An 86669-nucleotide genomic window follows, 5' to 3' on the forward strand; every position below is an offset into this window, starting at 1 on the left:
CATGGAGGGGTACCAAAGTGGCCAACTGGGGCGGACTGTAAATCCGTTGCGCAAGCTTCGTAGGTTCGAATCCTACCCCCTCCACCATACATTTTGGGGAGTCGCCAAGTGGTAAGGCAACGGACTTTGACTCCGTCACTCGTAGGTTCGATCCCTACCTCCCCAGCCAGAAGTTCGCTCCCATAGCTCAGTAGGTAGAGCGCATCCATGGTAAGGATGAGGTCACCAGTTCGAATCTGGTTGGGAGCTCCATATCCTATCGCGGGGTGGAGCAGTTGGCAGCTCGTCGGGCTCATAACCCGAAGGTCGCAGGTTCGAGTCCTGCCCCCGCAACCAACACCTTATAATGCGTGATTCCTTCGTTTGGTTTATAATACGACATAGGGCTCGGTAGCTCAGTCGGTAGAGCAGAGGACTGAAAATCCTCGTGTCGGCGGTTCGATTCCGTCCCGAGCCACCATTGTGGCGCCATAGCCAAGTGGTAAGGCCAAGGTCTGCAAAACCTTCACTCCCCGGTTCGAATCCGGGTGGCGCCTCCATTCACAGGTTGTTGTAAGAGTGGTCTCTCTACATACTGAGAGACCACTCTTTCTATGAATTCAAGGACGATTTTTTACAGGGTTTTCTTTTTTGGAGAGGGTACCCATTCGATTTAATTTTGGTTGTAAACTTTGATCTGATTTTTTTACGCGATGCCTCCACATTGATGCAGCGAGTGGACTAGCTGTTGCATACAGTGAAATGGATAATAAGGTTGCGCCAATGAATCCAGTCACCCAACCACCATCAATTACTGAATTATAAATCAACCCTGTCGCATAAACACCTACAATACAAAATACACCAACTACCCATCTTTTAGGAACCAAAACTTTATGTTGTTTCATGACTTTTTTCACGCCTTCCATTGCCATATTCACGATAGTACCTTCGCCAAATGAGCTTGTAAATTCCAATCCATCTAGGAATGGAACGCACCACTGGAATAAACGGTGTCAGCATTAGTAATACAGTAACAATTCCCACCGTTAATACAACCAACAAATCTGCGGAGGATGATGTTGAAAATGGGGGGATCTGATACAGTAGTGTGTAGTACCATAGCCAAACTGCACCTGGATAGTTTCCGGTCTCCTTAATAATTCCCCACTGATTACCCGTCATATCGAGTTGGTTTGCGTATTGTTCATCGGGAGTTGCTTGAAACAACAACAGGGACTTGGTTCTGTTCATCGCAGGCATGGGTCCCGTAGCGCCGTCGATTGCAGATTCAAGTAATCCTGTTCGTGCTAGCGCAAGGTACGCATTGATCAGTTGTGGCACCGGTCCGTAATCCGTTGTCATATTTCCTGGCAGGATGAGTTTGCCATTTGTAATTTTCGCCTTGTTTAAAGCGTTGCTTACTGTGTCTGCCCAGTGGATCTGCGTTGAACGTGTCGCATGGTTCCACGCGGTTAGAGGAGCCTCTAAGGATGGTGCGATTGGAAGAAATCGGGTCAGTGGACCAATGACATTGTCTTGCGCTGAGTTCACGGGTATTTGTACCCCTGCCCATGACTCTGGTGAGATCGGCCCTAGATGTTGCGCTGCATTAGGCGTATGGTTATAGGGTGGGCCATATGTAGAAATTGCATCTTGCAAAGAAAGATCATCGAGAGCGGTTTGTATGAGAAGTTTGGGATCTTGTTGTACCACTTGCTTTGCAGTTAATGCAGGTACATCTGGTGTAGAAAATATTCCTGCAAGGACAAGTACGATAACACCGATCACACTTAACGCAACGAGCATTTCTTTGATCAGGTCGTATGGCACTTGGGGATATTGGCTATTGGTGTTTGTCCACGTTCTGCGCAATCGACTCATCTCCTTCAAGCGGATGTGAAAATGGTTCCACGACACCGTGCATTCGGACGAGCATTAAATGAACAATTAGCAGAACAATAATCGCCATGGGTAATACAAAAATATGAAGACCATACATTTGACCAAAATTTAGAATGTTGAAGAATCCGTCAATTCCTGTGGCATTCATCGCGTCTTTTCCTTGTACACCGATCCATTGTGCATCAAAGTTGGTCTGTGATAGATAGCCTGTCAATGCGGCGACAATGGAAACAAGAAACAATAACCATCCGCCAATCCACGTCCAGTGGCGGCCACCGCGCCATGCCGCCATCAAAAACTGTGCCCATAGGTGTAGAATCATGAAAAAAAAGAATGCCTGCACGGACCAGAAGTGCATACTGTTAAAGAAGTGACCAACGGTTGAAACATGCCACCAATCAGGTCCGAAGACCGCCAGTATCGTGCCTGTAACGATAAGCCATACCAATGCAGCAACCGTTAAAATTCCGAATAGATACACATACGAATCAACATATGCAGGCATTGTATCCGGTAAAAGATTTTCCATAGGTAAAACATCTTGGATCCACAAACGGATCGTTTTTGTCAGATTTGTTTTCATTTATTGTCCTCCCTTGGAAACGGAAGTACCAATGCCAATGCAAAAACAATCACCATCAGCGCTACAACAATCATGTCTGCGACAGAGAGATTTAACCACTGATATTGCCATGCCCAGCCAGCATGTATTGGCGGTTGTAATTGACCGTTCATCTGTTAATCCCCTTTTCATTTCTAAATTTAATGTACCTCAGCGATTATTTTTTAAACAGAAACAAATCCTTCAATTGATGAAGACGAACGATTCGATCGCAATTCGTAGAATCATGCTGATTCGAGATAATCCAATTCGTTGATTTTTGAAAATGTCACCTTTTTCCGAAGATAGACATAGTATATCAAAAATGCTGAGTCTTGCGGACAAGCGTGATTTTCAATAAATGGCTATGCATTTTGAAGTAGAACGAGCCATAGCGAAAGGGAGTCTACGATGTCAGTTTATCGCGGCAAACATATGTGGATATGGGAAGTGGCAAGTACGCTCAGCGGAGATGTTCAATCCATCATTTCTTTGGGACAACGTCTCGGCATTGATGGTTTTCTCGTGAAGAGCCATGATGGAACCACCGTTTTGTCACAATTTTCGAAGGTTGTTAAACCACTTCAACAGGCAGGATTTATGGTTGGTGCATGGGGTTTTGTCTACGGCAGTCAACCGACAGCGGAAGCACAAGCCGCACAGCAGGGAATTGATGCGGGGGCAGACTGGTATGTGATTGATGCAGAGACGGCGTATGATGGAAAGGCGCCGGAGGCAACAGTATTTGGACATGCGCTACGCACAAAAAACCCTCATCTCGTGATCGGATACGCACCTTTTGCGTTCCCAAGTCTTCATCCGCAATTCCCATACACAGCGTTTAGCGCATTTTGTGACGTATGTCTCCCGCAAATTTATTGGGCGGAATTTGGTCAGACAGTTACAAGTGCATTCGATCAATCAATCGCTGAATTAAAGCCGCTGGGTCACCCGATTGCCCCGATTGGTCAGTCTTTCGCAGCGGCAACAGCCGCAGAGATAGAACAGTTTGCCGTATTAGCCCATCAGGCTTTATGTCCCGGGATCAGTTACTATGACCTGCAATCGGCAAGCAGTGTGCAACTTCAGGCCATCAAAAATGTAACTGTGTATCCCGCGCCGTCGTATGCACACGCGTCTGCGACCTCAGGATCAACGCCTGCGACCTCAGGATCAACGTCTGCGACCTCAGGATCAACGCCTGCGACCTCAGGATCAACGTCTGCGACCTCAGGATCAACGTCGACGCCAACTTCAGCGGCTGGGTCGTCATCCGCATCGACAACGCCAAGCGTTACACCATCACCATCGGCGGTGACGCGCTCACTGCCTGTCACTCCGTCTGACGTTTCAACGTCAGACTGGTTTTATGCGGCTGTTACAGATCTTCTCAAGCTGGGAATCGTGACTGCGTATCAAGATGGGTTGTTTAAGCCAAACGAAACGATCACCCGCGCACAAGCTGCGGATTGGATTAATCGCCTGCGAATCTATCTTGAAAAGGCATCAGGTTTGCCGATTGCGTAAACGATCGATTTTTTTCGCGATTTGTGATGCGATGTCGCTAAGTTCATCCTTTGAAGTCACCATTGCAAAACGTACGTAACCCTCACCAGAAGGACCAAAACCAACACCTGGGACGCTGACGACACCGGTTTCTTCTAGCAGTCGACGAGCAAATGTTCGTGAATCTTGTCCGAACGTATGCGCGAATACGAACATTGTGCCTTCAGGTATACGGATGTCCCATCCAGCAGCATGCAGAGGCGCGAGAAATTGATCGCGCCTCTCTTTATACATGGCGCGTAGCGATCGATGATGTCCGCGATCATTATCGAGGGTAGCCATCGCGGCTTTTTGGATAGGCATAAAAATTCCGTAATCCACCTGTGATTTTACAATTCGAAGTGCCTCAAGCATATCCTGTTGGCCAACGGCGAACGCGACGCGAGCACCTGCAAAATTGAATGTCTTTGAAAGCGAGTGCAGTTCAATTCCTAGTTCCTTAGCACCTGGAACGGAAAGAAACGATGGGGTTTGGTGTTCATCAAACTGCAACTCGATATACGTTGCGTCATGGATGATTGCGATCTCGTGAAGACGCGCGAAATGGATGGCTTCTTCAAAAACGCGTCGTGATCCGACAGCCGTTGTCGGATTTCCCGGGAAGTTTAAAATCATGAGTTTTGCACGTTCAGCGATGGTCGACGGAATCATTGACCAATCAGGGAGAAAATCATGCTCCCCCCGCAGCGGATAAAAATAAGGTGTTGCGCCGGCGAGATGCACGGCGACCTCGTAGATTGGATATCCAGGATCAGGAATCAAAACAATATCGCCGGGATCGACCAGTGCGAGCGTGATGTGGGAGAGACCGTCTTGTGCGCCGATGAGCGGAAGCACTTCACATTCAGGATCAACCTGTACGCCGTATTGAGCGGCCATGAAGCGAGAGATGCATGCTCGGAAATCTGTCAATCCTTCTGTTCGTTGGTAAGAAAATGAAGAGGGGTCTAGTAAGGCTTCTCGCAATACGTCAATGCTGTGCAGTGGCGGTGGAAGATCGGGGGAACCGATGCCTAAGGGAAAAACGGGCAATCCATCCTGTTTTCGCTTTTCTGTGAGATTGGATAATTCATAGAAAACAGCGGATGAAAATAAGTTGAGCCGTTTCGATCTCAGATTCACGAGAAGTGCCTCCTATCCTATTTTTAGATCTTAACGCAATGCTCACAACGTTGCAAAATGCGTATGCGGCTGAGAATGCAGGAGGGGTGTGGGGCAATCGATCACTTGCATGGAATTAGGCCATCGTATAGGCTTAAGAAAAGGTTGAAACACAGGGGAGTCAAGAATTGATACAAACGGATATCATCGTGATTGGTGGCGGCCCAGCGGGTCTCATGGCGGCCATTGCCGCCGCCCAATCGGGGGCGAACGTGACGATGCTAGAAAAAGGTGATCGTCTTGGACGCAAATTGCTGATCTCAGGCGGCGGGCGCTGTAACGTGACAAACGCTAAAGGGACAGAGCATATTCTTCACAACATACCAGGGAATGGCCGTTTTTTACACAGTGTATTCTCGCAGTGGTCGAGCTATGAGATCATTCATTTTTTTGAATCGCGGGGCGTCAAACTAAAAGAAGAGGATCGGGGGCGTCTTTTCCCTGTCACCGATCGCGCGCAAACGGTTCTTGACGCGGTATTGCGTGAATTGGAGCGTCAGGATGTGAAGATCCGCTATGCGTCTCACGTCAGTCATATCCTCGGTGAGGGTGGCGGTGTCGCGGGTGTTCTTTTACAAACTGGAGAGCGCGTAAAAGCGCGGGCAATCGTTCTTGCAACAGGTGGCTGTAGCGCTCCGCTCACAGGCTCTACAGGGGATGGGTATGTGATGGCGGAAGAGCATGGTCATACGATTGTGGCGCCTTATCCCACATCGGTCGCACTCGTATCACACGATGTGCTCATTCAAGAAAAAAGATTGCAGGGGCTTTCTTTAAAAAGTGTGAAGGCAACACTTTTTGATGAGCGAGGCAAACGCGTTATTCAAGAAGAAGGAGATTTACTTTTTACGCACTTTGGTTTGTCTGGTCCGCTCGCGCTGAGATTAAGTCACAGTGTCGTGACGCGACAAATGAAAACAGGTAAACAGCCATTAATGGTACAATTAGATCTGTTGCCAGGATTTACAAAGGAAGCTTTTATGCAAATGCTTGATGAGAACCGTGATGCGCATTCAAAAAAATCGGTGCGCAGCATGCTGAGGGAGATTGTGCCTGAACGTTTGGCAGATGTTGTCTTTGAACGCTGTGGATTCAAAGCTTCGGTCACACTTCGCGAACTTTTGTCAAAGAATGGAGAAGAAATTGTCGATCAGTTGAAGCGATTTGAAGTAGTGGTCCATGATACACTTGGGTTGGCAAAATCGACAGTGACAGGCGGTGGAATACGTCTTTCAGAAGTCGATCCGCGCACACTGCAATCTAAACAAATACGCGGACTATTTTTTGCTGGTGAAATTCTCGATGTGCATGCCCATACAGGAGGGTATAATATTACTGTAGCTTTTACGACGGGACATGTCGCAGGAACGCATGCGGCGAGTTTCGCTCTTCAGCAAGATGCGGATAGGGGAGTACATTCCTGATGGATTGCATCGTTATGGACGATCTAGCGTTTTATGGTCGTCACGGCGTGTATGGAGAAGAGACGACACTTGGTCAACGATTCGTTGTTACTTTGCGTTTATATGGAGATTTTCAAGAGGCTGCCACGTTTGACGACGTGACAGCAACCGTTGACTACGGAAAAGTATATGAGGTCGTAAAACTCATTGTCGAAGGTTCTCCTGTAAAACTTGTCGAAACCGTTGCGCAACGTATCGCGCAGGCGATCTTAGAATCGTTTTCGCGAATTCTAACCGTTACCGTTCGAGTCGAAAAACCGGGGGCGCCCATTCAAGGTGTTTTTGGAACCGTCGGAGTTGAGATGACGCGTTCTCAGAATGAATCATGAGGGAGGCATCTATTATGCAGCGCGCAATGTGGATTGTTATGGGCGTTCTCGCCGTCATCGTCGCCTATTTTACCTTTACTTCACCTCAATGGACGACCATTTCTTTGGTCCATCCGTTCTTTGTATAAGATGAGTATGGAAGCGAAACCTGTCTCTGCTTCACGCACAACGATGTCCGATCTCGTGTTGCCTCCAGACACAAATAATCACGGAACGATTTTTGGTGGACGCGTGATGGCGTATGTTGATAAACTTGCGAGTATCACTGCCATGCGTCACGCGCGAATGCCTGTTGTCACGGCGTCGAGTGACAGTCTCGATTTTCTTGCACCGATTCGTGTGGGAGAAGCGATTATCTTAGAGGCGTTTGTCACATGTACATACAAGACGTCCATGGAGATTTTCTGTAAGATTGAATCTGAAAATCTACTCACTGGGGAACGCCGCCTTACAGGAGCGTCGTATCTCACGTTTGTTGGTCTGGGCCCAGACGGGAAACCAGCGACAGTTCCTCCTGTTTATCCGGAAACCGATGAAGAAAAACGGCACTATGAAACAGCTCCAGAGCGTCGCGCACATCGTATCGAGCGCCGTCTCGCGAAACGCGAAGTTCTTGAAGTGAGTCATCCTGCCCAGTAGGAGTTGAGACACACATGCACTGGACCGAGCGCTACAATGCGTCGTCCCTTGAATTGGGCGAAGATGGTTGGCGCATGGGTGTCGCGCAAGATGTGCGACTGAATCGCAGTGTTTTTCTGGCAGTTCGCAAGGTTCATCGCGATGAACGTTCAATTATCGAACAATGGCTTGCAACCCGCTCAGCCTTTTCTCACGAGTACGTCGCAGACGTATTAGACTGTGTATTTTCAGAAGATGAACTCGCGTGTGTCTTTCTGATGCCGTCGACGTTTGCCAAAGCAGAATCGTTTACACCGAAAGAACGCCTTTTGACGCGTTGTCTAAGTGTCATTGAGGGGGCAGAGTCTCTCTGGCGGGCAGGCTTGCCAGTGACGATTCGCAATGCCCAAGTCCTTTGGGACCAACATGTCGGTCCACAAATGCTTGCGCTGCTACCTACGCATCTTCCAACACTAAAAGAGCGTGTTCGCTCGGTTCGCGTGTATTTGTCGCATCTGTTGCGACTGCACGGAGCCGCCTGTGGAATGACGGCGGAATCGATCGAAAGGTTTGAACACTCTTCGATTCAGGAAGATGAGACGTTAAGCGATTTGAAAACTTCGCTTTTTGACTTGTTCCAGGTTGACCCGCTACAAACTCTACGTAGTGCGTTGAACCCATCGGAGGATACGCTCTCGCGCAATGCCGATATGCAATTTCAGGATACGATTGAAGTCCCCATCATTGTTCAACGCATGATGGAGGCTGATGCAGAGAAAAAAGCGCGTGAACATCGGGATCGCGCAATCGCAGCGCAGACGGAGTCAATGAATGAGTCAACGGTTGAGCGAACGCTGCCGTTTGCCGCAAAGAGAAAGCTATTGCGTGTCGGATTTATCGTCTTCGTTTTGGCAGTTCTTGTTTTGAGTACAGGGATTTGGATCTCGCAAAATCTCGGACAACAATCCGCTGTAAACCAAACGAGCACAGGGACAATTTCGCATGCTTTGAAACCCCAGTCACCGCATGCGCTTCACATGCCTGATCTTAAAAACGCGACACTGCATCAGGCGATGGCTCGATTGCAAGCGCTCGGCATCCCTGCATCGCATATCCATGTGCTCTCTCAAGCAGGACCTTCTCAACGCGTGGTGAACACGACTCCACAAGCGGGGCAGTCGCTCGTCAAAACGACGCCTGTCACACTTTATGTAGGGATCGCGCAAGGACAAATTCTTGTCCCATCGCTCCTTGGAATGAGTTATGCGCAAGCCGTTTCTGTGCTCTCGGCGCGCCACATTCACTATTCCTATACATTGCAAGGGCAGTCGAAGATCGCGTCGAGTGTCGTTCTCTCCCAGCATCCAATGCCGCACGGTGCAATGCAGTCGAGTGCGTCGCTCACGTTTACACTCGGCACAAAGCCATAAATTTGTCGATTGCGTAAAGACAAACCTATCGCGCATGACGTGATTCAGCAAATGAAACGGCGTCAATCCTTCCGACGTGTTGCGGGATGATTGGCGCCTTTTTCAATTTATCGGGCGTTCACCTTCTGCGCGGAAGGTGATAGAGTAAGAGGAAGATGGTGCGTTCTATTCACGAGGAGGATATGAGTTGAGTCACGGCGTAGAGTTAGTACATGTAACGCGAGGAAAGTCTACGGAGTCAATCCACATGGGGCATGTGGCGATTGTTTCAGCGGACGGTCGACTGCTTTGTGGGTGGGGGGATCCGCACGTTAACGTATTTGCGCGATCTTCAATGAAACCGTTTCAAGCGCTTGGTCTCGTCATGTCAGGCGCGCTTGAAAAGTATGGATTTACGGAGCAAGAGTTAGCGCTCGCTTGCGCGTCACACAGTGGAGAAGAGCGACATGTCGCATTGGCGTGGTCGATGCTGCAAAAATCGGGGACGAGTGAAGAAGAACTACAGTGTGGGGCGCATCTCCCTTATGATGAACACGCGTCGCGCGAGCTGTTGAGATTAGGAATCGCCACGCGTCAGCTTCACAACAATTGCTCGGGCAAGCACGCAGGAATGATTGCGGCAGCCAAAGCACGCGCAGAGTCTACCGACGATTATCTGGATAAAAACCATCCATTACAACGCTTTATTTTGAATGCGATTGCTGAAATTGGCGAGGTGGACATTCAGCGGATCGAAGTAGAAACAGATGGGTGTGGAGCGCCTGTGTTTGGTGTACCTCTAAAAACGCTTGCGCTGCTCTTCGCGCGCCTTGCCAATCCGGAATTTGCCCCTCAGATTTATCGTGATCCGCTCGCGAAAATTGCCCAGGCGATGAATCACTACCCAGAAATGGTCGGAGGAACAGCGCGCTTTGATACGGCACTTATGAACGCCTTTAAAGAGCGGATTGTCGGCAAAGAAGGTGCTGAAGGGGTGCACGGTTTAGGCGTCATGAAAGAGGGGTTAGGCATTGCAGTAAAGATTGCAGACGGTTCCAAACGGGCGATCTACCCAACCGTGCTGCGGGCGCTTGAGCTTCAGGGGATTCAGGCGACAGATCGCGATGCATTAGCGTCGTTTGCAAAAGGAACAGTGAAAAATGTCGCACAGCGGACAGTCGGTGAAATTTACGCGGTCTACGGGGAGGACTCGAATTGAAACATGTCTATGTGTTAGGTGGGGCGAGAACGCCTTTTGGCTCGTTTGGTGGCGCGCTAAAAGATGTTTCTGCAGAAGAGCTCGCGGTAGTCGCTTCCGTTGAGGCGATGAGGCGAAGCGGTATTGAACCGTCTCACATCGACCAAGTTGTTCTTGGGAACGTCGTTCAATCATCCGCTAATGCAGCGTACATGTCGCGGCATGTTGCGCTTCGCTCAGGGATTCCGCAAACTTCGACTGCGCTCACGCTCAATCGGCTTTGTGGATCAGGTCTGCAGGCTGTCGTGAGTGCCGTCGAGTCGTTGATGCTTGATCACGGAGAAATGGCGCTCGTCGGGGGAACGGAGAGTATGAGTCAGATCCCCTACGCGATGCATGGTGCGCGGTTTGGCGCTGGTATCGGAAAGCCAGAACTGACAGATATGCTGTGGGCTACGCTGAAAGATGAATACGTAGGATGCGGAATGGGAGAGACGGCGGAGAATCTTGCGGTTGACTATGAAATTACGAGAGAAGCGCAGGATGCGTTTGCCCTACGCTCGCACGCGCGCGCTGCCGCATCTCGTCACATGTTTGCAAAGGAGATTATCCCGGTGAGTGTCAAGGGGCGGAAGGGGATGACGCTCGTCACACAGGATGAGCATATTCGTGAAGAGACCTCCCTTGAGAGACTTAGTGCATTAAAACCTGCATTTCGCACGAATGGATCGGTGACTGCCGGAAATTCAAGCGGAATAAACGACGGCGCGGCCATGCTCGTACTCGCAGGAGAAGAGGGGGTTGCGCGGGAAAAAGTGCAACCGCTCGCCCGCATCATCAGTTTTGGCATCGCTGGTGTCGATCCATCGCGCATGGGAATTGGTCCCGTCCCCGCGTTGACGCAGGCGCTCCATCGGGCGAACCTTGATTTGAGCGAGATGGATTTGATCGAGGTCAATGAGGCGTTTGCATCGCAAGTACTCGCGGTGCAAAAGACATTGGGTATTCGCGATGATCAGTTGAATCCGCTAGGCGGTGCAATCGCTCTTGGCCATCCGGTCGGGGCGAGTGGTGCTCGCCTACTTCTCTCAGCCATCCTTCAGCTTCATGAGAGACAAGGGCGCTTTGCAGCTGTATCTTTATGCATCGGAGGCGGACAGGGAATCGCGATGATTGTCGAACGCGTGTCCTGATCCACAGTTTTCCCAAAAATATGATGGAAATCTCTCTTTTTCTTGCAAAAGATGTCGTTTTTCGTTGACAGAGTTTACGGCTCCTCTCCATAATAACGTTGGAGGGGAGCCTCATTTGTCTCGATATCGTTTGAACGTTCTATTACCTTGGGCTGTAACGATCACGCTCAGCACGTCGATGAGTGCACACGCCATGTCGATGGGCACAACGCATTCTTCTGGATCTGAATACGCGCAAACTGCAACGCGCGCTGTACGCACGATGACCCTTCCTGGCCGATACCGCGTCGTTGTCGACACTGGCCACGGCTTGCGCACGGTTCTCACGACGAATGTGTTGTCGGCAGCCATGAAGCAGGAAATGCATCTTCGCGACAGCACCGTGTTCGATTTGTCGACAGGTCGTATTGTTCAGTCGAACGTTGTGAATCCATACCGCATTCAATCGTCTGCCACATTCGCTTCGGCAAATTCACTGCCGTCACCATCGACTTTTAAAACCCTGGATCAAGCGATTGCCGCGGCGACATCACTGCAGGAAGTCTATGTCATCAATCGCGAAACAGGTTCCATCGTCTATAGCAAGATGGATAATTACGAGGTGTCCTTAGGGACAGGCCTTGCTCCTTATCAGTCGCTTCAGGATGCGCTTGCAGCCGTACGCCGCGCGCCTCAAGGTTCGGTCTATTCGACCATCACGCACCAGGCGCTTTTTACCGCGCGCTACGATGTCTATGTCAACAACCAGTTTGTCGACGCGTACCAAACACTGCAACACGCGATCCAGTCTACCTCCGCGACGCCAAACAGTGAGATCAAGTCCGTTTCGACGAATCAAGATGTGTGGGATAATATTCTGCGCTATAACGTCTATCAAAACGGTGTGCTTGTCAAACAGTTTTCGACAGAACAAGAAGCGCTCGCGTATGTAAAAGGGTTAACGGATGTGAGTGTTTCATCGATCGCGACAGGTACCGTTGTGTTTTCAAACGTTCCGGCTTATGCGGTTGAGGTGGGTTCGAGCACGGTCGGTTCGTATACCACAGAATCCGCTGCGATCGCAGACGCGAAAACGTTGCCAAATTCCGTGGTCATTCAACTCTCTACGAATCAAATCGTCTGGTCAAACGCTGGGGCGTTTGGGGTCTACCGCTATCTCCAATTGGTTCGCTCATTCCAATCCGAACAGACCGCGATCGCCTATGCAAAAACACTCGATCACGTACAGGTTATCGAAACGGCGACGCACCAAGTTGACTATTCAAATTACCCGACCAGCGTGTCATCACCCTATGGTGATACGTTCACGAATGTGAACGGCATGGTTGTTGATCACTGGGGGCCAGAGATTACGACGCTCGCGCCGGCGCCTGCGTTCATGCAGTCAGGTGTCACGTATGTCTCCAATGATTACGATCACTGGTATGCAAAAACGGCAAGCGGTGTGACGTATGTAGGACAGTGGCAAAACCCTTACCAAACGATGAATTTGGAAACGTCTTCGACCCTCACGGCACAAGAGATTAACGCCTTTTTTGCCGCGCACGCGGCATCGAACAGCGTCTTGCAAAATTCCGGCGCCTACTTTATTGAGGCGGAACAAGCGTATGGTGTAAACGCGCAATATCTTGTAGCGCATGCTATTATTGAGTCTGCATGGGGTACGTCCTATTTTGCCCGTGCGCGAAACAATCTGTTTGGCTATGAGGCGTACACCTCCAATCCAAACGCGGCGGCAACGTTCCGCTCTGTGGAGTACGATATCAATTTTCAAGCGTGGTTTGTTCGCAATCTCTATTTAAATCCTGCCGGTTCGTTTTTTAACGGTCCTAATTTGAATGGGATGAATGTCGATTATGCGACCGATCCATATTGGGCAAACAGCATCGCGCGCGTGATGTCAATGATTGCTTCGTATTCGCAAACGACTGGATCGCAGCCTCTGATGCCCGTGCAGAGCACGCGCCCGTTTTTTGCCTATCCGAATGGTGCGCGCGGCTATACAAGTGTCATTATGAACGTTTATCAGGCGCCAAACGACACTGGAATGGTGCAGCCTTTGCTTGGGGTCATACCCAAAGGTTCTTACTTTAATGTCTATGGCGACTCACCTGGATGGGACAAGGTGGCCTTGCCTAGTGGACAAACAGGGTTTGTCGATTGGAATCAAGTCAGCCTGCAAAACGTCGTGGAGGTAAATGGTCTCAGTGAAGGTGGAGTTCTCGATGTGCACCAGTCGAACTCACTTTCATCTCCCGTGATTGACACGGTGACAAATGGCCAATATCTTGTCTTATTGGCGCCGAGTGCTGGAGGTTTTTCAGAGATTATCGATGGCCAGGAGAAAAAAGGGTATGTCAACTCCCAGTACATCGTTACGATTCATTGATGGTGCACGGTTTGTTTTGCAGATTTTGTGTGGGGTGAGAAGATGGATTTAAGCGCGCTGCGGGAACCTAGGCGCTGGATGATATATATGCTCGGATCTTTCCCGCTTGTCGATTACTTTTTGCATATTTACCCTTGGGGCATTATTGGGGGTAGCTGGGACAAGATTGTGCTTTTGTTTCTCGCGTTTTACGCATTGCGAAAATACATGGCAGAAGGCAAGCCTTCGCTTTACCCCACGCATCGCTATCTCGTGTTCATGGTTGTACTCGGGCTCGTTTACGTCTTGATGGACGTCGACTACATCGTCGTCGCACTCGCGGGATACCGTGTTGACTTCTGGTACATGCTGTACGCTCTTTTACTGCCGTTTGTGGTGGAAAAAGAGGATGTGATTCCGCTCTTGCGAACGATCGCTTTCACAGGGTTTCTCATGTCACTGCATGGCGTCTATCAATACATCATCAGGGCGCCGATTCCTCCTCAGTGGGTGGATATCACACAACATGTGAGAACGCGCGTGTATTCACTTTTTGGCAGCCCCAACATTTTTGGTGACTACGCAGCGTTTGTCACGCCGATCTCAGCCGCGATTGCGTTGTATGAAAAAGAACGCGCGCAAAGGCTCTTTTATGGATTCGGGGCATTGCTATCGGCTGCTACGCTGGTTTTCACAGACACGCGCGCAGCTTGGCTATCCTTTTTCATCGGAGCTTTAGTTTTCACGTGGCTACTCGATCGTAGGATGGCGATTATTACCTTCGCGGTCGCAGTTCTCGCGGCACTTTTTGTCCCACCGATTCACGCGCGACTCGGCGAATTTTTCACACCTGTCTATTGGTCAAAAACGTTTGCCAACGGGCGAATCTCGGAAGCTGAACGAGCGTTTGATCAAATGCGCGCCAATCCGCTTTTTGGCGCCGGGTTGGGACGCTACGGAGGCGCGATTGCGTCGCGCTACTTTGGCGTGATTTACGTGGATAATTATTACGCGAAAACGCTCGCGGAGATTGGTCTGCTTGGATTATTCACCTTTGTTGCGCTTATTTTTGTGTATCTCCGCGATGTGTTTCGCGTGGTGAAACGCACTGTCAATCGACGGAAGCGAATTCTGTTTATCGGCGCCTATGTTGGGATTGTGATTGTCGCGATCAACAATCTTTTTGAGAACGTATTTGAGGTCCCCGACATGAATGCGCTGTTCTGGTTGACGGGCTCCCTGCTTTTGATCTATGCGGCAAAAGGGGGGCTACAGGATGAAGAATCGTAAGATCCGGCGCATCGGCATCGGCCTTGGGATCGTGCTATACAGCATTTGGGCCACCCTCTTTTATCAATTGACGTTTACAGGATGGACGCTTGAGTATTCATACTATGGCGTTGCAATGGTGGTCGGACTCTCGCTGCTATTTATGTACGCATTCCCAAAGCGAGATCGCCGCGTCGTGGTTCGCTTCACGCTTTATGCGGTAATCCTTAGCTTGGGTATCGCAAACTTCGCCCCCGCCGCCGGGATGTGGCGCATTATCGATACGATCGTTTTTATAATCCTGGCGATTGGGTTGGGACGCTGGCTCGTTCCTGTGCGGATGGGCTGGCAGTTGTTGACGCTCGTATCGCTGCTTTTGTTTGAGATGTGGATTCCGCTCAGTGACGTCAATCTGCTGACAGCGTTTAACGTGAACTATGTGGGACATCTATCGAGTCAGGATGCACAGGTACCGAGCATCCCAGTGACCGTGATTCCAAATTCCCGGGGTTTGCAGACCATGATTACGATACGGGGTCATCGTCCCGTCCCGCACGAGGCGCAGACGCTGATTGACGCGATGGCGACGAGTGGCAATCCGACACTGACCAAAGACGCGATCATTCAACTGCAACATTCGTATGATTTGATCTCCATTAAACCCGGGAAGGTTTTCTTTCACACTAGCCTTGCAACGCCACAACAACTGGCGAGAACCAGTGTCGATTCTTTGGCGATGATTGACTTTCCCTTCTCGCAACCACATTTTCTTTCTGTGGAAGGCAATGTTCGAATGTATGTCACGCTTGCAAAGGATCCAGGCTACTATACGTCAATGCTTTTGAATCCTGGAACGTTGTCGACTGCAGTGGGGCAAATGGCGCTGCAAACAGCGGCCACAACGCAAGAAGAGTGGAAAGCGATAGGTGGCAATACGCAAAATAGCGTGCAAGGTTTGTCACTTCAGAATGGCTACCTGAGCGGGTCTTATCAGGGGCATCCGATTCATGTTAAGACGGTTGGCGTTACGATTCTTGGAATTAAACCGCTCTTGCCAAGCCATATCTCTACGGAACCGCAAGCGGTGGTAGAGGGTGACAATGTCATTCAAGTGATTTCCCTTGGGGCAAGACCGCACGTGATTGCTACGTTAAACGGATCGTATCTGCATCCACTGACGACTGACCTTGTGTTTGCAGACGTCACAGGTAATGGATCAGACGCAATGCTGATCAATACAGTACCTGCGCAAATTGTTCAATTGACGCCGAGTGGCACTTGGAAAACTCTGTGGGTAAGCGGACGCAGCACATTTCGTTTTGAAGCGGTCTTACCGCGTGCAGGGGGTGACCTAATCATCGCGAATTCGCCGAGTTTGATCAGTCAAAATCCCATTCGCTATCTCGGCGGCTATGTCTATCAAAATGGAACGCTGAATACGGTGTTTCGCTCATACCACGGCAATCTTGTCGATCTGCATGTCGTGCATATCTTGAACGGTTCGCCACAGATCTTGACGTCCGTTTATGCGCATCAAGAGATCATTTTGTTGTCTCAGTCTAAGATTCCGTGGTACCCGGTCGTACTCGTGGTTTATGGCTTCGTCGTTCTCGCTGGTTTGGTGCGGCGTACGCGGGGGGTGAAGGCGTGAAGCGATCCTTATCGATCGGTTTAGTCAGTCTTTTTGCAATGGCGCTTATCAGTGGATGCGGACTGACGTCAACGCCGACGGCACTGACTAGTCAAATCGTCGCCCGAACGGTTGACCCGAATGGATTATCCCAAGTAGAATCAGCGTTACTCGGTGTTTCAAACGATCACTCATATCAAGTCAAGGCGGGAATGACAGTCGCGGCAGGTCACTATCTGAGGCGAATCAGCTACTACGGTTATGTCTCCTTGCCTGGATTTGTGAGCATGGATGAGACGATTGGCGGCGTTGACTATCAGATCTACCAAATGAACAACTTCGCGTATGCGAAGACGGGTGGAAAATGGTCACCAATTCAGCCGATTACCGATTTGACGCCGTGGACTTCTATGCTCGCACTGTTGCATTCGCATCCACCACGCGTTGTTTATACATTGCCACAGCAAACGCTCGTCTCGTGGCCGTGTTATGTGTACCAATTCCGGGCGAATGATTTAAACACTTCATTGACTAAGCTTGGCGCAAAAGGGAAGCTCATTGCGCACCAGGCGCTGTATACGGTCTATGTCGATGTGAAGGATGGTAAACTTCGACAAATTCAGGTGCAGTCTACGGTTGGTGTACCTGGATTGGGAACTGCGTCACTCGAAAGCACTGAGCTGCTGTTCAACTACAACAAGATTGTGCCGATGTCCGCTCCGAGTGATTTGATGACACAGATCGAGCTACCATAAGAACGATATCGGATACGCGATTCGGTTTTTCAGATTGCTTTTCTTTTATGGACCATCTGTGGTATACTACCAGACGGTATCAAGGTGGTCCGCTGCTTCGATTTCATGTGAATGTAGAGGCATGAACGCCTGGCGGGAGGAGGTTGGTTTATGAACCAGTTGTTGCGAGAAATCGTTGCTGAGCAGTTGCGCAGTGACTTTCCAAAGTTTCGCCCTGGGGATACGGTGCGTGTGCATGTTAAAGTGCGCGAGGGCACGCGTGAACGAATTCAGGTGTTTGAAGGCGTTGTGATTCGCCGTCGCGGCACATCTGTGAGTGAGACATTCACAGTACGCAAAGTATCGTATGGTGTGGGTGTTGAGCGAACATTCCCACTGCACACACCAAAGATTGACAAGCTTGAAGTGATGCGCCGTGGTAAAGTTCGCCGCGCAAAACTTTACTATCTCCGTAATTTGCGAGGTAAGAAAGCGCGTATTAAAGAACGCATCTAGCTTGCGAGGAGAAGGAGGCTTGGATTATCCAAGTCTCTTTTCTTTTATTCCGGATGGGAAAGAGAATGAATGTGAGCATTCAATGGTTTCCCGGCCATATGGCCAAAGCAAAGCGAGAAATTCAAGCGAATTTATCCCTTGTCGACGTGGTAATCGAACTGCGTGACGCGCGATTGCCAGAATCGAGCGGCAATCCTCTTCTGTCTGAGTTGCTCCAGCAAAAGATACGCGTTTTAGCGTTGACGAAGGCCGATTTGGCGGATCCTTCCGAGACACAACGCTTCTGCTCATACTATAAGTCTGTCGGCATGGGCGTGGATGCAGTGATCCCTGTGAACATACGCAAAAATGTTGGGTTAAAATCTTTGAAATTGGCGTGTGAGCAGGCGATGGAGAGTAAGTTTGAACGCATGGCAAAACGAGGGATTCGCAAACGCGCAGTACGCGCGATGGTTGTGGGCATTCCCAATGTGGGAAAATCTTCGTTGATCAATGCGATGGCTGGCCGAAGTGTTGCAAAGACTGGAGATCGTCCCGGAGTAACGCAATCCCAACAGTGGATTAAACTTGCTGGATCGATTGAGTTGCTTGATACGCCAGGGCTTCTTTGGCCGAAATTTGAGGATCGGGATGCAGCGCTGCGCCTGGCGTGGTCGGGTGCGATAAAATCCAGTCTGCTTCGACCTGTCGAGCTTGCACTGGCACTTCTCACTTTCATGAATGAACACTACCCAATTGCTCTAGAATCACGCTATGGTGTAAAACCGTTTGCGTCTGTGAATGATGAACAGGTGCTTGGTGTTTTAGAACAAATTGGCATGCGTCGGGGCGCGCTGCGCAGCGGTGGCCAGGTTGACGATGAACTTGCGGCACAAATGCTCTTGCGCGATTACCAGACGGGGCTTCTTGGACCGATGACGCTTGAGAAGGCGCCGAGTGTTGAGGGGCAGATGCTTGAGTGAAACCCACAAAAAAAGACGCTGCCTATGCAGCGTATCGATTCGACCAAATGCTGCGGTGTGACTACCCGCAATTGGCTGGCATCGATGAGGCTGGACGCGGTCCGCTTGCGGGGCCAGTTGTGGCGGCAGTCGTCCTTTTGCCTCCGGATCGATCCGACGATTTGTATTATGACTCAAAGGTCCTCACTGAGCGTGAGCGGGAAGTCGCATTCGCGTCGATTATGACACATGCGCTTGATGTGCAGGTTGGCATAATTGATTCTAACGCGATTGACCATTACAATATCTTACAGGCTACGTTTCAGGCAGCTCGTGTCGCGGTGAATCAACTGCGGCATGTGCCTGATCTCTACTTAATTGACGGTATGCACGTACCTGAATTGGATGCGCCTCAGCGAAAGTTGATCAAAGGGGACGCAACGAGCCAATCCATTGCTGCCGCTTCAATTGTTGCAAAGGTGACACGAGATCACCTGATGATTGAACTTGACCAGCAGTACCCAGAGTATGGCTTTGCTAAACACAAAGGATATGGTACGGCGCTACACTTAGAGCGACTCTCGATGTACGGACCGTGCGCTGCGCATCGCAAGACGTTTGCACCCGTTCGTGAACGCTTACAAGTTCGTGAACCCGTAAATGATCGTCGAGTGAGCGTATCAGATGAAGCAAGAGCGATTCAAGGCGCTAGTTCAGAATCGTATGCGCGCGAGTATCTTGAACAGCAGGGATGGAAATTACTCGCGCAAAATTGGCGATGTTCACTAGGCGAACTCGATTTGATCTTTGAGTCTTTCAATGAGATTATCTGCGTTGAGGTGCGCTCAAAGAAAGCGGCTTCTCTCAACGATGCGCTACGCCTTGCGGGAGAGTCGATTTCGCGAGTGAAGAAGAATAAGGTTCGCCAATTGGCAGAGATTTTTGCCAGGAGCAATCACGTGGATCCGCGTCGTATGCGGTGTGATGTCGTACTTGTAGGAATTTCTGAGAATGGAGAATGGGAAATTTCCCATATTCCGTCTGTGCTGTGACGAATGAACGTCGCAATCACGTCGTAATTAAAATATAGACAGAATAAGATCAGGGGTGGATAGACTGTGGTTATTACCATTATTGTGGGTATTGTGGCTCTTTTATTGGGCCTTATCGGCGGCTTCTTCTTAGGAGCGTGGGCCTTGAGACGCAGTATGGCAAATGCCGATTTAGGTGATCAGGAGATCATCGATATGGCTAAAAAAATGGGGAGAAATCTCAACCCGCGTCAAGTTCAAATGATTCGTCAACAGATGAAAAAGGCAGGCAATAATCCTCCTCCGCTTTTGGGCAAAAGAGCGAGTGACAAAGGCAAGGGGAAGGTTTCTGCAATGAAGAAAAAATGACACAGGTTCAGTGTTAGGAACTTGTGCGATGGTAATGCGTATTGAGCGATCGCGATGAGCAAAACAATTTAAAACAGTGGAACGCCTGTCATCTGCGTAATTTCGATGCTAAAGGCGTTCTTTTCTTTGTTTTTCGTCCAGGATTCGCAAGATGGTATCCATTCGCTCTTTTGTATAGGCGTAACCGGCTTCTGCAACGGCTGTCAGTCGATCAAATTGAAGTGCCCCGATCGGTCCGACGGGAGGTGTTAAAAAAATGTCTGCTGTTCTTGATGAGAGCGCAGCGTGGCGAGCCAATCCGATATTGACCATCTGTTGGAATAGATGGCGAGGGCGAAGTGACAAGCGAGAAGGCAGTCGCAAAAACGGTGTAATCGTGTCGGACGCGATGACAAAGTCTGCACCTAGCGCGCGTGCAGGTTCTACGGGACAATTGTCAATGAGCCCCCCATCTGCGAGAATGCGTTGGTTGAACATGACAGGTTGAAACACGAGTGGAATACTAATGCTGGCGCGTATTGCCCGCGCAAGCGTAATGTCCTCTTCGGTGTCCCACAATGCGATCGCTCGCTCATTGAGCGCTTGAATGGAAGGGGACGGACAAGGACGAGAGGAAAAGACAATCTCTCGACCATTCTGCATGTCAGTGGCGACAATCGCGAGTGGCTTTTTTACATCACGAAGTGCGATCCCTTTTGTTTTTTCAAAAATGAAATGCTCTAAGCGATCACCGCGTAATAACCCCCCTTTACGCTCTCGCTTAGTCCAGAATGTCAAAAGACTTGTATCAGGATCAAGGTATCTACGATTAAGTGTCGGCAGTGTACTTAACATATCTTCAATCGAGTTGTCAGCAGCGTAGAGGCCAGCCACCATTGCGCCACTGCTTGTTCCGCTAACGATTTCCGGGTGGATACCGCCTTCAGTCAACGCTTGTAAAACGCCGATGTGCGCACCTCCTGACGCGCCTCCACCAGCAAAGGTGAGTCCCACCAGCACATGCATTCCATCCTTTCGTTCATTTTCTTAAGGAAGTATATCAATGGAGCGTGATTTCTACCGCAAATCGGAAAAGATGTCACACCTCAACAGGAGTATTTTCAACCCGATGCAGAGCGCGCATGAGAACAGCCTCTGCAAGATCCGAAGAAATTATTTCGATGCGGTTGTCGAGATAGGCAATGGTTTGTGCCACACGCAAAATTCGCTTTGCGCTGCGCATGTTAAGGTGCAACTGATTGGCTAGGCGAGAGAATAATTCTTGCGTTGCGGGCGCTAGAGATGAGAGAGTGAAGGAATCCGCACGATTTTCGACAAGTTGTTCGTGATGTGCTTTTAATTTACGCGCGTGAATGACCTGTTCCCGCGCGATTCCAGATGTTAAGATCATATCACATGATGATGGTGATTGATTTTCGGAGAGACTGACTGTATACTCGCTTTCCATCCAGACGCTCATATCAAATCGATCGAGTAGTGGACCTGAAAGTTTTGCTTGATACCGTCGAATGGAATTCGTGTCACATCTGCAAGCATGTGCGGTTGAGCCCGCATAGCCGCACGGACATGGATTCATCGCTGCGATTAAAAGAAATTGGCTCGGAAATGTGCAAGAAAGCGAAGAGCGCGCGATCGTAATGGAACCGGCTTCAAGAGGTTGACGCAAACCCTCTAGGGCTTGACGAGTAAACTCGGGTAACTCGTCCAAGAAGAGGACGCCGTGGTGCGCCAGGCTCACTTCGCCAGGCCGGGGTTGTGCTCCGCCTCCCAGCAACCCTTGCGTGGATACGGTGTGATGTGGTGAGCGAAATGGTCGCAAATCATGGTCTTGCATAGGTATTCCAGCGACGCTGTAGATTTGGCGAAGAGAGCTCAGTTCGAGCTGCGTAAGTGGGGGGAGTAACGTTTTTAGCCGTTCTGCGAGCATGCTTTTTCCCGATCCGGGAGGCCCGCACAACAAAATAGGGTGATTTCCTGCGGCTGCGATCAAGAGTGCCCGTTTAGCGACGCGCTGTCCAATCAGATCTGATAAGTCAAGCGATTGATGTTTGATGTGATGCTTGAGAGAAGTTTGCGCAATAATCGAAGCGGCTGTCCCAGCGTGATGAGTTGTGTGTTTGCTTATGTCCCCATCGCGGAGCCAACCTATGACATTAGCTAAATTGTTAAAGGTCAACAGCGTTTTTTGCTCTGAACACAAAGGGCGGATTTCATCGGATGAAGGCGAGATGACCACCGATTGAAGCGATTGATCAAGCGCGAATTCAGCCGCTGTGTACAGCCCGCGAAAACCTCGTAAACTGCCATCGAGCGCCAATTCGCCCAATGCGATATGGTGGGATGGGAGTGGTGTGATTTGTTGGGTTGCTGAGAGAATGGTCAATGCGATCGCTAAATCAAGCCCAGTCCCATTTTTTCTCCAATCAGAAGGTGATAAGCTGATCACAATGCGACCTTTAGGCCATTGATATCCCGAATTGATCAGCGCGGATCGGACGCGCTCTTTGGCTTCGCGAATGGATGACGCAGGTAGTCCCACAAGTTCAAACGTAGGCAATCCGTTTTGGACATCACCTTCAACACCAACCATAAAGCCATTCAGACCGTTCAAGGCGACGCTATACACGACGGTGTACACAAAATAAACCCCCGTTTCTCTCTAAGCATATGAGAAGAGAACGAGGTTGACCATGCCGTATAGCAGAATTACTGCTGATTTTGAAAATCTCTCGTTTGGTTAAGGTGAAGTGCGTGGATATCACAGAGTGTTTTTCGCACCTCGTCGATCCAGGCCACATCACCGAGTTCTTGCGCCACATTCCACACATCGAGCAAATGATCGATTTGCGCTTCCGTGACATAAGGTTTGGACGATGGATCAGGACCCGGGTACATCGCCAAAATAGCATCAATCTGCCCACTCGCGAGAATGTCGAAAAGGCTTGCGCGCTTTAGGCCATCTGTCTCACAGTGATGGGTATAGAGTGTAACTTCCGTAAAAATTTGCGGTGCCACGCGCATGGTGTGACAGGTGTGGCAGAAAAGGAATGGAACATCTGTGAGCAGTACACCGCCTTCGGAGTATAAGGGCGCTAAACGAGCAGTCATGGTGGTACCACAGCAGAAGTCCATTTCAATTCCCCCTTGTATAATTGTATTATAACAGAGCTGTTGTTTCTTGCAATACCGATACAGCATTTTCACACTTCTTCCACCTGTTGTCCATAAGGTTATAAACCAGTAAAATGATACGAAAAAAGGGGATTAATCGTCAGTGTTAACGCGTGAATCTTTAAGCCGATTACTCCACTTGCCGAGAGATATGAAGATTTTTCTTTGGACAGACGCTTGCTTTGGATTGTCGATAGGAATCTCGAATACGCTATTAAATCTCCATCTCAACGCGCTCGGATACGGCGCGACCATGCTCTCCCTGGTCAATGATGTGGTGCCTATGGTGGCGCTTATCCTCTCCGTACCGCTTGGACATCTGGCGGATCGCTATGGACGAAGCAAGACGCTGTGGCTCGGGACTCTGCTCATGGCACTTGGGGCGGTGCTCGTCCCCTTGTTTTTGACGAGACTGGGAATTCTATTTGGAGAGGTCGTATTTGCAGTCGGCCAGGCGATGATTATGTCTACTGAATTCGCCGTCGTCGCGCAGTACATGCCAGCCAATGACCGCCATTTTAGCATTTCACTCGTTTACGCAAACTTTACATTGATGATCGGAATAGGGGCGCTGCTCGGTGGTTTTTTGCCAGCGCATCTGCCGCTTTTTCACACCCTATACGGCTCAACGCTCTTGCTTGGAGGACTGATTTTTCTTATCGCCCCAGTCGGGCGGTTATTTCTTACACCCGTTCCGTCGATGCACAAGCAAGGTGAGAAACCGGCAGCTCTCTTTGAGCGACCGAATCGTCAGATTCTTACGTTCTCGATTTTTTCCTTTATTTCGGGACTTGCTTATGGTTTTGTCGGGCCGTATTTGAATCTGATCATTAAAAATCAATTTCACATGTCGGTGTCGCTGATTGGTCTTTTGCTCGCGCTTAATCAATGCGCGCTTTTCATCGGATCCGTAAGTACCTCGTGGCTCGTCGAGCGATTTGCTTTACAACGCACGATTGCCTTTTTGCTGATAATCGTTTCACTATCCTACGCAAGTCTTGGCTTTGGAGCTTCGTTTTTACTATTTATTGTGCTTTTACTTATTCAATCAATGAGCAGTATGGCCTTTTTTCCACTGCTCGACAGTACAGCAATCGATGTCGTTCGCGACGCGTTACGCGCAAAAATGCAATCGTATCGAGCGCTTTTTCGCGGTGTTGGGAATGTGATTTCCGTTTATACCGGAGGGCTATGTTTGGCGCACCATGCATATGGGCTCGCTTTTTTATTGACGGGTTTCATCTATGGGGGAATGCTCATCTACTATCTTCGCTTCATTCGTTCACAGATTGGAAACACATCCAGTGAAACGCTTGGCGCCTAGTGGGTGTAACGCAGAAAGAAAGGAATTTACGTCATCAACGTGTTCCTGATCCTTGAAATTTGTACCCTATTCGGTCATACTTCGAGAGTCAGGATTGTCTTATTCACAGAGTTTTTTCACTCAGTTTGGCGCGAGTTCATCGTGCTCGGGAGGAATAGGCATGAATATTCACGAGTATCAAGCAAAATCCGTTTTAAAACAGTACGGTGTTTCGGTACCCGATGGAACGGTTGCCTTTACAGTAGAAGAAGCTGTAAAAGCTGCAGAAGTTTTCGGTGGCCGGGCGGTTGTGAAAGCGCAGATTCATGCGGGTGGTCGAGGCAAAGCGGGTGGGGTAAAGCTTGCGCGATCGATGGATGAAGTGCGCGCGCACGCGCAGGAAATTCTCGGAAAAACGCTTGTGACCCATCAAACGGGTCCTGAAGGTAAAGTGGTCAAACGACTTCTCATCGAAGCGCTTACGGATATTAAAAAAGAGTATTATATTGGCGTCGTAGTCGACCGAGCGACCAGTCGGGTTGTGCTTATGGGTTCTGAAGAAGGCGGGATGGAGATCGAAGAAGTCGCCGCTCACTCACCCGAAAAGATTTTCCGACAAGTGGTTGATCCGGCTGTTGGACTTCGCCCTTTTCAGGCTCGCGCCTTGGCCTACGCGATGAATATTCCGACAGATCTCATTTCAAAAGCGGCAGAATTCATGCTTTCACTTTATCAGGCGTTTGTCGATAAGGATTGTTCGATCGCCGAAATCAATCCGCTTGTTGTCACAGGAGACGGAAATGTGATGGCACTGGACGCAAAATTGAATTTTGACAGTAATGCTCTTTATCGACATAAAGATATTCTTCAATTGCGCGATCTTAATGAAGAGGATGACAGAGAGATCGAGGCTTCGAAGTATGATTTGAGTTACATTTCCCTCGCTGGAAATATTGGTTGCATGGTCAATGGCGCTGGACTCGCAATGGCGACAATGGATACGATTAAGTACTTTGGAGGATCTCCGGCAAACTTTCTTGACGTGGGCGGTGGCGCAACGGAAGAAAAGGTCACTGCAGCGTTTAAAATCATCCTCTCGGATCCTGGCGTCAAAGGGATTCTCGTGAACATTTTTGGTGGCATTATGAAATGTGACGTCATCGCAAATGGCGTGATTGCCGCCGCTCGACAAATCGGTCTTGATCGTCCTTTGGTTGTTCGCTTGGAAGGAACGAATGTAGAACTAGGAAAAAAATTGCTCGCTGAGTCAGGTCTTGCAATTTCATCAGCCGATTCACTCGCTGAGGCGGCACAAAAGATCATTCAATTGGTTCAATAAGATAGAACAGGAGGGATTTTCTTGAGCATTTTGGTCAATCGACAAACGCGTGTCATCACTCAAGGAATCAGTGGTAAAACTGGACTTTTTCATACACAACAAGCGATTGCGTATGGTACAAAAATGGTTGGTGGCGTCACTCCTGGAAAGGGTGGTACGAACATAGAAGGTGTCCCTGTATTCAACACAGTTGAACAGGCAGTTCGTGAAACGGGTGCGAACGCTTCGGTGATCTACGTGCCTCCCGCGTTTGCGGCCGATGCAATCATGGAAGCGGCGGATGCGAATTTACCGCTCGTCATTTGCATCACAGAAGGGATTCCGGTGCTCGATATGGTCCGTGTAAAGCGTTACCTTGAGGGCCGTAAAACGCGTCTCATTGGACCCAACTGTCCAGGGGTGATCACGCCTGATGAGTGTAAGATTGGCATCATGCCTGGATACATCCACAAGCGTGGTAGAGTCGGTGTCGTAAGCCGCAGCGGAACGCTTACGTATGAAGCTGTTCATCAATTGTCGACGCTTGGCATTGGTCAATCGACAGCCGTCGGAATTGGCGGAGATCCTGTAAATGGGACGAATTTTGTCGACGTCTTGACGATGTTTAATGAAGATCCTGAAACGGAAGCGGTCATCATGATCGGTGAGATCGGCGGTACTGCAGAAGAAGAAGCGGCAAACTATGTAAAAAATCACATGAAAAAGCCAGTGGCTGGCTTTATCGCGGGACAAAGCGCGCCTGAAGGAAAGCGCATGGGTCACGCCGGCGCGATCATCTCAGGTGGTAAAGGAACTGCCGTGGAAAAGGTTGCGGCGATGGAAGCTGCAGGAATTCACGTTGCCAAAACGCCTTCTGAGATGGGGAGTACACTTTACAAAATGCTGGAGGAACGCAATCTGCTAGAAGTTTGTAAGATTGCCCAGTGAGATAAGACTTCTGTATTTATCTCTGACACATGTAAATTATTTACAAAATTTGATCGCGGTCCCTCTGGTGATATGTGAAACTATCGCTAGAGGGGGTTTTTTTGTGGCTGATTCGATCGATCGAATGAAGGAGATGCTCTTCTGGTTGAAGCTGCTCTCGGTGCAAGGAATTGGCATTCAGCGTGCCTTTCAGATCAGGGGTGAACTCGTATCATTCGATGAAGCGGATCGCGCAACCATCGAACAATGGCGACATTTGTGTGGCTCTGAAAAAATTGCGGAATCGCTATACCAGGCTTTTCGCGTCTCGCATGAATATCTCGAGGAAAAAATAATCACACAAAAAGTCAGTTTTGTCGTATGGTCGGATGGTGACTACCCACATTTATTGCGTGAGATTGCGGCCCCGCCTCCATTCTATTTTTACAAAGGCAAACGATTGACGGATCATCATCGCATCGCAATCGTAGGGACTCGCAACTGTACATCGTATGGTAGACATGTGGCATATGAAACGGCACTCGCATTATCGAATGCGGGCACTGAAGTAGTGTCTGGTCTGGCGCAGGGGATTGACGGAAATGCACACCGGGGAGCAATCGCAGGTGGAACACCTACCATTGCCGTTCTCGGATCAGGTGTACACACGATTTACCCTCAAGAGCATCGCGCTTTGGCACAACAGATTATCGATCAAGGAGGCTCACTTCTTAGTGAACACCTTCCTTGGATAGGTCCACAAAAACACCATTTTCCGAGAAGAAACCGAATGATTAGCGGATTGTGTCGCGCCGTGATCGTCGTTGAGGCGCCAGTCAAAAGCGGTGCGCTGATTTCAGCTCGCTATGCGCTTGAAGATAATCGCGAAGTGCTTGCGGTACCTGGAAACATCACGTCTGATCGTTCAGCGGGTACAAATTTACTCATTATGGATGGGGCGACGCCACTGCTTTGCTCTTCGTCTGCTCCGCTTCAGGTTGGTTCTCCGCTCGCGGTTCCTTTCGTGCAGGCCGAAACGGCGATCAGAAATGGAGAGACATCACTTGTAGAAAAGATTATTGCTGAACTTCAGACAGGATCAAAAAGTGTCGAAACGTTGTGTACTGCACTCTCTCTTTCGAGCGAATCGGCAGCGGTTCATCTTCTCTCACTTGAATTGGATGGGAAGATTCAGAAAAGATTGGACGGAAGATATGAATGGCAAGCTCGTTGAGGATTTGCATATCCTTTCAATCGAGTGATAAGATGTGTTGAATCTTCAGTATGCGAGGAGGAGACCGATGGCCGACTATCTTGTCATCGTTGAGTCACCCGCAAAAGCCAAAACCATCGGGAAATATTTAGGAAGCAAGTACATCGTGAAAGCTTCCATGGGGCATGTGAGAGACCTTCCAAAAAGTCAACTAGGTGTCGATATTGATCACGGATTTGAACCGAAATATATTACGATTCGTGGAAAAGGCGACGTCCTGAAAGAGTTAAAAGACTCCGGTCGAAAAGTAAAATCAATCTTCCTGGCTGCTGACCCTGATCGGGAAGGAGAGGCGATTGCGTGGCATTTAGCGCAGAGTTTGGACGTTGATCCTTCCCGACCGTGTCGCGTAGTCTTTAACGAGATTACGAAGCAGGCGGTCAAAGATGCGTTTAAACACCCGCGAGCAGTAAACATGGATCTCGTTCACGCCCAACAGGCGCGACGTATCCTTGATCGCCTTGTAGGGTATCGCATCAGTCCGCTTTTGTGGAAAAAGGTGAAACGCGGTCTTTCGGCAGGTCGTGTTCAATCCGTCGCGGTGCGCTTGGTCGTTGATCGAGAGCGCGAGATACGCGCCTTCACACCAGAAGAATACTGGACTGTGCGTGCACAATGCAACGTCTCAGGGGAGCGTTTTGTGGCTCAGTTTTACGGATATAAAGGAAAAAAACAAGAATTAAAAACACATGAAGATGTGGTATCACTCTTTACGCGTGTCAAAGGGCAACCATTTGTCGTAGACAAGGTTCGCGCCAGTGAGCGAAAAAGGAATCCATCCCCTCCTTTTACAACGAGTAGTTTACAGCAGGAAGCGGCGAGGCGACTGGGGTTTCGCGCGCAGCGCACCATGTCTGTCGCCCAACAATTATATGAGGGAATTGATTTGCCCAAAGAGGGCGCTGTAGGGTTGATCACGTACATGCGAACGGATTCAACACGCTTGTCAGATACTGCGCTCACAGAAGCGCGCGCGCAAATCGTAGCAGTTTATGGTGATGCCTATGTGCCAGATCAACCGCGCGTCTACTCAACGCGCCAAGGCGCACAGGATGCGCACGAGGCGATTCGTCCAACCTCCGCCATGCGTGACCCGGAATCACTCAAATCAATTCTCAGTCGCGATCAATATCGATTGTATAAGTTGATCTATGAGCGATTCCTTGCGTGTCAAATGGCGTCCGCTGTGCTTGATACTTTACAGGTAGAAATTCTGGCAGGAGAAGCAACGTTTCGCGCGTCAGGTTCAAAAATCAAGTTTCCTGGTTTTATGAAACTCTACATCGAAGGTTCTGATGATCAAGAAGAAGAAGAAGGTTTTCTGCCGCCTTTGCAAGAGGGACAGACCCTGGAGCCAAGGCCGACATTAAAAGAAGAACAACATTTTACCCAACCGCCACCGCGTTTTTCTGAAGCGCGTCTTGTCAAAAGCATGGAGGAGTTGGGGATTGGTCGCCCGAGTACGTATGCGCCAACGATTGAAACGATTCAAAAACGCGGGTATGTCTTGCTGCAAGAAAAACGTTTTGTGCCAACTGAACTCGGTGAACTGGTCATTGACCTCTTGAAGGAATTTTTTCCGACCATTGTCGATGCTGATTTTACAGCACAACTCGAAAAGCAGTTGGATGATGTGGAAGATGGCGATGTCGACTACGTCAAGATGCTTGATCTCTTCAATCGAGACTTTGAGCAGTATCTTGAAATCGCAGAAAAGAGTATGGAACACGTTACACTTGAAGACGAATTGTCAGACGAAATCTGCGAAAAATGCGGAAGACAGATGGTTTTTAAACACGGCCGATTCGGAAAGTTTTTGGCATGTCCAGGATTTCCGGAGTGCAGAAATGCCAAACCAATTCTAAAACCGCTTGATGTCGCGTGTCCACGTTGCAGCAAACCGCTCGTTCAACGCAGTGGGAAAAAAAGAAGAGTCTTTTACGGATGTTCCGGTTATCCAGAGTGTAACTATGTACTGTGGGATGAACCGGCAATGCGTCCTTGCCCGTCTTGTGGTGAACCTCTTATAAAGAAGAAAAATAAGCGCGGTGAACAAATCGTCTGTTCGAATGCGGACTGCCAACATGTTGAACAAAGCGATGAGAGCGTTACGGTGGGCTCTGACGGAAGGTGAGAGACGTGAGTGAATCATCCAATCATGTCACGGTTGTCGGTGCTGGGTTAGCCGGTTCCGAGGCAGCTTGGCAATTGGCAAATCGCGGTGTTGCCGTGACGCTCGTGGAGATGAGAGGCGTTGTTCAGACACCTGCACATCGTGGGGTTGATTTTGCGGAACTGGTTTGTTCAAACAGTTTGCGATCAAACGCACTTACAAACGCAGTGGGCCTGTTAAAAGAGGAAATGAGACGCCTCAATTCGCTGATCATGCTCTGCGCGGATCGACACGCAGTTCCTGCGGGCGGCGCGCTCGCAGTGGATCGAGAAGCATTCTCGCGCGAAATCACAGATCGGCTGTCGAATCATCCGCAGATCTGCGTGCGCAGAGAAGTTGTAGAAGCGATTCCTGAAGGTGTGACCATTCTTGCGACAGGTCCGCTTACGAGTGAACGACTGAGCGAATCAATCGCTTCTTTTACCGGTCAGTCTTCTCTGTATTTTTACGATGCGGCCGCGCCGATTGTAGAGCATGCATCCATTGATATGACGAAAGCGTTTATCGCTTCACGTTATGGAAAAGGTGAAGCTGCGTACATCAACTGCCCGATGGATGAAGAGGAGTTTAACCGGTTTTATGACGCACTTGTTGCTGCGCAGACGGCAGAATTGCACTCGTTTGAAAAGGAAATTTATTTTGAAGGGTGCATGCCGGTCGAAGTAATGGCAAAAAGAGGACGACAGACGCTGCTTTTTGGACCGTTAAAACCGGTTGGTCTCGCTCATCCGGAGACGGGGAAAGAGGCGTTTGCCGTGGTGCAATTGCGCCAGGATAATGCAGCGGCTACTCTTTACAACATGGTCGGTTTTCAGACGCATCTTAAGTGGGGAGAACAAAAGCGAGTATTTCAATTGATTCCAGGGCTTGAGAATGCCGAATTTGTAAGATTCGGTGTAATGCATCGCAATACCTTTTTGCGCTCACCGCTCGTGATTAAAGAGACGTATCAAGCAAAAGACCGTTCTTCGCTCTTTTTTGCGGGCCAAATTACTGGTGTGGAAGGGTATGTTGAATCGGCTGCATCTGGGCTGGTCGCTGGTATCAATGCGGCTCGTTACATATCGTCGCAAGAGCTGCTTGTCTTTCCTCGTGAAACTGCGATCGGTAGTCTCGCTTATTACATTACACACGCCGATCCCGAACATTTTCAACCGATGAACGCCACGTTCGGATTATTGCCGCCTCTTGAGCAACGAGTGAGGTCAAAAATCGAAAAGAATGAGAAACTTTCGTTACGGTCTCTTGATATTGTTCAGAATCTTATAGATAAAGATGTCAATTCGCTTGCAAGTCGATTCTGAACTGTGTTACCATACATCAGCCGGGTCGAATGGTGTCGAAAGCGGGGAGCGTTCGTGGAACATTCGCTTGACGTAGAGCTGTGGGAGCATGAACTTCTTCACTTTGAGCGTTGGATGGTTGCGCAACGCAATTATTCACCACATACGGTTCGTGCCTATCGTGCCGATATTCACGCTTTTCTCGAATCCTATCGCGGCGCTCCAGGCTCGATTTCGCCGCAAGTGATTCGTTCCTATCTCGCAACGCTTATGGCTAGAGGCGTTGGGAAAAGAACGATCGCTCGCAAGGTCAGCGCGTTGCGCTCATTTCATCGTGCACTCTGCATTCAAGGCTCGGAGGATATGAACGCAGCGAACCACGTTAACCTGCCAAAGATGGATCGCAAGCTGCCCTCCTTCTTGACGATTGATGAGATGCACGAACTGCTTAAATTGCCGGGTACTTCAACTCCGCTAGGCATGCGCGATCAAGCAATTTTGGAGTTTCTATACGCGACGGGTACCCGCGTTTCTGAATGTGTTGCACTCAATGTTAACGATCTGGATTTACGGACGTTTTCAATTCGCATCATGGGAAAAGGGCGAAAAGAACGCGTGGTTTTATTTGGTCGAAGAGCAGCAAATGCCGTTTCAGACTATCTGGAACAGGGCCGCGCTACACTTGCCGATGTAAACGAAAAAGCGCTCTTTGTGAATCGCAACGGCGGGCGACTGACTGATCGATCTGTTCGTCGAATGCTTGATCGGTATATCGATCAACTCGCGATCACCAAGCGAATTTCGCCGCATTCCATTCGACACACATTCGCGACCCATATGCTTGAGGGCGGGGCAGATTTGCGCGTTGTTCAGGAACTTCTTGGTCACGCGAGTCTCTCTTCTACGCAGATCTACACACACACACTGCGCGAGAACATCTCGTGCGTGTGTACGAGGCGGCTCATCCGCGCGCGCATTCCAATTCCATGGCAGAGTAAATGCGAGCAAGGAACCGTAAACGGTGATTGAGAGTAGGGGGACAAGGCAGTGAGCTTTCATGCAACGACGATCCTGGCGATTCGCACTCCACTCGGTGGCGCGATGGCGGGTGATGGTCAGGTTACCTTCGGTAACGCAATGATTATGAAATCAACGGCGAGAAAAGTGCGGAGACTTTATCGGGGTGAGGTCATTGTCGGGTTTGCAGGAAGTGTCGCGGACGCGATGACGCTCTCAGAAAAGTTTGAGCAGAAGCTTGAAGAACATAAGGGAAATGTGCCGCGCGCAGCAGTTGAATTGGCAAAGATGTGGCGAACGGATCGCATGTTAAGTAAGCTTGAAGCGATGCTTATTGCACTCTCAAAAGACCATCTCTTGATGATTTCTGGGACGGGTGAAGTGATTGAGCCGGATGACGGCATTTGTGCGATTGGCTCCGGAGGTTCGTACGCACTCGCTGCAGCGCGAGCGCTTGTGCGCCACACGGAGTTAAGCCCTGAGTCGACTGTTCGTGAAGCGCTGAAAATTGCCAGTGAGCTATGCGTCTACACGAATGAAAACATCATTGTCGAGCAGATCAATCCCGGACGAGAGGATGGTTCGTTGTGAGTGCGTCATTCTCGCCTAAAGAAATTGTCGACGAACTAGACATTCATGTCGTCGGCCAAAAGGCAGCCAAACGGGCTGTCGCGATAGCGCTTCGCAATCGTTTCCGGCGTGCAAAGCTCGATCCGGAATTGCGCGATGAGGTATCTCCAAAAAATATCTTGATGATTGGACCTACAGGAGTTGGAAAAACGGAAATCGCGCGACGAATCGCTAAACTAACCGGCGCCCCGTTTGTCAAGGTAGAAGCCACGAAGTTTACAGAGGTTGGCTATGTGGGACGCGATGTGGATTCCATGGTTCGGGATCTGGTAGAAACAGGAATCCGCACGTTAAAAGCGGAGCGAATATCGGCTGTTGAGGATCGGGCAAAGGATGCGGTAAACGAACGAATCCTTGATGCGATGATGCCGGATTCAAACCGTGAGCGAACGTTTCGCAATCCGCTTGAGGCGCTGTTTCAAGCGAGTGAGCCTACTAAACCTGCGTCGGAGTCTGTCCGTCTGGAGCGCGATCGGCTTCGTCGGGAATTGCTGACGGGTGCGCTTGATGACCGTGTCATTGAGATCAATGTCGAGGATACCTCATCTCCGAATCTTGACTTCATGCCTGGCATGGGTGCGGAAAACCTCGGCAACCTCCAGGAAATGCTCGGTAATTTCTTTCCGAAGCGCAAGCGGCAACGACGTGTGACCGTTCATGAGGCAAAGAAGCTTCTGGTTGCAGAAGAAGCGCAAAAGTTGATCGACATGGATGAATTGACGCGCGACGCGGTTCGCCGGGCTGAAGAAGCCGGGATTATCTTCATTGATGAGATTGACAAGATCGCGAGTCGCGAAGGACGTGGCGGTGCCGACGTATCGCGTGAAGGTGTGCAGCGCGACATTCTACCGATTGTTGAAGGTTCGACCGTGATGACAAAACATGGGCCAGTAAAAACGGATCATATCTTGTTCATCGCGGCAGGCGCATTCCATATGTCCAAGCCGTCAGACTTGATTCCAGAACTTCAGGGACGTTTTCCTATTCGCGTTGAACTGACAAGTCTAAGTGCGAACGATATGGAGAAAATACTGACAGAGCCGAAGAGTGCGCTTATTACACAATACAAGGCGCTCCTTGCGACAGAAGGGGTTACGCTTGAATTCGCTGAGGGGTCTGTTCGGCGCATTGCTGAAATCGCAACCGATGTGAATGCAAACACAGAAGACATCGGCGCCCGTCGTTTGCATACGCTGCTCGAAAAGCTGTTGGAAGATGTCATGTTTGAAGCGCCCAACATTAGTCCGACGAGCATTGTGGTCACACCGGACTATGTGGACGAAAAATTGGCCGGAATCGCGGGAGACAGAGATTTAAGTCACTTTATTTTATAGGAGGATGTTGACATGGATTTGTTAAAAAAGGCACGGAGTATCAATCGATTATTGCAGCGAGCAGGGCAGTTTGTGGACTTTCTGGAAATGGCGGAACTTCTACGTGACGTGATTCAAGCGAATGTGTACGTCGTTTCGAGAACGGGTAAAATTTTGGGCTTAGCCGAGATTCGCGCGGAAGGGACGTACGAAACGGATTTGCAGCGGCTGTTTCCTTCTGAGTACAACGCAGGTCTTCTTCGTCAGGATACGACACTTGCCAATACGCATAACATGAACCCATTGGCCGAGTTGAACGAACAACACCACGAGTCGCAGGATTCGGAAGTCACAACGATTGTTCCTGTCATTGGTGGTGGAGATCGTCTTGGAACATTGATACTCGCGCGTCAGTCACCTGACTTCACAGATGAAGATTTGTTGTTGGCGGAGTTTGGTGCAACGGTTGTAGGAATGGAAATTTTGCGTTCGCGCGCGCACGAAATGGAAGAAGAATCGCGTTCCCGCGCGATCGTTCAGATGGCAGTCGACTCTCTTTCTTACAGTGAACTGGAAGCTGTGGACCACATCTTTGAAGAATTGGACGGCCGTGAAGGACTCTTGGTTGCGAGTAAAATCGCGGATCGCGTCGGCATTACCCGCTCGGTGATTGTCAATGCGTTGCGCAAACTTGAGAGTGCGGGTGTTATTGAGTCGCGTTCGCTCGGAATGAAAGGGACATACATCAAGATTTTGAATGACAAACTGCTTGCGCAATTGCACAAAGTGCGCAACCGCTAAGCGCAGTTCAAATTCGAGTTTGTGAAATTCGATTGAAACGGATCGCGGATTTGGGTGGGTTGCCACAGGATCGCTGTGGCAACCCTTTGTCGTTTTTCGAAGAAATCCCCAAATTCGCTGTCATAGATGCAGGGAAAACGTCGATTCTTGTTGAATTCTAATTGATGATCGTTCAAGAAGGGGCGTGATAATGTTTGTCTGGTTCCTTCACCATCGCGGCACTCCAGTCTGCGCTTGACGCAGCTCAGTTAAGACAACAAGTTTATGCGAATAACATTGCAAATGCTAATACGCCGGGGTACCACCGCGAAACTGTTCAATTTAACTCGCTCTTGCAACAGGCGATCGCACAGTCAAATGGTTCCGGTACACTTGCGATGCTGCAAAATAGTTCGAGTGACCTGTCAACGGTGCAGACGTTGCAAAATGTCGCGCCGGTCGTAACGGTTGATCAAAATACAGCCGTTTCGTCCAATGGGAATAATGTCAATTTGGACGCGGAAATGAGCGGTCTTGCCATGAACCAATTGGACGCGGCGGCGATGGTCACTGAGTTGAATAACCAGTTTACCTTGCTTAGAACTGCAATTCTCGGGAGTTGATCGAGATGGGACTATTTGATGGTTTGACGATAAGCGCGACCGGCTTGACCGCGAATCGTCTCTGGCTTGATGTGATTTCGAACAATATCGCTAACGCAAACACGACGCGGACGCCAACGGGAGGCCCGTATCGAAGAGAAGAGGTTGTCCTCAATTCGGTTCCTACTTCCTTCCAGAGTGTTTTAGGGAACGCCGTAAATTCTTCTTTGTCGGGCGGGGGAGTTGTGGTTCAGTCCGTTGTCAAAGATCCTTCTCCGTTTCGACTTGTGTACGATCCGACGAACCCGAACGCTGTAAATGGGTATGTTCAAATGCCGAATGTCGATATCGCGAAAGAGATGGTAGATATGATTACCGCTTCACGCGCGTATGAGGCGAATGTGACTGCGTTCGATGCGGCAAAAGCGATCGATGTTCAGACGCTCAATATTGGAAAGTAGGTTTACATCTTGATAAACCCGATTTCTAACGTAATGATGGCGACACCCGCACTGGCGACACCAGCTGCTGCGAATGGGGGCACGTCATTCTCGCAGATGCTGACAAGCGCCCTGCAAGGGGTCAATACTTCTGTCGCACAATCCCAGTCACAAGGGTTGGCCTTGGCGGCAGGGACTGCGCCAAATCTCAGCAATGTCATGGTTTCAGCGACACAGGCGCAACTCGCACTCGATCTTACCGTACAGGTGCGCAACCGCGCAGTCAGTGCTTATAACCAATTGATGAGTATGCAAGTATAATCCGCGAACCGCGTAGAGGGTGAGTTGCACTGGGTGATGGTTCAGGATGAATTATGATTTGCAATCTCTTATAAAGCGGTTTTCTGAATGGTATGGTTCACTTGAGAGACGTCAGAAACGCAATCTGATCGCAATCGGCATTTTCTTTTTGCTAACGGTGTCTTTGCTATCCCTTTTTCTGCTCAATCCGAATTACCAGGTGGTCTTTTCGAATCTCAATTCAAAGTCTGCCGGTGAGATCACCCAAAAACTGGATCAGTTAAAAATTCCCTATCAATTACAGGGCAATACGATTCTGATTCCATCAGCGCAGGCGGATCAAGCGAGAATCGATATGGCGATGAATGGATTGCCGAGTACGGGGATGGTGGATTATTCCCAAATTATTCAAAATTCTTCGCCGCTCGGAATGACAGATCAGGCCATGAATCTCGAAGTGCTTTCTGTTTTGCAAACCCGTCTTGCGCAATCGATTGAATTGATCAACGGAATTTCTAATGCACAGGTCAATATTGTAATGCCGCAATCATCCAGCTTTTTGGTGAATCCGACACAATCCGGCACGGCGAAGGCTTCTGTCATTCTTAATGTGGCCCCGGGCAACGTACTCACATCTTCGCAAGTGTTTGGGATTCAGCAATTGGTTGCTCACTCAGTAACGGGGTTGAGCGCGGCAGACGTTTCTGTCATCGATCAAAATGGCAATGATCTCTCTGCCTCCACCGGGTCAAGTGGTGCCGCAATTTCCGGTCAAGTCGCGCAGGAAATTGCAATTAAACAGCAGATTGAGACAACGCTTGCGATGCAGCTACAAAATAGCTTGACCCAGTTTGTTGGCGCGGGAAACGTCCAGGTCATCGTTCACGCAAACGTGACTTTTAACTCGGAAGTTCAATCAAGCCACGTTGTAACGGCAGGGCCACCACTCTCATCGCAAACGTCGACGAGTTCATCGACAGGTGGCGGGACAGGAGGCGGCGTTGCGGGGCAGGCGACGCAAAATCCGAATGTCGTCACCTATGGAAGTACGGGCGGGGGAACCGGATCTACGTCCAATACGCGATCAAGCACGACAAATTACGAAAACAGCAATACGAATACGACGACAAAACTCGACCCTATGCAAGTCAATGGCTATAACGTGAGTGTACTGATCAACGCAAAGGCGGTTGCACTGACGCCGACGCTTAGCGCGAATCTTCAGCAGTTTGTTTTAACGGCCGTAGGTGCGCGCGGGGCTGGTGCGAAAGGATCGGCCGTGAGTGTACTGACGGTTCCGTTTGTCAATTCTTCTCTAACAGGCACAGTTCCAAGTTCATTTGTCACACCCCTCGCGCTAGGTGCGGTTGGAGCGCTTGTTCTTGGAGGAATTCTTATCTTTATCATCAGGCGACGCAAACGGCCAGATCCGGTTACGGCGCAGCGCCAGCTCCTGGGTGATGACAACACCGAGCAATCGCCTGAAGCAATGATGACACGCCAATTGCAGGAAATGGCTTTTAAAAAACCAGAAGCAATGGCATCACTCATTCGCACGTGGCTATCCGATGATTGAATCATTTTTTCGCGCTGATGGAGCGAAGAATTTGAAACTGGAAAATCAAGGGGGTGTGGCGTGATGAGTGTTCGACGAGGTGGGGAGTTGTCGGGTAAGCAGAAGGCCGCACTCCTTCTGATTTCTCTCGGTCCAGAGACGGCGGCGAACGTCTACAAACATCTTCGAGAAGAGGAAATCGAAAAACTAACACTTGAAATTGCGTCAGTTCAACGGGTGGAGCACGGTGATCGCTCGCGAATCCTCGAAGAATTTCAGCAGCTTGCAATCGCCGAGCAATACATCTCTGAGGGTGGGATTGAATACGCGCGCGAGATTTTGCAAAAGGCTCTTGGCAAAGAGCGGGCGCTTGAACTGGTCGAACGTCTGACCTCCTCATTGCAGGTGCGACCCTTTGAGTTTGCGCGAAAGGCGAATCCGCTGCAAATTCTGAACTTTATACAGACCGAACACCCGCAAACGATCGCTCTTGTTCTATCGTACTTGGAACCTAAACAGGCGTCCGGAATTCTTGCGGAACTTCCGCAAAACGTGCGCTATGAAGTTGCCATGCGGATTGCCACGATGGATTCAACGAGTCCGGAAGTCGTGAGTTCAGTAGAACGTGTTCTTGAGAGTAAACTCGCCTCGATGACATCGCTTGGAACGATGAACATCGGTGGACTCGACGCGCTTGTTCAAATTTTGAATGGCGTGGATCGCAGTACAGAGCGCGGGATTCTTGATTACGTCGAAACCACCGATCCAGAACTGGCGGAAGAGATTAAGCGGCGCATGTTTATTTTTGAAGACATCGTCATGCTTGATCCCAAATCGGTTCAGCGCGTGATTCGCGATATCGAGCAGTCAGATTTGCAACTCGCATTGCGAACTGCGAGTGAGGAAGTCAAGGAACTCGTATTCTCTAACATGTCAAAACGGATGGTCGAGACGTTCAAGGAAGATATGGAGTTCGCAGGTCCTGTGCGGTTGCGCGATGTCGAAGAGGCTCAACAGCGCATCGTTGCGCAGATTCGCAGGTTAGAAGATATGGGAGAAATCGTAATTCGACGAGGTGGCAGCGAAGATGTCCTTGTCTAAAATTTACAGACTTCCGTGTGACGATATTGCGAATCGCACCATCACCTCTCCTCTCAGCGAATCCTTTTTACAGCGTTCTAGTCAGCGCAACTTGACGGATGGACATGAAACGGATGCGGTTGAGCAGGATCTCTCGCAAAATGCACAGAGTGAAATGGAAATTTCGCTGCGAGAGTTGGGAGCGGAACTTTTGCGACTCGAGGGCGAGCGGGAAACTCTGACGCGCGAACTGGTAAGCATGGAGGAAGAAGCTAAATTACGTGCAGAACATCTCTTTGCACAAGCGCGTGACGAAGGGTTTAGGGATGGTTTTGAAGTCGGCGTCAGGCAAGGTGAACAATCGGTTTCCGAAAAAATAGACATGGTGGACAAGCTTCTGCGCCTCGCGGGAGAAGAGCGCGCACGCGCGCTGCTTGAACGCGAGAGCGATGTTGTAAGGCTTGCCATGCAGATCGCGCGAAGGGTTGTCTGCGCGACAATTGCGGATGATGATGAGATGGCGCAAGCGGTGATTCGCCCGCTGCTCGCGAAGGTGCGAAAAACGAACCGTTTAGAACTCCGCGTGGCGAGCGCAGATTTTGCTTCCGTTCTTTCCGAAAAACCAGATCTTGAGTCACTCCTTTTTTTTGATGCTCGTCTTGACGTCGTGCCGGATCTGAGTTTGAAGCGTGGGGACGTCGTTTTGATCACGGATTTTGGGACCATGGATGGGCGGGTCGAAACGCGCATGGATCTCATCTCCCAGGCGCTGCTTAAAGTCGCAAAACGATCGGGTGATCTAGAATGAGCCAGGGACGCATTGCGCGCTATGAAGCTATTCTTGATCAAACCGATCTTTTTCGCGTCCACGGCCATGTACAGAATGTCGTCGGAACGTTGATTGAATCGATTGGGCCGATGACGAAGATCGGAGAAATTTGCCGGATTAGTGGTTCCGATAACCAGGATATTCTCTGTGAGGTCATCGGGTTTCGCAGTGAGCGCGTGTTACTGGTTCCCCTTTCTACGCTTGAGGGGCTAGCACCCGGCAGCGTCGTAATGGCGACGGGCAAACCGCTCACGGTGGGTGTTGGGGACGGATTGCTCGGGCGTGTCCTTGATGGTCTCGGCTTACCGATCGATGGACTAGGCGCGTTGCGTACGTATGAGGAGCGGTCCACACTGCGGGAACCCCCCTTGCCGCTATCGCGACCGCGCATTGACTCGGTGTTGTCGACAGGCGTCCGCGTGATCGACGCGTTTTTAACGCTTGGAAAAGGGCAGCGTATCGGTCTTTTTGCAGGTAGTGGCGTAGGGAAAAGCACACTGCTCGGCATGATTGCAAAAGAAAGTCAAGCGGATGTGAACGTGATTGCGCTCGTCGGGGAGCGTGGTCGTGAGGTCAACGAGTTTATTGAGCGGGATCTTGCAATGGCTCGGGATCGCACGGTAGTGGTCGTGGCAACATCAGATCAACCGGCGGTCGTGCGCGCAAAGGCGGCCTATGTCGCGACGACGATTGCAGAGTATTTTCGCGATAAAGGGTTGTCGGTGAACCTCATGATGGATTCGGTGACTCGCTTTGCGATGGCGCTTCGCGAAATGGGACTGGCAGTAGGAGAGCCGCCTACGGCGCGCGGGTACACGCCATCTGTCTTTGCGGCACTTCCGCGCCTGCTTGAACGCACTGGGAAGAATGAGCGAGGCACAATCACAGGCATCTACACAGTGCTCGTTGACGGGGACGACATGCAGGAACCGATCGTCGACGCGGTGCGCGGAATTCTTGACGGACATATCACGCTGAGCCGCGCGCTTGCTGAACGTGGACACTATCCGGCGGTGGATTTACTACAAAGTGTGAGTCGCCTCATGACGGATCTTGTAGATCAAGAACATCGCCAGGCCGCACTTGAAGTGAGACGCTGGATTGGAGCGGGGCGAGATGCGGAGGATCTGATTCGCATCGGTGCGTATAAACGTGGTACAGATCCGCTGATCGACCAATGGATGGCGATGGAGACTGCGATAAAACAATTCTTGGTACAGGATGTCGAGGATCACAGCGTGTATGATCAAGCACGCTCACTGCTTTTGGATCTCTTGAAGGGGGGCGTGTAGCGTGGATTACGCACGCGCGGTCCGCCTGAAAAAAATGAAGATCTATGAAGAGAAGCAGCGGCTAGAAGAGCGCATGCACGCTGATCAAAAGGTGGATCACGCACGTCAACACGTCAGCGATTTGCGAGCGGAGCAAGAAATTGCGTTTGCACAACTTCACCGGGGTGCGCGAACGGCGGCCGATTTTCAACAGTGGGCGCGCTATGATGAAGCTTTGCGCGAAAAGGAAGGACTAGCGCTTCATCAATTAGAGGAGTGTGTGGATGAGGCCAATCAAGCAAGCGAGGCTGTGTTTCGCGCTTATCAGGATGTGTACCGCTTTCGGCAACTCGCAGAATTGGAAAGGTCGAGATTGCAAAAAGAGCGCCTGTCTCGCGAGTGGCACGCGCTTGACGAATGGGTTCTCAATCGCAGCGTGACGAACCCATGACGGGTCGATTGGAGGGAGAAAGATCATGGAAGAAGCAGTGAAGAGAAAATCGCGCTCCCTTTCCTTTCTCTTTTATATGATTCTGCTTCCACTTCTTGTTTCGGTTATTTTAGTGATCGGCGCACTACAGATTCTCGGCTATAACGTCGTAGGGAATCTTTCACGCTTTGCGACGCAAAATCCGGTGATTCGACACTCGATCGGATTACCTCCGCTTGCACAGCCTATTCCGGTTCAGGTTAAAGCGCTCCGCGGACAACTAACTGCCGCACAGAAAACACTTCAAAATCTTCACGATCAACTGACACGCGAAAACCACGCGCTCCTCGCGAGTCAATCGCTTGCGGTTGCGGAAAAGACCAAGATTTCAGCGCTTGAAAAACAGGTGGCGACGTCGCAAAAAACGCTCTCAACTGCCAAAGGAGCTGCGGCTGTGTATATGAACATGTCGCCGAGTCAAGCGGCGCAGATTATGCAACTTCAACCTTTTGCGCAACAGGTGGCCATTTTGCGATCCATGGATCAGGCGACACAGGCATCGATCCTCTCGGGGATGCCGCCCAAGTTGGCGGCGAAATTGATTCAAGCTGGGGCGTAATGAAGTGCAGACCGATTCACGGTGAAAGGGGTGATGCCAGTATTGCTTTTATGTAACGGTTGAGAGGGGGTGAAATTCATGATTCAGGGATCACTTTCCATTTCATTACAAGGCGTGAAAGCGGCTGCTTTGCCGATTGATGCGCGAAAATCTACTGTGCTTCGATCCAATGCTTCTGAACACGCCAAAAATGCTCGTGTTTTAAAGCATTCTGGCAGACTTGGCAAGGTTGCACTGCACAAGAAAGCGGCTGCTGCAAAACCGCCGGTGAGCGGGGCCACCTCTCCATTTCTGGCGGCGCTTTTACTGACGAATGCGACGCAGCAAACGCCTGTGCGTACAGCGCAGCGAGTGTGGGAAATGCGCACCGCGTCCTGCGCACGTCGTCAGGAGTTGGCGCAGTCACGCTTCAGTCAGAGATCGCGCATACCTCTGAACAGCACGCTAAGCCGGGAACGTCGGCAAGAGTGTCGGCTTATCCGCGTACGCTTTTGACGCAGAGCGCTGCACGTGAAATGCCGATCGCGCAAGAAAGCAATTCTGTGATTGGAGTGAACGTTCTGCAGAAGTTTGTTGCAAAAACGATGCCACTCGGGCGCGAGCAGCCTGGTGTTGTCGTGCAGCAAAGCGCGAACGCCTCTTTGCTCACGCATCCGCTAAAGCGTAGTGGACAGCAAGCACACTCCCTTACTGCAGCACTGCAAAGCGATCAAATTCAAGGAATAGAGAAGCCTTCTGTGTCGTCAGCATTCATCGCGTCGGCGCAAGGGGGTGGAGTGCAGGCTGGAGTGAAGCGAGCGAATCATTCGAACGTCTCAACTTCAAGTGCTGAAAGTGGCGGTGCATTGGCGCCAGGTTTAGGGGTTCGGAGAACGTATCCGAGCGCTCTTGGGTTGATTACCTCCGCGAAAGTGCATGGCTCAAGCACCAATCAAACAGGAGCAGCGATTGCCAGTCAAGGCGTTAGTGCACTTCAAATTGCGCTGCAGCAGGCAAAATCGATGAAACGTTTACCGCGGACAGTTCACACAGGTGCTGCGACGATGCAGGCGAACATGATCCGATTGCACGCGATTCTGCCGCTTCGATCACCACAGCGTCACGGAATGATCGCAGTGGCGATGGAGCGACCGTCGCTACCCCATCCTGTGACGGTTGGGTTTGTACAAAGTGGAACGGCGATTCAAAATTCGCCTGTCGCATGGTCGGAGCTAGGTAAGTTTTTACAGTCTAAACTTCAGTCGAGTGACGCACAGACTCAAGTGACGGTGCAACTCACGCTTCATCCTGCGCATCTTGGACAGGTCAATGTCATCATGGATGTGCGCGCATCACAACATGTGAATGTCCAGCTTGTCGCCGCCAATGCAGATGCAAAACTAATGATTCAAACGCATCGTGCGGAGCTCATTCAACAGTTGACGCAAGGCGGCTTTGTGAGTGTGCATGTCGATGTGCGTCAAGAACAGGGGAGGGCGTCGGCACACGCGGAGCGACCACTGACCGTCACAAAAAATCGCTCGCCAATTGTCGCGGCATCCAGGGCTTCATCATATCAGGAACAATTCGCGACAGGATTTTATGCGGAAGGGTAGGGAATTGAATGACGGCAATCGGAGGCATTTTATCTACGTCGGCATCGTCCACGACGACATTGCAAGTGAGTACGAGCGGCACCGTGGCGCCTGGGGGCGCATTGAATCAAAATTCATTCTTGCAACTCTTGGCGACCCAATTGCAGTACCAGAATCCATTGCAACCGACAAGCAACACGCAATTCATTGCTCAGTTGGCGCAGTTCTCATCGCTTGAGCAGATGACCAATGTGGCGACAGGTGAGACGCAATTGCAGAGTGGACTCGCAACGATCAACAGCAACACACAACTTGCGACAGCATTTTCCATCATGGGTGACACCGTCTCGGTACAAACGGGGAGTGGGACTACCGTAAGCGGGATTGTCACTTCGGTGAATACGCAGTCAGGCGCGATCATGGTTACGGTCGGAAGCCAAAGCTATCCGCTTCAAACGATTGTCTCTGTGACAAAGCCGGGTCTTTAAGAATGAACGATTGGATTGCAAAGCGTCTGCATGAAGCGGTTACGCCAAACGTTCACCCGGCGGCGACGAAGATTCAACCACCGTCACGCACGACGTCCGCAAACAAAGCACAAGAGCCGCGATTTTCGGATGTGCTTTCGCAAGCGAGTCAAAAATTGACCTTTTCTCATCACGCGCAAGAAAGATTGAAATCGAGAAACATTATTATGTCGCAGGAACTGCATCAAAAACTTTTACAGGCAACGGATGCACTGGCTTGCAAGCGCGCGCAAAACGCGCTCATTGTAGCGATGGGAACACAGTTTCTCATCAATGTTCCGAACCGCACAGTTGTCACTGTGATGACAAAAGAAGAGTCGAGCGCTCAAGTCATCACAAATATTGATAGTGCAGTCGTTTTGTAATTGAGGTGGGCCGGACCGCTTGTCGGAAGCCCAAGGCGAACGCGGATGGATCGAAGCGACGCCCGTGAGTTGACAGGATATGCGCGATTTGAAACCATCAATCAGGAGGAATGGACATGCTTCGCTCGCTTTACTCTGCCGTTTCCGGAATGAATGCCTACCAGACCAGTCTTGATGTTGTAGGAAATAACATTGCAAACGTCGATACGACAGGATTTAAGTCGGGTCGTGTCGAATTTAGTGATATCCTCAGTCAAACGGTGTCTGGCGCATCGAGCCCGACTGCCAACCTGGGCGGGATCAACGCACAACAGATAGGACTCGGTGTGAACATCTCCGCCGTGCAAAACTCGTTTACGCAAGGCGCCGATCAGGTGACGGGCGTGCCGACCGACATCGCATTAAATGGGGATGGATTTTTTGTAGTGTCCCCGCAAGGGCAATTGTCTTCGGCTACTGGGACGCCTCCGGCGAATGCCTCAACCGTTCCACTGTACTATTCGCGCGCGGGTAATTTTTCAGTGGATGGAGCAGGCAATTTGGTTCTTCCTGACGGTTCGAAATTGATGGGGCAATTTGTTCCTGCAAACGCTGGTACGCCAGGTCCAGCGCCAACAAGCTTCTCATCAACCAATCTTTCAGCCGTAAACTTGGGAATGCCAGCGTCTGCATCGGGTGGACCAAACGTTACGTTGAACAATTATACGATTGGTCAAAACGGGCAAATCACTCTGACCGACCCAACAAACGGCACGATCGTGGGTACGTATTACGTCCCTGTGGCGCGCGTGACAAATCCGGCCGGGATGACCAAAGTGGGTGCCAACCTTTTTACCACAAGTGTCAATTCGGGAGGTGGCAACATTCCACCGCTTTATACACCAGGGCAGAATGGCGCCGCAAGTTTTCAATCGGGCGCGCTGGAGGCGTCAAATGTCAATTTGACTGACCAGTTTACAGCAATGATCATCGCGCAGCAGGCGTTTGACGCCAACTCGAAGGTCATTAACACGGATAATAACATTTTGAGTACTGTGCTAAATCTTGAGCAGCAAGCGTAAACGCGCCTGCCAAGAGATGAATAACCGAGTTTCTTGAAACGATTGTGAAATCCGGAGGTGTGCGGAATGATCGCGTTGACACGTATGGATGGTTCGCATTTGATCATTAGCGCTTTAATGATTGAGACGATAGAATCGACGCCAGATACGGTGATTTCGCTCACCTCCGGACGTAAGTATGTCGTTAAAGAATTGGCGAGCGATGTCGTTCACCAAGTGACCGTTTATTTACAAGAGATCGGTCTTGTTGGTGCGCACGCTGCAAATCGACATGAGGTGTCGCATGAACGCTAGAAAGGTCTCCTTTATTCTTATTCCCGCGCTTGCCGTAGTGGTTTTGGGCGGAGCGGCCGCCTACAAGTTTCTCTTTTCGTCCAAGGTTCACGCACCGCCTACGGCTGCACAACTTCAGTCGTGGCAGTACAACGTTGACAAGATCACAACCAATCTGCAGGGCAGCAGCATGATTCAAATTCAGTTGACGTTACAGGCGCTCAGCACGAAAGTTGATACAGAATTGACAGAGAGAAATGCTCAGTTGGACGATGTCGTCATCGGTGTGTTACACAATCTGAGTGCGAGCCAAATTGAGGCACCAGGTGGGCGTACGTATATGAAAGACCTGATTTTAAAACGTGTAAACGCCATTTTGACTACAGGAAAGATAACGGCCGTCTATATTCAAAACATGATTGTACAGTAGGGGGAACACCATGCCGGATGTCTTGTCTCAGGATGAGATTGACGCGCTTTTAACAGCGCTAAACTCAGGTGAACTCACTGCTGATGAGATTCGCAATGAATCGGATTCGGGTCGCGTTCGCGTGTATGATTTTAAGCGCGCCATGCGCTTTTCAAAAGAGCATACGCGTACCATCTCTGGGATTTATGAGAATTTTTCTAGGTTGCTGACCAACTATTTCTCTGCGCAATTGCGCACGGGCGTGCAATTCTCCGTCGCCTCGATTGATCAGTTGCCTTTTGAAGAATTTATGGGTTCAATCGCGCCGATCACCGTGCTACACGTGATCGACGTAAAACCGCTTAGTGGTAAATTTCTGCTGGAAGTTCCGAACAGTGCGTCGTACGCCATGTTGGATCGTCTCCTAGGCGGACAAGGGCAATACCAGAATGTGGGCAGGCGCATGACGGAAATCGATGTGATGGTGTTGGAGCGGCTGTTTTCTCGCACGATGAGTGCGCTCACCGCTTCGTGGGCGGATGTGGCGCAACTGCAATTCACCTATGACACGTTGGAAGTGAATCCGCAGTTTACACAGATTGCCAATCAGGGCGACATTGTGCTTCTCGTCACGTTTAGCATTGTCATCGGAAAAACGAGTGGCATCATGAATTTATGCATGCCGCATGTCGTACTTGAGCCACTGATGCAACGTTTGACATCGCGCTTTGCAATCACGCAGAAGCGGAATGACGCAGAGGCAGAAGTATCCAGAGAACATCTGCGAAGGCAATTGCACAGCGTTGCGGTTGACCTTCAGGTGCAACTCGGAAAATCCACGCTGCCGACGAGTGATCTGTTGCGTCTGCAAATTGGTGATGTTATTCCGCTCGATTTACGCGTAGATGAGAGCCTGTCCGTCGCCGTGGAGGATGTTGTGAAATTAAAAGGCGCTCCGGGACATTTCAGGGGTCATTACGCCGTGCGCATCACAGAACAGGTTGAGGAGGTGAAGTTCGATGAGTAGTGATTTTCTTTCACAGGATGAGATCGATGCACTGTTGCGCGGTGAATCTGCAAAAGGCGAAGATACGGAACATGTCGAAACGCTATCAGAAATGGAATGTGACGCGATTGGGGAAATCGGAAACATTGCGTTTGGCACGGCGGCAACGACGCTGTCCATGTTGTTGCGCCACAAAGTAAACATCACAGCACCGCGCGTAAGCGTGATACAACCCAACGATATTTCTATGGATATGTCCATACCGCACATCGCTGCGCGCGTTGATTATACTGAGGGATTAACCGGTTCGAACGTTTTGGCCATCAAACAAACGGATGCACAAATCATTGCTGATTTGATGCTGGGTGGGGATGGCAGTAACCCTTCACCTGAAGTGAGCGAGATGCATTTGAGCGCGGTTGCGGAAGCGATGAATCAAATGATGGGCTCGGCGGCGACGTCCATGTCCACGATGCTTATGCGAACGGTTAACATCTCGACACCGCATGTCAAAACAATCACGTCACTTGATACGGATTCGAATGAGTATCTTCCCCAGGGGAATTTTCTGGTAAGAATCCTCTTTCGATTGCAGGTTGGTGAATTGATTGACTCAAATATCATTCAGATTCTCTCTATGGAATTTGCTCACGAACTCGTGGCGACGCTTATGGCGCAGAGTTATGGAACCTATGAACCGCAAGCGCCGATCACGTCTCCTGAGCCGATTTTAGCAACGCCAAGCGCAGCCGCTCGAAGTGCTTACGCACAGACTGCGCAAGCCACGCAACCAATTGCGCCTAGCGTGCCGCGGGGGGGCGCACCGATTCCGGAGTTTGACACAGAATCGGCAATTGAGACCGTTCACCCTGATCGCGTGGAGCGCGCGGTATTCGCACCGCTTGACGAGCGGCCTTACGGGGAAGGGATCAAAAACCTTGATCTCTTGATGGATGTGCCTCTTGAGGTGACTGTTGAATTGGGGCGGGCGAAAAAATTGCTGCGCGATGTGCTTGATATGAGCATCGGATCCGTCTTGGAATTGGAGACGCTCGCCGGTGAACCGGTTGACATTCTTGTCAATCGAAAGAGAATTGCGCGCGGCGAAGTGGTGGTGATAGACGAACACTTTGGCGTGCGTGTCACAGATATTTTAAGCCCTGCTGAGCGGGTCAAACGCTTGCAGTAACGTGATTTGGTTTGCCTTTGACGTGTAGCGTAGTGAGGATTCAAAAGATGACGATGGCAATGGAGGAATTGGACAATGAATCAAACCGTACTCGTTGTGGATGACGCAGCATTTATGCGCATGATGGTCAAAGAAATTCTTACGAAAAATGGATTTCAGGTGATCGGGGAAGCGAACGACGGCGCGCAAGCGGTTGAGCGTTATAAAGAATTGCGACCAGATCTTGTGACGATGGATATCACGATGCCGGAGATGGATGGTATTCAGGCTTTACGCGAGATCAAATCGTTTGATCCTGCAGCAAAAGTGATCATGTGTTCTGCGATGGGACAGCAGGCTATGGTCATCGAAGCCATTCAGGCTGGCGCGCGCGACTTCATTGTAAAACCGTTTCAGGCTGAGCGGGTCGTTGAAGCTGTAAAGAAAACGTTGGGCTAGTCAAATGAACGCGATGATGACTTTGCGGTACGTTCTCAGCTTTTTCTTTATTCTCGTGCTTGCCTATTACTCGATACGCCTGTTAGGCAAACGCGTGCCGAGCGCGCAGGGACGATCACGCGTCTTGCGTGTCGTGTCGGCTCACCCGCTAGGCCAAAACAAGACGTTACAGGTGGTCGTCTTTGATGAAAAAACTGTTTTGCTCCTAGGGGTCGGCAGCGACGTGTCCTGTGTTGCGCGCTTTGACGATGAAGAACTGGTTGCTCGTTTGACGCGCACGCAACGCGAGAGTCAGATTGTTGAGCCTGCATTTTCGTGGATGCGCAATCGACTGCAAAAAAATCGCGCACTTTCGGACGAAGCGGCGTTTTCGGAGCTTCTCTCCAAGCGAATTGACGGTATGATGCAGTATCGCAGTCAGCATTCAGATTGATGAAGAGGGGAAATGGTTTGTGAAGAGACGCATGGTGTGGTTTAGCGCGCCAGCTTTGTTTTTGGCGCTACCCGTTGCGCTCGCACACGCTCAAACCTCTTCGTCGGGTCTCGCGATCCATCTCACGGCGCCCACCACGCCTTCAGGAACCGTTGGCGTTTTACAAATCATCCTGTTGCTCACAGTGCTCAGCGTTGCGCCAGCGATTCTTATCATGATGACTTCGTTTACGCGTATCATCATCGTCCTCTCCTTTGTGAGAAGCGCATTATCACTGCAGCAGTCCCCACCCAATCAGGTGCTGATTGGGCTCGCCATTTTTCTCTCGATGTTCATAATGGCGCCAACGTTTTCTGCCGTAAATCACAATGCACTTCAGCCGTATCTGGCGGGGCACATTTCGCAGTCCACAGCATTGGCAGAAGCTGAGCAACCATTTAAAGTGTTTATGGCAAGGCAGACGCGCGTGGCGGATGTACAATTGTTGCTAACGTATCGGCACGAAAAGACGCCGTCCAATTTAACCGACTTGCCGATTACAACGCTCATACCAGCGTTCGCGCTCAGTGAACTGAAAACCGCTTTTCAAATTGGATTCATGATTTATATTCCATTTCTCGTTATTGATTTAGTCGTTGCTACAACACTTATGTCTATGGGAATGATGATGCTCCCACCTGTATTGATATCACTTCCTTTCAAGTTGTTGCTCTTTGTCATGGTAGACGGATGGTATCTTGTCGTGCGCTCTTTACTGTATGGATTCCACTAGATTGAAAGAGGATTTTGTCAAATCTTGTCGAATTGAGTAGGTTAAGCGGAGTGATTGTGTGAATGCGAACTTTGTGGTCGGATTGGGGCAGCAGGTCGTCCTCTTAATTCTCGAACTCGCAGGCCCGCTTTTGTTGGTGGGACTTGTCGTTGGACTTTTGATCAGTATTTTTCAGGCTACGACACAAATTCAGGAGCAATCGCTGACGTTTATTCCGAAGATTGTCGCGGTGATTGTCGTTTTGTTTCTCGCAGGTCCGTGGATGCTTTCGCAAATTACGGATTTTACCAGCAACATTCTCGGTAATCTCGGTCAATTTGTAAACTGATGTTGACTGCGTTTGTCTTGCAAAACGTCTGGGTGTTTCTCTTGATCTTTACGCGTGTCGTGAGTTTTGTCGGGATTATGCCGGGGTTTCCTCAAGCACAGATTCCAGGTATGGTAAAGGTGTTGCTCAGTTTTTTTCTAACGTTTGTACTCTATAATTCTCTGCCTCATCCAGTGCTGTCTGAGACGCTCACGAGCATGATCGTTCCGCTATTTCTTGAAGCGGGCACAGGATTTGCGATCGGCATTGTGGCGAATGCCATATTTCTTGGCATTCAGTTCGCAGGTGAACTGTTGGATGTTCAAACCGGTTTTTCTATCAGTTCGATTGTCAGTCCGGGGACGATTGGGCCGACTAGCCTTATAACGAATCTCTATACTGTTCTATTCACGCTATGGTTTTTTTCCGTTGATGGTCACGATGTGTTGTTTTTGGCTTTATTTCACAGTTTTCGTGTCATTCCGCTTGGGCACGCGCAATTTGGCGGGCAGGGCGTCTCAAGCACCATGCTTGACGCGCTTGCATCGCTTACGCTATTGGGCGTTGAGGTAGCTGCACCGATCTTGCTAGCGCTTTTTCTGACGAATGTCTCTCTTGCCGTCGCATCGCGCGCCGTTCCACAAATGAACGTTTTTTTTGTAGGCTTGCCGATTACTCTCTTCATTGGACTGGCGCTGATCTTGCTGCTGATTCCGGATATGACTGTTGCTTTTCAACAAGTCATGCTCGCGATGGATGATGAGACCAACAGGATGATTCAAATGCTTGGGGGCTTTCACGCGTGATTCGACTTGAGTTGCAGCGTTTTGCTGAAAAAACGGAACAGGCGACACCTAAGCGGAGGCAGGATGCTCGTCAAAAGGGACGCGTAGCAAAAAGTCCCGACCTCACTTCGAGTTTGAGTTTTTTGGCGGCGGTGGTCGGAATGTCTGTCTTTGGCAGTAATCTGCTCGGCGCAGTGATGCGGCTCTTGCAAAATTGCCTCAGCCTGTTTGTCGTATCGGCGAGTCAAAAAACACCCCACATTAAGCAACTCATTCTTCCGGGCATTACGCAAGTGGGGCTCGCGCTCATACCGATTGTTCTGACGATCATGCTTATCGGCATGCTTGCCGCTTTTTTTCAGGTGGGTCCTATGTTCACACTGTCGACGATTATGCCCGACTTTTCGAAAATTAACCCGCTTGAAGGTATTCGTCGTCTGTTCTCTTTGCACGCAATCGTTGAGTCGATCAAGTCGATTGTCAAACTGTCGCTGATCGGTGTCGCGCTTTATGCCGCAGTGGTTCACACACAGGTTCAATACGCCTTTTTGATGGAATCGTCGACGCCAGTCATCATCGATTCTTATCTCACGAACGCAAATACCATCTTGCTGTACTCTGCGGTAATGTTTGCAGCGGTGTCTGTCGCAGACTATTTTTATCAACGCTATCAGTTTTCCCAGTCGCTACGCATGTCGCGACAAGATGTTCGCGACGAGCAGCGCGACCAAGAGGGAAATCCGCAAATGCGCCGCAGAATACGCGAACAGGGCAGAGCAATCGCGCGAAGAAGAATGATGCAAAAGGTACCGAATGCGGATGTGATCATCACCAACCCCACCCACTTTGCCGTCGCTCTACGCTATGACGCAAAGACAATGCAAGCGCCTCAGGTGGTGGCAAAAGGCATTGACGAAACGGCGCAACGCATTCGCGAAGTGGCGCGTCAACACGATGTTCCGATTGTCGAGAACAAGCCATTGGCGCGCGCGCTTTACCAGACGGTCGAACTGGATGAGTTTGTGCCAGGAACGCTGTTTCAAGCGGTGGCGGAAGTTTTGGCGTATGTGTACCGCTTGCGCGGACGCGCGCTTTCGTGAGTGTATTAAATATGGGTTTTACTGAGAGGAGGATTGGTGGATGAGTCGTTTTGTGTGGCTGCCTTTGCTCGGTATTATCGGGATTATTGCCATGCTCGTCATTCCGATTCCCCCGACACTGTTGGATGTGCTTCTCATCATCAATCTTTCTATTTCACTTACGGTACTGCTCGTCGCCATGTCGATCCGGGAAGCGCTCGACTTCTCCGTTTTCCCTTCACTTTTATTGGTGACGACGTTGTTTCGACTCGCGTTAAACGTATCGTCGACACGTCTGATCCTCACGCAGGGCTATGCGGGTCATGTGATTGAAACGTTTGGCAGCTTTGTCATCGGGAGCAACGCAGTGGTCGGCGTCATTGTTTTTATTATTTTAATTATTATTCAGTTTATTGTCATCACACGCGGTGCGGAGCGGGTCGCCGAAGTCGCTGCGCGCTTTACGCTCGATGCGATGCCCGGAAAACAGATCAGCATTGACGCCGATTTGAACTCGGGGCTTATTAATGAAACGGATGCCCGGCAAAGGAGGAAGGCGATCGAACAAGAGGCGGACTTTTACGGCGCGATGGACGGCGCGAGCAAATTTGTCAAAGGGGATGCGATCGCCTCGATGATCATCGTTGCCGTCAACATCATTGGCGGCTTCATTATCGGAATGGCGCAGCTCAACCTGTCGTTTTCTCAAGCCATCACCCAGTTTACACAATTGTCTGTGGGAGACGGCCTTGTGAGTCAGATTCCAGCGCTTCTTTTGTCCACGGCAACCGGCCTCATCGTTACGAGGTCTGCAACGTCTGAGCATCTTGGAAAAGACATCTTGCAACAGATTTTCTCGAATTCTACCATGCTCTCCATTGTGGCGGGGTTGATCGTGTTACTCGGCATTTTCACGCCAATCAGTATTCTTCCGACGCTCCCCGTGGCGATCATTTTTTTATTCGCCTCGCGGCGATTGGTCAGACGAAAAAAGGAGGCGGACGCGCGCGCGCTGCAGGAGGCGGAACAAAAGAAAACGGCGACGACCAAAAGCCCAGAGAGCATGTACGGGTTGCTACATATTGAACCGATTGAATTTGAATTTGGTTATGCGTTAGTCCCTATGGCTGATCGCAGTCAAGGCGGAGATCTACTGGAACGCGTAGGCTTAATAAGAAAACAATGTGCGCTTGATCTCGGTATTGTCGTGCCTATGATACGATTTCGTGATAATCTTCAATTAAAACCGAATGAGTATATCATTAAAATTCGAGGTACTGAGGTTGCAAGGTTTGAACTTGTCCCCAATCACTACTTGGCGATGAGCGGTCCGGTTTCCGATCCGATGATTATGGGTATTCCGACAAAGGAGCCTGCGTTTGGACTGCCGGCAGAGTGGGTCAACGATACGATGCGCGAGCGCGCTGTGCTTTCTGGCTACACAGTCGTCGATCCACCTTCGCTGATTGCGACGCATCTCACCGAAATTTTGAAGACCCATGCAGATGAGCTTTTAGGGCGTCAGGAAGTGCGCACACTCCTTGATGCAGTAAAAGAGAGACACCCTGTCCTGCTTGAAGAATTGGTGCCGCAACTGCTCGCCGTTGGAGATGTACAGCGCGTCCTGTGCAATCTTTTGCGCGAGCGTGTGAGCATTCGCGATCTTGTAAGCATCCTTGAAGCGCTCGCCGATCAGGCTCGCTTTACAAGAGACCCGGATGCACTATCTGAGTATGTCAGACAGCGTCTCGCGCGCCAGATTACAGATCAGGTGCGTTCTGGCGCCCCGTCGATCACGGCGATTACGCTCAGTCAAGCGACAGAGCGTCGGATCCAGGAGCACTTGACGCAAAACGAGCAAGGGTCACAGTTGGCGCTTGATCCACGTTTTACGGCACAGCTGATCAAAAATTTGGGAGAACACATCAACCGCTTGGCGGCGCTAGGTAAGAATTCGATTCTTTTGGTGTCGCCAGCCATTCGCGCGCAGTTGCGCAAAGTTATTCAACGAACACTTCCAGATCTTTCGGTTCTTTCGTATGCAGAACTGGATCCGGACGCACCGATTGAGAGTGGGGGGGTTGTCAATCTCTGATGTTCATCAAGAAGTTTGTCTACAAGACCATGCCACAGGCAATGGACGCAATTAAACAAGAGTTAGGGTCAGATGCCGTGATTCTGTCCAGCAGACGAATTCGCGCTCCAGGGATACTGGGGTGGTTTGGCGCTCAGTGGTATGAGGTTGTTGCGGCTGTAGATAGCGCAAAGGTACAGGATGAACGCGGCGCTATAAAACCCGAACGATTGCTATCTCAAGCACAATCACCAGCGCAAGTACCTCACCAGATCGCGGCTGGCGCACTTCGCGACATGTCCACGTTTCAGAGTGACGGACCTGCACTACCTCCTGTATTGTTGCGAGATAGCGCATTAGACCGCGGCGAAATCATGAAAAAGAGCGCGCCAAACGATCCGAGTACAAAGCGTTTGGACGTCGCGGCAATGACGCAACCGCGTTCGTCCGCGGGTGAACCACTTGATCGAGCCGTTGTTTCAACTGTGGCATTTTCCGATTCGTTGTCTATGGGTGATTCTACTGCACAGTTGGCTCGTGACATCAAGGATTTGCGAATGATGATTGCAACGATGGTTGCCAAAGATGCGGATCCAGAAGCGAGTGAACTTGGCTTACTTCTGACGCACTGGCGCGAAACGGGAATGTCGGCGACGCTTATAAAAAAATTCGAGGACTTGTATGGGTCAGTACCGTCGGCAAACCTTGGTGACTTGATTGCGCAATTTATTGAGCAGACACTCGTTCTGCCGACGCGCACGATACGCGCGGATGATCGGTGTGTTCTTTTTCTAGGGCCGACGGGTGTCGGGAAAACGACGACGATTGCCAAATTGGCGGCGCAGGCGAGACTGCGCGATCGTCGTAAAGTGGGACTGCTTACGGTAGATACGTTTCGCATCGCGGCGGTTGAACAGTTGGGTGTCTACGCAACGATTCTGAACGTCCCCGTGGTTGTCGCTAAATCGCCTGAAGAGATTCCGGGATGTTTAGAACAATTAGCGTCGTGTGACCTGATTCTCGTTGATACAACGGGGCGAAGCTACCTTGACCAACAGGCCGTTCTAGAGCACAAAGAGGTGATTGGCGTACTCCCGGTGGATCTCTGTTATGCAGTGCTGAGTCTCAATGCGCGATACGCTGAGACAAAGCAGATGCTCACTGCGTTGTCAACAATGCATGTCGACGCATTGCTTTTACAAAACACGATGAATCGATGCTTCCGTCTCTCGGCCTCTCGATGAGCGCAGAGTTCAATAAACCGTTATCCTATATTACAAACGGTCAGCATGTGCCGAATGATTTGTTTGAGGCGGATCTCCACACGATGATTTCAATTTTCCAGAGGAGAGACGAACGTGGCGGATCAAGCAGAGCGGTTGCGCGAGTGGACGAAGGCACAGACGACTGACGCGTATCTCAGCCACACCCGTATTACAGCGATTGCCTCAGGCAAAGGCGGCGTGGGAAAATCAAACTTTGCATTAAATTATGCGATCGCCTTGGCGCAATTTGGTCAACAAATTGCAATTCTGGATGGGGATGTAGGATTTGCCAACCTTGATATCTTGAGTGGGGTGCGCGGTACCTATACCTTATCTTCCGTGTTGCGTGGAGAAGTATCGCTGCGCGGCGCATTCGTTACCTGTTATCCTGGTGTACAGCTGGCATCCGGCGGAGCTTCATCGCTTCTGGATGAATCCTATGCCGCAATAAAGCTATCACGTTTGACGCGGGAATTGTTGACGCTACAGCGGGATTACGACCGTATTTTAATCGATTTTGGCGCTGGGTTTGGCCGTTTTTCGTCTGAGATGATGGGGCTCAGTGATGATCTCATTTTAATATTGACGCCGGAACCGACGTCGCTTGCAGATTCTTATGCACTCTTAAAATACATTTCGCAACATGGTCGCACACCGCTTGTTCACGTGGTAGTCAATCGCGTCGTTCATCCGTCAGAAGGGGCGCTCACTGCCCAACGATTTAAATTGGTTGCGGAACGTTTTCTGGATGTAAAAATTCAGCACCTCGGTTCAATTCCTGAGGATGAGGCAGTCAAGCGAGCGATCCAAAAACAAACGCCGCATCTTGTGCTCGAACCACAGTCGCGCGCCTCGCGCAACATCGTGCAGATGGCGCATGTGGCCGTTCACGGAAATGAACTCGCGCAACCGCCGCGCGGTATTCGAGCGTTTGTCGAACGGTTTTATCGAAAATCCCACGTCTAAAAACCAAAGGGGAAAATCTGTGTGGAGAAGGTTGTCCTATTTCGTGTAGGTTCAGAGCGGTTTGCAGTGCCAGTAGATCGTATTCAATCGATTGAAAAGGTTCCAGAACTCACGCTTGTGCCGTATGTTCCAGCGTTTGTAAAAGGAATCACATCCCTGCGCGGTCAAGTCATCCCAGTGATCGATCTCGCTGAGCGTTTTTCATACGTGTCATCAGCGAGCGATCAAGAGCGCAGGATGCTTGTTGTTTCGACACGCGATGCGTGGGTCGGCCTTCTCGTGGATGCGGCGCAGGACGTCATCGATGTTCAGGATGACGCGCGACGGCCTGCGCCGCGCGTCGGATTAGCCTTAAAACGGGAATTCTTGCTCGGCGTCCTTCAGCAAGAAGAGCAACTCATCATGATTCTTGACCTTGACGCTCTTTTTACAGATGAAGAAAAAAATGCGGTTCTCAGCGGAATGGAACAGAGCAAATGACGCGTATCCTTTTACCTAAAGCTGCACAGGATGTCTTGCGCGAAATCGGGAACATCGGATCTGCCCACGCTGCAACTGCGCTTTCGACGATTCTTGACCACCGTGTCGATATGAATGTGCCGCTGGTCGAATTGGTCGAGTTTGATCATGTTGCAGATCTTGTCGGGGGTCCAGAGGAAGTCGTGGCGTGTGTTTTTTTGCGTGTCGAAGGAGAACTTTCGGGCAACCTCTTTCTTATCCTTTCGATAAGCGCGGCGAAGCGGTTGATTGCGAATTTGCTGCCCGCGGTTCATGAAGATGTACCTTTTACTGCGATGGAAGAATCCGCACTATCCGAAATCGGGAACATTATGGCAGGGAGCTATCTTTCATCCCTTGCGACGCTTACGCGATTAAAGTTGTTTCCATCCGTTCCATCGATCGCGTTTGACATGGCGCAATCGCTCCTCACGATCGGCTTCTTGACAGGGGCCGCGAGTCGCGGGTATGCCATGATCATTCACACGGAGCTTGCATCCTCCCCGAAAGATGACCACGCCCACATTTTCTTTTTGCCTGATCCGGGGGAAGAGAATGTCTTACTAAAGGCGCTCGGCGTCGAGGTTGAGCCGTGACAGTGATTGTGAAGGTGGGAATGGCAGATGCTGCGGTGGCCCACGCTCCGAATGTTTTGCGGACGCTTGGGCTTGGTTCGTGTATCGGCATTGCACTTTATGATCCAGACGTGAAAGTGGCTGGACTGTCCCACATCATGTTACCCTCCAGTGAGGGACATCACGACGAGAATCCGGCGAAGTATGCAAACACAGGGGTTCCTCATCTTCTTGAAATGATGGAACGCGAAGGCGCTAAACGATCACGCATCAAAGCGAAAATTGCTGGAGGGGCGCAGATGTTTCACTCTGCCTCCCTTCCGGAGATTGCGCGCGTTGGACCGCGAAATGTAGAGGCAGTTCGCGCAATTCTCCAATCCGTATCCATTGAGATCATCGCGCAAGAAGTGGGGGGCTCCATTGGTCGAACGGTTGAACTGGATGCGGAAACCGGACTGTATCACATCAAAACGGCTATGGCGTCTCCCTATGCCGTATAATGAAATCGTTCATATGGATGAGTGATCCGCAGGAGGTTTGAAGTGTGCAGACCCTAGCATTGCAGGTAGTCTTGCTGTTAGTGACCATTGTTGTTGTTGTTTATCCGTTAAGACTTCAAAAGGCTAAACCTTCTTCACGCGAATCTTCGTCTTGGATAAAAACAGCGAGTGTGAAACTGCAAGAGATTGAAGATGAGTATCGCGCGCTCTTGCGCATGACCGAGACGTTAAGCGAAGAGGTTTCGCGCCTTGCAGAGCAGTATCATGCGCTAAGCACGGACCAAATCGCTTTTGCAGATGTGCAGAGTCGTCTTTTGGAGCTGGAACAAATGCAGGTGATCAGAGAGCCCGCGATTAAAGTCAAAAGCGCTAAGGAACGAACGGGGATTCCGGATTTTTTGCCGACACGCTATAAAAAGCTCGCTCGTCGACTCGTAGCTGGTGAAGACGTACGCGACCTTGCGAGTGAGTTTCAAATGAGCATCGGTGAAATTGAACTGGTCAGAAGCATGGTGCAGATACCGGATTCAGACCAGGTGAAGGCGCCGTTTTAAAAAAGTGGTATCCTGTAGGCTTCTCTTGGCGCGGTATCTTGTGCAGAGTGTCTTTGGCCATCTGTGACTTGTTCTATGCCGCTCCATATGGTATACTTTCGCAGGTTGAATTCACACGCAGTCTGAGAGTGGGCAAGTCTGGCGTGCCAGGGCCTCACTCGTCGAAGGCGGCGGAGGGAAAACTTGAGGAGGAATACCATTGGCTGTCGTATCCATGAAGCAATTGCTTGAAGCAGGTGTTCATTTTGGCCACCAAACCCGTCGTTGGAATCCGAAAATGGATCGTTACATTTTTACGGAGCGCAACGGCATTTATATCATTGATCTGCAAAAAACTGTAAAAAAAGTTGAAGAGGCTTATCAGTTTGTTCGGCAGATCGCGACAGAAGGCAAAACACTGCTTTTCGTAGGCACGAAAAAACAAGCGCAAGATTCAGTTCGTGATGAAGCGTTGCGTTGCGGCGGATACTATGTGAATCAACGTTGGTTGGGCGGCACGCTCACAAACTTTTCGACAATCCAAAAAAGAATCGATCGACTGCGCACGCTTGAGTGTATGGAGTCGGACGGGACGTTTGATGTTCTCCCCAAAAAAGAAGTGATCATTCTTCGCAAGGAGCAAGAGCGCCTTGAAAAGTTTTTGGGCGGAATCAAAGATATGAAGAAGATGCCAGGCGCGCTTTTCATCATCGATCCGCGTAAAGAACGCATTGCGGTCGCTGAGGCAAGAAAATTGGGAATTCCTATCGTTGGGATCGTCGATACAAACTGTGATCCGGATGAGATTGACTATGTGATTCCGGGGAATGACGATGCGATTCGCGCTGTGAAACTTTTGTGTGGAAAAATGGCAGACGCGATTTTAGAAGGAAGTCAGGACGAAGAGTCTGTGTCTTGATCTTCTTTGAATACTGCGTTTAAACTTACTTTTTGAACGAAACAGGAGTCGATACAGGATGGCTACAATCACAGCTGCAGCGGTAAAAGAGTTACGGGAGAAAACGGGCGCTGGGATGCTTGATTGCAAAAAGGCGCTGACTGAGACGGACGGAAATTTAGAGAAGGCGATTGAGTTTTTGCGTGAGCAAGGACTCGCCTCGGCTGCCAAAAAGGCAGGGCGTATCGCGGCAGAAGGTGTTGTTGAGTCTTACATTCACGCAGGCGGACGCATTGGCGTGCTCGTCGAAGTAAACTGTGAGACGGATTTTGTCGCAAAGACCGATGAGTTTCGCATGCTGGCGCGCGATATCGCAATGCATATTGCAGCCTCGCGCCCAGAGTATCTTCGTCGTGAGGACATTCCGCAAGAGGTTGTCGATCACGAAACGGAAGTGTTTCGTCAGCAGACCTTGAATGAAGGAAAGCCGGAAGCGATTGTCAATAAGATTGTCGCAGGCAAGGTTGACAAGTATTTGCGAGAACTCTGTCTTCTTGATCAGCCGTTTGTCAAAGATCCTTCCGCGACCGTCGCCAATATTGTCGCCACAAAGATCGGGAAAATTGGTGAAAACATCTCGATTCGGCGGTTTGTGCGCTATGAGATGGGCGAGGGATTGGAAAAGAAACAGGATGACTTCGTTGCGGAAGTGATGGCACAAGTGAAAAAGTGATCAGTGAGGAGCACGGTGACGTGTTCCTCTTTTCTGCCCCGCAGTGCGGGAATGAGTGATCAGGCGTTTCGTTGAAACGCGCGACATCCTTTGCCATAAACTGTGAGGGGGTACATAATGGGGATGAAGTATCGCCGTGTCGTCTTAAAACTGAGTGGAGAAGCGTTGGCTGGTGACGGGGGATTTGGCATTTCGTCAGAGGTTGTAAAGACGGTTGCAGAACAAATCCGCGAAGCGACGGCGCTTGGTGTCCAAGTGGCGGTAGTCGTCGGCGGTGGCAACATTTGGCGGGGGGCTTCGGCGAGCGGCCAAGGGATGGAGCGCGCGCATGCGGATTACATGGGAATGCTTGCAACGGTGCTAAACGCGCTTGCGCTCCAAGATGCGCTTGAAAAGTTTGAAGTGCCATCACGCGTTCAGACTTCCATTGAAATGAGACAGGTGGCAGAGCCGTACATTCGCCGTCGGGCGATACGTCACTTGGAAAAGGGTCGCGTGGTCATTTTTGCGGGCGGCACGGGTAATCCGTTTTTCACAACAGATACGACTGCGGCGCTGCGCGCGGCGGAGATTGACGCAGACGTGATCTTGATGGCGAAAAATGGTGTGGATGGTGTCTATACGGCAGATCCCCAAAAAGTGGCGACAGCAACCAAGTACGAAACACTGTCCTTCATGACGGTTCTCAGTCAAGGACTCGGTGTGATGGACGCCACGGCTACTTCGCTTTGTATGGATAACGACATTCCCATTTTGGTCTTCTCGATCTCAATTGAAGGGAATATCGTTCGCGCAGTGCGCGGCGACGAGATCGGCACGATCGTACGAAGGGAGTCTTGAATCATGACTGTGGATTACGTTAAACAGGCAGAGGAGCGCATGGAAAAGTCGGTCGCGGCTTTAAAGAGGGATTTTGCAACCGTGCGCGCGGGACGCGCGACACCGTCGCTGCTCGACAAGGTGATGGTCGAATATTACGGTTCTTTGGTACCTATTTCGCAGATGGCCAACATCAGCGTGCCGGATTCACGAACCTTGTTGATCCAACCTTGGGATAAGAGCAGCCTGAGTGACATAGAACGCTCGATCATGAAATCCGATCTTGGCTTGTCACCCTCAAATGACGGTGTCGTCATTCGTTTGATTTTGCCTCAATTGACAGAACAGCGTCGTGTTGAGTTGACGAAGGTGATTCGCAAACTTGCGGAAGAGGGGCGCGTCGCGGTACGTAATGTTCGCCGCGATGTGAATGATGATGTGAAAAAGGCGGAGAAACAGTCACTGCTCCCGGAAGATGAGAGCCGTCGCCTGCAAGAGAAAATCCAAGATGTCACAGACAAAACCGTCGCTGAGATTGATCGTTTGCTGGCGCAAAAAGAACGCGAACTGCTCGAGGTTTAAACAGGTTAAGGTCTAAACGGGTTGAGGGTAGATCATGGCGCCTAACTGGAAATCCATGTTTAAGAGCAAAGCGCGAAGTGTTCGTCTCCAGATCCCGGAAGGGATGCCTGTCCCTCAACATGTCGCGGTCATCATGGATGGCAACGGCCGCTGGGCGACGGTGCGGGGACTCCCGCGTATGGCGGGTCATCACGCTGGGATGGGCGCGATGAGAGACGTGATTCGCGCGGCCGACGATGTTGGTGTGAAGTTTCTCACCATGTACGCGTTCTCCACGGAAAACTGGAAACGCCCCCGCCAAGAAATCCAATATCTCTGGCAACTTCTCGAGGAGTTTTTTTTACGCGATATCAAGGAACTCATCGAGCGCAATGTTGTAATTCGCTTTATTGGCGACACCACGCATCTCCCGCTTGCCTCGCAGAAAACAATTGAACGCGCAAAAGAGATGACTTGCTCCAATACAGGAATGGTCGTTCAATTCGCATTGAATTATGGCAGCCGTTTGGAGATTGTCGAAGCGATCAAAGCAATCGCGAAACGCGTCGAGTCAGGCGAGCTCTCACCCGATGATATTGACGATTCCGTTTTGTCCTCTCATTTGTCAACTGCAGGCATTCCTGACCCGGATCTGCTGATTCGCACATCCGGCGATCAACGCATCAGTAATTTTCTGCTATGGCAGATTGCGTACGCAGAACTCTATTTTTGTGATAAATTATGGCCAGAGTTTCATCGCGAAGATTTTCTCGCAGCTCTTGAATCATATGGACGGCGCGAGCGTCGCTTTGGCGGTTTAAAATAGGGATAACCTATTTTTGTTTCGCGCGCGTGAAAGTAAAATTTGAAGTAGGTGTTCTGGTGCTCTTTCAACGAGTCATCACGGCCGTGCTTGGCGTGATCCTGGTGCTTTCTGCACTTTGGGTGGGCGGTGTTTTTCTGGGTTTGCTTTTTGCGGCGATCGCCGTCGTCAGCACGCTCGAGATCGGTACGATGATGAAGATCGCAAAGACAAGCGCGGAGAGTGTCGTGGCGATCGTCTTTGCGATCTTGATCGTCTTATGGCCAGGCTTTGAACGATTCTGGTTTGCCCTTTTTTATGCTCTGCTCGTGTTGACGATCGTTCGTCGGGAGTCGTTTTCTTTTTCTGGAGCGGGTGTGCTTTTTGCGGGCGCCCTTTATTCAAGCTATGCGTTTCGAACGCTCCTTGATCTTCGCGAAACCGCACACGGTCTCGCTTTTGTCATGATTATCTTGATCGCGATCTGGTCGACGGACACAGGCGCCTTTTTTGTTGGACGAGCGCTTGGCGGGCGTAAATTAATGCCGGAAGTTAGCCCGAAGAAAACGGTGTCCGGGGCGTTTGGTGGACTCGTGCTCGCTGTGATTTTAACGGTAGTGACAGGCCTTTTCATGCTGCCGCACGCGCTGAATGATTGGGGGATGCTCGCGCTGCTTGGTGCGATTATTTCCGTCTCTGGACAAACGGGTGATCTGGTGGAATCCGCGCTAAAGAGGCACTATGCTGTAAAAGACTCCGGGTGGTTGCTACCAGGTCACGGTGGGCTGCTTGATCGCTTTGACAGTCTCTTACTGGCCGCTCCCATCGCGTATCATTTTATCATTTGGTTCTTTCCAGCATATATTCTTTAAGGATGAATCGAGGTGTCCGCGTGTCGAAAGCACTGATTCTTCTGGGGTGTACAGGCTCGATCGGTCGCCAGACGCTTGACGTCGTTTGTGCGAATCGCGATGCATTTCACATCGCAGGGGTAAGCGCTCGCCGGTTGTCGGAGAGTCTCCTTGCTACGATTCGCGAGATAAAACCAGACGTGGTTGCTGTTGAATCAGAAACAGATGCAAAACGTCTCGCGGATGAATTCCCTGGGTTGACCGTCTTTTCTGGCTCATCTGCCTTGAAGCGGCTTGCGGCTTTAGATCAGAGTGCGCTTGTCGTAAACGCGCTGTCTGGTTCGATTGGCATTGAGCCGACGCTTGCTGCTCTGACGAATGGTTGTGATGTGGCACTGGCCAACAAGGAAACATTGGTTGCGGCAGGCCAACTGGTCATGGAAACGGCCCGGCTGCGTGGGGTGGATGTGATTCCTGTTGACTCAGAGCATGTCGCGCTTGCTCAATGTCTCAACGGGAATTCGTTGCGTTCTGTTGAGAAGCTGCTGATTACCGCGTCTGGCGGGCCGTTTCGCGGAAAGACAAGGGCTGAACTGAAGGATGTTACCGTTGAACAGGCTTTGGCTCATCCGAATTGGTCGATGGGCTCTAAAATCACGGTTGACTCGGCTACACTGATGAATAAAGGATTGGAAATTCTCGAGGCGCACCATCTCTTTCAGATTCCACTCGATCAAATCGAGGCATTGATCCATCCTCAGAGTATCGTTCACTCGATGGTTCAGTTTCGCGATGGCGCGATGATGGCTCAGTTGGGTGCTCACGATATGCGTATCCCGATTCACTATGCCCTGTTTTATAAACAAGGGAGAAAGGATTCACAACTCCCGCGCATCAATCTTCTGGAGATCGGTCAGTTGACGTTTGAACAACCTGACTTTATTACGTTTCCAGCCGTCACGCTCGCTATGCAATGCGGTAAAATGGGGGGGACGATCCCGGCGGTGATGAATGCCGCCAATGAAGTGGCGGCTCACGCCTTTTTGCGCGGAGAGCTTGCATACCTTAAAATTATTGAGATGGTCTCGGCGGTAGTGGAGGCGCATACGCCTACGTACAATCCGACACTTGAAGAGATTCTCGACGCGGATCGCCTTGCGCGTGATGAGACAGAAAAAAGGATTCGAAAGCAGGTGGAGATGCATTGATTTCGTGGCTTTTTGACGGCGGCGTGCGGACGGTTCTCAGTGTGGTCATCGTCTTTTTGATCCTTGTCACGATCCACGAGTTCGGGCATTTCATCGTGGCGAAAAAAGCGGGCGTCTTAGTGCCGAAATTTGCAATCGGGTTCGGTCCACCCATTTTTAAGTTTGGGCGAGGAGAGACCGAGTACTCGATTCGTCTATTGCCGCTCGGCGGATTCGTTCAATTGGCGGGGGAAATACCTCAAGATACGCTCTTTAAGACTGGGGAAGAAGTCGCAGTTCTTTGTAACGCGTCAGGCGAAGTGACCCTGATTGGCGAACCGATCGACGTGCGTGGGGATCAGGTTGTAAGCGGATCGCTTGTAGCGATCGATACGACCAAGGCATTCACAGTGACGCTGCAGACCGTCGACGGTGTTCACACGTATCCTTTTGCGCTGCGCGCGTACATTGCGAATGGTAAAGATCGCATTCCCATGGCTCCACCGAATCGACAGATGATGCAAAAACCGCTCTTCGCGAGGATGCTGATCGTTTTTGCGGGTCCGTTGATGAACGTCATCTTGACCATCGTCTTGCTCTCCATCGTAACCCTGTCGGTAGGCACCCTTTCCTCTCCACCGCAAATCGCTTCTGTCGAGGCCAATTCTCCTGCGAGTCGAGCGGGTATCGTCCCGGGGGATACGATTGTGTCCGTGGGGAACGCTGCGACGCAAAACTGGACACAGTTGGTTCTCGCGATTGAAACGCATCCGAACAAATCGCTCATCGTGACGGTTGCGCGCAATGGACACGATCAGACGATTACGGTAACGCCTGAAAAACGCTCGAACGGAATGGGCTTTATCGGCATTACACCCGCCGTGACACACGGACTGATTCCGGCGATTGAGGGTGGATTTCAGCAGACGGTCGCATACACACAAATGATTTATCAGGCATTGGGACATCTCTTTACGAGTCGCACCGCGTTTGTGAAAGACGTCGGTGGTCCCGTGAAAATTGTGCAGGTTATTGGACAGCAGGCACAACTGGGTGTTCTCAATTTGGTCAACCTAACGGCTGTTCTGAGCTTAAACTTGGCAATCTTTAACTTGTTGCCGATTCCGGCGCTCGATGGAAGCCGCCTTTTGTTCATGTTGGTCGAGTGGATTCGCGGAAGGCCGGTCGATCCGCGAAAAGAGTATGCTGTTCACGCCATCGGCTTTGCGATACTCATTCTGTTTACGGTGTTTCGCACCTATCTTGATGTCACACAGTTGCATTAAAAAGACGCAGGAGTAAATTGATATGTCAGCAGATCCAATGAATGTAAACGCGCATCAGGAAAACGTGGAAAATCAGGTTGCCGAGATGCTCGGTCTCTCGCTCCCGCCGTTTAAACTGCTTGATGATGTGACAAATGCCGTACAAGAATTGAAACGCGCCAAAGCGGAAGTGAGTGTGCAAACCAGGGCAAGGCGCCTGCGCATTCGCATTCCGTCGCTTCCGCTTGCGCTCTGGCCCGCCCTGTGTCAAATCTGGCAAGGGTTGCGCAGATCCGCTCCAACGGTCGAATTGGATGTGATTCAGGAGCAACCGAGTGAACGTTTTGCGAGTGATGAGATTGAAGAAGCGCAAGCGTTCGGGGCGCTTCTATACGCCGTTGCCAAGGAGCAGCCGCTGTTTCAGGGGATGCTCCATCACGCGCGCTATCACTACGAACTGAATCGTTTGACGCTTTATGTCGCTACGCTTCCCGATGGCGTAGCGCTTACGAAACTTACGCAGCGCATCGAGGCGCTCCTGAGTTCATTTATGGGTACAAAAACCCATTTCAATTTTAAACTTCACGAGAATCGCGATGAGATTGTTGAAGCGTTCCGGCGTGAAGTCGAGACGACGAGCATGGAGTTCGGAAGACAGCAGACAGAGGCGATCGCGACGGATGAGCGACCTGTGGCTGCGAATTTTCGACTGCAAATCGGAGGCGCGATTGAAGAGCAGGCGAGGCGCTGTGTAGAGTTACAAGATGAAATGAATCGCGTCGTGATTGAAGGGCGCATTTTTGGCGTCGATATCCAGTCGCTTAAAAATGGTCGCAAACTCTATAAATGGTTCCTGACTGATGAGACCGATTCTCTAACATGCAAATATTTTTCAAACGCCAATTCTGCGGAAGAATCGCTCGATTCATTACGCGATGGACTCCATCTGCGCGTTCGCGGATCGACCAAGTTTGATGTTCACGACGGTGAACTTGTCATGATGGTGCGCGATGTTCAACAGATGGACGTGGCGGTGCAAAAAGACGAGATGGAAAGCAAGCGAATCGAACTCCACGCGCATACGAAAATGAGCGCGCTCGACAGCGTGGTTTCTGCGTTTGATCTCGTCAAGCACGCGGCAGAACTTGGCCATCGCGCGATCGCCATCACGGATCACGGTGTCGCGCAAGCCTATCCGGACGCATATAAAGCGGGCAAAACGTTTGGCATTGACATCCTGTACGGGGTTGAGGCGTATCTCGTTGATGCGGGTCTCACCATCGTGTCGCGCAGCAAACCGGACGTATCGCTCGACAGCCAGACGTACGTGATTTTTGACACGGAGACGACCGGGTTATCTGCTGCAGAGGATGAACTGATTGAAATTGCGGGCGTTAAAATGACGAAAGGGACGATCGTCGATACGTTCTCGCAATTGATTCGACCGAAACGCTCGATTCCGCCAAAAATTTCTGAGATTACGCAGATTACCAATGACATGGTGACATCAGCCCCTTCCGTAGAAGAGGTGCTGCCGCAGTTTCAGGCGTTTTGCAAAGGGGCGCTCTTGGTCGCTCACAATGCAGAGTTTGATCAGGGTTTTCTTGACGTGCAGTGTCGCAAGCTTGGAATGGCGCGCTTTGATCAACCGATTCTCGATACACTGTCACTCGCGCGTTGCCTTTATCCTGGTGAGCGCAATCACAAGTTGAAGACGTTGACGCAGAAATTCTCGATTACCTTGATCAACCATCACCGAGCGCTCGCGGATGCTGAGGCGACGGGGCACGTTTTTTTCAAGATGATGGATCATATTAAGCAAGAGGGTATTGCCACAACGCTTGATGATCTGAACGCATTAGGTCGCAATCAGAATAGTGTCTCGCGTTCACGCCCTCATCATATGACGATACTTACTGCGACGCGCCATGGGCTGCGCAACTTATATGAACTGATCTCACTCTCACACACGAAGTATTTGCACCGCGAACCGCGAATTCCGCGATCGCTTCTGCTCGAATATCGCAAAGGGCTACTCTTTGGATCAGGTTGTCACCGCGGTGAACTATTTCAGGCGCTCGTGCGTGGCAAATCGGATGATGAACTGATCGCGATCGCCGATTTTTATGATTTTATCGAGGTACAACCTGTGGATCAGTACGCGGATTTGTTTGATTCTGGAGAAGTCAGTGGTCCTGCCGTCATTCGTCAATACCACAAGCGGCTCTTGGCGATTGCGGATCAGTTGGGAAAACCGGTCGTTGCGACAGGGGATGTTCACTTTCTTTACGAGTCGGATGCCGTGTTTCGCGAAATTGTCAAAAACAGCATCCCGCCGCATAAGCGAGAGTCGCGTTCGCAAAATCGTCTGCGCTTGCACTTTCGAACAACCCGTGAAATGCTTGACGATTTTGCCCATTTTGGTGAACGCGCGCACGAGGTGGTCGTTGCCAATTCGCACCGCATCGCCGATCAGATTGAGTCTTTTAGCCCATTGCCCGATCGCGTCTATCCGCCGCTCATGGAAGGTGCGGATGATGACGTAAAGCGTTTGGCGATCGAGCGCGTGCACGCGCTCTATGGCGATGAACTCCCGTCGGTGGTGGCGGAACGGGTCGAGAAGGAGCTTCACAGCATCATCTCAAACGGATTTGCCGTGAACTATTTAATCGCGCAAAAATTGGTCACGCAGTCTCTGCGCGATGGATACATTGTTGGTTCGCGTGGATCGGTCGGTTCATCCCTTGTCGCCACATTACTCGATATCACAGAAGTGAATCCATTGCCGCCACACTATCGCTGTGAGTCTTGTCGAACCTCTGAGTTTATCTTGGACGGAACGGTCGGTTCGGGATTCGATCTGCCTGATCGCGCGTGTACTCTATGTGGACTTCCGCTGATTAAAGATGGACAAGACATTCCGTTTGAGACGTTTCTCGGCTTTAAAGGAGACAAAGTGCCTGATATTGACCTCAATTTTTCGGGTGAGTATCAAGCGCGCGCGCATCGCTATACGGAAGAACTGTTTGGGACAGAGTACGTATTTCGCGCAGGGACGATCTCGACGATCGCCGACAAAACTGCGTTTGGCTATGTGCGTAAATGGGCTGAAGAAACGGGCAAACGGCTTCGTCCTGCAGAGATGAGGCGGCTTGCGGCTGGCTGTGAAGGGGTAAAGCGCACGACGGGACAGCATCCTGGGGGACTGATCATCGTGCCGAGTGATCACGAGATCTATGATTTCTGTCCGATTCAGCATCCGGCGGATGATTCGTCATCACAAACGCGCACGACGCATTTTGATTTTCACAGCATACATGACAATCTCTTGAAATTGGACATCCTCGGTCACGACGATCCGACTGTCCTTCGCATGCTAGAAGACTTGACAGGCGTTGATGTGCGCCGAGTGCCTGTGGATGATCCAAACGTCGTCTCCCTTTTTCGCGGAACAGAAGCATTGGCGGTTACTCCGGCGCAGATCCACTCCAATACAGGAACGTTTGGGATTCCGGAGTTTGGCACTAAGTTTGTGCGACAGATGCTTGAAGATACGAAGCCGGCTACATTTTCTGATCTTGTGCGCATCTCCGGGTTGTCGCACGGTACGGATGTGTGGCTCAATAACGCGCAAGAATTGATACGAACAAGAAAGATCCCACTGGCTCAAGTCATTTGTTGTCGCGATGACATCATGGTGTATCTTATTTATCAAGGTCTCGATCCATCGCGCGCGTTTCGCATCATGGAAAGTGTTCGCAAAGGCAAGGGTCTTAGCGATGAAGACATGGAGGTCATGCGCGGGGCGGGCGTGCCTGACTGGTATCTGCAGTCGTGCCAGCGCATCAAATACATGTTCCCGAAGGCGCACGCAGCCGCGTATGTTCTGAATGCAGTGCGCATCGCGTACTTTAAGGTGTACCATCCGCTAGCGTTTTACGCCGCGTATTTTACGGTGCGCGCGAGTGATTTTGATCTTGACGTGATGAACCGCGGTGCCGATGCGATTGAGTTGACGGTGCGTGAGATTGAGCAAAAAGGCAAAGAGGCGAGCAACAAAGAAACGGACATGTTAACCGTTCTTGAGGTGGCGCTTGAAATGACGAGACGCGGTTTTAAATTCTATCCGCTTTCGCTGGAAGAAAGTCACGCAACCCACTTTTTACTTAAAGCAGACGGATTACTGCCGCCGTTTGCGGCAGCCCCAGGCATTGGCGCTGCTGCGGCCACATCAATCACCAAAGCGCGTGAAGAATCCCCGTTTATCTCGTGGGAGGATTTACGCGAACGTGGTCGGGCGAGCAAGTCGGTCATCGAACTGTTAAACGGGTATGGTGCGTTGACCCATCTTCCAGTGACCAATCAACTCTCCCTCTTTTAAGGTGATCACGCCATCCCGCGATAAAAGAGTTGCGTGACCAGACGCTTAGTGCGCATGGGTCGGTGCGGGCGAGTGCATTGCAATGGGTGTAGCAAGGTGGTATACTTTTACCAACGCGACGTAACATACCAATGTGTGCTACTGGAGTGGGGTTTCCCCACTCTTTCGTTTGTGTATGTGCAGTGGCACCTTTGGGATGTTCCGTCGATTGGCTACGGGTGCGACGTGTTCAGGTAGCTCGAACACGTATGGATTTGGGAGGTCGTTTATGGCAAGGCAAAAGGTGACGGATCTCGTTGAGCAGTTGATTACTCCTGTCCTCCGCGAGAACGGCCTGGAATTGGTTGAAACAGAGTACAAAAAAGAAGGCGCCAATTGGATGTTGCGCGTCTTTATCGATCGTCCTCAGGGCGCCGTGGATCTTGATGACTGCGCGAAGGTGAGCGAGTCGCTTTCGATACTCCTTGATGAGTCGGACCCGATCCCGAATGCTTACTTCCTCGAAGTCTCCTCTGCAGGTGCGGAACGGCCTTTGCGAAAACCACGCGATTTTGAGCGCGCTGTCGGTAAACGTGTCTACCTCAGTTTCTATGAACCATATCTAGGCCACAAAGAAGTAGAAGGCACCCTTCTTTCCTTTGCGGATGAAAAACTTGAGATTGAAACGGACGATCAACGCCTGCTTGTTTTACTCGATAAAGTTGCGAGTGCCAGGCAAACGATTGTTTGGTGAGTTTGTTTTGTTTTTGTTGTGACGCGGTGTGAAGGGGGAATGGACGGCGATGAATGCCGATTTTATGGAAGCGCTCGAGCAATTAGATAAAGAGCGAGGAATAAGCAGTGAGGTCGTCCTTGAAGCGATAGAGGCGGCACTCATTTCTGCGTATAAGCGCAATTTTAATTCTGCGCAGAATGTGCGCGTGGAGATTGATCGGGCAACGGGAAAGATTCGCGTATACGCGCGAAAAACTGTCGTTGAGTCACCGAATGATCATCGTTTAGAGATCGCGCAAGAGGCTGCGGAACAGATCGACACAAAGTATCAACTCGGAGATGTTGTTGAACTTGAAGTGACGCCGCGCGACTTTGGACGCATCGCCGCACAGACAGCGAAGCAGGTTGTTACTCAGCGCATTCGCGAGGCAGAGCGCGGAATTATCTACAACGCCTATGCGGATCTTGAAGAGGAAATCACATCGGGTGTCGTCACGCGCATCGACCATCGAAATTATTACATTGATCTTGAGCGAACAGAGGCACTCCTTCCTGCTAGTGAGGCATTGCCGGGTGAAGTGTTGCGGATGGGCGATCGCATCAAGGCGCTGATCACGCGCGTTGAAAAGACGACCAAAGGTCCGCAGATCATGTTATCGCGCATCCACACGGGCCTCTTGCGGCGGCTTTTTGAGCTGGAAGTTCCAGAAATTTACGATGGCGTGGTGGAGATCAAAAGTTTGGCGCGTGAGGCGGGGATGCGTTCAAAGGTCGCCGTGTATTCACGCAATCCTGACGTCGATCCGATCGGTGCATGCGTTGGCCCAAAAGGGATGAGGATTCAAACCATCGTAAGCGAACTTTGCGACGAGAAGATCGATGTGGTGGAGTGGAGCGTCGATCCTGGCATTTTTGTGGCAAGCGCATTATCCCCGGCAAAAGTGGTTGACGTCGAAATTGTCGAGGGCGAAAAGGTCGCGCGTGTTGTCGTGCCTGATCATCAACTCTCGCTGGCGATTGGAAAAGAGGGGCAAAATGCGCGGCTTGCCGCAAAGTTGACTGGCTATAAAGTCGATATCAAAAGTGAGAGCCAGCTTGGGAGAAGCCAGTCTGTTTTTGCAAAACTCAACCTTGAGGCGTTTGCAGAAGACTAGGAGGTGTGGAAGGTGCCACGCAAAATTCCGCTTCGCCAGTGTGTGGGGTGTCAAGAAATGAAACCGAAGCGTGAAATGACGCGCGTGGTACTCACACAAGATGGCGAAATCATGCTTGACCAAACGGGAAAAAAGGCGGGTCGTGGCGCGTATCTTTGCGCCAATCCAGAGTGTCTTGAAACGGTGAAAAAAAGGCGGGCGTTGGATCGCGGGCTGAAAACAAGCGTTCCCGGCGAAGTGTATGACACTTTGTCACGCCATCTGAGAGGTGATGACCGTGACTGATGTGTTTTCGCTTCTCGGTTTTGCTGCGCGTTCTCGTCAACTGGTGAGTGGAGAAGAGATGACACTTCGCGCGATAAGAACGCGTTCGGCAGGTCTCGTGATCCTGACGGAAGACGCGGGTAACAACATGGCAAAAAAGATCACAGACAAGTGTAAGTATTACCAAGTACCTCTCGTTGTTTGCTTTGATCGGAATCAACTGGGGAAAGCGATAGGCAAAGAGGCGCGAACCGCGATCGCAGTCACTTCTCCTGGATTCGTGAAAAGCATTCGTGAGGCGCTCGGTGAAATTCAGGGGGTGAGCGCATTTTGACAAAATTGCGCGTCTATGAATATGCTAAACAACTAAACATGTCGAGCAAGGAAATCATTACAATTCTTGGGCGCTTAAACATGCCGGTGAATAACCATATGAGCGTCATGGAGCCGGGGATGGTTTCTGCCGTTGAGAGTTTTTTTTCGGATGTGAAGGCGCGTGCGGCGACGAAAACGGCAGCTGAGCAGCAGCGGATTCAGGCGCAAGAGGCAGCGCGCAAGAGACAACTCGAACAAAGTAGTAGTGAGGGAGAGGCGAATATTACGGGGAATGGTTTGAACGAGAAAGATGGAAATGAACGCCTGGCAAACGGGGCTGTTATCGCACCAATTCGCAAGGATGAAGAGCGTCAAGCGACGAATCTTGAACGATCGCGTACTCTCACGGTTGAGCATGACCAACCGCCTGTCGCAAAGGAAGCACACACAGAAGCATCAGTGATTCCGGCTGCGCGCGAAGATTCTGCCATTACAGGCGCACGCTCAACACAGCTTCAGACAGGGACGTCGCGTGTGGATCGTAATGCAGGCGGTTCGTCGAGTCAAGGACGCCCGCAAAGTCAAGGCGGTCGTGAGCGGTTTGGTGATCGCTCCTATGATGAGCGAACTGCACGCGCAGGGAATACATCGCAGGATGGCGCTTCGGCGACCGCCGTTGAGCAATTGTCGAGTCAAAACAGTGGCCCGCGCTACCAAACCACAGATCGTCCTTATGGCAACCGTCCACAGGGTGACCGCCCCCAAGGGGATCGCCCTTATGGCAACCGTCCGCAGGGTGACCGCCCCCAAGGGGATCGCCCGTATGGCAACCGTCCACAGGGTGACCGCCCCCAAGGGGATCGCCCGTATGGCAATCGTCCACAGGGTGACCGCCCCCAAGGGGATCGCCCTTATGGCAACCGTCCGCAGGGTGACCGCCCCCAAGGGGATCGCCCTTATGGCAATCGTCCACAGGGTGACCGCCCCCAAGGGGATCGCCCGTATGGCAACCGTCCGCAGGGCGACCGCCCGTATGGCAATCGCCCTCAAGGAGAGAGAACAGGCGGTTATGCTGGTGGAGCGCCACGCTCTGGCGGTGGGGCACCACGCTCTGGCGGTGGGGCACCAGGTGGCAACCGTCCCTTTGGTGATCGCCCTGCGCGCACTTCTGACGCGGGACGCCCAGCAGGTTTCGGACCTGACCGCAAACCGGCAGGTCGAAACGACGCGCGCGGCGGGAGAGCGTTTGGTGGTGGCACTGCGGGTTCGCCGAATGGCGCAGATCGCGGCGGACAAAACAGCGCATCGCGCAACAAACGCGGTGGTGATCGCACTCAAAACAGCCGGAACACATCGTCAGATCGCCGCGAGAATGCGCGGAAGATTCAACCGCCTCGCGGTCGTAAAGGACGCGCTGAGCAAGTGACGCGGACGTTTGAAGGCCCGCGCACGATCAAAGTCGACGGACCGATGACGGTGAGTGAGTTTGCGCATATGCTTCGTCGCGAGGCGTCTGAAGTGATTAAAAAACTTCTGTTTCTGGGCGTGCTCGTCACGATCAATCAAGAGATAGACACCGATACGATGGTGCTTGTCGGAAATGAGTTTGGTACAGAGGTTCAAGTGGCGGCACCGCGCGATATTGAAGCGGAAGAGATGCTCCACGAAGTGGTCGATCAAGAGACACTGGAGCATCGCGCGCCGATTGTTACGATCATGGGGCATGTCGACCACGGGAAGACGACGCTTCTTGACTCGATTCGCGAGACGAATGTCACGGCGTCTGAGGCGGGTGGAATCACTCAGCACATCGGAGCATACCAAGTTGAAATCAATCACAAAAAAATCACCTTTCTCGACACGCCTGGTCACGAAGCGTTTACTACGATGCGCGCCCGCGGTGCGCAGGTCACCGATATCACGGTGCTCGTCGTCGCGGCAGATGACGGTGTCATGCCGCAGACGGTAGAGGCGATCAATCACGCGAAGGCAGCCAATGTACCGATCATTGTGGCGGTCAATAAGATGGATAAACCGGGCGCCAATCCGGATCGCGTCAAACAGGAGTTGACAGAGCACGGACTCGTCGCAGAAGAGTGGGGTGGCGACACGATTTTCGTGCCCGTCTCAGCGCTTAAGCGCGAGGGGATCGACACGCTGCTTGAAATGATCCTCCTCGTCGCAGAAGTGGCTGATCTCAAGGCGAGTCTCTCCAGTCGCGCGCGGGGATCAGTCATTGAAGCACAACTTGACAAAGGGCGGGGCCCAGTGGCAACCATTCTCGTGCAGACAGGCACTCTGCGTGTGGGCGATGTGGTGGTCGCTGGGAATACGTTTGGCAAAGTGCGGGCGATGGTCAACGATCGCGGGCGTCGCGTCAAAGAGGCCAATCCGTCAACACCTGTCGAAATTGTCGGATTGGGCGATGTGCCAAGCGCTGGCGATCCGTTTGTCGTCTATGACGATGAGCGTCAGGCGCGCCAAGTTGCAGAGCGCCGCGCAGGTCGTCAACGCGCGGAAGAACTCGGTGCAACATCGCGCGTTACGCTTGATGACCTCTATAAGCAGATTCAAGAGGGCGAAGTAAAAGATCTCAACTTGATTCTGAAGGCAGACGTGCACGGATCGTCCGAAGCGGTACTCGGTGCGCTGCAGAAGATTGATGTGAGCGGTGTACGCATTCGTGTGCTTCACACGGGTGTCGGCGCTATCACAGAGTCTGATATTCTTCTCGCGTCGGCGTCAAACGCGATTGTCATCGGCTTTAATGTTCGTCCCGAGCCAAACGCGCAGCGCATGGGCGAATCTGAGAAAGTTGACGTTCGCTTATATCGCGTGATTTACAATCTGATCGAAGAGATTGAAGCGGCGCTTAAGGGCATGCTAGATCCTGTTTACAAGGAAGTTGTCCTCGGCCGCGCAGAGATCCGCCAAGTTTTCAAGGTCTCGAAGATCGGAAACATCGCAGGTGCGATGGTTCAAGAGGGCAAGCTTGTTCGAGACAGCCAGGCGCGCCTGATTCGCGGTGGCGTTGTCATTCACGATGGGCGTCTTGATTCGCTGAAGCGTTTTAAAGACGACGCTCGCGAAGTGGCGTTCGGGTATGAGTGCGGTCTCACGTTTGAACGGTTTAACGATATCAAAGAAGGCGACATCGTTGAGGCGTACAAAATGGAAGTTGTGAAACAAGACTAAAGCCTTGCGAATCGATGTTTTGTAAAGTAGGTGAGTTTGTGAAAATCCGCGTTGAACGAATTGCGATTCAAATCCAGCGTGAGATCAGTGAAGTGATCCGCGGTGAGATTAAAGATCCACGAATCGGATTTCTCACGGTGACAGGCGTTGAGTTGTCAAACGACATGGCACACGCAAAAGTTTACGTGAGCGTTATGGGTACGAAAGAGGAGCGCGAAACATCACTCGCAACGCTCGCGCGCGCCGCAGGATTTCTGCGCAGTGAGGTCGCGCGCCGCATCCGCTTGCGCACGGTTCCAGAGCTTCATTTTATCCTCGATGAATCGATTGACTATGGCGAGCGCATCGGCAATGTATTGCGCTCGATCGCGAAAGATTCACCGCCAGGAAGCGGGGAGACGGGTGTGAAGAGCGATGGATAGAGACGATGATTTGAGGATGTATGAGCAGATCACCGAGACGCGCGATTCACTTTTAATCGTTTGTCACATTAGTCCTGACGGTGATGCGATTGGCGCTGCGCTCGCGATGGCGCTTCTGTGTGATCAAGTGGGGCGACCGGTCATTCTTGCGAATGATGATCCGATTCCTAAACGTTACGCATTTTTGCCAGGGGCGGATCGGTTTGTGCGCACGGCCGATCTGGCAGATGAGTTTGATCAGATTCTCGCCGTCGACTGTGCAGATATCCGACGAATGGGTGAGGTGATTCACAGAAAATCGCAAACAGGCACCCTTTTAAACATTGATCACCATGAAACGAACTGCGGATTCGGCGATGCGAACCTCGTCGACCCGCACGCGTCAGCGACTTGTCTCGTCCTTTATCGCATGCTGCGCCGCGCGGATGCGCCCATCTCGCGCGACATGGCGCTGTGTCTCTATACCGGCATTGTGTTTGACACGGGCGGATTTCGCTATAACAATACAACACCCGAAATTCATCAGGTTGCGGCCGATCTGCTCTCGCGTGGATTTCAACCTTTCATGGTGGCGGATCGCGTCCTTGAGGCGCTCACTCGTGAACAAGTAGAACTTGTGCGGCTCGGACTCGCCACACTTGAAGTGGATGAAAACGGGAGAATCGCCTATGTATCGGTTACGCAGGAGATGATTGCAAAATCAGGCGCAGATGAGGGTGAGGCAGAAGTGCTTCTCCCGTATACGCGTTCGCTTTCGGGGATTGAAGTCGGGCTGCTCTTTCGTGAACGTGCAAACGGTGATGTAAAGGTGTCGCTTCGCTCACGTGATCTCGTGGATGTGGCTGCCATCGCGCTCGCTTTTGCTGGAGGGGGACACGTGCGCGCCGCGGGCTGCCAATTGCCGGGGCCTTTGCCTGATGCGATCGCACGCGTTTTGAAACTGGTGCGCGCCGCGGTTGCCGAGGCGGATGCGCGCGTATGATGCACGGCGTTTTTGTTTTGAACAAACCTTTGGGGATGACCTCGCAACAAGCGGTGACTCGCGTAAAGCGCATGCTTCAGGCGCGCAAAGCCGGGCACACTGGTACGCTTGATCCAAATGTAGCGGGCGTACTGCCTGTCCTGCTGGGTTCAGCAACGCGGCTGTCTGACTACGTCATGGAGAGTGAAAAAGCGTATCTCGCCACAGCGTGGCTTGGGTCATCTACAGATACACAAGATCACACAGGGCGCGTACTCGCGGTTTCTGACGCGACGCATCTTGGCGATCATGAAATAAGAGATGCGCTATCCACGTTTCTCGGCGTGACAATGCAGATTCCCCCAATCTATTCGGCCATTCACGTGGCTGGACGCCGTGCGCATGAGTTGGCGCGCGCCGGGCAATCCGTTGTCCTTGAGGCGCGCGAAATGGTTGTCCACGAAATAACTCTCCAGCAGATTACGCGTCGCGCGGATTCGCTTCTTGTGAATTTTTCTGTGCGCTGTGGGAAAGGGACGTACGTGCGAACCCTTTGCCATGATCTCGGCGTAAAACTCGGTGTTCCCGCCCACATGTTTGAGCTTACGCGAACCAAAAGCGGCCCCTTTTCGCTTGCTGACGCACACAGTTTTGATGAATTAGAGCGTGGTTTGGCTTCTCTTGTTCGCCCAACGGAGGACGCTGTGCCTGCTCTGCCAAAGCTTACTGTCGCAAAAGATGCGCTACATATGATTTTTCACGGTGCCCCGCTTTTTTTGACAGACGCCTTTGCCGCAGGTCAGGGTGTAGCCTTTCATGTGGATCGCATCATTGGTATCCGCGTCTGTGACGAGTTGGTTGCACTTTATCGCGTACGTGAATATGAAGGGGACATGTGGCGGCTTACAGCGCACAAGGTTCTCGTGCAGCAGGGGGTTGAGTGAGATATGGCATTTCTTCGCAACTATCGCTATCTCGATCGACCGCCCGCACCTGAGATCGGTGTTTCGCGCGCGATTGCGATTGGCAAGTTTGACGGATTGCACGTTGCACACCAGACGATTCTCAAAAATGTGGTGCTTGTTGCGCGCGAGCGCGGGCTAACGCCGTGCATGTTTACTTTTACACCCCATCCGCGCTATGTGCTACAGGGGGATGAGGAATACGCGAACCTTTTGACGCCGCCTGGTGAACGCGCGCGAATAGCGGCAACGCTTGGCATGAGAGAAACGTTTGTCGCGCATTTTGACGCTCGCTTTCGCAGTCAGACGGCCGATGCATTTTTTGATGACTACTTACTCGCGCTCGGCGTTTCTCACCTTGTCGTCGGATATGATTTTCGCATGGGGAAGAATGGAGCAAATGGTGTTAGTGATCTTAAGCAGATCGCCGACAAGTATGGTGTGACAGTAGAAATTGTCGCGCCGATTGATCAAGACGGGCTGCGTGTCAGCAGCACACTGACGAGAAACGCGTTAGCGCAAGGACGACCTGAAGACGCGGCGCATCTCTTGGGACGCGCGTATCGCATTCGCGGAGAGGTTATCCACGGGGCAAAGCGCGGGCGCACCATTGGTTTTCCTACTGCAAACCTGACGCTCTGTGAACCGTTTGTCGTGCCGAAAATTGGGGTCTACGCTGTGTATGCAGAGGTCGATCAAAAACGCTATCGCGGCGTGATGAATCTTGGCGTTCGCCCGACCGTTTCTTCACAAGGTGAATTGTCGTTTGAAGTACACATTCTTGATGAAGCGCTCGATCTCTATGGGAAAACGATGGATGTACTCTTTGTCCACTATTTGCGTGAGGAGCGACGGTTCAATGCGCTTGATGCGCTCAAGGAACAGTTGCACGAGGACGTGCGCTGCGCGCGCGCTTTACTGGATGGTTTATCTCGTGTATAATTCACCCTGTTGTGCCATAATGGCATATAGGACAACGCGTCTGTCGGCTCGGTGGTGCGCCTCTCCACCGCACACTTTGCCCGACGCGAGTATTTATTAAGAGGAGGATTTCCATTGGCTTTGCAACAAGAACGTAAGGCAGAATTGATTGAAGCGTTTGCAGTGCACGAAAACGATACGGGTTCGCCAGAGGTGCAGGTTGCCCTGCTCACGGAGCGGATCAATGAGTTAAACGAACACTTCCGCATTCACAAAAAAGACCATCACAGCAGGCGTGGACTCTTTAAAATGGTGTACAAGCGCGCGCACCTTCTCAAGTACTTACGCGAACATGACATTAATCGGTATCGCGCACTGATTACGCGTCTTGGACTGCGCAAATAGTTTTATTAAGGAGCGGGGACATCCCGCTCCTGCTTTACATATCAGCGATGAAAAGGTAGCGAAAGGAGGAATCCAGATGGTTTATCAGAGAGAGATGATGGTGGGCGGTCGTCCACTGATTGTTGAGACGGGAAGACTCGCAAAACAAGCGAATGGCGCCGTTCGCGTTCAGTATGGCGACACTGTGGTTTTGGCGACGGTGACTGCGTCAAAAGATGCAAAGGATCTCGATTTCTTTCCACTTACCGTCAACTACGAAGAACGGCTTTACGCAGTGGGGAAAATTCCTGGTGGATTTATCAAACGCGAGGGACGTCCCAGTGAGAAAGCGATTTTGGCCAGTCGGTTGATTGATCGTCCGATTCGCCCGCTGTTTCCCGACGGGTTTCGCAATGATGTTCAAGTTGTCGTGCTCGTGCAATCGGTTGATCAGGATTGTGCGCCGGAGATTGCAGGGATGATCGGTGTTTCGGCAGCGCTTGGCGTATCGAATGTCCCATTCCCAAAGCTCATCGCAGGTGTCATCGTCGGACGTGTAAACGGGGAGTTCGTGATTAACCCGACGGAAGCGCAGGCGGCGATCAGCGATCTCCATCTCGTGGTGGCGGGAACGCGTGACGCGATCATGATGGTGGAAGCTGGGGCAAAAGAGATTCCGGAGCAAGGGATGCTTGAGGCGATTTTGTTCGGTCACGAAACGATTAAGGAGATCGTCTCTTTTCTTGAAGGCTTTGTGGCTGAAGCGGGCGTTCCTAAAATGGAAGTCAGCCTTCATCAAATTGACGAAGGCTTAAAAATGGCCGTCTCGGCTTTTGCGGATGAACCGTTACGTGAAGCGATTTATACGACTGAAAAACACGCGCGCGCTGACGCGATTGAACGCGTCATGCAAGAAACACAGGCTGCACTGCTTTTGCAGTACCCGGAGCGGGTGGATGAGATTGGCGAAATTCTGCACGATGTTGTAAAGGATCTGGTACGCACCGCGATCGTCTCGGACGGAATCCGTCCGGATGGGCGCTCATTGAAAGAAATTCGCCCGATCAGTGTGGAGGTAGGCGTTTTGCCACGCACGCACGGTTCTGGACTCTTTACGCGCGGACAAACACAGGCACTCTCCGTCTGTACACTCGGCGCACTCGGGGATGTTCAGATCTTGGATGGGATTAGCCCTGAAGAGAGCAAACGTTTTATGCACCACTACAATTTTCCGCCGTTTTCAACGGGCGAAGCACGCCCACTTCGTCCACCAAGCCGCCGCGATATCGGTCACGGGGCGCTCGGGGAGCGGGCGCTTGAGCCGGTGATTCCAGACGCAGAAGCGTTTCCTTACACGATCAGGTTGGTGTCGGAAGTGCTTGAGTCAAACGGCTCCAGTTCGCAGGCAAGCATTTGTGGATCGATTCTCGCACTCATGGATGCGGGAGTACCGATTAAGGCGCCTGTTGCCGGGGTCGCGATGGGACTTGTCAAGGAGGCGGACAAGGTTGCCATTTTGACGGATATTCAAGGCATGGAAGATCACCTCGGTGACATGGATTTCAAAGTAGCGGGGACGGCAGCGGGTGTCACTGCGCTACAGATGGACATTAAGATTGGCGGGATTGATCGCGCGATTCTTGAAACGGCCCTTGCTCACGCAAACGAGGGGCGTATGTTTATACTCAATGAGATGCGCGCCGCGATTGAAGCACCGCGCGAAGAGTTGTCAAAATATGCGCCACGCATCATCTCAATGAAAATAAACCCAGACAAGATTCGCGAAGTGATCGGACCTGGCGGTCGCGTGATCAACAAGATTATTGAGGATACCGGGGTTAAGATCGATATTGAGCAAGACGGTCGCGTCTTCATCTCAACGCCTGATCATAGTTTAGGGGAGCGCGCCCGCGCGATGATTGAAGGCATCGTGCGCGATGTTATGGTGGGCGAAACGTATGAAGGTAAAGTGATGCGCGTTGAAAAATACGGCGCGTTTGTCGAACTCTTGCCTGGCAAAGAGGGGCTTGTTCACGTTTCGCAACTCGGCGCTGAGCGCGTTTCATCACCGGAAGAGTTTGTCAAAGTTGGAGATCCACTCACCGTGAAGGTTACTGAAATCGACGCACAGGGACGAATCAATCTCAGTCAACGTGAAGTTCTCAAGGATATGGGAATTCCGGTTGCAGAGGTTGCTCCACGCTCAAGCGGAGGGGACAGGCCGTCAGGCGGTTCGCGACCTTCAGGAAGTCGCCCGCCTGGCAATCGCAGTGATTCTCGCTCTGGTGAGCGAAGTGGCGACTCTCGCCCGGTTCGCCGTCCGTAATTTGACTGTATTGAAGTGAGTAGACAAAAAAGCGAGCATCTTTTGCTCGCTTTTTTGTCTACTCTGCTAGAGTGTTGCATAGACATGTCCCAAAGCGGTTCTTGGGAGATGAATGTATGCGCAATCTTCGCTCTGTCCTGTTTTTCGTAGTATGTGTAGCGGCAGTCTACGGTACACTTCGCGTGTTTGGCAATCCTCTGACGAATCCTGCAGATTGGCAGGTTCTATCCGCGACCTCAAAAATGACGTATGCGTCCGAGTTGCAGGTGCTCGCGACGCGCTATGATAAACCGCCTGTCAATGCGCGTGTTGAGAAATACTGGGGACTGATTCCTGCGTTAAACGGTGTCAAGCTTGACATCCAGAAGAGTTTGGCACGCCAAAATCTGTTGAACAAAAACGCTTCACCACTCTTTTTTGATCAAATCGCGCCAGCCGTGTCCACGACCTCACTCGTGGCGGAGCCGATCTATCGCGCGAATGCGCAGAAGCGACAAATGGCGCTGATGATCAATGTGGCATGGGGAGATGCTTATCTGCCTGCCATGCTTAAAATTCTCACGGTGCACCACGCAAAGGCGACGTTTTTCTTTGATGGATCGTTTGCGACAAAAAATCCGCAGGCTGTGAAGATGGTCCTGCAGGCAGGTATGGAGGTTGGAAATCACGCGTACAACCACCCGATGATGACAAAGCTCTCACGCGTTAAGATGATTGAACAGATTACGCGAACGAATGCAGCGATCTTACGCGCAGGTGGAGTGAAGCCCACGCTGTTTGCACCGCCCGCAGGCGATGTAAACGCGCTTGTCGTGCGCGCGGCGGCGGGACTTGGCATGCACACGATCCTCTGGACGCTCGACACGATCGATTGGCGAAAACCGCCTGCGTCGGTCATCCTTCATCGCATCGTCGATCACCGTGAACCAGGTGCGCTCGTTTTGATGCATCCGACGGCGAATACGGTGGCAGCTCTCCCGACCATGATTGAAAAATTGCAGTCGGCGGGCTATCAACTCGTCACAGTTACATCGATCATCAGCCCCGTTCGCCCAGTCCCCAATACGTATGGAGAAGCTATGACTGGTACACGCGCCTAATGAATGAATCCGCTTGTGAGGGTGAGACGCGGTCTGGTATCATGGTGAACATGATACGCGCCTGAGAAGGGAGATCGCTCTTGCTTCAATATCATCGTTTGAACAATGGAATACGCGTTTTGCTGGAGCCGATCAGTCACGTACGCTCCGTGAGCATTGGTGTCTATGTCGCCAATGGTTCACGTGACGAGCCAATCGAATTGTCGGGTGTCTCTCACATGCTTGAACACATGTATTTTAAAGGGACCACGCGGCATAATGCGCGAGAATTGGCGGAAGTTTTGGACAGTCTGGGTGGGCATGTCAACGCATATACCACAAAAGAGTATACGTGCTATCACGCGAAGGTGCTTGATGAACACGCAAAACGCTTACTTGATACGCTTTCAGAGATGCTCTTTGAGAGTGAATTTGCAGCGGATGAACTCGAGCGCGAAAAGCGTGTTGTGTTAGAGGAAATCAAAATGTATGAAGACAATTCAGAAGAGGCTGTGCACGATCTGATTTTGGAGACGGCATTTGAGCACGATATGCTCGGTGCGAACATTCTTGGCACGGAAGAGAGCCTGGAACGGCTCGATCGAACGACACTGAAAAACTTTGCGGCGAGCGCGTATACGCCTGATCGGATGGTGATCTCTGTCTGCGGTCACTTCGATGCGCTTGAGATGCTTCAGTGGATTGAGGAGTCATTCGCGCACGCGCAGGGAATGGCTCAGGCGTCTCATTCAGAGCGGCCGCCACAGTACACGCCAAAGCGCGTGTTTCAGCGAAAAAGTATCGAACAGGTGCACGTTTGCGTCGCGTATGAAGGAATACACTATGACCACAAAGACGCGCAGGCGCTGGTGGTTTTAAACAACATTCTCGGCGCGAGTTCGAGTTCAAGACTTTTTCAAGATATTCGGGAAGAACGCGGACTCGCGTATAACGTATTTTCTTATCACAGCGCATTTCGCGATACGGGACTCTATGTCCTTTCTTACGGGACGGCGCAAGATCAGGCGACCGAAGTCCTTGCGCGCATGGATCACCTTATCGCCTCTTTGTTGCAAGACGGCGTGACGGAGAGCGAGATGCAAAAATCAAAAGACCAACTGCGCGGATCCTTACTTTTGAGCCTTGAAAGCACGTCGAGTCGGATGAGTAGAATCGCCAAAAATGAACTCCTTTTACATCGAACCATAGAGGTTGAACAAGCGATTGACGAGATGATGAGTGTGACGCGAGAAGACATTGCGCGCACTGCGCAGCACATTTTTTCAGGTGCTCGCGCGATCGCTGCAGTCGGCGCTCCTTCACTTGAACCTATTTTTGAAGCGGACAATCTGCGATGAGACGATTCGAGTGGGTCGCGGGTGTCGATACGCGCGAACTTGAGCTACCCATAAGGCAGACACAGGATGCTGCAGGGTATGATCTGTGCGCACTTCACGACGTCACACTTCCTCCCGCGCGCGTGACGCTCGTTCCGACGGGTGTGCGCGCGCGCATGCCGGCTGGCGAATTTCTCGCGCTCTACGCGCGCAGCAGCCTTTCTATACGCTATGGGATCATTCTCGCAAACGGTGTCGGCGTCATCGATGCGGACTATGTAGACAATCCTTCAAACCAGGGACACATCATGATACCTCTTCTTCACTTTGGTGAAAGAGACATTCGAATCGCGCGCGGAGAGCGCATTGCGCAGGGCGTTTTTACGGCGTTTTCGCTGACGGATGACGATTCTCCAAAAACACAGAGGCGCGCAGGCGGATTCGGTTCCACCCATTGATCACCGATGGCGGGCGACTGACATAGGATGACTGTCAGCGAGCGCGAGGTAGCTCGCGAAAACATCGCCTTGTAATTCGACTCGGGTGTCGTAAAATGGGGAAAGGGGTCTCTGGCATGCTTACGGGTGTCAAGTTTGCGTTTCTCGGTGGAGATGCGCGGATGATCGAAGTGGCGCGCTGTGTGAGTGAACTGGACGCTTCGACCGTGATGGTCGGATTTGAAAAAGCTGATGTTTCGTTTCCTGACAGCGTGAAAGTCGCGTTCTCTGAAGAGGTTTTAAAAGACGCAGACGTGATTGTTTTTCCCGTGGCAGGTATCGATGATGAAGGGCGCGTTCCTGCACAGTTTGCAGAACAGCCGATCATGATGACTGAGGATCATTTTGCGGTGATCAATAAAAAAACGCAACTTTTCACGGGCATCGCGCGGCCGCGCTTTGGGGCTCTCGCCAAACGGCATGGTTTGGCGCTGGTACGCCTGATGGAACTGGATGAAGTGGCGATACTAAACTCCATTCCTACGGCGGAAGGCGCGATTGCTCTCGCGATGGAGCATACGGAGATCACGCTTCACGGATCGGCTTGCACCGTGCTTGGTTTGGGACGCTGCGGGGTCACCCTGGCGCGCGTGCTCGCTGGCATGGGGGCGGCAGTCACCGTATGTGCGCGCAAACCGAGCGATTTAGCGCGCATCCGCGAGATGGGGCTTACTGCGATCCCACTTGAACATCTCGGAGACGCCATCGCGTCGTCTGACGTTGTGTTTAATACGATCCCAGCGATGATTCTCACGTCAGACATCCTCGCGCGTGCAGCGCGTTTTTGTGTCATCATTGATCTTGCATCTGCCCCTGGCGGCACCGATTTTCGATTTGCCGAAAAACGCGGCATCAAGGCGATGTTAGCGCCGAGTTTACCAGGAATCGTCGCTCCGAAAACGGCGGGACGGATCATCGCACAGACCATGGTGCGCATGGTACAAGAAGCGTCCTCGTCCACTGGGGGATGAAGAAGTGGAACTTCGCGGCAAAACGATCGGATTTGCCATCACAGGATCACACTGTACGTATGAAGAAGTATTCCCGGAAATTGAGCGTTTCATAAAGACAGGCGTCTCCGTTGTGCCGATTTTTTCACAAACGGTCGTAAACACTGGAACGCGCTTTGGCGAAGCAGGTGTTTGGGTGAGAAGAATTGAAGAACTCACGGGTGAGACGGGAATCTCGACGATCCCGCAAGCGGAGCCGCTCGGACCGAGCAAACGGCTCGATGCATTGGTGATCGCACCGTGCACCGGTTCGACGCTCAGCCGATTTGCCAATGCGCAGACGGATTCGGCTGTGCTGATGGCGGCCAAGTCGACACTGAGAAATGATCGACCGGTCGTCTTGGCCATCTCAACGAATGACGGACTAGGTCTGAATCTGTCTCTTATCCACATCAGACGCTGCCGACG

General features: G+C 51.1%; 89 protein-coding genes and 6 tRNA genes. 87 read left to right on the forward strand and 8 right to left on the reverse strand.

Going from position 1 to position 86669, the window contains the following annotated elements; all coding sequences use genetic code 11:
* Positions 1-3: 3 nt before the first annotated feature.
* From AYW79_RS05110 to AYW79_RS05135, 6 genes are all read left to right on the forward strand, one after another.
* Positions 4-87: transfer RNA gene (locus tag AYW79_RS05110), tRNA-Tyr, on the forward strand.
* A 7-nt stretch (positions 88-94) separates the two neighbouring features.
* Positions 95-169: transfer RNA gene (locus AYW79_RS05115), tRNA-Gln, on the forward strand.
* A 7-nt stretch (positions 170-176) separates the two neighbouring features.
* Positions 177-252: transfer RNA gene (locus AYW79_RS05120), tRNA-Thr, on the forward strand.
* Between the two features lie 8 nt (positions 253-260).
* Positions 261-336: transfer RNA gene (locus tag AYW79_RS05125), tRNA-Met, on the forward strand.
* 48 nt (positions 337-384) lie between these two features.
* Positions 385-460, forward strand: a tRNA-Phe gene (locus AYW79_RS05130).
* Positions 461-464: 4 nt separating this feature from the next.
* Positions 465-539: transfer RNA gene (locus tag AYW79_RS05135), tRNA-Cys, on the forward strand.
* 60 nt (positions 540-599) lie between these two features.
* Here AYW79_RS05135 and AYW79_RS15470 read toward each other — a convergent pair.
* The 4 genes from AYW79_RS15470 to AYW79_RS15475 are packed head-to-tail and all read right to left on the reverse strand — an operon-like array spanning position 600 to position 2619.
* Complete coding sequence (locus AYW79_RS15470; protein ID WP_156481719.1) at positions 600-920, reverse strand: hypothetical protein; 321 nt, start codon at positions 918-920, stop codon at positions 600-602.
* Entirely contained in the window at positions 874-1854 is a 981-nt protein-coding gene (locus tag AYW79_RS05140) for a hypothetical protein (protein WP_067952459.1), read from the reverse strand. Before AYW79_RS05140 ends, AYW79_RS15470 begins: the two co-directional genes overlap by 47 nt.
* Positions 1826-2467: a cytochrome b N-terminal domain-containing protein gene (locus tag AYW79_RS05145; protein ID WP_067562590.1), complete on the reverse strand. Its 642-nt coding sequence runs from the start codon at positions 2465-2467 to the stop codon at positions 1826-1828. The genes AYW79_RS05140 and AYW79_RS05145 overlap by 29 nt, the downstream gene beginning before the upstream one ends.
* A complete protein-coding gene (locus AYW79_RS15475) occupies positions 2464-2619 on the reverse strand; it encodes a hypothetical protein (protein WP_156481720.1) in 156 nt (51 codons plus the stop codon). The genes AYW79_RS05145 and AYW79_RS15475 overlap by 4 nt, the downstream gene beginning before the upstream one ends.
* A gap of 277 nt (positions 2620-2896) precedes the next feature.
* Between AYW79_RS15475 and AYW79_RS05150 the strand changes: the two genes are divergently transcribed.
* Positions 2897-4012: an S-layer homology domain-containing protein gene (locus tag AYW79_RS05150; protein ID WP_067562594.1), complete on the forward strand. Its 1116-nt coding sequence runs from the start codon at positions 2897-2899 to the stop codon at positions 4010-4012.
* On the opposite strand, the gene AYW79_RS05155 is transcribed toward AYW79_RS05150, so the two are convergent.
* Entirely contained in the window at positions 3992-5173 is a 1182-nt protein-coding gene (locus AYW79_RS05155) for an aminotransferase class I/II-fold pyridoxal phosphate-dependent enzyme (RefSeq protein ID WP_067562597.1), read from the reverse strand. The genes AYW79_RS05150 and AYW79_RS05155 overlap by 21 nt on opposite strands.
* Positions 5174-5340: 167 nt before the next feature.
* Here AYW79_RS05155 and AYW79_RS05160 point away from each other — a divergent pair, with 167 nt between their 5' ends.
* The 14 genes from AYW79_RS05160 to AYW79_RS05225 all read left to right on the forward strand — a co-directional run bounded on the left by AYW79_RS05160 (position 5341) and on the right by AYW79_RS05225 (position 20280).
* On the forward strand, positions 5341-6636 hold the full coding sequence (locus AYW79_RS05160) for a BaiN/RdsA family NAD(P)/FAD-dependent oxidoreductase (RefSeq protein WP_082806550.1): 1296 nt from the start codon (positions 5341-5343) through the stop codon (positions 6634-6636).
* A complete protein-coding gene (folB, locus tag AYW79_RS05165) occupies positions 6636-7004 on the forward strand; it encodes a dihydroneopterin aldolase (RefSeq protein ID WP_067562601.1) in 369 nt (122 codons plus the stop codon). Before AYW79_RS05160 ends, folB begins: the two co-directional genes overlap by 1 nt.
* A gap of 135 nt (positions 7005-7139) precedes the next feature.
* Positions 7140-7643 carry an acyl-CoA thioesterase gene (locus tag AYW79_RS05170; RefSeq protein WP_067562604.1) on the forward strand — a complete coding sequence of 168 codons (504 nt, stop codon included), beginning with the start codon at positions 7140-7142 and terminating at the stop codon, positions 7641-7643.
* A gap of 14 nt (positions 7644-7657) precedes the next feature.
* Complete coding sequence (locus AYW79_RS05175) at positions 7658-9052, forward strand: PASTA domain-containing protein (protein ID WP_067562608.1); 1395 nt, start codon at positions 7658-7660, stop codon at positions 9050-9052.
* Between the two features lie 187 nt (positions 9053-9239).
* The gene (locus AYW79_RS05180) at positions 9240-10250 is read left to right on the forward strand and encodes an asparaginase (RefSeq protein ID WP_067562611.1); all 1011 of its coding nucleotides are present in this window, start codon (positions 9240-9242) and stop codon (positions 10248-10250) included.
* Complete coding sequence (locus tag AYW79_RS05185) at positions 10247-11422, forward strand: thiolase family protein (protein ID WP_067562614.1); 1176 nt, start codon at positions 10247-10249, stop codon at positions 11420-11422. Before AYW79_RS05180 ends, AYW79_RS05185 begins: the two co-directional genes overlap by 4 nt.
* A 115-nt stretch (positions 11423-11537) precedes the next feature.
* Complete coding sequence (locus AYW79_RS05190; protein ID WP_067562618.1) at positions 11538-13811, forward strand: glucosaminidase domain-containing protein; 2274 nt, start codon at positions 11538-11540, stop codon at positions 13809-13811.
* A gap of 87 nt (positions 13812-13898) precedes the next feature.
* Entirely contained in the window at positions 13899-15080 is a 1182-nt protein-coding gene (locus tag AYW79_RS05195; protein ID WP_197460874.1) for an O-antigen ligase family protein, read from the forward strand.
* On the forward strand, positions 15067-16710 hold the full coding sequence (locus AYW79_RS05200) for a hypothetical protein (protein ID WP_067562624.1): 1644 nt from the start codon (positions 15067-15069) through the stop codon (positions 16708-16710). The genes AYW79_RS05195 and AYW79_RS05200 overlap by 14 nt, the downstream gene beginning before the upstream one ends.
* Complete coding sequence (locus AYW79_RS05205; protein ID WP_067562628.1) at positions 16707-17444, forward strand: hypothetical protein; 738 nt, start codon at positions 16707-16709, stop codon at positions 17442-17444. Before AYW79_RS05200 ends, AYW79_RS05205 begins: the two co-directional genes overlap by 4 nt.
* Positions 17445-17594: 150 nt before the next feature.
* Positions 17595-17939, forward strand: coding sequence for a 50S ribosomal protein L19 (gene rplS / locus AYW79_RS05210; RefSeq protein ID WP_067562631.1), 345 nt, complete (start codon positions 17595-17597; stop codon positions 17937-17939).
* Between the two features lie 71 nt (positions 17940-18010).
* Positions 18011-18901 carry a ribosome biogenesis GTPase YlqF gene (gene ylqF, locus AYW79_RS05215; RefSeq protein ID WP_067562843.1) on the forward strand — a complete coding sequence of 297 codons (891 nt, stop codon included), beginning with the start codon at positions 18011-18013 and terminating at the stop codon, positions 18899-18901.
* On the forward strand, positions 18898-19932 hold the full coding sequence (locus AYW79_RS15810; protein ID WP_079291311.1) for a ribonuclease HII: 1035 nt from the start codon (positions 18898-18900) through the stop codon (positions 19930-19932). Before ylqF ends, AYW79_RS15810 begins: the two co-directional genes overlap by 4 nt.
* A gap of 66 nt (positions 19933-19998) precedes the next feature.
* Complete coding sequence (locus AYW79_RS05225) at positions 19999-20280, forward strand: YneF family protein (protein ID WP_067952462.1); 282 nt, start codon at positions 19999-20001, stop codon at positions 20278-20280.
* A gap of 108 nt (positions 20281-20388) precedes the next feature.
* Here AYW79_RS05225 and AYW79_RS05230 read toward each other — a convergent pair whose 3' ends face one another.
* The 3 genes from AYW79_RS05230 to AYW79_RS05240 form a co-directional block, all read right to left on the reverse strand.
* Positions 20389-21279: a patatin-like phospholipase family protein gene (locus AYW79_RS05230; protein ID WP_067562633.1), complete on the reverse strand. Its 891-nt coding sequence runs from the start codon at positions 21277-21279 to the stop codon at positions 20389-20391.
* 79 nt (positions 21280-21358) lie between these two features.
* Complete coding sequence (locus AYW79_RS05235; protein ID WP_067562635.1) at positions 21359-22918, reverse strand: YifB family Mg chelatase-like AAA ATPase; 1560 nt, start codon at positions 22916-22918, stop codon at positions 21359-21361.
* Between the two features lie 68 nt (positions 22919-22986).
* Positions 22987-23412 (reverse strand): hypothetical protein, encoded by a 426-nt coding sequence (locus tag AYW79_RS05240; protein ID WP_067562639.1) that lies wholly within the window; start codon positions 23410-23412, stop codon positions 22987-22989.
* A gap of 190 nt (positions 23413-23602) precedes the next feature.
* Between AYW79_RS05240 and AYW79_RS05245 the strand changes: the two genes are divergently transcribed.
* The 66 genes from AYW79_RS05245 to AYW79_RS05570 all read left to right on the forward strand — a co-directional run.
* The gene (locus AYW79_RS05245) at positions 23603-24775 is read left to right on the forward strand and encodes an MFS transporter (RefSeq protein ID WP_156481721.1); all 1173 of its coding nucleotides are present in this window, start codon (positions 23603-23605) and stop codon (positions 24773-24775) included.
* A 160-nt stretch (positions 24776-24935) separates the two neighbouring features.
* Positions 24936-26093 carry an ADP-forming succinate--CoA ligase subunit beta gene (gene sucC, locus AYW79_RS05250; protein ID WP_067562645.1) on the forward strand — a complete coding sequence of 386 codons (1158 nt, stop codon included), beginning with the start codon at positions 24936-24938 and terminating at the stop codon, positions 26091-26093.
* 21 nt (positions 26094-26114) lie between these two features.
* Positions 26115-27020, forward strand: a complete 906-nt coding sequence (gene sucD, locus AYW79_RS05255; protein WP_067562648.1) for a succinate--CoA ligase subunit alpha — start codon at positions 26115-26117, stop codon at positions 27018-27020.
* 103 nt (positions 27021-27123) lie between these two features.
* Positions 27124-28233, forward strand: a complete 1110-nt coding sequence (gene dprA / locus AYW79_RS05260; protein WP_067562651.1) for a DNA-processing protein DprA — start codon at positions 27124-27126, stop codon at positions 28231-28233.
* 67 nt (positions 28234-28300) lie between these two features.
* Positions 28301-30406 carry a type I DNA topoisomerase gene (topA, locus tag AYW79_RS05265; RefSeq protein ID WP_067562654.1) on the forward strand — a complete coding sequence of 702 codons (2106 nt, stop codon included), beginning with the start codon at positions 28301-28303 and terminating at the stop codon, positions 30404-30406.
* Positions 30407-30411: 5 nt separating this feature from the next.
* Positions 30412-31749, forward strand: a complete 1338-nt coding sequence (gene trmFO, locus AYW79_RS05270) for a methylenetetrahydrofolate--tRNA-(uracil(54)-C(5))-methyltransferase (FADH(2)-oxidizing) TrmFO (protein WP_067562658.1) — start codon at positions 30412-30414, stop codon at positions 31747-31749.
* 54 nt (positions 31750-31803) lie between these two features.
* Entirely contained in the window at positions 31804-32757 is a 954-nt protein-coding gene (gene xerA, locus AYW79_RS05275; protein ID WP_231877707.1) for a site-specific tyrosine recombinase/integron integrase, read from the forward strand.
* Between the two features lie 18 nt (positions 32758-32775).
* A complete protein-coding gene (gene hslV / locus AYW79_RS05280; protein WP_067562661.1) occupies positions 32776-33336 on the forward strand; it encodes an ATP-dependent protease subunit HslV in 561 nt (186 codons plus the stop codon).
* The gene (gene hslU / locus AYW79_RS05285) at positions 33333-34709 is read left to right on the forward strand and encodes an ATP-dependent protease ATPase subunit HslU (RefSeq protein WP_067562664.1); all 1377 of its coding nucleotides are present in this window, start codon (positions 33333-33335) and stop codon (positions 34707-34709) included. The genes hslV and hslU overlap by 4 nt, the downstream gene beginning before the upstream one ends.
* 12 nt (positions 34710-34721) lie before the next feature.
* Complete coding sequence (gene codY / locus AYW79_RS05290; RefSeq protein ID WP_067562667.1) at positions 34722-35489, forward strand: GTP-sensing pleiotropic transcriptional regulator CodY; 768 nt, start codon at positions 34722-34724, stop codon at positions 35487-35489.
* 194 nt (positions 35490-35683) lie between these two features.
* Positions 35684-36091 (forward strand): flagellar basal body rod protein FlgB, encoded by a 408-nt coding sequence (flgB, locus tag AYW79_RS05295; protein ID WP_067952464.1) that lies wholly within the window; start codon positions 35684-35686, stop codon positions 36089-36091.
* 5 nt (positions 36092-36096) lie between these two features.
* Positions 36097-36531: a flagellar basal body rod protein FlgC gene (flgC, locus tag AYW79_RS05300; protein ID WP_067562671.1), complete on the forward strand. Its 435-nt coding sequence runs from the start codon at positions 36097-36099 to the stop codon at positions 36529-36531.
* 9 nt (positions 36532-36540) lie between these two features.
* Positions 36541-36831: a flagellar hook-basal body complex protein FliE gene (fliE, locus tag AYW79_RS05305; protein WP_143216219.1), complete on the forward strand. Its 291-nt coding sequence runs from the start codon at positions 36541-36543 to the stop codon at positions 36829-36831.
* Between the two features lie 46 nt (positions 36832-36877).
* Positions 36878-38386 (forward strand): flagellar basal-body MS-ring/collar protein FliF, encoded by a 1509-nt coding sequence (gene fliF / locus AYW79_RS05310; RefSeq protein ID WP_067562678.1) that lies wholly within the window; start codon positions 36878-36880, stop codon positions 38384-38386.
* Positions 38387-38449: 63 nt separating this feature from the next.
* On the forward strand, positions 38450-39466 hold the full coding sequence (fliG, locus tag AYW79_RS05315; RefSeq protein ID WP_067562682.1) for a flagellar motor switch protein FliG: 1017 nt from the start codon (positions 38450-38452) through the stop codon (positions 39464-39466).
* Positions 39453-40253 (forward strand): FliH/SctL family protein, encoded by an 801-nt coding sequence (locus AYW79_RS05320; RefSeq protein WP_067562686.1) that lies wholly within the window; start codon positions 39453-39455, stop codon positions 40251-40253. The genes fliG and AYW79_RS05320 overlap by 14 nt, the downstream gene beginning before the upstream one ends.
* The gene (locus AYW79_RS05325; RefSeq protein WP_067562690.1) at positions 40250-41566 is read left to right on the forward strand and encodes a FliI/YscN family ATPase; all 1317 of its coding nucleotides are present in this window, start codon (positions 40250-40252) and stop codon (positions 41564-41566) included. Before AYW79_RS05320 ends, AYW79_RS05325 begins: the two co-directional genes overlap by 4 nt.
* A gap of 1 nt (position 41567) precedes the next feature.
* The gene (locus AYW79_RS05330) at positions 41568-41996 is read left to right on the forward strand and encodes an SPFH domain-containing protein (RefSeq protein WP_067562694.1); all 429 of its coding nucleotides are present in this window, start codon (positions 41568-41570) and stop codon (positions 41994-41996) included.
* Between the two features lie 25 nt (positions 41997-42021).
* Entirely contained in the window at positions 42022-42594 is a 573-nt protein-coding gene (locus AYW79_RS05335; RefSeq protein ID WP_067562697.1) for a MotE family protein, read from the forward strand.
* Between the two features lie 78 nt (positions 42595-42672).
* Positions 42673-43089: a hypothetical protein gene (locus AYW79_RS05340; RefSeq protein ID WP_067562701.1), complete on the forward strand. Its 417-nt coding sequence runs from the start codon at positions 42673-42675 to the stop codon at positions 43087-43089.
* Complete coding sequence (locus tag AYW79_RS05345; RefSeq protein WP_067562703.1) at positions 43062-44189, forward strand: flagellar hook-length control protein FliK; 1128 nt, start codon at positions 43062-43064, stop codon at positions 44187-44189. The genes AYW79_RS05340 and AYW79_RS05345 overlap by 28 nt, the downstream gene beginning before the upstream one ends.
* Positions 44190-44197: 8 nt before the next feature.
* Positions 44198-44656 carry a flagellar hook capping FlgD N-terminal domain-containing protein gene (locus tag AYW79_RS05350; protein WP_067562706.1) on the forward strand — a complete coding sequence of 153 codons (459 nt, stop codon included), beginning with the start codon at positions 44198-44200 and terminating at the stop codon, positions 44654-44656.
* A 2-nt stretch (positions 44657-44658) separates the two neighbouring features.
* Entirely contained in the window at positions 44659-45060 is a 402-nt protein-coding gene (locus AYW79_RS05355) for a hypothetical protein (RefSeq protein ID WP_067952457.1), read from the forward strand.
* A 116-nt stretch (positions 45061-45176) separates the two neighbouring features.
* Positions 45177-46121: a flagellar hook-basal body complex protein gene (locus AYW79_RS05360; RefSeq protein WP_067562709.1), complete on the forward strand. Its 945-nt coding sequence runs from the start codon at positions 45177-45179 to the stop codon at positions 46119-46121.
* A gap of 66 nt (positions 46122-46187) precedes the next feature.
* On the forward strand, positions 46188-46415 hold the full coding sequence (locus tag AYW79_RS05365) for a flagellar FlbD family protein (RefSeq protein WP_067562713.1): 228 nt from the start codon (positions 46188-46190) through the stop codon (positions 46413-46415).
* Positions 46405-46824 carry a flagellar basal body-associated FliL family protein gene (locus AYW79_RS05370; RefSeq protein WP_067562716.1) on the forward strand — a complete coding sequence of 140 codons (420 nt, stop codon included), beginning with the start codon at positions 46405-46407 and terminating at the stop codon, positions 46822-46824. The genes AYW79_RS05365 and AYW79_RS05370 overlap by 11 nt, the downstream gene beginning before the upstream one ends.
* 10 nt (positions 46825-46834) lie before the next feature.
* Entirely contained in the window at positions 46835-47830 is a 996-nt protein-coding gene (fliM, locus tag AYW79_RS05375) for a flagellar motor switch protein FliM (RefSeq protein ID WP_067562720.1), read from the forward strand.
* Positions 47823-48998: a flagellar motor switch phosphatase FliY gene (gene fliY / locus AYW79_RS05380; protein ID WP_067562723.1), complete on the forward strand. Its 1176-nt coding sequence runs from the start codon at positions 47823-47825 to the stop codon at positions 48996-48998. Before fliM ends, fliY begins: the two co-directional genes overlap by 8 nt.
* Before the next feature lie 75 nt (positions 48999-49073).
* Positions 49074-49436 carry a response regulator gene (locus AYW79_RS05385; RefSeq protein ID WP_067562727.1) on the forward strand — a complete coding sequence of 121 codons (363 nt, stop codon included), beginning with the start codon at positions 49074-49076 and terminating at the stop codon, positions 49434-49436.
* Between the two features lie 4 nt (positions 49437-49440).
* Entirely contained in the window at positions 49441-49869 is a 429-nt protein-coding gene (locus AYW79_RS05390; RefSeq protein ID WP_067562730.1) for a FliO/MopB family protein, read from the forward strand.
* Between the two features lie 31 nt (positions 49870-49900).
* Positions 49901-50641: a flagellar type III secretion system pore protein FliP gene (gene fliP, locus AYW79_RS05395; protein WP_067562861.1), complete on the forward strand. Its 741-nt coding sequence runs from the start codon at positions 49901-49903 to the stop codon at positions 50639-50641.
* A 58-nt stretch (positions 50642-50699) separates the two neighbouring features.
* Entirely contained in the window at positions 50700-50969 is a 270-nt protein-coding gene (fliQ, locus tag AYW79_RS05400) for a flagellar biosynthesis protein FliQ (RefSeq protein WP_067562732.1), read from the forward strand.
* Positions 50970-51010: 41 nt separating this feature from the next.
* Entirely contained in the window at positions 51011-51754 is a 744-nt protein-coding gene (locus AYW79_RS05405; protein WP_179123134.1) for a flagellar biosynthetic protein FliR, read from the forward strand.
* Positions 51751-52833, forward strand: coding sequence for a flagellar biosynthesis protein FlhB (gene flhB, locus AYW79_RS05410; RefSeq protein WP_067562739.1), 1083 nt, complete (start codon positions 51751-51753; stop codon positions 52831-52833). The genes AYW79_RS05405 and flhB overlap by 4 nt, the downstream gene beginning before the upstream one ends.
* A gap of 40 nt (positions 52834-52873) precedes the next feature.
* Entirely contained in the window at positions 52874-54907 is a 2034-nt protein-coding gene (gene flhA / locus AYW79_RS05415; RefSeq protein ID WP_067562743.1) for a flagellar biosynthesis protein FlhA, read from the forward strand.
* A complete protein-coding gene (flhF, locus tag AYW79_RS05420; protein ID WP_067562746.1) occupies positions 54907-56130 on the forward strand; it encodes a flagellar biosynthesis protein FlhF in 1224 nt (407 codons plus the stop codon). Before flhA ends, flhF begins: the two co-directional genes overlap by 1 nt.
* A 114-nt stretch (positions 56131-56244) precedes the next feature.
* Entirely contained in the window at positions 56245-57117 is an 873-nt protein-coding gene (locus tag AYW79_RS05425; protein WP_067562749.1) for a nucleotide-binding protein, read from the forward strand.
* Positions 57118-57138: 21 nt separating this feature from the next.
* Complete coding sequence (locus tag AYW79_RS05430; protein ID WP_067562753.1) at positions 57139-57597, forward strand: chemotaxis protein CheW; 459 nt, start codon at positions 57139-57141, stop codon at positions 57595-57597.
* Positions 57594-58211: a chemotaxis protein CheC gene (locus tag AYW79_RS05435; RefSeq protein ID WP_067562756.1), complete on the forward strand. Its 618-nt coding sequence runs from the start codon at positions 57594-57596 to the stop codon at positions 58209-58211. The genes AYW79_RS05430 and AYW79_RS05435 overlap by 4 nt, the downstream gene beginning before the upstream one ends.
* Positions 58212-58231: 20 nt before the next feature.
* The gene (locus AYW79_RS05440; protein ID WP_067562865.1) at positions 58232-58690 is read left to right on the forward strand and encodes a chemotaxis protein CheD; all 459 of its coding nucleotides are present in this window, start codon (positions 58232-58234) and stop codon (positions 58688-58690) included.
* Between the two features lie 44 nt (positions 58691-58734).
* The gene (locus AYW79_RS05445; protein ID WP_067562760.1) at positions 58735-59244 is read left to right on the forward strand and encodes a hypothetical protein; all 510 of its coding nucleotides are present in this window, start codon (positions 58735-58737) and stop codon (positions 59242-59244) included.
* 199 nt (positions 59245-59443) lie between these two features.
* Positions 59444-60142 (forward strand): 30S ribosomal protein S2, encoded by a 699-nt coding sequence (rpsB, locus tag AYW79_RS05450; RefSeq protein WP_067562763.1) that lies wholly within the window; start codon positions 59444-59446, stop codon positions 60140-60142.
* Positions 60143-60200: 58 nt separating this feature from the next.
* Positions 60201-60854 carry a translation elongation factor Ts gene (gene tsf, locus AYW79_RS05455; RefSeq protein ID WP_067562767.1) on the forward strand — a complete coding sequence of 218 codons (654 nt, stop codon included), beginning with the start codon at positions 60201-60203 and terminating at the stop codon, positions 60852-60854.
* A gap of 117 nt (positions 60855-60971) precedes the next feature.
* Positions 60972-61694, forward strand: a complete 723-nt coding sequence (gene pyrH / locus AYW79_RS05460) for a UMP kinase (protein ID WP_067562770.1) — start codon at positions 60972-60974, stop codon at positions 61692-61694.
* 3 nt (positions 61695-61697) lie between these two features.
* Positions 61698-62255: a ribosome recycling factor gene (gene frr, locus AYW79_RS05465; protein WP_067562773.1), complete on the forward strand. Its 558-nt coding sequence runs from the start codon at positions 61698-61700 to the stop codon at positions 62253-62255.
* Positions 62256-62289: 34 nt separating this feature from the next.
* The gene (locus tag AYW79_RS05470) at positions 62290-63060 is read left to right on the forward strand and encodes an isoprenyl transferase (protein ID WP_143216218.1); all 771 of its coding nucleotides are present in this window, start codon (positions 62290-62292) and stop codon (positions 63058-63060) included.
* A gap of 56 nt (positions 63061-63116) precedes the next feature.
* On the forward strand, positions 63117-63908 hold the full coding sequence (locus AYW79_RS05475; protein WP_067562871.1) for a phosphatidate cytidylyltransferase: 792 nt from the start codon (positions 63117-63119) through the stop codon (positions 63906-63908).
* Positions 63909-63928: 20 nt separating this feature from the next.
* Positions 63929-65095, forward strand: a complete 1167-nt coding sequence (locus AYW79_RS05480) for a 1-deoxy-D-xylulose-5-phosphate reductoisomerase (protein WP_231884534.1) — start codon at positions 63929-63931, stop codon at positions 65093-65095.
* Positions 65092-66360, forward strand: a complete 1269-nt coding sequence (rseP, locus tag AYW79_RS05485) for an RIP metalloprotease RseP (protein WP_067562780.1) — start codon at positions 65092-65094, stop codon at positions 66358-66360. The genes AYW79_RS05480 and rseP overlap by 4 nt, the downstream gene beginning before the upstream one ends.
* 22 nt (positions 66361-66382) lie before the next feature.
* On the forward strand, positions 66383-70720 hold the full coding sequence (locus AYW79_RS05490) for a PolC-type DNA polymerase III (RefSeq protein ID WP_067562783.1): 4338 nt from the start codon (positions 66383-66385) through the stop codon (positions 70718-70720).
* Between the two features lie 268 nt (positions 70721-70988).
* Positions 70989-71453, forward strand: a complete 465-nt coding sequence (locus AYW79_RS05495) for a ribosome maturation factor RimP (protein WP_067562786.1) — start codon at positions 70989-70991, stop codon at positions 71451-71453.
* Positions 71454-71502: 49 nt separating this feature from the next.
* Positions 71503-72588: a transcription termination factor NusA gene (gene nusA, locus AYW79_RS05500; protein ID WP_067562788.1), complete on the forward strand. Its 1086-nt coding sequence runs from the start codon at positions 71503-71505 to the stop codon at positions 72586-72588.
* 12 nt (positions 72589-72600) lie between these two features.
* A complete protein-coding gene (gene rnpM, locus AYW79_RS05505) occupies positions 72601-72873 on the forward strand; it encodes an RNase P modulator RnpM (protein WP_079291263.1) in 273 nt (90 codons plus the stop codon).
* On the forward strand, positions 72860-73186 hold the full coding sequence (locus AYW79_RS05510) for a L7Ae/L30e/S12e/Gadd45 family ribosomal protein (RefSeq protein WP_067562793.1): 327 nt from the start codon (positions 72860-72862) through the stop codon (positions 73184-73186). The genes rnpM and AYW79_RS05510 overlap by 14 nt, the downstream gene beginning before the upstream one ends.
* A 38-nt stretch (positions 73187-73224) precedes the next feature.
* Positions 73225-76362 carry a translation initiation factor IF-2 gene (infB, locus tag AYW79_RS05515; RefSeq protein ID WP_197460876.1) on the forward strand — a complete coding sequence of 1046 codons (3138 nt, stop codon included), beginning with the start codon at positions 73225-73227 and terminating at the stop codon, positions 76360-76362.
* Positions 76363-76400: 38 nt separating this feature from the next.
* Positions 76401-76784: a 30S ribosome-binding factor RbfA gene (gene rbfA, locus AYW79_RS05520; RefSeq protein ID WP_231877709.1), complete on the forward strand. Its 384-nt coding sequence runs from the start codon at positions 76401-76403 to the stop codon at positions 76782-76784.
* The gene (locus tag AYW79_RS05525) at positions 76777-77766 is read left to right on the forward strand and encodes a DHH family phosphoesterase (RefSeq protein ID WP_067562805.1); all 990 of its coding nucleotides are present in this window, start codon (positions 76777-76779) and stop codon (positions 77764-77766) included. The genes rbfA and AYW79_RS05525 overlap by 8 nt, the downstream gene beginning before the upstream one ends.
* Positions 77763-78689, forward strand: coding sequence for a tRNA pseudouridine(55) synthase TruB (gene truB / locus AYW79_RS05530; RefSeq protein ID WP_067562808.1), 927 nt, complete (start codon positions 77763-77765; stop codon positions 78687-78689). Before AYW79_RS05525 ends, truB begins: the two co-directional genes overlap by 4 nt.
* 3 nt (positions 78690-78692) lie before the next feature.
* Complete coding sequence (locus AYW79_RS05535) at positions 78693-79649, forward strand: bifunctional riboflavin kinase/FAD synthetase (RefSeq protein ID WP_067562811.1); 957 nt, start codon at positions 78693-78695, stop codon at positions 79647-79649.
* 114 nt (positions 79650-79763) lie between these two features.
* Entirely contained in the window at positions 79764-80033 is a 270-nt protein-coding gene (rpsO, locus tag AYW79_RS05540) for a 30S ribosomal protein S15 (protein ID WP_067562816.1), read from the forward strand.
* A gap of 76 nt (positions 80034-80109) precedes the next feature.
* The gene (locus AYW79_RS05545) at positions 80110-82338 is read left to right on the forward strand and encodes a polyribonucleotide nucleotidyltransferase (protein WP_067562819.1); all 2229 of its coding nucleotides are present in this window, start codon (positions 80110-80112) and stop codon (positions 82336-82338) included.
* 116 nt (positions 82339-82454) lie between these two features.
* Positions 82455-83438, forward strand: a complete 984-nt coding sequence (locus tag AYW79_RS05550) for a polysaccharide deacetylase family protein (RefSeq protein WP_067562823.1) — start codon at positions 82455-82457, stop codon at positions 83436-83438.
* Positions 83439-83518: 80 nt separating this feature from the next.
* On the forward strand, positions 83519-84775 hold the full coding sequence (locus AYW79_RS05555; RefSeq protein ID WP_067562826.1) for a M16 family metallopeptidase: 1257 nt from the start codon (positions 83519-83521) through the stop codon (positions 84773-84775).
* Positions 84772-85212 (forward strand): dUTP diphosphatase, encoded by a 441-nt coding sequence (gene dut / locus AYW79_RS05560; RefSeq protein WP_067562829.1) that lies wholly within the window; start codon positions 84772-84774, stop codon positions 85210-85212. The genes AYW79_RS05555 and dut overlap by 4 nt, the downstream gene beginning before the upstream one ends.
* A gap of 95 nt (positions 85213-85307) precedes the next feature.
* Positions 85308-86222: a dipicolinate synthase subunit DpsA gene (dpsA, locus tag AYW79_RS05565; RefSeq protein ID WP_335583213.1), complete on the forward strand. Its 915-nt coding sequence runs from the start codon at positions 85308-85310 to the stop codon at positions 86220-86222.
* A 4-nt stretch (positions 86223-86226) separates the two neighbouring features.
* Positions 86227-86669, forward strand: a 443-nt coding sequence (locus tag AYW79_RS05570) for a dipicolinate synthase subunit B (protein WP_067562835.1), incomplete at its 3' end; no start/stop codon positions are given.

The sequence above is a fragment of the Ferroacidibacillus organovorans genome (assembly GCF_001642725.1).
Lineage (GTDB): Bacteria > Bacillota > Bacilli > Alicyclobacillales > SLC66 > Ferroacidibacillus > Ferroacidibacillus organovorans.

What these genes read in the sequence shown, in the direction of transcription:
- AYW79_RS05245 (WP_156481721.1), top strand. Translation starts at nt 23,603, where the DNA reads ATGAAGATTTTTCTTTGGACAGACGCTTGCTTTGGATTGTCGATAGGA.
- nusA (WP_067562788.1), top strand. Translation starts at nt 71,503, where the DNA reads ATGAATGCCGATTTTATGGAAGCGCTCGAGCAATTAGATAAAGAGCGA.
- AYW79_RS05350 (WP_067562706.1), top strand. Translation starts at nt 44,198, where the DNA reads ATGACGGCAATCGGAGGCATTTTATCTACGTCGGCATCGTCCACGACG.
- flhA (WP_067562743.1), top strand. Translation starts at nt 52,874, where the DNA reads ATGAGTCGTTTTGTGTGGCTGCCTTTGCTCGGTATTATCGGGATTATT.
- fliY (WP_067562723.1), top strand. Translation starts at nt 47,823, where the DNA reads ATGAGTAGTGATTTTCTTTCACAGGATGAGATCGATGCACTGTTGCGC.
- AYW79_RS05320 (WP_067562686.1), top strand. Translation starts at nt 39,453, where the DNA reads ATGTCCTTGTCTAAAATTTACAGACTTCCGTGTGACGATATTGCGAAT.
- rplS (WP_067562631.1), top strand. Translation starts at nt 17,595, where the DNA reads ATGAACCAGTTGTTGCGAGAAATCGTTGCTGAGCAGTTGCGCAGTGAC.
- AYW79_RS05325 (WP_067562690.1), top strand. Translation starts at nt 40,250, where the DNA reads ATGAGCCAGGGACGCATTGCGCGCTATGAAGCTATTCTTGATCAAACC.
- frr (WP_067562773.1), top strand. Translation starts at nt 61,698, where the DNA reads ATGACTGTGGATTACGTTAAACAGGCAGAGGAGCGCATGGAAAAGTCG.
- AYW79_RS05510 (WP_067562793.1), top strand. Translation starts at nt 72,860, where the DNA reads ATGACCGTGACTGATGTGTTTTCGCTTCTCGGTTTTGCTGCGCGTTCT.
- sucC (WP_067562645.1), top strand. Translation starts at nt 24,936, where the DNA reads ATGAATATTCACGAGTATCAAGCAAAATCCGTTTTAAAACAGTACGGT.
- folB (WP_067562601.1), top strand. Translation starts at nt 6,636, where the DNA reads ATGGATTGCATCGTTATGGACGATCTAGCGTTTTATGGTCGTCACGGC.
- AYW79_RS05435 (WP_067562756.1), top strand. Translation starts at nt 57,594, where the DNA reads ATGACGCGTATCCTTTTACCTAAAGCTGCACAGGATGTCTTGCGCGAA.
- dut (WP_067562829.1), top strand. Translation starts at nt 84,772, where the DNA reads ATGAGACGATTCGAGTGGGTCGCGGGTGTCGATACGCGCGAACTTGAG.
- AYW79_RS05390 (WP_067562730.1), top strand. Translation starts at nt 49,441, where the DNA reads ATGAACGCGATGATGACTTTGCGGTACGTTCTCAGCTTTTTCTTTATT.
- infB (WP_197460876.1), top strand. Translation starts at nt 73,225, where the DNA reads ATGTCGAGCAAGGAAATCATTACAATTCTTGGGCGCTTAAACATGCCG.
- AYW79_RS05170 (WP_067562604.1), top strand. Translation starts at nt 7,140, where the DNA reads ATGGAAGCGAAACCTGTCTCTGCTTCACGCACAACGATGTCCGATCTC.
- AYW79_RS05240 (WP_067562639.1), bottom strand. Translation starts at nt 23,412, where the DNA reads ATGGACTTCTGCTGTGGTACCACCATGACTGCTCGTTTAGCGCCCTTA.
- codY (WP_067562667.1), top strand. Translation starts at nt 34,722, where the DNA reads ATGGATTTGTTAAAAAAGGCACGGAGTATCAATCGATTATTGCAGCGA.
- flgC (WP_067562671.1), top strand. Translation starts at nt 36,097, where the DNA reads ATGGGACTATTTGATGGTTTGACGATAAGCGCGACCGGCTTGACCGCG.
- AYW79_RS05470 (WP_143216218.1), top strand. Translation starts at nt 62,290, where the DNA reads ATGGCGCCTAACTGGAAATCCATGTTTAAGAGCAAAGCGCGAAGTGTT.
- AYW79_RS05175 (WP_067562608.1), top strand. Translation starts at nt 7,658, where the DNA reads ATGCACTGGACCGAGCGCTACAATGCGTCGTCCCTTGAATTGGGCGAA.
- fliF (WP_067562678.1), top strand. Translation starts at nt 36,878, where the DNA reads ATGAATTATGATTTGCAATCTCTTATAAAGCGGTTTTCTGAATGGTAT.
- AYW79_RS05370 (WP_067562716.1), top strand. Translation starts at nt 46,405, where the DNA reads ATGAACGCTAGAAAGGTCTCCTTTATTCTTATTCCCGCGCTTGCCGTA.
- AYW79_RS05195 (WP_197460874.1), top strand. Translation starts at nt 13,899, where the DNA reads ATGCTCGGATCTTTCCCGCTTGTCGATTACTTTTTGCATATTTACCCT.
- topA (WP_067562654.1), top strand. Translation starts at nt 28,301, where the DNA reads ATGGCCGACTATCTTGTCATCGTTGAGTCACCCGCAAAAGCCAAAACC.
- AYW79_RS05145 (WP_067562590.1), bottom strand. Translation starts at nt 2,467, where the DNA reads ATGAAAACAAATCTGACAAAAACGATCCGTTTGTGGATCCAAGATGTT.
- AYW79_RS15475 (WP_156481720.1), bottom strand. Translation starts at nt 2,619, where the DNA reads ATGAACGGTCAATTACAACCGCCAATACATGCTGGCTGGGCATGGCAA.
- AYW79_RS05340 (WP_067562701.1), top strand. Translation starts at nt 42,673, where the DNA reads ATGATTCAGGGATCACTTTCCATTTCATTACAAGGCGTGAAAGCGGCT.
- AYW79_RS05525 (WP_067562805.1), top strand. Translation starts at nt 76,777, where the DNA reads ATGGATAGAGACGATGATTTGAGGATGTATGAGCAGATCACCGAGACG.
- tsf (WP_067562767.1), top strand. Translation starts at nt 60,201, where the DNA reads ATGGCTACAATCACAGCTGCAGCGGTAAAAGAGTTACGGGAGAAAACG.
- flhF (WP_067562746.1), top strand. Translation starts at nt 54,907, where the DNA reads ATGTTCATCAAGAAGTTTGTCTACAAGACCATGCCACAGGCAATGGAC.
- pyrH (WP_067562770.1), top strand. Translation starts at nt 60,972, where the DNA reads ATGGGGATGAAGTATCGCCGTGTCGTCTTAAAACTGAGTGGAGAAGCG.
- dpsA (WP_335583213.1), top strand. Translation starts at nt 85,308, where the DNA reads ATGGGGAAAGGGGTCTCTGGCATGCTTACGGGTGTCAAGTTTGCGTTT.
- fliP (WP_067562861.1), top strand. Translation starts at nt 49,901, where the DNA reads ATGGTGTGGTTTAGCGCGCCAGCTTTGTTTTTGGCGCTACCCGTTGCG.
- fliG (WP_067562682.1), top strand. Translation starts at nt 38,450, where the DNA reads ATGAGTGTTCGACGAGGTGGGGAGTTGTCGGGTAAGCAGAAGGCCGCA.
- AYW79_RS05550 (WP_067562823.1), top strand. Translation starts at nt 82,455, where the DNA reads ATGCGCAATCTTCGCTCTGTCCTGTTTTTCGTAGTATGTGTAGCGGCA.
- AYW79_RS05200 (WP_067562624.1), top strand. Translation starts at nt 15,067, where the DNA reads ATGAAGAATCGTAAGATCCGGCGCATCGGCATCGGCCTTGGGATCGTG.
- AYW79_RS05150 (WP_067562594.1), top strand. Translation starts at nt 2,897, where the DNA reads ATGTCAGTTTATCGCGGCAAACATATGTGGATATGGGAAGTGGCAAGT.
- AYW79_RS05535 (WP_067562811.1), top strand. Translation starts at nt 78,693, where the DNA reads ATGGCATTTCTTCGCAACTATCGCTATCTCGATCGACCGCCCGCACCT.
- truB (WP_067562808.1), top strand. Translation starts at nt 77,763, where the DNA reads ATGATGCACGGCGTTTTTGTTTTGAACAAACCTTTGGGGATGACCTCG.
- AYW79_RS05495 (WP_067562786.1), top strand. Translation starts at nt 70,989, where the DNA reads ATGGCAAGGCAAAAGGTGACGGATCTCGTTGAGCAGTTGATTACTCCT.
- AYW79_RS05385 (WP_067562727.1), top strand. Translation starts at nt 49,074, where the DNA reads ATGAATCAAACCGTACTCGTTGTGGATGACGCAGCATTTATGCGCATG.
- AYW79_RS05545 (WP_067562819.1), top strand. Translation starts at nt 80,110, where the DNA reads ATGGTTTATCAGAGAGAGATGATGGTGGGCGGTCGTCCACTGATTGTT.
- AYW79_RS05355 (WP_067952457.1), top strand. Translation starts at nt 44,659, where the DNA reads ATGAACGATTGGATTGCAAAGCGTCTGCATGAAGCGGTTACGCCAAAC.
- AYW79_RS05360 (WP_067562709.1), top strand. Translation starts at nt 45,177, where the DNA reads ATGCTTCGCTCGCTTTACTCTGCCGTTTCCGGAATGAATGCCTACCAG.
- AYW79_RS05365 (WP_067562713.1), top strand. Translation starts at nt 46,188, where the DNA reads ATGATCGCGTTGACACGTATGGATGGTTCGCATTTGATCATTAGCGCT.
- AYW79_RS05440 (WP_067562865.1), top strand. Translation starts at nt 58,232, where the DNA reads ATGGCAGATGCTGCGGTGGCCCACGCTCCGAATGTTTTGCGGACGCTT.
- fliM (WP_067562720.1), top strand. Translation starts at nt 46,835, where the DNA reads ATGCCGGATGTCTTGTCTCAGGATGAGATTGACGCGCTTTTAACAGCG.
- AYW79_RS05335 (WP_067562697.1), top strand. Translation starts at nt 42,022, where the DNA reads ATGGAAGAAGCAGTGAAGAGAAAATCGCGCTCCCTTTCCTTTCTCTTT.
- AYW79_RS05490 (WP_067562783.1), top strand. Translation starts at nt 66,383, where the DNA reads ATGTCAGCAGATCCAATGAATGTAAACGCGCATCAGGAAAACGTGGAA.